The organism is Enterobacter cloacae complex sp. SHL009, assembly GCF_049237205.1.
In the GTDB taxonomy this organism is placed as follows: Bacteria; Pseudomonadota; Gammaproteobacteria; order Enterobacterales; family Enterobacteriaceae; genus Enterobacter; species Enterobacter cloacae_M.
This window is the reverse complement of record NZ_JBMKIW010000009.1, coordinates 1-115,343: the sequence shown is the minus strand read 5'-3', so window position 1 is coordinate 115,343 and position 115,343 is coordinate 1. Positions and strand designations below refer to the sequence as shown.

General features: G+C 54.7%; 104 protein-coding genes, 3 tRNA genes, 3 rRNA genes and 1 pseudogene (1 of these 111 running past the window's edge). 54 read left to right on the top strand and 57 right to left on the bottom strand.

The window, feature by feature from the left end; all coding sequences use genetic code 11:
• The 6 genes from truB to ACOTZC_RS18915 form a co-directional block, all read right to left on the bottom strand.
• Nucleotides 1-322, bottom strand: the 5' portion of a protein-coding gene (gene truB, locus ACOTZC_RS18940) for a tRNA pseudouridine(55) synthase TruB (RefSeq protein WP_045355410.1). It extends 629 nt beyond the left edge of the window; 322 of the gene's 951 nt are visible here — the first part of the coding sequence; its start codon is at nt 320-322; the stop codon falls past the left edge of the window.
• The gene (gene rbfA, locus ACOTZC_RS18935) at nt 322-726 is read right to left on the bottom strand and encodes a 30S ribosome-binding factor RbfA (protein WP_003024988.1); all 405 of its coding nucleotides are present in this window, start codon (nt 724-726) and stop codon (nt 322-324) included. The genes truB and rbfA overlap by 1 nt, the downstream gene beginning before the upstream one ends.
• A 212-nt stretch (nt 727-938) precedes the next feature.
• Nucleotides 939-3,626: a translation initiation factor IF-2 gene (gene infB, locus ACOTZC_RS18930; protein ID WP_023309335.1), complete on the bottom strand. Its 2,688-nt coding sequence runs from the start codon at nt 3,624-3,626 to the stop codon at nt 939-941.
• Nucleotides 3,627-3,650: 24 nt separating this feature from the next.
• Nucleotides 3,651-5,153: a transcription termination factor NusA gene (gene nusA / locus ACOTZC_RS18925; protein WP_003861798.1), complete on the bottom strand. Its 1,503-nt coding sequence runs from the start codon at nt 5,151-5,153 to the stop codon at nt 3,651-3,653.
• 28 nt (nt 5,154-5,181) lie between these two features.
• The gene (gene rimP / locus ACOTZC_RS18920; RefSeq protein ID WP_014833432.1) at nt 5,182-5,634 is read right to left on the bottom strand and encodes a ribosome maturation factor RimP; all 453 of its coding nucleotides are present in this window, start codon (nt 5,632-5,634) and stop codon (nt 5,182-5,184) included.
• Nucleotides 5,635-5,841: 207 nt separating this feature from the next.
• Nucleotides 5,842-5,918 (bottom strand) — tRNA-Met (locus ACOTZC_RS18915).
• Between the two features lie 287 nt (nt 5,919-6,205).
• On the opposite strand from ACOTZC_RS18915, the gene argG reads away from it, so the two are divergent.
• Nucleotides 6,206-7,552 carry an argininosuccinate synthase gene (gene argG / locus ACOTZC_RS18910; RefSeq protein WP_024906366.1) on the top strand — a complete coding sequence of 449 codons (1,347 nt, stop codon included), beginning with the start codon at nt 6,206-6,208 and terminating at the stop codon, nt 7,550-7,552.
• Nucleotides 7,553-7,737: 185 nt separating this feature from the next.
• Here argG and ACOTZC_RS18905 read toward each other — a convergent pair.
• From ACOTZC_RS18905 to rlmE, 6 genes are all read right to left on the bottom strand, one after another.
• Nucleotides 7,738-7,824 (bottom strand) — tRNA-Leu (locus ACOTZC_RS18905).
• Between the two features lie 9 nt (nt 7,825-7,833).
• Complete coding sequence (gene secG, locus ACOTZC_RS18900; RefSeq protein ID WP_023309338.1) at nt 7,834-8,166, bottom strand: preprotein translocase subunit SecG; 333 nt, start codon at nt 8,164-8,166, stop codon at nt 7,834-7,836.
• 223 nt (nt 8,167-8,389) lie between these two features.
• Nucleotides 8,390-9,727 (bottom strand): phosphoglucosamine mutase, encoded by a 1,338-nt coding sequence (gene glmM / locus ACOTZC_RS18895; RefSeq protein ID WP_023309339.1) that lies wholly within the window; start codon nt 9,725-9,727, stop codon nt 8,390-8,392.
• Nucleotides 9,720-10,568: a dihydropteroate synthase gene (gene folP, locus ACOTZC_RS18890; protein ID WP_023309340.1), complete on the bottom strand. Its 849-nt coding sequence runs from the start codon at nt 10,566-10,568 to the stop codon at nt 9,720-9,722. Before folP ends, glmM begins: the two co-directional genes overlap by 8 nt.
• Before the next feature lie 98 nt (nt 10,569-10,666).
• Complete coding sequence (gene ftsH, locus ACOTZC_RS18885; protein WP_029739626.1) at nt 10,667-12,601, bottom strand: ATP-dependent zinc metalloprotease FtsH; 1,935 nt, start codon at nt 12,599-12,601, stop codon at nt 10,667-10,669.
• 102 nt (nt 12,602-12,703) lie between these two features.
• A complete protein-coding gene (gene rlmE / locus ACOTZC_RS18880; RefSeq protein WP_003861812.1) occupies nt 12,704-13,330 on the bottom strand; it encodes a 23S rRNA (uridine(2552)-2'-O)-methyltransferase RlmE in 627 nt (208 codons plus the stop codon).
• A gap of 127 nt (nt 13,331-13,457) precedes the next feature.
• Between rlmE and yhbY the strand changes: the two genes are divergently transcribed.
• On the top strand, nt 13,458-13,751 hold the full coding sequence (yhbY, locus tag ACOTZC_RS18875) for a ribosome assembly RNA-binding protein YhbY (protein WP_003861814.1): 294 nt from the start codon (nt 13,458-13,460) through the stop codon (nt 13,749-13,751).
• Nucleotides 13,752-13,902: 151 nt separating this feature from the next.
• Here the strand turns inward: yhbY and greA are convergent, their stop codons facing one another.
• The gene (gene greA, locus ACOTZC_RS18870; protein ID WP_014171793.1) at nt 13,903-14,379 is read right to left on the bottom strand and encodes a transcription elongation factor GreA; all 477 of its coding nucleotides are present in this window, start codon (nt 14,377-14,379) and stop codon (nt 13,903-13,905) included.
• 228 nt (nt 14,380-14,607) lie between these two features.
• On the opposite strand from greA, the gene dacB reads away from it, so the two are divergent.
• From dacB to pmrB, 3 genes are read left to right on the top strand one after another with little or no spacing between them, the layout of a single operon-like run.
• Nucleotides 14,608-16,041 carry a serine-type D-Ala-D-Ala carboxypeptidase gene (dacB, locus tag ACOTZC_RS18865; RefSeq protein WP_045403530.1) on the top strand — a complete coding sequence of 478 codons (1,434 nt, stop codon included), beginning with the start codon at nt 14,608-14,610 and terminating at the stop codon, nt 16,039-16,041.
• A 2-nt stretch (nt 16,042-16,043) separates the two neighbouring features.
• Nucleotides 16,044-16,706, top strand: coding sequence for a two-component system response regulator PmrA (gene pmrA / locus ACOTZC_RS18860; RefSeq protein ID WP_023309343.1), 663 nt, complete (start codon nt 16,044-16,046; stop codon nt 16,704-16,706).
• Nucleotides 16,703-17,746 carry a two-component system sensor histidine kinase PmrB gene (gene pmrB, locus ACOTZC_RS18855; protein WP_421635948.1) on the top strand — a complete coding sequence of 348 codons (1,044 nt, stop codon included), beginning with the start codon at nt 16,703-16,705 and terminating at the stop codon, nt 17,744-17,746. The genes pmrA and pmrB overlap by 4 nt, the downstream gene beginning before the upstream one ends.
• A gap of 34 nt (nt 17,747-17,780) precedes the next feature.
• On the opposite strand, the gene cgtA is transcribed toward pmrB, so the two are convergent.
• From cgtA to rplU, 4 genes are all read right to left on the bottom strand, one after another.
• On the bottom strand, nt 17,781-18,956 hold the full coding sequence (cgtA, locus tag ACOTZC_RS18850) for an Obg family GTPase CgtA (RefSeq protein ID WP_023333597.1): 1,176 nt from the start codon (nt 18,954-18,956) through the stop codon (nt 17,781-17,783).
• Nucleotides 18,957-18,971: 15 nt separating this feature from the next.
• The gene (locus ACOTZC_RS18845; protein WP_023309346.1) at nt 18,972-19,937 is read right to left on the bottom strand and encodes a DMT family transporter; all 966 of its coding nucleotides are present in this window, start codon (nt 19,935-19,937) and stop codon (nt 18,972-18,974) included.
• Nucleotides 19,938-20,033: 96 nt separating this feature from the next.
• The gene (gene rpmA / locus ACOTZC_RS18840) at nt 20,034-20,291 is read right to left on the bottom strand and encodes a 50S ribosomal protein L27 (RefSeq protein WP_004385076.1); all 258 of its coding nucleotides are present in this window, start codon (nt 20,289-20,291) and stop codon (nt 20,034-20,036) included.
• Between the two features lie 19 nt (nt 20,292-20,310).
• Nucleotides 20,311-20,622, bottom strand: a complete 312-nt coding sequence (gene rplU / locus ACOTZC_RS18835; RefSeq protein ID WP_003025032.1) for a 50S ribosomal protein L21 — start codon at nt 20,620-20,622, stop codon at nt 20,311-20,313.
• A 257-nt stretch (nt 20,623-20,879) separates the two neighbouring features.
• On the opposite strand from rplU, the gene ispB reads away from it, so the two are divergent.
• Together ispB and sfsB are read left to right on the top strand one after the other, a co-directional pair.
• Nucleotides 20,880-21,851 carry an octaprenyl diphosphate synthase gene (ispB, locus tag ACOTZC_RS18830; protein WP_045355402.1) on the top strand — a complete coding sequence of 324 codons (972 nt, stop codon included), beginning with the start codon at nt 20,880-20,882 and terminating at the stop codon, nt 21,849-21,851.
• 229 nt (nt 21,852-22,080) lie between these two features.
• A complete protein-coding gene (sfsB, locus tag ACOTZC_RS18825; RefSeq protein ID WP_023309348.1) occupies nt 22,081-22,368 on the top strand; it encodes a DNA-binding transcriptional regulator SfsB in 288 nt (95 codons plus the stop codon).
• A 60-nt stretch (nt 22,369-22,428) separates the two neighbouring features.
• Here the strand turns inward: sfsB and murA are convergent, their stop codons facing one another.
• The 7 genes from murA to mlaF form a co-directional block, all read right to left on the bottom strand.
• On the bottom strand, nt 22,429-23,688 hold the full coding sequence (gene murA / locus ACOTZC_RS18820) for a UDP-N-acetylglucosamine 1-carboxyvinyltransferase (RefSeq protein WP_023309349.1): 1,260 nt from the start codon (nt 23,686-23,688) through the stop codon (nt 22,429-22,431).
• Between the two features lie 50 nt (nt 23,689-23,738).
• Complete coding sequence (gene ibaG, locus ACOTZC_RS18815) at nt 23,739-23,993, bottom strand: BolA family iron metabolism protein IbaG (RefSeq protein WP_008501458.1); 255 nt, start codon at nt 23,991-23,993, stop codon at nt 23,739-23,741.
• Nucleotides 23,994-24,119: 126 nt separating this feature from the next.
• Nucleotides 24,120-24,413, bottom strand: coding sequence for a lipid asymmetry maintenance protein MlaB (gene mlaB / locus ACOTZC_RS18810; protein ID WP_045403540.1), 294 nt, complete (start codon nt 24,411-24,413; stop codon nt 24,120-24,122).
• The gene (gene mlaC / locus ACOTZC_RS18805) at nt 24,413-25,048 is read right to left on the bottom strand and encodes a phospholipid-binding protein MlaC (protein ID WP_045403542.1); all 636 of its coding nucleotides are present in this window, start codon (nt 25,046-25,048) and stop codon (nt 24,413-24,415) included. Before mlaC ends, mlaB begins: the two co-directional genes overlap by 1 nt.
• 18 nt (nt 25,049-25,066) lie before the next feature.
• Nucleotides 25,067-25,615, bottom strand: coding sequence for an outer membrane lipid asymmetry maintenance protein MlaD (mlaD, locus tag ACOTZC_RS18800; protein WP_023309352.1), 549 nt, complete (start codon nt 25,613-25,615; stop codon nt 25,067-25,069).
• Between the two features lie 4 nt (nt 25,616-25,619).
• On the bottom strand, nt 25,620-26,402 hold the full coding sequence (gene mlaE / locus ACOTZC_RS18795; protein WP_010436044.1) for a lipid asymmetry maintenance ABC transporter permease subunit MlaE: 783 nt from the start codon (nt 26,400-26,402) through the stop codon (nt 25,620-25,622).
• A 7-nt stretch (nt 26,403-26,409) separates the two neighbouring features.
• Entirely contained in the window at nt 26,410-27,222 is an 813-nt protein-coding gene (gene mlaF, locus ACOTZC_RS18790; RefSeq protein ID WP_045403544.1) for a phospholipid ABC transporter ATP-binding protein MlaF, read from the bottom strand.
• A gap of 227 nt (nt 27,223-27,449) precedes the next feature.
• On the opposite strand from mlaF, the gene ACOTZC_RS18785 reads away from it, so the two are divergent.
• From ACOTZC_RS18785 to npr, 11 genes are all read left to right on the top strand, one after another.
• Complete coding sequence (locus tag ACOTZC_RS18785) at nt 27,450-28,427, top strand: calcium/sodium antiporter (protein ID WP_047173363.1); 978 nt, start codon at nt 27,450-27,452, stop codon at nt 28,425-28,427.
• Nucleotides 28,428-28,440: 13 nt separating this feature from the next.
• A complete protein-coding gene (gene kdsD / locus ACOTZC_RS18780) occupies nt 28,441-29,427 on the top strand; it encodes an arabinose-5-phosphate isomerase KdsD (RefSeq protein ID WP_023309355.1) in 987 nt (328 codons plus the stop codon).
• 14 nt (nt 29,428-29,441) lie between these two features.
• The gene (gene kdsC / locus ACOTZC_RS18775; RefSeq protein ID WP_421635955.1) at nt 29,442-30,008 is read left to right on the top strand and encodes a 3-deoxy-manno-octulosonate-8-phosphatase KdsC; all 567 of its coding nucleotides are present in this window, start codon (nt 29,442-29,444) and stop codon (nt 30,006-30,008) included.
• Nucleotides 30,005-30,580, top strand: coding sequence for an LPS export ABC transporter periplasmic protein LptC (gene lptC, locus ACOTZC_RS18770; protein ID WP_126303137.1), 576 nt, complete (start codon nt 30,005-30,007; stop codon nt 30,578-30,580). The genes kdsC and lptC overlap by 4 nt, the downstream gene beginning before the upstream one ends.
• A complete protein-coding gene (gene lptA, locus ACOTZC_RS18765) occupies nt 30,549-31,103 on the top strand; it encodes a lipopolysaccharide ABC transporter substrate-binding protein LptA (RefSeq protein ID WP_023309358.1) in 555 nt (184 codons plus the stop codon). Before lptC ends, lptA begins: the two co-directional genes overlap by 32 nt.
• Before the next feature lie 6 nt (nt 31,104-31,109).
• A complete protein-coding gene (gene lptB, locus ACOTZC_RS18760) occupies nt 31,110-31,835 on the top strand; it encodes an LPS export ABC transporter ATP-binding protein (RefSeq protein ID WP_023309359.1) in 726 nt (241 codons plus the stop codon).
• 47 nt (nt 31,836-31,882) lie between these two features.
• Nucleotides 31,883-33,316 (top strand): RNA polymerase factor sigma-54, encoded by a 1,434-nt coding sequence (gene rpoN / locus ACOTZC_RS18755; RefSeq protein ID WP_032659700.1) that lies wholly within the window; start codon nt 31,883-31,885, stop codon nt 33,314-33,316.
• 22 nt (nt 33,317-33,338) lie between these two features.
• A complete protein-coding gene (gene hpf, locus ACOTZC_RS18750; RefSeq protein ID WP_008501444.1) occupies nt 33,339-33,626 on the top strand; it encodes a ribosome hibernation promoting factor in 288 nt (95 codons plus the stop codon).
• A gap of 82 nt (nt 33,627-33,708) precedes the next feature.
• A complete protein-coding gene (gene ptsN / locus ACOTZC_RS18745) occupies nt 33,709-34,200 on the top strand; it encodes a PTS IIA-like nitrogen regulatory protein PtsN (protein WP_008501443.1) in 492 nt (163 codons plus the stop codon).
• A 45-nt stretch (nt 34,201-34,245) separates the two neighbouring features.
• A complete protein-coding gene (rapZ, locus tag ACOTZC_RS18740) occupies nt 34,246-35,100 on the top strand; it encodes an RNase adapter RapZ (protein ID WP_014885397.1) in 855 nt (284 codons plus the stop codon).
• Entirely contained in the window at nt 35,097-35,369 is a 273-nt protein-coding gene (gene npr / locus ACOTZC_RS18735) for a PTS phosphocarrier protein NPr (protein WP_003861872.1), read from the top strand. The genes rapZ and npr overlap by 4 nt, the downstream gene beginning before the upstream one ends.
• A gap of 39 nt (nt 35,370-35,408) precedes the next feature.
• Here npr and mtgA read toward each other — a convergent pair whose 3' ends face one another.
• The 5 genes from mtgA to lptF all read right to left on the bottom strand — a co-directional run bounded on the left by mtgA (nt 35,409) and on the right by lptF (nt 41,668).
• The gene (gene mtgA / locus ACOTZC_RS18730; protein ID WP_047173360.1) at nt 35,409-36,134 is read right to left on the bottom strand and encodes a monofunctional biosynthetic peptidoglycan transglycosylase; all 726 of its coding nucleotides are present in this window, start codon (nt 36,132-36,134) and stop codon (nt 35,409-35,411) included.
• Nucleotides 36,131-36,784: an isoprenoid biosynthesis glyoxalase ElbB gene (elbB, locus tag ACOTZC_RS18725; RefSeq protein WP_126303158.1), complete on the bottom strand. Its 654-nt coding sequence runs from the start codon at nt 36,782-36,784 to the stop codon at nt 36,131-36,133. The genes mtgA and elbB overlap by 4 nt, the downstream gene beginning before the upstream one ends.
• A 232-nt stretch (nt 36,785-37,016) precedes the next feature.
• Nucleotides 37,017-39,350 (bottom strand): aerobic respiration two-component sensor histidine kinase ArcB, encoded by a 2,334-nt coding sequence (gene arcB / locus ACOTZC_RS18720; protein WP_163354126.1) that lies wholly within the window; start codon nt 39,348-39,350, stop codon nt 37,017-37,019.
• A gap of 135 nt (nt 39,351-39,485) precedes the next feature.
• Nucleotides 39,486-40,568, bottom strand: a complete 1,083-nt coding sequence (gene lptG, locus ACOTZC_RS18715; protein ID WP_023309364.1) for an LPS export ABC transporter permease LptG — start codon at nt 40,566-40,568, stop codon at nt 39,486-39,488.
• Nucleotides 40,568-41,668, bottom strand: coding sequence for an LPS export ABC transporter permease LptF (gene lptF / locus ACOTZC_RS18710; protein ID WP_024906345.1), 1,101 nt, complete (start codon nt 41,666-41,668; stop codon nt 40,568-40,570). The genes lptG and lptF overlap by 1 nt, the downstream gene beginning before the upstream one ends.
• 266 nt (nt 41,669-41,934) lie before the next feature.
• Here lptF and pepA point away from each other — a divergent pair, with 266 nt between their 5' ends.
• The 5 genes and pseudogenes from pepA (at nt 41,935) to ahr (ending at nt 48,560) form a co-directional block, all read left to right on the top strand.
• Nucleotides 41,935-43,446, top strand: a complete 1,512-nt coding sequence (gene pepA / locus ACOTZC_RS18705) for a leucyl aminopeptidase (protein ID WP_023309366.1) — start codon at nt 41,935-41,937, stop codon at nt 43,444-43,446.
• A gap of 85 nt (nt 43,447-43,531) precedes the next feature.
• Nucleotides 43,532-43,975, top strand: a complete 444-nt coding sequence (gene holC / locus ACOTZC_RS18700; protein WP_008502815.1) for a DNA polymerase III subunit chi — start codon at nt 43,532-43,534, stop codon at nt 43,973-43,975.
• Complete coding sequence (locus ACOTZC_RS18695) at nt 43,975-46,830, top strand: valine--tRNA ligase (RefSeq protein ID WP_023309367.1); 2,856 nt, start codon at nt 43,975-43,977, stop codon at nt 46,828-46,830. The genes holC and ACOTZC_RS18695 overlap by 1 nt, the downstream gene beginning before the upstream one ends.
• Before the next feature lie 123 nt (nt 46,831-46,953).
• Nucleotides 46,954-47,457 (top strand): annotated as a pseudogene (locus tag ACOTZC_RS18690) (GNAT family N-acetyltransferase).
• Nucleotides 47,458-47,540: 83 nt separating this feature from the next.
• Complete coding sequence (ahr, locus tag ACOTZC_RS18685) at nt 47,541-48,560, top strand: NADPH-dependent aldehyde reductase Ahr (RefSeq protein ID WP_114978862.1); 1,020 nt, start codon at nt 47,541-47,543, stop codon at nt 48,558-48,560.
• A 92-nt stretch (nt 48,561-48,652) separates the two neighbouring features.
• On the opposite strand, the gene ACOTZC_RS18680 is transcribed toward ahr, so the two are convergent.
• On the bottom strand, nt 48,653-50,299 hold the full coding sequence (locus ACOTZC_RS18680; RefSeq protein WP_063409194.1) for a dihydroxyacetone kinase subunit DhaK: 1,647 nt from the start codon (nt 50,297-50,299) through the stop codon (nt 48,653-48,655).
• A gap of 138 nt (nt 50,300-50,437) precedes the next feature.
• On the opposite strand from ACOTZC_RS18680, the gene ACOTZC_RS18675 reads away from it, so the two are divergent.
• Nucleotides 50,438-51,940: a helicase HerA-like C-terminal domain-containing protein gene (locus ACOTZC_RS18675; protein WP_023309371.1), complete on the top strand. Its 1,503-nt coding sequence runs from the start codon at nt 50,438-50,440 to the stop codon at nt 51,938-51,940.
• An 84-nt stretch (nt 51,941-52,024) separates the two neighbouring features.
• Here the strand turns inward: ACOTZC_RS18675 and ACOTZC_RS18670 are convergent, their stop codons facing one another.
• The 3 genes from ACOTZC_RS18670 to ACOTZC_RS18660 form a co-directional block, all read right to left on the bottom strand.
• A complete protein-coding gene (locus tag ACOTZC_RS18670) occupies nt 52,025-52,672 on the bottom strand; it encodes a T6SS immunity protein Tli3 family protein (protein WP_032668272.1) in 648 nt (215 codons plus the stop codon).
• 72 nt (nt 52,673-52,744) lie between these two features.
• Entirely contained in the window at nt 52,745-54,913 is a 2,169-nt protein-coding gene (locus tag ACOTZC_RS18665; RefSeq protein WP_045403569.1) for a T6SS effector phospholipase Tle3 domain-containing protein, read from the bottom strand.
• Between the two features lie 362 nt (nt 54,914-55,275).
• On the bottom strand, nt 55,276-56,208 hold the full coding sequence (locus ACOTZC_RS18660; RefSeq protein ID WP_421635947.1) for a TIGR01212 family radical SAM protein: 933 nt from the start codon (nt 56,206-56,208) through the stop codon (nt 55,276-55,278).
• A gap of 687 nt (nt 56,209-56,895) precedes the next feature.
• Between ACOTZC_RS18660 and gltB the strand changes: the two genes are divergently transcribed.
• Nucleotides 56,896-61,356, top strand: coding sequence for a glutamate synthase large subunit (gene gltB / locus ACOTZC_RS18655; RefSeq protein ID WP_421635946.1), 4,461 nt, complete (start codon nt 56,896-56,898; stop codon nt 61,354-61,356).
• A 9-nt stretch (nt 61,357-61,365) separates the two neighbouring features.
• Nucleotides 61,366-62,784, top strand: coding sequence for a glutamate synthase subunit GltD (gltD, locus tag ACOTZC_RS18650; RefSeq protein WP_023309377.1), 1,419 nt, complete (start codon nt 61,366-61,368; stop codon nt 62,782-62,784).
• Nucleotides 62,785-62,812: 28 nt separating this feature from the next.
• On the opposite strand, the gene sspB is transcribed toward gltD, so the two are convergent.
• The 5 genes from sspB to zapE all read right to left on the bottom strand — a co-directional run bounded on the left by sspB (nt 62,813) and on the right by zapE (nt 66,516).
• Entirely contained in the window at nt 62,813-63,310 is a 498-nt protein-coding gene (gene sspB, locus ACOTZC_RS18645) for a ClpXP protease specificity-enhancing factor (protein ID WP_024906337.1), read from the bottom strand.
• Nucleotides 63,311-63,315: 5 nt separating this feature from the next.
• Nucleotides 63,316-63,954, bottom strand: coding sequence for a stringent starvation protein SspA (sspA, locus tag ACOTZC_RS18640; RefSeq protein WP_014885418.1), 639 nt, complete (start codon nt 63,952-63,954; stop codon nt 63,316-63,318).
• A 308-nt stretch (nt 63,955-64,262) separates the two neighbouring features.
• Entirely contained in the window at nt 64,263-64,655 is a 393-nt protein-coding gene (gene rpsI, locus ACOTZC_RS18635; RefSeq protein ID WP_003860436.1) for a 30S ribosomal protein S9, read from the bottom strand.
• Between the two features lie 15 nt (nt 64,656-64,670).
• Nucleotides 64,671-65,099: a 50S ribosomal protein L13 gene (gene rplM, locus ACOTZC_RS18630; RefSeq protein ID WP_006178824.1), complete on the bottom strand. Its 429-nt coding sequence runs from the start codon at nt 65,097-65,099 to the stop codon at nt 64,671-64,673.
• Between the two features lie 292 nt (nt 65,100-65,391).
• The gene (zapE, locus tag ACOTZC_RS18625) at nt 65,392-66,516 is read right to left on the bottom strand and encodes a cell division protein ZapE (protein WP_045403581.1); all 1,125 of its coding nucleotides are present in this window, start codon (nt 66,514-66,516) and stop codon (nt 65,392-65,394) included.
• A 189-nt stretch (nt 66,517-66,705) separates the two neighbouring features.
• On the opposite strand from zapE, the gene zapG reads away from it, so the two are divergent.
• The 3 genes from zapG to degS all read left to right on the top strand — a co-directional run bounded on the left by zapG (nt 66,706) and on the right by degS (nt 69,802).
• The gene (zapG, locus tag ACOTZC_RS18620) at nt 66,706-67,104 is read left to right on the top strand and encodes a Z-ring associated protein ZapG (protein ID WP_008502832.1); all 399 of its coding nucleotides are present in this window, start codon (nt 66,706-66,708) and stop codon (nt 67,102-67,104) included.
• 171 nt (nt 67,105-67,275) lie between these two features.
• Nucleotides 67,276-68,643: a serine endoprotease DegQ gene (gene degQ / locus ACOTZC_RS18615; RefSeq protein ID WP_023309385.1), complete on the top strand. Its 1,368-nt coding sequence runs from the start codon at nt 67,276-67,278 to the stop codon at nt 68,641-68,643.
• Nucleotides 68,644-68,734: 91 nt separating this feature from the next.
• Complete coding sequence (gene degS, locus ACOTZC_RS18610) at nt 68,735-69,802, top strand: outer membrane-stress sensor serine endopeptidase DegS (RefSeq protein WP_023309386.1); 1,068 nt, start codon at nt 68,735-68,737, stop codon at nt 69,800-69,802.
• Between the two features lie 57 nt (nt 69,803-69,859).
• On the opposite strand, the gene mdh is transcribed toward degS, so the two are convergent.
• Complete coding sequence (mdh, locus tag ACOTZC_RS18605) at nt 69,860-70,798, bottom strand: malate dehydrogenase (protein WP_047174077.1); 939 nt, start codon at nt 70,796-70,798, stop codon at nt 69,860-69,862.
• A 397-nt stretch (nt 70,799-71,195) separates the two neighbouring features.
• On the opposite strand from mdh, the gene argR reads away from it, so the two are divergent.
• The 3 genes from argR to yhcN (ACOTZC_RS18590) all read left to right on the top strand — a co-directional run bounded on the left by argR (nt 71,196) and on the right by yhcN (ACOTZC_RS18590) (nt 72,682).
• Entirely contained in the window at nt 71,196-71,666 is a 471-nt protein-coding gene (gene argR / locus ACOTZC_RS18600; RefSeq protein WP_023309388.1) for a transcriptional regulator ArgR, read from the top strand.
• 375 nt (nt 71,667-72,041) lie between these two features.
• Nucleotides 72,042-72,305 carry a peroxide/acid stress response protein YhcN gene (gene yhcN, locus ACOTZC_RS18595; RefSeq protein WP_023309389.1) on the top strand — a complete coding sequence of 88 codons (264 nt, stop codon included), beginning with the start codon at nt 72,042-72,044 and terminating at the stop codon, nt 72,303-72,305.
• Nucleotides 72,306-72,415: 110 nt separating this feature from the next.
• The gene (yhcN, locus tag ACOTZC_RS18590) at nt 72,416-72,682 is read left to right on the top strand and encodes a peroxide/acid stress response protein YhcN (RefSeq protein ID WP_023309390.1); all 267 of its coding nucleotides are present in this window, start codon (nt 72,416-72,418) and stop codon (nt 72,680-72,682) included.
• A gap of 61 nt (nt 72,683-72,743) precedes the next feature.
• Here yhcN (ACOTZC_RS18590) and ACOTZC_RS18585 read toward each other — a convergent pair whose 3' ends face one another.
• The 5 genes from ACOTZC_RS18585 to aaeX form a co-directional block, all read right to left on the bottom strand.
• Nucleotides 72,744-73,016, bottom strand: coding sequence for a barstar family protein (locus tag ACOTZC_RS18585; RefSeq protein WP_023309391.1), 273 nt, complete (start codon nt 73,014-73,016; stop codon nt 72,744-72,746).
• A gap of 45 nt (nt 73,017-73,061) precedes the next feature.
• Nucleotides 73,062-74,516 (bottom strand): NAD-dependent succinate-semialdehyde dehydrogenase, encoded by a 1,455-nt coding sequence (locus ACOTZC_RS18580; RefSeq protein WP_322408219.1) that lies wholly within the window; start codon nt 74,514-74,516, stop codon nt 73,062-73,064.
• Between the two features lie 89 nt (nt 74,517-74,605).
• A complete protein-coding gene (aaeB, locus tag ACOTZC_RS18575; RefSeq protein WP_045355383.1) occupies nt 74,606-76,573 on the bottom strand; it encodes a p-hydroxybenzoic acid efflux pump subunit AaeB in 1,968 nt (655 codons plus the stop codon).
• 5 nt (nt 76,574-76,578) lie between these two features.
• Nucleotides 76,579-77,511 carry a p-hydroxybenzoic acid efflux pump subunit AaeA gene (aaeA, locus tag ACOTZC_RS18570; RefSeq protein WP_023309394.1) on the bottom strand — a complete coding sequence of 311 codons (933 nt, stop codon included), beginning with the start codon at nt 77,509-77,511 and terminating at the stop codon, nt 76,579-76,581.
• 7 nt (nt 77,512-77,518) lie between these two features.
• Nucleotides 77,519-77,722 carry a p-hydroxybenzoic acid efflux pump operon protein AaeX gene (aaeX, locus tag ACOTZC_RS18565; protein WP_003860416.1) on the bottom strand — a complete coding sequence of 68 codons (204 nt, stop codon included), beginning with the start codon at nt 77,720-77,722 and terminating at the stop codon, nt 77,519-77,521.
• Nucleotides 77,723-77,901: 179 nt separating this feature from the next.
• Here aaeX and aaeR point away from each other — a divergent pair, with 179 nt between their 5' ends.
• On the top strand, nt 77,902-78,828 hold the full coding sequence (gene aaeR / locus ACOTZC_RS18560; RefSeq protein ID WP_023309395.1) for an HTH-type transcriptional activator AaeR: 927 nt from the start codon (nt 77,902-77,904) through the stop codon (nt 78,826-78,828).
• 77 nt (nt 78,829-78,905) lie between these two features.
• On the opposite strand, the gene tldD is transcribed toward aaeR, so the two are convergent.
• The 8 genes from tldD to csrD all read right to left on the bottom strand — a co-directional run bounded on the left by tldD (nt 78,906) and on the right by csrD (nt 91,177).
• The gene (tldD, locus tag ACOTZC_RS18555) at nt 78,906-80,351 is read right to left on the bottom strand and encodes a metalloprotease TldD (protein WP_322408220.1); all 1,446 of its coding nucleotides are present in this window, start codon (nt 80,349-80,351) and stop codon (nt 78,906-78,908) included.
• A gap of 84 nt (nt 80,352-80,435) precedes the next feature.
• Entirely contained in the window at nt 80,436-84,239 is a 3,804-nt protein-coding gene (gene yhdP, locus ACOTZC_RS18550; RefSeq protein ID WP_421635945.1) for an AsmA2 domain-containing protein YhdP, read from the bottom strand.
• Nucleotides 84,240-84,281: 42 nt separating this feature from the next.
• Nucleotides 84,282-85,751: a ribonuclease G gene (gene rng, locus ACOTZC_RS18545; protein WP_010436156.1), complete on the bottom strand. Its 1,470-nt coding sequence runs from the start codon at nt 85,749-85,751 to the stop codon at nt 84,282-84,284.
• Nucleotides 85,741-86,334 (bottom strand): Maf family protein, encoded by a 594-nt coding sequence (locus tag ACOTZC_RS18540; RefSeq protein WP_023309398.1) that lies wholly within the window; start codon nt 86,332-86,334, stop codon nt 85,741-85,743. Before ACOTZC_RS18540 ends, rng begins: the two co-directional genes overlap by 11 nt.
• 9 nt (nt 86,335-86,343) lie before the next feature.
• Complete coding sequence (gene mreD / locus ACOTZC_RS18535; RefSeq protein ID WP_023309399.1) at nt 86,344-86,832, bottom strand: rod shape-determining protein MreD; 489 nt, start codon at nt 86,830-86,832, stop codon at nt 86,344-86,346.
• On the bottom strand, nt 86,832-87,848 hold the full coding sequence (gene mreC, locus ACOTZC_RS18530; protein WP_023309400.1) for a rod shape-determining protein MreC: 1,017 nt from the start codon (nt 87,846-87,848) through the stop codon (nt 86,832-86,834). Before mreC ends, mreD begins: the two co-directional genes overlap by 1 nt.
• Nucleotides 87,849-87,910: 62 nt before the next feature.
• Nucleotides 87,911-88,954: a rod shape-determining protein MreB gene (mreB, locus tag ACOTZC_RS18525; RefSeq protein ID WP_000913396.1), complete on the bottom strand. Its 1,044-nt coding sequence runs from the start codon at nt 88,952-88,954 to the stop codon at nt 87,911-87,913.
• Between the two features lie 282 nt (nt 88,955-89,236).
• Nucleotides 89,237-91,177 carry an RNase E specificity factor CsrD gene (gene csrD / locus ACOTZC_RS18520; protein ID WP_023309401.1) on the bottom strand — a complete coding sequence of 647 codons (1,941 nt, stop codon included), beginning with the start codon at nt 91,175-91,177 and terminating at the stop codon, nt 89,237-89,239.
• Between the two features lie 182 nt (nt 91,178-91,359).
• On the opposite strand from csrD, the gene ACOTZC_RS18515 reads away from it, so the two are divergent.
• The 14 genes from ACOTZC_RS18515 to ACOTZC_RS18450 all read left to right on the top strand — a co-directional run bounded on the left by ACOTZC_RS18515 (nt 91,360) and on the right by ACOTZC_RS18450 (nt 104,277).
• Nucleotides 91,360-92,334 carry an MDR family oxidoreductase gene (locus tag ACOTZC_RS18515; RefSeq protein WP_047174082.1) on the top strand — a complete coding sequence of 325 codons (975 nt, stop codon included), beginning with the start codon at nt 91,360-91,362 and terminating at the stop codon, nt 92,332-92,334.
• 77 nt (nt 92,335-92,411) lie between these two features.
• Nucleotides 92,412-93,413: a protein-methionine-sulfoxide reductase catalytic subunit MsrP gene (gene msrP, locus ACOTZC_RS18510; protein ID WP_032659657.1), complete on the top strand. Its 1,002-nt coding sequence runs from the start codon at nt 92,412-92,414 to the stop codon at nt 93,411-93,413.
• Complete coding sequence (gene msrQ, locus ACOTZC_RS18505) at nt 93,414-94,013, top strand: protein-methionine-sulfoxide reductase heme-binding subunit MsrQ (RefSeq protein ID WP_047174083.1); 600 nt, start codon at nt 93,414-93,416, stop codon at nt 94,011-94,013.
• A gap of 234 nt (nt 94,014-94,247) precedes the next feature.
• Nucleotides 94,248-94,700 (top strand): type II 3-dehydroquinate dehydratase, encoded by a 453-nt coding sequence (aroQ, locus tag ACOTZC_RS18500; protein WP_023309405.1) that lies wholly within the window; start codon nt 94,248-94,250, stop codon nt 94,698-94,700.
• Nucleotides 94,701-94,721: 21 nt separating this feature from the next.
• Nucleotides 94,722-95,183: an acetyl-CoA carboxylase biotin carboxyl carrier protein gene (gene accB, locus ACOTZC_RS18495; protein WP_010436174.1), complete on the top strand. Its 462-nt coding sequence runs from the start codon at nt 94,722-94,724 to the stop codon at nt 95,181-95,183.
• Nucleotides 95,184-95,193: 10 nt separating this feature from the next.
• Nucleotides 95,194-96,543, top strand: coding sequence for an acetyl-CoA carboxylase biotin carboxylase subunit (accC, locus tag ACOTZC_RS18490; RefSeq protein ID WP_003860388.1), 1,350 nt, complete (start codon nt 95,194-95,196; stop codon nt 96,541-96,543).
• Nucleotides 96,544-96,651: 108 nt separating this feature from the next.
• Nucleotides 96,652-96,894, top strand: a complete 243-nt coding sequence (locus tag ACOTZC_RS18485) for a YhdT family protein (protein ID WP_006178860.1) — start codon at nt 96,652-96,654, stop codon at nt 96,892-96,894.
• Nucleotides 96,884-98,335 (top strand): sodium/pantothenate symporter, encoded by a 1,452-nt coding sequence (panF, locus tag ACOTZC_RS18480; RefSeq protein ID WP_045355372.1) that lies wholly within the window; start codon nt 96,884-96,886, stop codon nt 98,333-98,335. The genes ACOTZC_RS18485 and panF overlap by 11 nt, the downstream gene beginning before the upstream one ends.
• Nucleotides 98,336-98,346: 11 nt before the next feature.
• A complete protein-coding gene (gene prmA, locus ACOTZC_RS18475) occupies nt 98,347-99,228 on the top strand; it encodes a 50S ribosomal protein L11 methyltransferase (RefSeq protein WP_023309407.1) in 882 nt (293 codons plus the stop codon).
• A gap of 129 nt (nt 99,229-99,357) precedes the next feature.
• Nucleotides 99,358-100,098, top strand: coding sequence for a carbonic anhydrase (locus ACOTZC_RS18470; protein WP_248169761.1), 741 nt, complete (start codon nt 99,358-99,360; stop codon nt 100,096-100,098).
• 330 nt (nt 100,099-100,428) lie between these two features.
• Nucleotides 100,429-101,394, top strand: coding sequence for a tRNA dihydrouridine synthase DusB (gene dusB / locus ACOTZC_RS18465; RefSeq protein WP_023309409.1), 966 nt, complete (start codon nt 100,429-100,431; stop codon nt 101,392-101,394).
• Between the two features lie 23 nt (nt 101,395-101,417).
• Nucleotides 101,418-101,714 carry a DNA-binding transcriptional regulator Fis gene (gene fis / locus ACOTZC_RS18460; RefSeq protein ID WP_000462905.1) on the top strand — a complete coding sequence of 99 codons (297 nt, stop codon included), beginning with the start codon at nt 101,418-101,420 and terminating at the stop codon, nt 101,712-101,714.
• Between the two features lie 177 nt (nt 101,715-101,891).
• Complete coding sequence (locus tag ACOTZC_RS18455; protein WP_023309432.1) at nt 101,892-102,056, top strand: DUF2556 family protein; 165 nt, start codon at nt 101,892-101,894, stop codon at nt 102,054-102,056.
• 139 nt (nt 102,057-102,195) lie between these two features.
• A complete protein-coding gene (locus ACOTZC_RS18450) occupies nt 102,196-104,277 on the top strand; it encodes a putative bifunctional diguanylate cyclase/phosphodiesterase (RefSeq protein ID WP_421635944.1) in 2,082 nt (693 codons plus the stop codon).
• Here the strand turns inward: ACOTZC_RS18450 and envR are convergent.
• Nucleotides 104,193-104,912 (bottom strand): acrEF/envCD operon transcriptional regulator, encoded by a 720-nt coding sequence (gene envR / locus ACOTZC_RS18445; RefSeq protein WP_126303146.1) that lies wholly within the window; start codon nt 104,910-104,912, stop codon nt 104,193-104,195. The two genes, ACOTZC_RS18450 and envR, sit on opposite strands and share 85 nt — an antisense overlap.
• Nucleotides 104,913-105,298: 386 nt before the next feature.
• Between envR and ACOTZC_RS18440 the strand changes: the two genes are divergently transcribed.
• The 7 genes from ACOTZC_RS18440 to ACOTZC_RS18410 all read left to right on the top strand — a co-directional run bounded on the left by ACOTZC_RS18440 (nt 105,299) and on the right by ACOTZC_RS18410 (nt 114,715).
• The gene (locus tag ACOTZC_RS18440; protein WP_421635943.1) at nt 105,299-106,438 is read left to right on the top strand and encodes an efflux RND transporter periplasmic adaptor subunit; all 1,140 of its coding nucleotides are present in this window, start codon (nt 105,299-105,301) and stop codon (nt 106,436-106,438) included.
• An 11-nt stretch (nt 106,439-106,449) separates the two neighbouring features.
• Nucleotides 106,450-109,563 (top strand): efflux RND transporter permease subunit, encoded by a 3,114-nt coding sequence (locus ACOTZC_RS18435; protein WP_421635942.1) that lies wholly within the window; start codon nt 106,450-106,452, stop codon nt 109,561-109,563.
• A 303-nt stretch (nt 109,564-109,866) separates the two neighbouring features.
• Nucleotides 109,867-110,088 (top strand): lipoprotein, encoded by a 222-nt coding sequence (locus ACOTZC_RS18430; RefSeq protein ID WP_008502867.1) that lies wholly within the window; start codon nt 109,867-109,869, stop codon nt 110,086-110,088.
• Nucleotides 110,089-110,561: 473 nt separating this feature from the next.
• Nucleotides 110,562-111,587 (top strand): amino acid ABC transporter substrate-binding protein, encoded by a 1,026-nt coding sequence (locus ACOTZC_RS18425; RefSeq protein ID WP_421635941.1) that lies wholly within the window; start codon nt 110,562-110,564, stop codon nt 111,585-111,587.
• A gap of 67 nt (nt 111,588-111,654) precedes the next feature.
• Nucleotides 111,655-112,836, top strand: a complete 1,182-nt coding sequence (locus ACOTZC_RS18420; RefSeq protein ID WP_325795191.1) for an amino acid ABC transporter permease — start codon at nt 111,655-111,657, stop codon at nt 112,834-112,836.
• 9 nt (nt 112,837-112,845) lie between these two features.
• Nucleotides 112,846-113,949 (top strand): amino acid ABC transporter permease, encoded by a 1,104-nt coding sequence (locus ACOTZC_RS18415; RefSeq protein ID WP_023309439.1) that lies wholly within the window; start codon nt 112,846-112,848, stop codon nt 113,947-113,949.
• 7 nt (nt 113,950-113,956) lie between these two features.
• Nucleotides 113,957-114,715 (top strand): amino acid ABC transporter ATP-binding protein, encoded by a 759-nt coding sequence (locus tag ACOTZC_RS18410; RefSeq protein ID WP_023309440.1) that lies wholly within the window; start codon nt 113,957-113,959, stop codon nt 114,713-114,715.
• Between the two features lie 106 nt (nt 114,716-114,821).
• On the opposite strand, the gene rrf (ACOTZC_RS18405) is transcribed toward ACOTZC_RS18410, so the two are convergent.
• The 4 genes from rrf (ACOTZC_RS18405) to ACOTZC_RS18390 all read right to left on the bottom strand — a co-directional run.
• Nucleotides 114,822-114,937, bottom strand: a 5S ribosomal RNA gene (gene rrf / locus ACOTZC_RS18405).
• 43 nt (nt 114,938-114,980) lie between these two features.
• Nucleotides 114,981-115,056 (bottom strand) — tRNA-Thr (locus tag ACOTZC_RS18400).
• Between the two features lie 14 nt (nt 115,057-115,070).
• Nucleotides 115,071-115,186 (bottom strand): 5S ribosomal RNA (rrf, locus tag ACOTZC_RS18395).
• Between the two features lie 73 nt (nt 115,187-115,259).
• Nucleotides 115,260-115,343, bottom strand: a 23S ribosomal RNA gene (locus ACOTZC_RS18390); the annotation flags it as partial.

Sequence of the window (115,343 nt, the reverse complement as noted above, 5' to 3'; positions counted from 1 at the left end):
GCTGTTCCGCGCTGAACGTCACCGGACGCTCTTCCACCACCTGGCCATCCGCGTCGGAGGTATCCGTGCGCTGGCCCAGCTTAGCGATAACGCGGTAGCGCTTATCGGAGTCGAGCAGGTACTGGGAAAACTTTGTCGCCTCTCCCAGGCAGACCGGCAGCATGCCGGTTGCCAGCGGATCGAGCGCGCCGGTGTGGCCCGCACGGTTGGCGTTATAAATACGCTTAACTTTTTGCAGCACGTCGTTGCTGGAAGCGCCCTGGGGTTTATCCAGCAGCAGCACACCATGCACGTCGCGACCGCGACGACGAGGACGACTCATTAGTCCTCCTTGCTGTCGTCCGCCGGGTTAACACGACGCTCGTCGTCATGTTTAACCACGCTGGTCACCAGGTTGGACATACGCATACCTTCGACCAGCGAGTTGTCGTAGAAGAAGGTCAGCTCAGGCACGATACGCAGGCGCATCGCTTTGCCGAGCAGGGAGCGGATGAAACCAGAGGCTTCCTGCAGCGCTTTAATGCCGTTTTTCACTGCCGCTTCGTCCTGATCGTTCAGGAAGGTGACGAACACTTTTGCATAGGCCAAATCGCGGGACATTTCGACACCGGAAACGGTGGTCATCATGCCGACGCGCGGGTCTTTAATTTCACGTTGCAGAATGAGTGCGATCTCTTTCTGCATTTCCTGCGCTACGCGCTGAGGGCGACCAAATTCTTTCGCCATAATAAATTCTCCAGACAAAAAAGGGGCTAAAAGCCCCTTTTAAAATTATTGCCGGGTGGCGCTTCGCTTACCCGGCCTACGCTAGTTAATCTTCTAAGGATTATGGGTTGCAACAAGGCGGCAAGCTCGTGAATCCCCGGGAGCATAGATAACTATGTGACCGGGGTGAACGAGCGCAGCCAACGCAGTGGCGGCCCAAAAGCCGACGAAGATTAAGCGATGGTACGCTGAATTTCGATGATCTCGAACACTTCGATCATATCGCCAACGCGAACGTCGTTGTAGTTCTTCACGCCGATACCACATTCCATGCCGTTACGGACTTCGTTAACGTCATCTTTGAAGCGGCGCAGGGATTCCAGCTCGCCTTCATAGATAACCACGTTGTCACGCAGTACGCGGATTGGGTTGTGACGCTTGATGTTACCTTCGGTAACCATACAGCCCGCGATCGCACCGAATTTCGGTGATTTGAACACGTCACGTACTTCAGCCAGACCGATGATCTGCTGTTTCAGCTCAGGAGACAGCATGCCGCTCATGGCTGCTTTCACTTCGTCGATCAGGTTATAGATGACGGAGTAGTAGCGCAGATCCAGGCTTTCAGCTTCAATCACTTTACGAGCGGATGCATCCGCACGAACGTTGAAGCCAACCAGGATAGCGTTGGAGGCAGCAGCCAGGGTCGCGTCGGTTTCGGTGATACCACCTACGCCAGAACCGATGATCTTCACTTTCACTTCGTCGGTAGACAGTTTCAGCAAGGAGTCGGAGATCGCTTCCACAGAACCCTGAACGTCGGCTTTCAGAACGATGTTCACTTCGTGAACTTCGCCATCGGTCATGTTGGCAAACATGTTCTCGAGTTTAGATTTCTGCTGACGAGCCAGTTTAACTTCACGGAATTTACCCTGACGATACAGTGCCACTTCACGCGCTTTCTTCTCGTCACGCACCACGGTCACTTCGTCACCGGCAGCCGGAACACCGGACAGACCCAGGATTTCCACTGGAATGGACGGACCTGCTTCCAGCACTTCCTGACCCAGTTCGTTACGCATCGCACGAACGCGACCGTATTCGAAACCGCACAGAACGATATCGCCTTTATGCAGCGTACCTTCGCGAACCAGAACGGTAGCAACCGGGCCACGTCCTTTATCCAGGAAGGATTCGATAACCGCACCGCTCGCCATACCGTTACGGATGGCTTTCAGCTCCAGAACTTCGGCCTGCAGCAGGATCGCGTCCAGCAGTTCGTCGATACCGGTACCCGCTTTCGCAGACACGTGTACGAACTGGCTTTCGCCGCCCCACTCTTCCGGCAGAATACCGTACTGGGAAAGTTCGTTTTTAACACGATCGGGATCCGCTTCTGGCTTATCGATCTTGTTCACTGCAACCACAACCGGCACACCTGCTGCTTTCGCGTGCTGGATAGCTTCGATGGTCTGCGGCATGACGCCGTCGTCTGCAGCAACAACCAGAACAACGATATCCGTCGCCTGAGCACCACGAGCACGCATTGAGGTAAACGCGGCGTGGCCCGGAGTATCCAGGAAGGTGATCATACCGTTGTCAGTTTCTACGTGGTAAGCACCGATGTGCTGGGTAATACCACCCGCTTCACCAGAGGCAACCTTAGTAGAACGAATGTAGTCAAGCAGAGAGGTTTTACCGTGGTCAACGTGACCCATGATGGTCACGACCGGTGCACGCGGTTCAGCCGCTGCACCTGTGTCACGGTCGCTCATTACTGCTTCTTCCAGCTCGTTTTCACGACGCAGGATAACTTTGTGGCCCATCTCTTCAGCAACCAGTTGTGCGGTTTCCTGATCGATGACCTGGTTGATGGTCGCCATGGCACCCAGCTTCATCATTGCTTTGATGACCTGAGAGCCTTTAACCGCCATCTTGTTCGCCAGTTCGCCAACGGTAATGGTTTCGCCAATCACGACGTCACGGTTAACGGCCTGAGCCGGCTTCTGGAAGCCCTGCTGCAGCGCGGAACCTTTACGCTTGCCGCCTTTACCGCCGCGAACAGCAGCGCGTGCTTCTTCACGGTCAGCTTTGGATTCAGCGTGCTTGTTGCCTTTTTTCGCCGGACGCGCTGCTTTTGCATTACGACCACGGCCACGGCCGCCTTCTACTTCACGGTCGTTATCATCTTCAGCCTGACGCGCATGCTGAGAAGTGGTCACGTGATAGTCGCTGGTGTCTTCAGTCGGCTCAACGGTATTAACACCATTCTTCTCGTTTTCTTCTGCCATACGGCGCGCTTCTTCGGCGACGCGGCGAGCTTCTTCTTCCAGCTTACGGCGGGCTTCTTCTTCCGCTTTACGCTTCAGCTCGGCAGCTTCATTTTCACGGCGGGCTTTTTCAGCCTGGGCAGTTTTGGTCATTTCGTCTGTCTGTTGATTGCTCACTTTGTCTTTTTCCGCAGCGTCACGCTTCACTTTATCACTTGCGTCGCGTTTCGCTTTTTCTGCGGCCTCACGTTCAGCTTTTAATTCTGCTTCACGTTTGGCGGCTGCTTCCGCCTCACGCTGAGCTTGTTCTTCCGCTTCACGCTGTGCCTGCTCTTCCGCGGCAAGGCGTTCTGCCTCTTGCGGATCACGTTTTACAAAGGTGCGCGTCTTGCGGACTTCAATTTGTACCGATTTGCTTTTGCCACCGGTACCAGGGATGTTTAACGTGCTGCGCGTTTTGCGCTGCAGCGTTAACTTGTCAGGCGTAGAACCGTGTTCACGGTTCAGGTGCGTTAACAAGGTTTGTTTTTCTTGCGCGGTCACCGAGTCATCAGCGGACTTCGGGATCCCTGCATCAGCAAATTGCTGTACCAGGCGGTCCACGGAGGTCTGAATCTCAGCAGCCAGCGATTTTACAGTTACATCAGTCATGCTGTTCCTTCCTGCTACAGTTTATTACGCTTCGTCGCCAAACCAGCAAATATTACGTGCGGCCATGATGAGCTCGCCGGCTTTCTCGTCGGTTAAACCTTCGATATCAGCCAGGTCATCAACGCCTTGCTCAGCGAGATCTTCCAGCGTACAAACACCACGGGCAGCCAGCTTGAACGCAATCGCACGATCAAGACCTTCCAGATTCAGCAGGTCATCAGCCGGCTTCTTATCGCCAAGGCTTTCTTCCTGAGCCAGCGCCAGGGTGGTCAGTGCGTTTTTAGCGCGTTCACGCAGGGCTTCAACGGTTGGTTCATCCAGACCGTCAATTTCCAGCAGCTCTTTCATTGGCACATAGGCCAGTTCTTCCAGCGTAGAGAATCCTTCTTCAACCAGAACAGTGGCGAAGTCTTCGTCAATATCCAGGTATTTAGTGAAGGTATCGATCGCCGCATGGGCTTCAGCCTGATGCTTAGCCTGCAGGTCATCAACGGTCATTACGTTGAGTTCCCAGCCGCTCAGCTGTGACGCCAGGCGTACGTTCTGACCGTTACGGCCGATTGCCTGCGCCAGGTTGCCCGCTTCAACAGCGATATCCATGGTGTGTTTGTCTTCGTCAACAACGATAGACGCCACATCAGCTGGAGCCATTGCGTTGATCACGAACTGCGCCGGGTTGTCATCCCACAGAACGATATCAATACGTTCGCCGCCCAGCTCAGTAGAAACTGCCTGAACGCGCGCACCGCGCATACCGACGCAAGCACCGACCGGGTCGATACGCTTGTCGTTGGTTTTCACCGCAATTTTCGCACGGGAGCCCGGATCGCGAGCCGCCGCTTTAATTTCGATAACTTCTTCACCGATTTCCGGCACTTCGATACGGAACAGTTCTACCAGCATTTCTGGTTTAGAACGGGTCACGAACAGCTGTGCACCACGCGCTTCAGGGCGAACGGCGTACAGAACACCGCGAATACGATCGCCTGGACGGAAGTTTTCACGCGGCAGCATATCTTCACGCAGGATCACGGCTTCAGCGTTACCCGGCAACCCTTCGGATTTGATCTCGAGGGAGATGTTGTCGCGGTTCACTTTCTTCACCACACCGGTGATGATCTCGCCTTCCTGATCGCGGAACTGATCGACAACCAGCGCGCGCTCGGCTTCGCGCACTTTCTGCACGATAACCTGTTTAGCGGTCTGCGTGGTGATACGGTCGAAGGTCACAGATTCGATCTGATCTTCAACGTAGTCACCCACGTTCAGACTTTCGTCTTCAAAACGGGCGGCTTCCAGCGTGATCTCTTTGGTCGGCTGGGTCACTTCTTCAACGATTACCCAACGACGGAATGTATCGAAGTCACCGCTTTTACGATCGATTTCTACGCGAACATCGATCTCTTGTTCGTATTTTTTCTTGGTAGCTGTAGCCAGTGCACTTTCCAGCGCTTCGAAAATCTTCTCACGCGGCAGTGATTTCTCGTTGGAGACGGCTTCAACAACAGCCAAAATTTCTTTGTTCATCGCGGGCTTTTCACCTCAATCCAGACTGTTAAAAGTGGGGAACCAGGTTCGCCTTCTGGATATTACTCAGCGCGAACACTTCATCTTTGCCTTCGACTGTCACCGTGATCATTTCACCATCAACGGCTTTGATAATTCCCTGCCATTTACGGCGGTTCTGTACGGCCATACGCAGAACGAGAGCCACTTCTTCACCGGTAAAGCGCACATAGTGCTCGGCCGTGAACATCGGGCGATCGAGGCCAGGTGAGGAAACTTCCAGGTTGTACGCAACGGTAATCGGGTCTTCAACATCAAGAACCGCACTCACCTGGTGGCTGACATCAGCACAATCATCAACATTGATGCCATCTTCACTATCAATATAGATGCGCAGCGTCGATGTACGGCCGCGAACGAATTCGATGCCGACCAGTTCGTAGCCCAGTGCTTCGACCGGTGCAGTAATCATCTCTGTTAATTTTTGCTCTAATGTGGACAAGCCCACCCCCAAGACATAAAAAAAGGGCGTAAAGCCCAGTTATTCTGTAGTCAGATAACAAAAAACCCCGATAAATCGGGGCTTTAGATAACTGAACCCTATAGCCACAACTGTGGCCTGGAGCACTTTCCGAAAGAATTTTTTCAAATCCAGCTACGAAGGCTCTAAGTCTTCACAGTATATTTGAAAAAGAACTTTATGGGAAAGTGGTTGCGGGGGCCGGATTTGAACCGACGACCTTCGGGTTATGAGCCCGACGAGCTACCAGGCTGCTCCACCCCGCGCCTGAAACGTGGCAAATTCTACGCGTTTTGGACAGAATTTGCAAATAATGCTGGGATTTGGTACCGAAGACGGGACGTAAAATCGGCGTTTAGTATATTGATAGTTGACCCCACCTGTCAACCCAACTTCCGCCAGATCAATTAGACCAAAATTTTTACAAAAAACGCACGACTCTCTTCCGGTCTTCGCCAAAAGATGATTAAATGAATACTCACTTATTTTGCATAAAAATGCACAAGAGAGCGAAAGCGGTCTCTAATCAGTCAATCAAGCAGGGTTTTATTCTATGACGACTATTCTCAAGCATCTTCCGGTTGGACAACGTATTGGCATCGCTTTCTCAGGTGGCCTGGATACCAGCGCTGCACTACTGTGGATGCGCCAGAAGGGAGCGGTTCCGTACGCCTATACCGCGAACCTGGGTCAGCCGGATGAGGACGACTATGATGCCATTCCTCGTCGCGCTAAAGAGTATGGTGCAGAGAACGCGCGCCTGATTGACTGCCGTAAGCAACTGGTCGCTGAAGGTATCGCGGCTATTCAGTGCGGTGCGTTCCATAACACCACCGGCGGCCTGACCTATTTCAACACCACCCCGCTGGGCCGTGCGGTCACCGGCACCATGCTGGTTGCGGCGATGAAAGAAGACGGCGTCAACATCTGGGGTGACGGCAGTACCTATAAAGGCAACGATATTGAGCGTTTCTATCGTTATGGCCTGCTGACCAACGCCGAACTGCAGATCTACAAGCCGTGGCTGGATACCGACTTCATCGACGAGCTGGGTGGCCGTCATGAGATGTCCGAGTTTATGATCGCCTGCGGTTTCGACTATAAGATGTCTGTCGAGAAAGCTTACTCCACTGACTCCAACATGCTGGGTGCGACGCACGAAGCGAAAGACCTGGAATTCCTGAACTCAAGCGTGAAGATCGTTAACCCGATCATGGGCGTGAAGTTCTGGGACGAGAACGTCAAAATCCAGGCTGAAGAAGTGACAGTACGTTTCGAACGTGGTCATCCGGTTGCGCTGAACGGCAAAACCTTCTCTGATGATGTTGAGCTGATGCTGGAAGCGAACCGTATTGGCGGTCGTCACGGCCTGGGCATGAGCGATCAGATTGAAAACCGCATCATCGAAGCGAAAAGCCGCGGCATCTATGAAGCCCCGGGAATGGCGCTGCTGCACATCGCTTACGAGCGTCTGCTGACCGGCATTCACAACGAAGACACCATTGAGCAGTATCACTCTCATGGCCGTCAGCTGGGTAAACTGCTATATCAGGGCCGCTGGTTCGATCCACAGGCGCTGATGCTGCGCGATGCGCTGCAGCGTTGGGTGGCAAGCGCGATCACCGGTGAAGTAACGCTGGAACTGCGTCGCGGTAACGACTACTCCATCCTGAACACCGTGTCTGACAACCTGACCTATAAAGCAGAGCGTCTGACCATGGAGAAAGGTGAATCCGTGTTCTCGCCGGACGATCGTATCGGTCAGCTGACTATGCGTAACCTGGACATCACCGATACCCGCGAGAAGCTGTTCAACTATGTTGAGAATGGTCTGCTCTCTGCAAGCTCCGGTAACGGTCTGCCGCAGGTTGAAAATCTGGAGCACAGCGATAAGAAGTAATCGCTGATATAACGTGCAAAAGGCGTCCTATGGACGCCTTTTTTGAGGACTTTCGTAGGGCGGGTAAGCGCAGCGTCACCCGCCATTTTGCCCGGTGGCGCTGCGCTTACCGGGCCTACAAAACCACATCTCAGAATATGCAGACGAAAAAAAAGACGTCTTTCGACGTCTTTCTTCTGGAATATTGGTACCGAGGATGGGACTCGAACCCACAAGCCCGTTAGGGCACTACCACCTCAAGGTAGCGTGTCTACCAATTCCACCACCTCGGTACAGAATACTTAGTGCGGGATATCGCTGGTCGGCTTAGCCGGTGCAGCTGGCTGAGTCTGCTCAGTTTTCGCTGGCGCGCTCAGATTTTCCCACTCGCTTCCTTTGCTGGTCTTGTTGCTGTTGATATTGCCAAGCACAAGGCTGATGATGAAGAACAGCGTAGCCAGAATCGCCGTTGTGCGGGTCATGAAGTTCGCAGAACCACTTGAACCGAACAGCGTACCGGAAGCGCCTGCTCCGAAGGAGGCTCCCATATCAGCGCCTTTACCTTGCTGCAGCATAATCAGCGCTACGAGAGCGATGGCTACAATAAGGAAAACAACTAAAAGAGCTTCGTACATAATCAACCTGTTCCTTGCGGATTTGCCGCATACCAATGCTTCGACCATTTAGCAGGATTTTTGTTTCCCACTGAAGCGGGTGTGAATACTAACCAAAGCGAATGACCTTCGCAAGGGCATTTTTGACGCATTGTATCAACTGCGGAAAAAAACAGCAAAAAGCCATTAATTGCTTAAAACAAAGGCGACAAAAGCCGCCTTTTTATACATTTAGCGTGCACAATTATGCAGCTTTCACAGCATCCGCAATACGGTGTGCAAATTCGGTTACCTGCGCTTCGTCTTCACCTTCCACCATCACGCGGATCAGCGGTTCAGTACCGGACTTACGCAGCAGCACGCGACCACGATTGCCCAGGGCCGCTTCAACGTCAGCCATCACCGCTTTGACGTTCTCGTTTTCCAGCGGATCGCCTTTACCGGCAGTGAAGCGTACGTTAACCAGGATCTGTGGGAACATTTTCATCCCGCTGCACAGATCGTGCAGGCTCATATGGTTGCGCGCCATCGCGGCAACCACCTGCAGCGCGGCCACGATACCGTCACCGGTGGTGGTTTTATCGAGCAGGATCACGTGACCCGAGTTTTCTGCGCCGATGCGCCAGCCCTTCTCCTGCAATTTTTCCAGCACATAGCGGTCACCCACTTTCGCGCGGACAAACGGAATACCGAGCTGTTTCAGCGCCAGTTCCAGGCCCATGTTACTCATCAGCGTACCCACCGCACCGCCGCGCAGCTGGCCCTGACGCAGGCCCTCACGGGCAATGATGTAGAGGATCTGATCGCCGTCGACCTTGTTACCTTCGTGGTCGACCATGATCACGCGGTCACCGTCGCCGTCCAGCGCAATGCCCAGGTCGGCTTTCTCTGCCAGAACACGCGCCTGCAGGGCACGAACGTCAGTTGCCCCCACCTGCTCGTTAATGTTCAGACCATCCGGCTCGCAGCCAATGGTGATGACTTTCGCACCCAGTTCGCGGAAGACATTCGGGGCGATGTGATAGGTCGCGCCATTAGCACAGTCCACCACAATTTTGAGGTGAGCCAGGCTCAGCTCATTCGGGAAGGTGCCTTTACAGAATTCGATATAACGGCCCGCCGCATCAACGATACGGTTCGCTTTACCCAGCTCTGCGGAATCAACGCAGGTGATCTCTTTTTCCATTTCGGCTTCAATGGCTTCTTCCACGTCATCCGGGAGCTTGGTGCCGTCAATGGAGAAGAATTTAATGCCGTTGTCGTAGAACGGGTTGTGAGAAGCTGAGATAACAATCCCCGCTTCCGCACGGAAGGTACGCGTCAGATACGCGACTGCAGGTGTCGGCATTGGGCCCGTAAAGGACGCGGACAGTCCAGCCGCCGCCAGACCCGCTTCCAGCGCTGACTCCAGCATATAGCCGGAAATACGGGTGTCTTTACCGATAATGATCTTACGGGAACCATGACGCGCCAGCACTTTGCCAGCAGCCCAGCCGAGCTTCAGGACAAAATCAGGGGTGATGGGAGCATCGCCTACACGCCCACGGATACCATCGGTACCAAAATACTTACGATTACTCATAGCGTTTGTTTTCCTTCGCTGCCAGTGTGGCTTCCACCACACGCATGGCTTCTACTGTTTCTTTGACGTCATGGACACGAATAATGTGCGCGCCCTGCATCGCCGCAATCACCGCGCAGGCCAGGCTGCCGCTCAGGCGTTCGCTCGGCCCCACGTTCAGCAACTGCCCAATCATCGACTTTCTCGACATCCCCACCAGCAGCGGCAGGTCAAAGTGATGGAATTCCGATAAGCGCGCGAGCAACGCATAATTGTGGGAGAGATTTTTACCGAAACCGAACCCCGGGTCGAGCAACAATTTCTCTTTTGGGATACCTGCACGTTCGCAGCGCGCAATATGTTCAATAAAGAAGCGATTCACGTCGGCAAAGACATCATCATACTTCGGTGCTTCCTGCATGGTTTTCGGCTGACCCTGCATATGCATCAGGCATACCGGTAACCCGGTCTCTGCCGCGGCTTCCAGTGCGCCAGGCTCGGTGAGTGAACGAATATCATTGATAATGTGAGCGCCCACTCTCGCCACTTCACGAATCACTTCGGGTTTAGAGGTATCAACGGAGATCCATACTTCAAACCGCTGCGCGATAGCTTCAACCACCGGCACCACGCGCGCCAGCTCTTCTTCCACAGACACGTCCGCCGCACCAGGACGCGTCGATTCGCCGCCCACGTCAATAATGGTGGCGCCCGCATTAATCATTAAATTCGCGTGCTTAACCGCCTCGATAAGCGTGTTATGCGTGCCGCCGTCTGAGAAAGAGTCAGGGGTAACATTCAGGATCCCCATCACATGGGGATGTGAAAGATCGAGATGCGAGTCCTGAGCGAATAATTTCATGGCGAAATCCCTGGTATCTATATCGTTAAACAGAAATGAAAAACCCCGGAGCAAGCTCCAGGGTTTGAGTTACAGACAAACGCTTCAACAGCAGTGGCTTACTTATCGCCCAACTGTTCTGACATGGTGTTGCCCGGGTTTGGCGTACGCGGTTCATCAACCGGACGCGGCGCACGCGGGGTGCCATTGTTGTCAGAATTATTGGAAGCGCCTGGGTCTTCCCAGCCCGCTGGCGGACGCACTTCACGGCGCGCCATCAGGTCGTCAATCTGCGGTGCATCGATGGTCTCATATTTCATGAGCGCATCTTTCATCGAATGCAGGATGTCCATATTGTCGGTCAGGATCTGGCGTGCACGTGCGTAGTTACGCTCTACCAGAGATTTTACTTCCTGATCGATGATACGTGCCGTCTCATCGGACATATGTTTCGCTTTAGCCACAGAACGGCCCAGGAATACTTCACCCTCTTCCTCTGCATACAGCAGCGGACCGAGTTTGTCGGAGAAGCCCCACTGCGTCACCATGTTACGCGCCAGGTTTGTCGCAACTTTAATGTCGTTGGACGCACCGGTAGAAACATGTTCCACACCGTAGATAATCTCTTCTGCCAGACGACCGCCGTACAGGGTCGAAATCTGGCTTTCCAGCTTCTGACGGCTGGCGCTGATCGCGTCTCCTTCAGGCAGGAAGAAGGTCACACCCAGCGCACGACCGCGCGGAATAATCGTCACTTTATGCACCGGATCGTGTTCCGGCACGAGGCGACCGATAATCGCGTGACCCGCTTCGTGGTATGCCGTGGACTCTTTCTGCGCTTCCGTCATCACCATAGAGCGACGTTCCGCACCCATCATGATTTTGTCTTTCGCTTTCTCGAACTCCACCATCGATACGACGCGCTTGTTACCGCGAGCGGCAAACAGAGCTGCTTCGTTGACCAGGTTCGCCAGGTCAGCACCGGAGAAGCCAGGAGTACCGCGCGCAATGATTGCCGCGTCGATATCTGGCGCCAGCGGTACGCGACGCATGTGAACTTTCAGAATCTGTTCACGGCCGCGAACGTCCGGCAGACCCACAACAACCTGACGGTCGAAACGGCCTGGACGCAGCAGCGCAGGGTCAAGTACGTCCGGACGGTTAGTCGCCGCGATAACGATGATACCTTCGTTACCTTCGAAGCCGTCCATCTCAACCAGCATCTGGTTCAGCGTCTGTTCACGTTCATCATGACCACCGCCCAGGCCTGCGCCACGCTGGCGGCCCACGGCGTCGATTTCATCGATGAAGATAATGCACGGTGCTGCCTTCTTGGCCTGCTCGAACATGTCACGCACACGAGATGCACCGACACCCACAAACATTTCGACGAAGTCAGAACCTGAAATAGTAAAGAACGGCACCTTCGCTTCACCTGCGATGGCTTTCGCCAGCAGGGTTTTACCGGTACCCGGAGGGCCAACCATCAGCACGCCTTTCGGGATCTTACCGCCCAGCTTCTGGAAACGGCTCGGTTCACGCAGGTATTCAACCAGTTCACCCACCTCTTCTTTCGCTTCGTCACAACCGGCGACGTCAGCGAAAGTAGTCTTGATCTGGTCTTCCGTCAGCATACGCGCCTTGCTCTTACCGAACGACATGGCACCTTTGCCACCGCCGCCCTGCATCTGGCGCATAAAGAAGATCCAGACGCCAATAAGAAGCAGCATCGGGAACCAGGAAATGAAGATAGAAGCCAGCAGGCTTGGTTCTTCTGGCGGCTCACCTACCACCTTGACGTTTTTGGTCAGAAGGTTATCAAGCAGCTTAGGATCGTTCACCGGGATGTAAGTCGTGTAACGGTTACTATCTTTCTTGGTAACGTTGATCTCACGTCCGTTGATACGCGCTTCGCGAACCTGGTCCTGATTGACCTCCTGCAGGAAGGTAGAATAATCCACCTTGCGGCCATTCGACTCGCTGGGCCCAAAGCTCTGGAATACTGACATCAGCACAACGGCAATGACCAGCCAGAGTATTAGGTTTTTCGCCATGTCACTCAAGGGATTAACCTCATATTACAACTGTGTTAAAAACAGCGTCAGGATACTCTATATCCAGTTTCATTCAAACTTTCGCCTGAAATCTACCGGTTATCATTTTCGCCCGGTCGCTACAATATACACTTCTCGGGAACGGGCCCGGGAAGAGTCCGGCTTACGAACTTTAACCTTCGCAAACAGGGAGCGAATTTCCTTAAGATACTCCTCGAAACCTTCGCCCTGAAACACCTTCACAACAAAACTACCACCAGGCGCTAGTACATCACGACACATTTCTAACGCTAGCTCCACCAGATACATGGCGCGGGGGATATCCACCGCCGGTGTTCCGCACATATTTGGTGCCATATCTGACATGACAACCTGGACCTTACTGTCACCTACACGATCAAGTAACGCTTTCAGCACTAATTCATCACGAAAGTCGCCCTGAAGGAAGTCGACACCGACGATGGGATCCATTGGTAAAAGATCGCACGCGATGATTCGGCCCGTTCCGCCGATCTGCGTTACCGCATACTGGGACCATCCGCCAGGTGCCGCACCGAGGTCAACAACCGTCATCCCCGGCTTAAAAAGTTTGTCACTTTGCTGTATTTCATCAAGTTTAAACCAGGCACGGGAACGTAACCCCTTTTTCTGTGCCTGTTGAACATATTTATCGCTAAAGTGTTCCTGAAGCCAGCGGCTGGAGCTGGCAGAACGCTTTTTACCTGTCATTTAACATTTCCGTCCTGGTTCATCGTTACCTGCCTGTGACGTAAATTTCTACGCAGCTATTTGGCGATATAAGGGAGATGGCGGTAGAATGAACCGTTTTCAATCCCAACGTAAGCAAAAATATACGATGAATCTGAGTACTAAACAAAAACAGCACCTTAAAGGTCTGGCACATCCGCTCAAGCCTGTAGTGATGCTTGGCAACAATGGTTTGACCGAAGGGGTGCTTGCCGAGATTGAACAAGCGCTGGAACACCACGAGCTGATCAAGGTGAAAATCGCCTCTGAAGACAGAGACACTAAAAACCTGATCGTGGAAGCCATCGTGCGCGAAACCGGCGCCTGTAATGTACAGGTCATCGGTAAAACGCTGGTGCTCTACCGCCCATCTAAAGAGCGTAAAATCTCGCTGCCACGCTAAGGATATCCTGAATCAAACACATTTTCTGTGTGAAACGAGGGATTTCTGTCAGCAGGCGAGCAAAATGCCATGCTCCTTGAGTTGATAAAAGGCCGCTATGCGGCCTTTTTCTTTTCTTTACAATGTATCAACATCTTAGTAGAGAAGCGAATTACAGGTATTCAACCTTAATAATTTCGTATTCCACTTCACCGCCTGGGGTGCGGATGGTGACAACATCATCCTGCTCTTTGCCAATCAGGCCGCGAGCAATCGGAGAGTTCACTGAAATCAGGTTCTGTTTGAAGTCTGCTTCATCATCACCCACGATGCGATAGGTCTGCTCTTCGTCGTTGTCCAGGTTCAGCACGGTCACGGTAGAACCAAAGATCACACGCCCGTTGTTAGGCATTTTGGTGATATCGATAACCTGTGCATTGGACAGTTTTGCTTCGATATCTTTAATACGCCCTTCACAGAAGCCCTGCTGCTCACGCGCGGCGTGGTATTCAGCATTCTCTTTCAGGTCGCCATGCTCGCGCGCATCCGCGATAGCGGCGATGATTTCAGGGCGACGCACGGATTTCAGAAAATCCAGCTCTTCGCGCAGTTTTTCGGCACCACGTAAGGTCATCGGAATAGCTTGCATTTGTTATACCTCTTAAACATTCCTGTTGGGAGCAGTGTTCCCTGCTCCTGCCCCCCTAAGCGGGCAAGAAGCAAAAAGAAAACCGACCCGGGAGCAATGCCCCAGGTCAGCAGCAATTTTTCAGTTTGATACGCATTTTACCGCGAAGTTCACTATGGGTCATCGTTTACTTTGCAGTGCCATGCACCGTAGTATGACGGTTTGTTTTCGGGTTGTTAGCGCGAGATTATGCGATTTTCCAGATTTATCATCGGATTGACTACCAGTATAACGTTCACCGCCCAGGCCGCGAATGTTGATGAGTACATTAATCAGCTCCCCGCAGGCGCGAACCTCGCCCTGATGGTGCAGAAGGTTGGCGCACAGGCTCCCGAGATTGACTATCACAGTCAACAGATGGCGCTGCCTGCCAGTACCCAAAAGGTGATCACCGCCCTCGCCGCCCTGCTCCAGCTCGGCCCTGATTTCCGTTTTACGACCACACTCGAGACCAAAGGTAACGTCGAGGGTGGCGCACTGAAAGGCGATCTTATCGCCCGTTTTGGCGGCGATCCGACCTTTAAGCGCCAGGATATCCGCAATATGGTTGCGGTACTGAAAAAATCTGGCGTGCAGAAAATTGATGGCAATGTGCTGATCGACACATCCATCTTTGCCAGCCACGATAAAGCCCCAGGCTGGCCGTGGAACGACATGACACAATGTTTTAGCGCCCCGCCCGCCGCAGCAATCGTTGACCGTAACTGCTTCTCGGTTTCGCTTTACAGCGCGCCAAAGCCGGATGATTTAGCGTTTATCCGTATAGCGTCCTACTACCCGGTCACCATGTTCAGCCAGGTCCGCACGCTGGCGAAAGGCTCCCCGGATGCGCAATATTGTGAGCTGGACGTCGTGCCAGGGGATCTTAACCGCTTCACGCTTACCGGCTGCCTGACGCAGCGCGCCGATCCGCTGCCGCTGGCCTTTGCGATACAGGATGGTGCAAGCTATGCGGGTGCCATTTTGAAAGATGAACTGAAACAAGCGGGCATAACCTACACCGGCACGCTGCTTCGCCAGACGCAGGTCAACCAGCCCGGCACGGTCATCGCCAGCAAACAGTCTCCGCCGCTGCACGATTTACTGCGAATCATGCTGAAAAAGTCTGACAACATGATTGCCGACACCGTGTTCCGCATGATTGGCCACGCGCGTTTCGGCGTGCCGGGCACCTGGCGCGCGGGTTCAGACGCCGTTCGTCAGATCCTACGCCAGCAGGCCGGGATCGAGCTGGGCAATACCATCGCCGTCGATGGCTCCGGATTATCGCGTCATAATTTGATCTCGCCGGCCACGATGATGCAGGTGCTTCAGTACATTGCACAGCATGACACTGAGCTAAACTTTATTTCAATGCTGCCGCTGGCCGGGCATGACGGTTCGCTGCAGTATCGCGCCGGGCTTCACGCTGCCGGCGTGGATGGCAAAGTATCCGCTAAGACAGGCTCGCTGCAGGGGGTTTACAACCTTGCAGGCTTTATCACTACGGCCAGCGGACAACGCATGGCATTCGTGCAGTATCTTTCCGGCTATGCCGTCGAACCGGCCGACCAGCGCAATCGTCGTATTCCGCTTGTTCGCTTCGAAAGCAGGCTCTATAAGGACATCTACCAGAATAACTAGCGATGAAACTACTTATAGTTGAAGACGATCTGTTATTGCAGGAAGGGCTGGCGCTGGGGCTGGCCAATGAAGGCTATGCTCTCGACTGCGCTGGCACCGCAGCGGAGGCGGACTCTCTGATCCAGAGCGGGGAATACAGCCTGGTGATCCTCGATTTGGGCTTGCCAGATAAAGACGGCGCCACGCTGCTCAGTCAGTGGCGACGTCGCGGTATCGCCAACCCGGTATTGATCCTGACGGCACGCGATGCCATTGAGGATCGTATCACCGGCCTCGACGCAGGCGCAGATGATTACCTGGTGAAGCCTTTTGCGCTTGCGGAGCTGCAGGCGCGAGTGCGAGCGTTGATTCGCCGTTATCTGGGCCATAGTGATAACTTACTGACCGACGGCGATATTACGCTGAATTTGCAAACCCAGCAGGTACTGCGCCGTGACCAGGCTGTAGAGGTGACGCCAAAAGAGTTCGCTTTGCTTACGCGTCTGATCATGCGCAGCGGGCAAACGGTGCACAGAGAAACGCTTCAGCAAGATATCTACTCCTGGCAGGACGACCCGGGGTCAAATACCCTTGAAGTTCACATTCACAACCTGCGTCGCAAGCTCGGCAAGGACAGAATCAAAACCGTCCGTGGCGTTGGCTATCGCCTTGAGAGCCAGAAATGAACAGCATGCGTCGGCGTTTGATGGTGCTGCTGGCGGTTATTCTCTTATTTTTCCAGCTGATAAGCGTCATCTGGCTGTGGCATGAAAGCCGTGAGCAGATTGGTTTTCTGGTGAATGAAACGCTGTCGGCAAAAGCCCGCAATAACCATGTCGAAAAAGAGATCCGCGAGGCGATTGCTTCCCTTCTCGTACCTTCTTTGGTGATGGTCGGTTTCACACTCCTGTTTTCATTCTGGGCGGTCACCTGGATAACCCGACCGCTGAATAAACTGCGTGACAGCCTGGCTAACCGTTCGGCGGATAACTTAACTCCGCTTCCTATGTATTCCGACATGGAAGAAATAGGTGCGGTTACAACCTCCCTGAACCAGCTGCTCGCCCGGCTGGACAATACTATTCAGCAGGAGCGTCTCTTCACCGCTGACGCCGCACACGAGCTTCGAACGCCCCTTGCCGGTATCCGGCTTCATCTGGAGCTTATGGCGCAGTCAGGCGCACCACAGGCCGCGACGTTAATTAGCCGTATCGATCAGCTCATGCATACCGTTGAGCAGCTGCTGATGCTGGCCCGTGCCGGACAGGCAATGGCCAGCGGACACTACGAAACCGTGAGCTGGACTGAAAATATCATTGAACCTCTCGGCCTGGGCCATGAAGCCAAAGAGCATACGGTGATTTGGCCCGCTAAAAACGCGCTCACGGTTCAGGGAGACGCCGTGCTCCTGCGTCTGATGCTGCGCAACCTGCTGGAGAATGCCGGGCGCTACAGCCCGGCAGGGACAACGATTACAGTGACATTAACCGGGGTCGACGGGGGAACGCAGATTAGCGTGATCGATCAGGGGCCCGGTATTGATGAAGCGCACCGACAGTCAATTACCGAGCCATTCCGCCGTCTTGACCAGCGCTACGGTGGCAGCGGTCTGGGCCTGAGTATCGTGCAGCGCATCGTGCAGCTCCACCACGGCAGGTTGACGCTTGAGAATGGCGCTGAAGGTGGTTTGATCGCCAGCTGCTGGCTGCCCGCAACGCTGGAATAAAAAAAGCCCCCATAATGGGGGCTTTGGACAGATATTAGTGCTTGTAGATGAACTCGACGCCTTCTTCGTCGTCTTCATCCCAGTCATCGTCCCAGTCTTCATCATCTTCTTCCGCTTCCAGCTCTTCGAGCTGCTGACGGTGGTAGTCATCCCACATGAATTCGACTTTTTCAGGCTGTTTCGCTTCTTCCGCCTGAACAATTGGGTTCTCAATGATGAAGGTCATCACATCCCAGCACAGATCTTTCACGCCAACCTGGCTTGCCGCAGAGATCAGGTAGTATTTATCTTCCCACCCCATTGCTTCAGCAATCGCTTTCGCTTTCGCTTCCGCTTCGGCTTTGTCCATCAGGTCGATCTTGTTGAAGACCAGCCAGCGTGGTTTATTCGCCAGTTTTTCGCTGTATTTTTCCAGCTCACCGATGATAATGCGGGCGTTTTCAACCGGATCGGAACCGTCGATAGGATCGATATCGATAAGGTGCAGCAGCACGCGGCAACGCTCAAGGTGTTTCAGGAAGCGAATACCCAGACCCGCGCCTTCCGCAGCGCCTTCAATCAGACCCGGAATATCGGCAACCACAAAGCTCTTTTCATTATCCATACGGACAACGCCCAGGCTTGGTACCAGCGTGGTAAACGGATAGTCCGCCACTTTTGGTTTCGCCGCAGAAACGGCGCGAATGAACGTCGATTTACCGGCGTTTGGCATACCCAGCATGCCCACGTCTGCCAGAAGCATCAGCTCCAGCTGCAGATCGCGCTTATCACCCGGCGTACCCATCGTTTTCTGACGCGGTGTACGGTTAACGGAGGATTTGAAACGGCTGTTACCCAGACCGTGCCAGCCGCCTTTCGCCACCATCAGGCGCTGACCGTGTTTGGTCATGTCACCCATGGTTTCACCGGTTCCCTGGTCAATCACACGCGTACCGACCGGAACTTTAATGGTGACGTCTTTACCGCGTTTCCCGGTACAGTCACGGCTCTGGCCGTTCTGGCCACGTTCAGCACGGAAGGATTTTTCGAAACGGTAGTCGATCAGCGTGTTGAGGTTCTCATCCGCCTCCAGCCACACGTCACCACCATCCCCGCCGTCGCCGCCGTCAGGACCGCCACGTGGGATATACTTTTCACGGCGGAAGCTCACGCAACCATTGCCGCCATCACCAGCCACGACCAGGATCGTCGCTTCATCAACAAACTTCATTTTACTCTCCGTAACTCATTCGCCTGAGCGGGGGACTACTACAACCGCTTCATTTTTGCGCCAACGTCCCCAAAGACGATGACCAATGGCGGAATACATCGCGCCCGCAACCACGACAAACGCACCGAGATAGCCCAACAGGTTGAGCATCGGTCTGACGAAGACATCGGGCCAGGCCATTGATAACAAATCTGAAAATAACAGCGTAAACAGCGGAGTAAGCGTAATTAACGCGCTCACCTGTGCTGCCTGCCAGCGCGCCATCGCTTCGGCCAGCGCGCCATAACCGACCAGCGTGTTCAGCCCACAAAAAATGAGGCACGCCAGTTGCCAGTCGCTAAGCTGGGAAATCACACCCGGCTTTGCTAATGGCAGCAATGCAATTGTACACAAAGTGTACAGTAAAAAGAGGATCTGCTGTGAGGCAAGACGGCGCAATAACACCTTTTGTGCGACGCCATAGCTCACCCAGACCGTTGCTGCCCCCACACCAAAAATTACACCCCATGTGTAATCCGTCAGGCGGGTGAAAATCTCTATCAGGCTGGTGTTGAAGAACATCACCAGACCGCACAGCAGCATGCTCGCCCCGATAATCTGAGTACCACGCATCTTTTCCTTGAGGATAAAGACGCTGGCGACCATCATGCCCACCGGTGAAAGCTGACCTATCACCTGCGACGCCGTGGGGCTGAGATATTGCAGGGAAGAGCTGAACAGGATGAAGTTACCGAACAGACCGCCCGTCGCGATAGCCAGCAATACCAGCCAGCGCGGTTTGCGGAAAAGCCGCAAGGGTGGAAGCTTACCTTTGATAGCCAGAATGGCCCCGAGGCCGATGCTTGCCATCAGAAAGCGATAAAAGACCACCGTAGGCGGCTCCATCACTTCCAGAACCTGCTTCATTGCAATTGGCAGCGCACCCCAGCACATTGCGGTAGTGAGCGCCAAAAGAATACCAATGCCGGCCTGCTGCTTCATGCCCGTTTTCCCTACAGAAAAAATTACCGGGTTTCCAATGTAAAAAGCCCCGCAACAGGTTGCGGGGCTTTAATCCGTTACCGGACCGAGAAAACCTTACTCAGCAACGATGCTGATGTATTTACGGTTGTTCGGGCCTTTAACTTCAAATTTCACTTTACCGTCTGCTTTAGCAAACAGAGTGTGGTCACGACCGCAACCTACGTTGTTGCCAGCGTGGAATTTGGTACCACGTTGACGAACGATGATGCTACCCGCCAGAACGGATTCGCCACCGAAACGCTTAACGCCAAGACGTTTAGCTTCTGAATCGCGACCGTTACGTGTGGAGCCGCCAGCCTTTTTATGTGCCATTTAAATCTCTCCTCAGGTCTTAGGCGCTGATGCCAGTAATTTTCACATCAGTGAACCACTGACGGTGGCCCTGCTGCTTACGGTAGTGCTTACGACGACGAAACTTAACGATTTTAACTTTCTCGCCACGACCGTGTGCAACAACTTCAGCTTTGATAACGCCGCCATCAACGAAAGGAACGCCGATTTTGACTTCTTCACCGTTTGCGATCATCAGAACTTCTGCGAACTCAACAGATTCGCCAGTTGCGATGTCCAGCTTTTCCAGGCGAACGGTCTGACCTTCGCTTACTCGGTGTTGTTTACCACCACTTTGGAAAACCGCGTACATATAAACTCCGCTTCCGCGCACATCCTCGTATGAATCAGAGTGCGCTATAAATATTCACAATAGGGCGCGAATATTACGCAAAACGCGAGCCTTTGACAAGTGCTACCGTCAATACATGAAGAAAAAAAACACAACACGTACGGTAACGTTTATCTGTGCCGTTTTTTCAGTACAATCAGCACTACTATTGATAAACCGAAACCCTTCGTTACCCCATTGAAGATGGGATCAACAGGATAAAAAGCCCGGCTTTTGCGATGAATTTAGAAAAAATCAACGAGTTAACCGCGCAAGATATGGCGGGTGTGAATGCAGCAATCCTGGAGCAACTCAACTCTGACGTTCAACTGATCAATCAGTTGGGCTATTACATCGTCAGCGGCGGCGGTAAACGCATTCGTCCGATGATTGCTATTCTGGCTGCCAGAGCCGTTGGCTATCAGGGAAATGCTCACATCACTATCGCAGCGCTCATCGAATTTATTCACACGGCGACGCTTCTGCATGACGATGTTGTGGATGAATCGGATATGCGTCGTGGCAAAGCCACGGCAAACGCCGCTTTCGGGAACGCAGCCAGCGTCCTGGTGGGGGATTTTATCTATACCCGCGCCTTCCAGATGATGACCAGCCTGGGCTCTCTTAAAGTGCTGGAAGTCATGTCCGAAGCCGTGAACGTTATTGCTGAAGGCGAAGTGCTGCAGCTGATGAACGTCAACGACCCTGACATCACCGAAGAAAACTACATGCGCGTCATCTACAGCAAAACCGCGCGCCTGTTTGAAGCGGCGGCCCAGTGCTCCGGCATTCTGGCTGACTGTACCGAAGCACAGGAAAAAGGCCTGCAGGACTATGGCCGCTACCTGGGCACAGCCTTCCAGTTGATTGACGATCTGCTGGACTATAGTGCGGACGGCGAGACGCTCGGCAAAAACGTGGGCGATGATCTGAACGAAGGCAAACCAACCCTGCCGCTGCTGCATGCTATGCGCAACGGAACAGCCGACCAGGCGAAAATGATCCGTGAAGCGATTGAGCAGGGAAATGGCCGCCATCTTCTGGAACCTGTCCTGGAAACCATGGCTATCTGCGGATCGCTGGAATGGACGCGTCAGCGTGCGGAAGAAGAAGCCGACAAAGCCATCGAAGCGCTTCAGGTCATTCCAGACAGCCCATGGCGCGATGCACTGATTGGTCTTGCTCACATCGCCGTTCAGCGCGACCGTTAATCCCCTTGTTTCTCCCCGCAGCGATAGCGGGGAGATTCCAGTACACACCTGTAAATTCCGTGTTCATGTAAATTCATCGGTTTAGAGACCGCATGAATAAAGCCGTGTCTTATTCTGAATATCCCTTCAAGTAACGCGAACTTTTTAGAACAAGAAGTTGAAATGGGTATAGTAACCGCGTCGTTTCAGAAGAAACGGCGTAGGTGAATCCGAACTTAAGGACGGCGTTATGGATACGAAATTTATCGACTGGCACACGGCTGATATTATTGCCGCACTGCGCAAAAGAGGCACTTCACTGGCAGCAGAGTCCCGCCGCCATGGACTGAGTTCTTCAACTCTGGCAAACGCCCTCACCCGCCCCTGGCCCAAGGGAGAGTTAATTATCGCGACGGCGCTGGATACGCATCCGTGGGTAATTTGGCCTTCGCGCTACCACGATCCCATTACCCATGAATTTATCGACAGATCGCGCATGATTCGCCAGAGAAAGGTAAAAAGAGAACCGCAGGAATAACGCGTTTTTGACAGGAACAGCAACCCCCCGGTCATTGCTGGCAGGGGGCTGCCGGAACGATTACTCGCCCTTCACACGCTCGATGTTGGCACCCAGCGCGCGCAGTTTATCTTCGATACGCTCATAACCACGATCGATGTGATAGATACGGTCCACGATGGTTGTACCTTCCGCGATACAACCCGCCAGCACCAGGCTTGCAGACGCACGCAGATCGGTTGCCATCACCTGAGCACCTGACAGTTTCTCAACACCGTGGCAGATCACGGTATTACTTTCGATCTCAGCATGCGCGCCCATACGGATCAGCTCCGGTACGTGCATAAAGCGGTTCTCGAAAATGGTTTCTGTGATGAAGCCAGTACCTTCGGCAACCAGGTTCAACAGGGTGAACTGTGCCTGCATGTCCGTAGGGAACGCCGGATGCGGCGCCGTACGCACATTGACCGCTTTTGGACGCTGGCCGTGCATATCGAGGCTGATCCAGTCTTCGCCGATTTCGATATCCGCACCCGCATCGCGCAGTTTCGCCAGCACCGCATCCAGGGTATCTGGCTGCGCGTTGCGGCAAACAATCTTCCCGCCAGAAATCGCCGCAGCGACCAGGAAGGTCCCGGTTTCGATACGGTCCGGCAGTACGCGATAGACACCGCCGCCCAGACGCTCAACGCCTTCGATGGTGATACGGTCGGTGCCCTGACCGGAAATCTTCGCCCCCAGCGCCACGAGGAAGTTGGCGGTATCCACAATCTCCGGTTCGCGCGCGGCGTTTTCGATGATGGTAGTACCTTCTGCCAGCGTCGCCGCAGACATAATGGTGACAGTTGCGCCCACGCTCACTTTGTCCATGACGATGTGCGCGCCTTTCAGACGACCATTAACGGACGCTTTAACGTAACCTTCTTCCAGCTTGATCTCGGCGCCCAGTTTTTCCAGACCAAAGATGTGCAGGTCAACCGGACGCGCACCGATAGCGCAGCCGCCCGGCAGAGAGACCTGACCCTGACCAAAACGCGCTACCAGCGGGCCAAGCGCCCAGATGGATGCACGCATGGTTTTCACCAGATCGTAAGGGGCTGAGAAGTTGTTCACCTTGCTGGCGTCGATCCAGACGGAACCGTTACGCTCAACTTTCGTGCCCAGCTGGGTGAGCAGCTTCATGGTGGTGTCGATATCTTTCAGCTTCGGTACGTTCTGAATTTCTACCGGCTCTTCAGCCAGCAGCGCAGCAAAGAGGATTGGCAGCGCGGCGTTTTTAGCGCCAGAAATTGTGACTTCGCCCTGGAGACGCGTTGGCCCCTGTACACGAAATTTATCCATTGTGTGCTCTCTTATAAATTCAACCGTGCTGCGGGCCTGTCGCCCTCAGCTCAAAAACCGTTTAGTTTGCGATCGCGTGCCCACTCTTGCGGGGTGAACGCTTTAATCGACAGGGCGTGGATGCGGTTATCCGCAATATATTCCATCAGCGGCGCGTACACAGCCTGCTGTTTCTTCACGCGGCTCATACCGTCGAACATCTCACCCACAGCAATAACCTGGAAGTGACTGCCATCGCCAGTGACGTGGGCTTCCTGAAGGGAGAGTGCATTCATCAGCACTGTCTGGATTTCATGATTTTCCATGGGCTCTTAATCATCTGATAGTGAAAACAAGCCCAACATCTTAGAGCAAAGTGGCGTTGTCTTAAACAAGCAAAAAGCCCCGACGATGAAACAGTCAGGGCTTTCGGAAGTAACGCACTGAAAATATTAACGAGGCAGTACGTCCTGAGGGAGATTGTAGAGCTGCGCAAGGGTCACGACATTATCGCTCGCGCCGTGAAGCGTGACGCTTGTCCCCTGCTTTTTCCCCACGGCAATCAGATGGGCAAGCAGCGCAACACCTGCCGTATCTACCCGCGTGACGTCTGCCAAATCGATAAGCGTCACGCCCTGCATCGCTTCGTGGCGTTTGTCCCACAGTGGGTTCAGCAGATCCTGATCCAGTTCACCGGACAGCTTTAATGTCTCGCCTTCACGCGACCAGCTGAGTTGCTGTGACATTACTTCTTCTCGTCCAGCGTGATTTTCTGACGAGCAATGGACTGCAGCTGAGCGGTCAGGCCATCAATGCCTTTGGTGCGCAGCAGATCGCTCCATTCGTTCTGTTTGGTGGTGATCATGCTTACGCCTTCGGCGATCATGTCATACGCCTGCCAGTGACCGGTCTGGCTGTTTTTACGCCACTGGAAATCCAGACGAACCGGCGGACGACCGTTAGGATCGTTGATCGTCACACGGATAGGGACGATGGTCGCATCGCCCAGCGGCTGCTCGGGCGCAATCTGATAGGTCTGACCGTGGTACATCGCCAGCGCCTGGCCATAGGCCTGTTTAAGGTATTCACGGAACGCGGCAAAGTAGGCCTCACGCTGCGCAGGAGTCGCGTCTTTGTAATAGCGGCCCAGCACCAGCGCACCCGCATATTTGATCTGCACGTACGGCAGCAGCTCCTGGTCAACCACGTCACGCAGGTAATCAGGATTAGAACGAATCTTAGGCTGTTCGTTTTTAAGACGGTCGAAGGTCTTTTTCGCCGCTTCGTCCATCAGTTTGTACGGGTTACTCTGATCCGCAGCGTGGGCGGCGGTTAGAGGGGCGATGACCAGCATGGCAACCATTAACAGTCGTTTAAACATGAATGACTTCTCCTGATATTAATTCGCAGCACCTGGCGTCGGTGCGACGTCGGTATGATCTTCGCTCTGCGCTGGGGCAGCGTCGGATTTTTTCTCATCCCCTTTACTGCTGTAAAGGAACTGACCAATCATATCCTCCAGCACCATCGCGGATTTCGTATCCTGAATGACGCTACCGTCTTTAAGGATAGTCGTTCCCAGCTCGGGGTCTTCAAAGCCGACGTTAAGCGCCAGATATTGTTCGCCCAGCAGGCCGGAAGTGCGGATAGAAAGGGAGCTGGTGTCCGGGATATGGTTGTAACGCTCTTCGATATCCATCGCGACGCGTGGCAGATAGGTTTTCTCATCAAGCGTAATGTCAGATACGCGTCCGATCACCACGCCGCCGATGCGAACCGGTGAACGCGCCTTCAGCCCGCCGATGTTATCGAAGGTGGCGTAGATGCGATACGTCGGCTCGGTGCGCACAGACGTGATATCCGCCGCTCTCAGGCAGATAAACAGCGCGGCCAGCAGCGCCAGCAGCAGGAATACACCGACCCAAATTTCATTTTTTCTCGTTTGCATGAACTCAATTCCCAAACATCAGTGCGGTGAGCACAAAATCCAGACCCAGTACGGCCAGCGACGAATGTACGACTGTACGTGTTGTTGCGCGGCTAATGCCCGCCGACGTCGGGATGGCATCGTATCCATTGAACAATGCAATCCAGGTGACCGTAATGGCAAATACCACGCTTTTAATCAGGCAGTTAACCAGATCCATCCGCAGGTCGATGGCGTCCTGCATCGCGGACCAGAAGAAACCGGCATCAATGCCTTTCCAGTGCACGCCAACCAGCGAACCGCCCCAGATACCCACGGCGACAAACAGAATAGTCAGTAACGGTAAAGAGATCACCCCAGCCCAGAAACGCGGCGAGATCACGCGACGCAGCGGATCGACCGCCATCATCTCCATGCTGGAGAGCTGCTCGGTCGCACGCATCAGGCCAATTTCAGCCGTTAATGCCGACCCCGCGCGCCCGGCGAACAGCAGCGCCGCCACAACCGGCCCCAGCTCGCGCAGCAGCGAGAGCGCCACCAGCATCCCAAGGCTGGTTTCCGCACTGTAGGTTGTCAGAACAAGATAGCCCTGTAGCCCAAGCACCATACCGATAAACAGACCGGAGACAATGATGATGAGCATCGACAGCACGCCGACATTATAAAGCTGCCGCACCAGCAGCGGTGCGTGCTTGCGGAATTCCGGCTTGCCGACCAGCGCGTTGAATAACATCAATCCGGCACGCCCGAACGTCCTGATGGTTTTTATGCCACGGTGTCCGAGAGCGGCCAACGCATTTAACAGCATGAGTGGCTTAACTCCCTATTCCCAGTAAATCGTCACGATAGTCGCCTGCCGGGTGGCGGAACGGCACGGGGCCATCGGCAATACCGTCGAGGAACTGCCGCACGCGCGGATCGCAATTTTCCTGCAGCGCCTGAGCGCTGCCGTGTGCGACGATCTTTTTGTCCGCCACGATATAGGCGTAATCGGCAATGCTCAATACTTCCGGTACGTCGTGAGATACCACAATGCAGGTGACGCCAAGCGCGCTGTTCAGTTCAGAGATGAGCTTAACAAGCACGCCCATCGTGATGGGATCCTGTCCAACAAACGGTTCGTCGAACATGATTAAATCAGGTTCTAATGCAATGGCTCGCGCCAGCGCGGCGCGGCGCGCCATCCCGCCGGACAGCTCCGAAGGCATCAGCTTCGCGGCGCCCCGCAAACCGACGGCTTCGAGCTTCATCATCACCGTGCTTTTCAGCAGTTCAGGCGGCAGGCTGGTATGCTCGCGCAGCGGATAGGCCACGTTATCAAAGACATTCATGTCGGTGAACAAGGCTCCCGACTGAAAGAGCATGCTCATGCGTTTGCGGACAGTATACAGACGCGAGCGTGACATCTCCGGGATGTTTTCGCCATCGAAGAGGATTTCACCGCGATCGGGTGGGATTTGCCCACCAATGAGGCGCAGCAGGGTCGTTTTACCGATCCCGGACGGCCCCATGATGGCAGTGATCTTGCCACGTGGTACGGTCAATGAAATATCATCAAATATCAATCTGTTGGCGCGAGAAAAACTCACGCCGCGAACATCGACTAAATTCGCCATCGTTTGGCTCATTTATGGTTCCTTTATTACCCTGCTCACGTTAAGGCATGCCGCCTGAATCAGCCCTCAACTCTGCATTTTTACAGAATAATAGCCGTTGAGGTTAGCGAAAGCTGGCATTTGTTTTACTTTTCCGGCGCATAAAGTCAAAATTAGGAATTCGTTACGCCTCAGACTGTATGCAGTCCAGCCATTCCCGTGCGATGGACCGACGAGTATACCTGAAGAAAGGACTTTTGATGCTTTTAGCAACAGCACTGTTAATAATTGGTTTACTTTTGGTGGTCTACAGTGCTGACCGTTTAGTGTTTGCTGCATCTATCCTGTGTCGCCTGACGGGCGTACCGCCTGTCGTCATCGGGATGACCGTTGTCAGTGTGGGAACGTCACTTCCTGAAATCATCGTCTCTGTCTCGGCATCGCTGCATGGTCAGTTAGACCTGGCAGTAGGTACCGCGATTGGCTCCAACATCGTTAATATACTCTTGATTTTAGGCCTGGCCGCACTGCTCCATCCATTTCGCGTGCATTCTGATGTTCTGCGCCGCGAATTGCCGCTAATGTTAATCGTAAGCCTGCTGGCAGGCTGCGTATTTTACGATGGTGTGCTGAGCTACAGTGATGGCATTTTCCTGCTGGCGCTTGCCGTTATTTGGCTGCTGTATAGTGTTAAAATCGCCCGTCTGGCTGAGAAGCAGGGTCAGGATAGCCTCACGCGGGAGCAGGTCGCCGAACTGCCGCGAGAAGGCACGCTGCCTGTTGCCCTGCTCTGGCTTGGCGTTGCGCTGATCATCATGCCGATGGCAACGCGCATGGTCGTGGATAACGCGACGGTGCTGGCGAACTATTTCGCCATCAGTGAACTTACCATTGGTCTGACGGTGATTGCCATCGGTACCAGCCTGCCGGAGCTGGCCACGGCCATTGCGGGGGCTCGTAAAGGTGAGGATGACATTGCCATAGGTAATATCATCGGTTCCAACATATTTAATATCGCTATTGTGATGGGCCTTCCGGCCCTGATTACGCCAGGGCCCTTTAATTCCCTGGCGTTCTCACGTGACTACGGCGTGATGTTATTGGTCAGCGTGATATTTGCCCTGCTCTGCTGGCGGCGGCAACGACAGATCGGCAAAGGCGCAGGCGCGCTGCTGACGGGTGGATTTATCGTATGGATGGCGATGCTGTACTGGCTCTCGCCTCTTCTCTCTGGGTAAACGGAAACGCATTATGTCGCAAATAGAATTGCAGCCGGGTTTTGACTTTCAGAAAGCAGGCAAAGAGGTTCTGGAGATTGAACGTGAAGGTCTGGCGCAGTTAGATCAGTACATTAATCAGGATTTTAGTCTGGCATGTGAGAAGATGTTCTACTGTGCCGGCAAAGTCGTGGTGATGGGGATGGGTAAGTCCGGCCACATTGGACGCAAAATGGCGGCAACGTTTGCCAGCACCGGAACCTCTTCCTTCTTTGTACATCCGGGGGAAGCCGCGCACGGTGACCTGGGTATGGTCACGCCGCAGGATATCGTCATCGCGCTGTCCAACTCCGGGGAGTCCAATGAAATTCTGGCGCTGATCCCGGTACTGAAGCGACTGCAGGTGCCGCTTATTTGCATGACCAGCCGTCCGGAAAGCAGCATGGCGCGGGCGGCGGATATTCACCTGTGCGTGAAAGTGCCCAAGGAGGCCTGTCCGCTCGGCCTGGCGCCGACGTCCAGCACCACGGCCGCGCTGGTCATGGGTGATGCGCTTGCCGTCGCGCTGCTCGAAGCCCGCGGTTTTACGCCGGAGGATTTCGCACTTTCCCACCCCGGCGGCGCGCTGGGGCGCAAGCTTCTGCTTCGGGTTAACGATATTATGCACACCGGAGATGAGATCCCTCACGTCAGTAAAGAAGCCTCCCTGCGTGATGCGCTGCTGGAAATCACCCGTAAGAATCTGGGTATGACGGTCGTGTGCGACGGTCTGATGAAAATTCAGGGGATCTTCACCGATGGCGACCTGCGTCGCGTGTTCGACATGGGTGTAGATGTCCGCACGCTCGGCATTGCCGACGTGATGACGCCGGGCGGTATCCGCGTCCGTCCGGGTACGCTGGCGGTGGATGTGCTGAACCTGATGCAGTCCCGTCACATTACCTCAGTGATGGTTGCCGATGGCGACCAGTTGCTGGGTGTGGTACATATGCATGATCTGCTGCGCGCAGGCGTAGTGTAATGAAGGATAAGACAATGAGTAATGCGGGTGCATCCCTTGCAACCTGTTATGGACCGGTCAGCACCCAGATGATGGCGAAGGCGGAAAACATTCGTCTGCTCATCCTGGACGTGGATGGCGTACTTTCCGATGGCCTGATTTACATGGGCAACAATGGTGAAGAGCTGAAAGCGTTTAACGTTCGCGACGGCTACGGTATCCGCTGTGCGCTCACCTCGGGTATTGAGGTGGCTATCATCACCGGGCGAAAAGCTAAACTGGTAGAAGACCGCTGTGAAACCTTAGGCATTACCCATCTGTATCAGGGTCAATCCGATAAGATAGCGGCGTTTAAGGATTTAATGGGTAAACTGGCTATCGCACCGGAAAACGTGGCCTACGTCGGAGACGATCTGATTGACTGGCCCGTGATGGCTGAAGTCGGGCTGAGCATCGCCGTTGCCGATGCGCATCCGCTGCTGATCCCGCGCGCTGATTATGTTACCCACATCAACGGGGGCCGTGGTGCCGTACGTGAAGTCTGCGATCTGCTTTTGCTGGCGCAGGGCAAGCTTGATGAGGCCAAAGGGCAATCGATATGAGTAAAACCAGACGCTGGATTATCATTTTGCTTTCGCTTGTCGCACTGGTATTGATTGGCGTGAACCTTGCCGATCGCGACGATACGCAAACGGAAGTGGTCAACAATAACGATCCAACCTATAAAAGCGATCACAGCGACACCGTGGTCTACAGCCCGGAAGGCGCGCTGAATTATCGCCTGATTGCCCAGCATGTTGAATATTTTTCAGATGACGGTATTTCGTGGTTTACCCAGCCTGTCGTGACCACATTTGATAAGGACAAAGTGCCGACGTGGTCAATTAAGTCAGATCGGGCAAAACTGACAAATGACCGTATGCTTTATCTGTATGGTCACGTTGAAGTCAACGCCCTGACCGCTGACTCGCAACTGAGAAAAATTACGACGGATAATGCCCAGATTAACCTGGTAACCCAGGACGTGACCTCGCAGGATCTGGTCACACTGTATGGCACAACATTTAATTCCAGCGGTTTGAGAATGCGCGGGAACTTACGCAGCAAGAACGCCGAGCTGATTGAAAAGGTTAGAACCTCCTATGAAATTCAAAACAAACAAACTCAGCCTTAAAGTAATTATCGCCAGCGCGATGCTGGCGACCAGTCTCCCCGCGCTTGCTGTAACGGGCGATACCGACCAACCGATCCATATCGAGTCTGATACCCAGTCTCTCGATATGCAGGGCAACGTCGTCACCTTCACGGGTAACGTCGTCATGACTCAGGGCACCATCAAAATTAACGCCGACAAAGTGGTCGTGACCCGTCCGGGTGGCGAGCAGGGCAAAGAGATCATTGATGGTTACGGCAACCCGGCAACCTTCTACCAGATGCAGGACAACGGCAAGCCGGTGAAAGGTCACGCCTCGCATATGCACTATGAGCTGGCGAAGGACCTGGTCATCCTGACCGGAAATGCGTATCTGGAACAGCTGGACAGCAACATTACCGGCGACCAGATCACCTATCTGGTGAAAGAGCAAAAAATGCAGGCTTCCAGCGAGAAAGGCAAACGCGTCACGACCGTACTGGTTCCGTCGCAGCTGCAGGACAAAGGCAAAGGCCAGGCCCCGGCACAGAAGAAGAGTAACTAATTCGTTATGGCAACATTAACTGCAAAAAATCTCGCGAAGGCCTACAAGGGCCGCCGTGTCGTAGAAGATGTCAGTCTGACCGTCAACTCCGGCGAAATTGTAGGGCTGCTTGGCCCTAACGGTGCGGGTAAAACCACCACCTTCTACATGGTCGTTGGCATTGTGCCGCGCGATGCCGGCAACATTATCATTGACGATGAAGACATCAGTCTTCTGCCGCTGCACGCGCGCGCGCGTCGCGGGATCGGCTACCTACCGCAGGAAGCTTCCATTTTCCGTCGTCTCAGCGTTTACGATAACCTGATGGCGGTCCTGCAAATTCGTAACGATCTGACCAGCGAGCAGCGTCAGGATCGTGCCAACGAGCTGATGGAAGAGTTCCACATTGAGCATCTGCGCGACAGCCTCGGTCAGGCACTCTCCGGGGGTGAACGCCGTCGCGTTGAGATTGCGCGTGCGCTGGCTGCAAACCCGAAATTTATCCTTCTGGATGAACCCTTTGCCGGCGTTGACCCGATCTCGGTTATCGATATTAAACGTATCATTGAACACCTGCGTGACAGCGGGCTTGGCGTACTGATCACCGACCACAACGTCCGTGAAACGCTGGCCGTGTGTGAACGCGCGTATATAGTGAGCCAGGGCAATCTGATCGCCCACGGTACGCCGCAGCAGATCCTCGAAGACGATCATGTTAAGCGCGTCTATCTTGGGGAAGACTTCAGACTCTGATAGGGTAGAGGTAACGTAACGCCGAACCGGAGAAAAATGCTCTGAACATGAAGCAAGGTTTGCAATTAAGGCTCAGCCAACAACTGGCGATGACGCCGCAGCTACAGCAGGCAATTCGCCTGTTGCAGCTGTCCACGTTAGAACTTCAGCAGGAGCTCCAGCAGGCGCTGGACAGCAACCCCCTGCTGGAACAAACCGATCTTCATGACGAGGTAGATACTCAGCAGTCACAGGATACAGAAGCGCTCGACACCGCGGATGCACTCGAACAAAAAGAGATGCCCGACGAGCTACCGCTGGATGCCAGCTGGGATGAAATCTACACCGCCGGAACCCCTTCCGGTACGCGTGCAGACTACCAAGATGATGAGCTACCGGTCTACCAGGGTGAGACCACCCAGTCGCTGCAGGATTACCTGATGTGGCAGGTGGAACTCACCCCCTTCTCCGATACCGACCGCGCGATTGCCACGTCCATTGTCGATGCCGTTGACGACACCGGCTATTTGACCGTCACGCTGGACGATATTCTGGAAAGCATGGGCGACGACGAGATTGAGCTTGAGGAAGTCGAAGCCGTTCTGAAGCGCATCCAGCGTTTCGATCCGGTAGGCGTGGCCGCAAAAGATCTGCGCGACTGCCTGCTGATCCAGCTTTCTCAGTTCAGCAAAGAGACGCCATGGCTCGACGAGGCGCGCTTAATCATCAGCGATCATCTGGATCTGTTGGCCAACCACGATTTCCGCAGCCTGATGCGCGTCACGCGCCTGAAGGAAGAGGTGCTGAAAGAAGCGGTGAATCTGATCCAGTCGCTCGATCCGCGCCCGGGACAGTCGATCCAGACCAGCGAGCCCGAGTACGTCATCCCGGACGTGCTGGTCAGAAAACACAATGACCGCTGGGTCGTTGAACTGAATTCAGACAGCATCCCTCGCCTGCAAATCAACCAGCAGTATGCCTCCATGTGCACCAGCGCGCGTAACGACTCCGACAATCAATATATTCGCAGCAATCTTCAGGAAGCGCGATGGCTGATCAAAAGTCTGGAGAGCCGAAATGATACGCTGCTACGCGTCAGCCGCTGTATTGTCGAACAGCAGCAGGCGTTCTTTGAGCAGGGCGAAGAGTATATGAAACCGATGGTACTGGCGGATATCGCCCAGGCCGTCGAGATGCATGAATCAACCATTTCCCGTGTCACCACGCAGAAGTATCTGCACAGTCCACGCGGTATTTTTGAGCTTAAGTATTTCTTCTCCAGCCATGTGAATACCGAGGGCGGCGGCGAAGCGTCGTCAACGGCCATTCGTGCCCTGGTGAAGAAGTTGATCGCCGCGGAGAACCCCGCGAAGCCACTAAGCGACAGTAAGTTAACCACCATGCTGTCCGATCAGGGTATTATGGTGGCACGTCGTACTGTTGCGAAGTATCGAGAGTCTTTATCCATTCCGCCGTCCAACCAGCGTAAACAGCTGGTCTGACACAACCGATAAGGAAGACACTATGCAGCTCAACATCACTGGACAAAACGTCGAAATTACTGAGGCTTTACGCGACTTCGTGAACGCGAAGTTTGCAAAACTCGAGCAGTATTTCGAAAGGATCAATCAGGTCTATATTGTGTTGAAAGTGGAGAAAGTGACTCATATCTCGGATGCCACCCTGCATGTTAACGGGGGTGAACTGCATGCCAGTGCGGAAGGGCAAGACATGTACGCTGCTATCGACGGCTTGATTGATAAGCTTGCACGACAGCTCAATAAACATAAAGATAAACTGAAACAACACTAATTGTCCGGGCAGTTAACGGGTGCAGGACGGCCTGTTGTGAAACACAACAGGCCATTTGTACAGTTAGCGCTTAGGTGAAATTATGATGAACAACGATTCCGCTCTTCAACTGAGCAATGTCCTTAACCAGGAATGTACCCGCAGTGCGGTTCACTGCCAGAGCAAAAAACGTGCGCTGGAGATCATCAGTGAACTGGCTGCCAAACAGCTGGGCCTGCCGCCGCAGGTGGTGTTCGAAGCGATTCTGACCCGTGAAAAAATGGGCAGTACCGGTATCGGCAACGGCATCGCGATCCCGCACGGCAAACTGGAAGAGGATACCCTGCGTGCCGTTGGTGTGTTTGTGCAGCTTGAAACACCCATCGCTTTCGATGCCATTGATAACCAGCCCGTCGATCTCCTCTTCGCGCTGCTGGTGCCCGCTGACCAGACAAAAACCCATCTGCATACGCTGTCGCTGGTCGCAAAACGTCTGGCCGATAAAACCATTTGCCGTCGACTGCGCTCGGCCCAAAGTGATGAAGAGCTCTATCAAATTATCACTGAAGCAGAAGGCAATCAGGATGATGCATAACCAGGAGATGGCCTTCACATCTGTTGTCCTGAGGAGAAACGGAACATGGTGCTGATGATTGTCAGTGGCCGTTCAGGGTCCGGGAAATCCGTTGCTCTGCGCGCCCTGGAAGACATGGGTTTTTACTGCGTCGATAACCTGCCGGTCGTGTTATTGCCCGACCTGGCCCGCACGCTGGCGGAGAGACAAACCTCTGCCGCCGTCAGTATCGACGTTCGCAACATGCCTGAATCGCCAGAGATCTTCGAACAGGCCATGAGCAACCTGCCTGACGCGTTCTCGCCTCAGCTGCTGTTCCTTGATGCAGACCGCAATACGCTGATCCGCCGCTACAGCGATACCCGTCGCTTGCACCCGCTATCCAGCAAGAACCTCTCTCTGGAGAGCGCTATCGATGAAGAGAGCGACCTGCTGGAACCGCTGCGTTCCCGTGCCGACCTGATTGTCGACACCTCTGAGATGTCCGTTCACGAGCTGGCGGAAATGCTGCGTACCCGGCTGTTGGGTAAACGCGAGCGCGAACTGACGATGGTGTTCGAATCCTTCGGCTTTAAGCACGGTATTCCAATCGATGCGGATTACGTTTTCGACGTGCGCTTCCTGCCGAACCCGCACTGGGATCCGAAGCTGCGTCCAATGACCGGTCTGGATAAGCCGGTGGCGGCGTTCCTCGACCGGCACACAGAAGTACACAATTTTATCTACCAGACGCGAAGCTACCTTGAGCTATGGTTACCTATGCTGGAGACAAACAATCGTAGCTACCTGACGGTGGCGATTGGCTGTACCGGCGGTAAACATCGTTCGGTTTATATCGCCGAACAGCTGGCCGACTATTTCCGCTCGCGCGGGAAGAACGTTCAGTCCCGTCATCGCACGCTGGAAAAACGTAAAACATGACCGTAAAACAAACCGTTGAGATCACCAATAAGCTGGGTATGCATGCACGCCCGGCGATGAAGCTGTTCGAGCTGATGCAGGGTTTCGATGCCGAGGTTCTGCTGCGGAATGACGAAGGTACCGAAGCGGAAGCGAACAGCGTGATTGCGCTGCTGATGCTGGATTCCGCCAAAGGGCGCCAGATTGAGGTTGAAGCCACCGGTCCTCAGGAAGAGGAAGCTCTGGCGGCGGTGATTGCCCTGTTTAACGCAGGGTTCGACGAAGATTAAGGTCTGCTATTCAGGCGGGTAGCGATGCGCTTACCCGCTCTACATAAGATTATTACGCTGCATAAACCCCTCTCCACCCAGCTGATTCATCTGGCGCATAATCCACGCCTGACGGCTTCGCACGTACCCTGATGGGGCGCTGGCCTTAAAGCGGATAGGGTTCGGTAACACAGCGGCCAGTAGCGCCGCTTCTGACATGCTCAGACGGCTGGCTGGCTTATTGAAATACCGCTGTGCGGCAGCTTCCACGCCAAATATGCCGTCGCCAAACTCAGCGACGTTCAGATAGACGGTCAGAATGCGTTTTTTGCTCCAGACCGTTTCCATTCCCAGGGTCAATCCCGCTTCCAGCCCTTTTCGCACCCAGCTTCGACCATCCCACAGAAACAGATTTTTGGCCGTCTGCTGCGACAAGGTTGACGCACCGCGCACGCGGTTTTCATGGCGTTCGTTATGGGCTAGCGCCTTCTCAATGGCCGCCACGTCGAACCCCCAGTGCTCCGGGAATTTCTGGTCCTCAGCCGCGATGACCGCCAGCCCCATGAACGGGGAGATCTCGTCCATGCTCACCCAGTCAGAGTGGGCAACGTAGCCGAAATCGCCGCTGAACCACGCGCTAAGCTGGCGCTCAACCATAACGGCAGAGAACGGAACCGGCATAATGCTGAATAAAGCCAGCCCGCCTCCCCAGAATACCGCCAGCACAAGTACGATGCGCAAGATAAAACGTTTCACCCCTGCGCCTGCGGCAAATTTACGCCTCATTCAGTCAGCACCAGCACGCGAGCCACCAGCTTTTCAATACCTGAGGCCGCCTCAGCGATATTATTCGCCAGCATATACGCCGGGGTGGTGACAATTTTGTTATCTTCGTCAACCACAATGTCATCAACCGGGCACGGAACGTGCTCGCCCCCCATTTCCTCCACGATCTCCGCGGTATCAATATCCGTCCCGATAGTCAGGCGCAGCGGGAAATCAAAAATTTTGGGCAGCATTGCCGGCGCGATGCAGATAAAGCCCAGCGGTTTTCCTGCCGCATGCATGGCCTGCGACAGCGCTTTAAGATGAGGATCGATCTGACACTCCGCCCCCTGCGCAGCAAAGGTACTGAGATTTTTGGCCGCGCCAAACCCACCCGGCACAATGAGCGCATCAAGCTCTGTAGAGTCTGCCTGAATAAGAGGATGGATATCACCTCGCGCAATACGTGCGGCTTCAATCAGTACATTACGGGTCTCTGCCATCGGCTCGCCGGTCAGATGGTTAATCACATCCGCCTGATTTTTGTCTGGCGCAAAACAAATAACCTCTGCTCCCTGCTTAGCCAGGGCCAGCAGCGTGATTACGGCTTCATGTATTTCAGAACCATCGTAAACACCGCATCCGCTCAGCACGACACCAATCTTTTTCATCATGACAATCCTTTTCTGCAACTTGCTGAAGCACATTAATAATTTTGATTAAAACGCTATGCTTCACACATTTCACTGATTCATGTAACAAACCATTTAAGATTTGCTATCTTATCTGCGTGCGGCCTAAATTTTTCAGGCAGCGCCCTTTCGAAAATAACTTTATAAAACAGGCGCAGCCACGATTTCCCTGGTGTTGGCGCAGTATTCGCGCACCCCGGTTAAGCCGGGGTCATTTTTTTCTGGCGTCGACCCAGTCTTTAAGCACCGCCACATCGTTTTGCCACTCTTGTTTCATCTCTTCAACCCAATCACCCACGTTATCTTCCCATGCAGGTAAATCAGGCGACTGAATCTGTTGACCCAGCTGCTGCAGATGGCGTAAGCCGACCGAGCCGGCCGCACCTTTAATTTTATGTCCTTCTTCGACGATGCCCTTCTGGTCCCGGGCGGTCAGGTTTGATTCCAGCACGCTCAGATAGCCCGGCATCATTTTTTCGAACACCGCCAGACCATCGGTAATCAGTTTCGGGCCGACCAGATCGATGTACTGCTCCAGCATCGCGGTATCGAGTATCGTTTGGGCTTTTGCGCTATCAACAGACGTCATGGTGCTCTCCTCTTCATCATGGGTATCCCAGAACTTCTTGATCATGGCGGTCAGAGCAGGCACCGCCAGCGGCTTGCTGAGTACATCGTCCATACCGGCATCGAGATACTCTTTTTTATCTTTCAGCACGTTCGCCGTCAGCGCCACCAGCGGCGGCAGTTCGTCGGCCGCGTACTGACGCGTCAGCTCTCGCGAAATATCCAGCCCGGTCATATCCGGCAGCTGAATATCCAGCAGGACAAGATCGTATTCGCCCGGTTTAAACATCTCCAGCGCGGCCTTACCGGTCATCGCGACATCCACGCTGTTGCCCAGTTTTTCCAGCACCGAGCGCGCCACAATCACGTTCAGCTCAATATCTTCCACCAGCAGGACGTGCAGCGCGGGCAGCGGCATGTCGTCGTTTTCAAAGGTGTCTTCAACCTCTTCCGCCACCGCCGGCGCATGGACCGTCAGCGTGAAGGTTGACCCTTTACCCGGCTGGCTGGCAACGGTGATATCACCACCCATACTCTTCGCCAGCCGTTTAGAGACCGCCAGGCCAATGCCCGTTCCGGTCGCCGGTTTCCCGCCGTTGCTGTCCTTCACCTGGTAGTACATGGCGAAAATTTTGTCCTGCTCCTCCTGCGGAATACCTATCCCGGAGTCCTCCACCTCGAAGTGCAGCATGTCGCCTTCGTCATAGCGGATGCGCACCGCCACCTGCCCCTTCTGGGTAAATTTCACCGCGTTGCTGATAAGGTTCCACAGGATCTGGCGCAGACGCGTGCCGTCAGTCACCACTTTATGCGGCAGCGGCAGGGTTGGCTCCATGACAAAACTCAGTCCCTTCTGCTGCGCCTGCAGGCCGGACAGGTTTTCGAGATCGGCAAGGAAGCTGGTGAAATCAACAGGCTGATTATCAAGCTGAACTTTACGGCGCTCCATCTTATCCATATCAATAATATCGTTGAAGATATTACCCAGCGTGACCGCTGAGACATGGATAGTCTTGAGGTATTTCTCCTGCTCTGCGGTCAGGTCGGTATCCAGCAGAATACGGCTCAGCCCGACAATGCCATTAAGCGGCGTACGCAGCTCGTGGCTGATGGTGGAGATAAAGGTCGTCTTATCACGGCTGGCGCGCTCCAGGGCATCCTGGTAGCGCTTACGCTCGGTGATATCGCGGCCAAAGCCCATCAGGCCGTGGCGTTTCCCCACGCGGTCATAGTAGGGCACCTTACGGATCTCAAAACAGGCCTTGCGTCCGTCCGGGTAATCCAGCCACTGTTCATAGGTCAGCGAGACGTTATGGCGGAATACTTTTTCGTCCGTCTCCATGACCTTGGCCGCCGCTTCTTCAGAGTAAACGTCCTGCGGCTTCAGGTTAATCAGCTGCTTCTCGCTTTTCCCGGTGAGCAACTCCATCGCCCGGTTACAGCCGGAAAACTCTTTATCTTCATTACGGTAAAACACCAGATCCGGCGAAGCATCGAGGAACGACCGCAGGAAAGAGGATTGCTGCTCAAGCTGGATCTGCGTGACCTCGCGCTCTTTCATTTCGATTTTCAGCTGCTCCAGCGTGGCCTGACGCTCGGCTTCCGCCTTCTCACGATCTGAAATCTCCTGATTCAGCTGCGCAATGTTGTCTTTAAGCTGGACGTTGAGCTTCAGGTCGCGCTCGCGCATCTCTTCCAGTTTATCGACCAGTTTTGACAGACGCTGACGGGACTCTTCCAGCTGTTCAACCACCACGGAAAGGAAATAGACCGCCCAGGGAGTAATGAGCAAGCCAAAGAAGATGGAGCGGATAACGTCGATACTCTCGACCTGACCATGCAGAACCATGGTGACGGCCATTTGCACGACAATGGCCAGAACGACCAGCGCCAGCGCAAGCAGCATGGAGAAACGCACCAGCCCAAGCTTCATCATCAGGTCGACGTAATACTGGGCAAGCATTCGAATTTGCTTCATAGAGGATCCCTTCACGACTTTATCGCTCAATAATACTCAAATTCAGGGCGAGGCGTTGAAGGTTGTGAGAAAAAGTGCGGGGTGAAACAGGAGATTAGCCTCGCTTCCGGTTAACCGGAAGCGAGGAGAGGTCGATCAGGAACGTTTCAACAGCAGCCAGAGGCTGATCAGGAGGAAACTTGCGCTTGGCAGCAGCGCACCGATTATCGGCGGAATGCCATAAACCAGCGTCAGCGGACCGAAGATCTGATCGAGCACGTAGAACACAAAGCCGAAGCTGATACCGGTCACTACGCGCACGCCCATCGGCACGCTGCGTAACGGGCCGAAGATAAACGACAGCGCCATCAGCATCATCACCGCCACGGACATTGGCTGGAAGATCTTGCTCCACATGTTGAGCTGATAACGTCCCGCATCCTGCCCGCTCGACTTCAGATATTTCACATAGTTGTGCAAACCGCTGATGGAGAGCGCGTCAGGGTCCAGCGCAACAACACCGAGCTTATCGGGCGTCAGGTTGGTCTTCCACGTACCGGTTACAGTCTGAGAACCGGCGATCTGTTTCGGATCGGTCAGGTCAGACTCATCGACCTGGGACAAACGCCACAGTTTATGTTCGGCGTCAAATTTCGCCGAAGAGGCGTGGCGGACTGACTCCAGACGGCGCTGGTCATCGAAAGCATAGATGCTGACCCCACCCAGTTCATCATTCCCCTTCACCCGTTCGATGTAGACGAAGTTTTTACCGTCTTTCGCCCATAAACCTTGTTGGGTCGAGAGCAGCGAGCCGCCGTACATGGCCTGCGCACGGTAGTTACGCGCCATCTGTTCGCCCTGCGGCGCGACCCACTCGCCAATCGCCATGGTCAACAGCACCAGTGGGATCGCGGTTTTCATGACCGACAGCGCGACCTGCATGCGGGTAAAGCCCGAGGCCTGCATAACGACCAGCTCGCTGCGCTGCGCCAGCATTCCTAGCCCCAGCAGCGCGCCCAGCAGGGCCGCCATCGGGAAGAAGATCTGCACATCTTTCGGCACGCTGAGCAGGGTATACATCCCCGCGCCCATCGCGTCATAGCTCCCCTGCCCGGCTTTTTTCAGCTGATCGACAAATTTGATAATGCCGGAGAGCGACACCAGCATGAACAACGTCATCATGATGGTGGTAAAAATGGTTTTACCGATATAGCGATCAAGAACGCCAAACGCCTGCATTAGATGGCTCCTTTACGCGAGAATCGGGCACGTATGCGGCGCACAGGCACCGTATCCCACAGGTTTAATCCCAGCGCCAGTAAGATGTACAGGCTGTTGACGAACCATGTCCAGACCATAGGGTCCAGCTTACCCTTCGCGCCGTTAGAACGAATCGAGGTTTGCAGCAGGAAATAGATCAGGTAAAGCAGCATCGCCGGCAGCATAGAGAGCACGCGTCCCTGGCGCGGGTTCACCACGCTCAGCGGAACGACAATCAGCGCCATCATAAACACGGTGAAGACAAGCGTAATACGCCAGTGGAACTCAGCGCGCGCTCTGTCGGTATCGGTATTCCACAGGGTACGCATGTCCATTTGCTCGGTATCCGTTGGATCGAGCGCCACCGCCTGATGGCCGATAATGGCCTGATAGTTCTGGAAATCCGTAATACGGAAGTCGCGCAGCATCGCGGTGCCTTCGAAACGGGTGCCTTTGTTCAGCGTCACGATCTGAGAACCATCTTTGCGCTGAGCAAGCTGACCGGAGTCTGCAACCACCACGGAAGGACGCGCGTTACCTTTGGGACGTAACTGCGCCAGGAATACGTCGTTGAATTTACTGCCGTCAACGCTCTCAATAAACAGCACGGAGTTGCCGTCGGTCGCCTGCTGGAACTGACCCTGAGCTAAGGCTGCCATGCCGGGGTTGGCTTTCGCTTCGGCCAGCACTTCGTCCTGATGACGGGAAGACATGGGCCCCGCCCACATCACATTCACCGCTGCGACAATACCCGTGAACAGCGCCAGTATCATGGCTGCTTTCACCAGTACCGCTTTGCTCAGGCCACAGGCATGCATCACCGTGATTTCACTCTCGGTGTAGAGTTTCCCAAGCGTCATGAGCAGGCCAAGGAAAAGACTTAGCGGCAGGATGAGCTGCGCCATTTCCGGGATCCCTAAACCAAGCAGGGAAAGCACCAGATTAGTTGGAATTTCGCCGTCAACGGCCGCACCGAGGATCTTAACCAGCTTCTGACAGAAAAAAATCAGCAGCAGGATGAAGAGGATCGCCAGTTGGCTTTTGAGCGTCTCCCGCACCAGATATCTTATGATTATCACTTTAAATACGCCCGTAAAAACCCGTCTCTTTGCTGGAAAATCGCTTGTTTCATGGCTTAAACGTCATTTATTCTCTTGAGTCGTCGAAATCATCGCTAAGATTAAAACATCCGGCGGATTCACGCTTCAGGACTTTTTCTGACGTGTCGAAACCGTAGTAACGTAAGATTAACACGAAGTCACCACAACAGCGGACATGAGTTACGAAAGGTTTCAATTCTATCCGTAGCTGCCGCCGTTGTCTTTAAGATTCAGGAGCGTAGTGCATGGAGTTCAGTGTAAAAAGCGGTAGCCCGGAGAAACAGCGGAGTGCCTGCATCGTTGTGGGCGTCTTTGAACCACGCCGACTCTCCCCGATCGCCGAGCAACTCGATAAAATCAGTGACGGCTATATTAGCGCCCTGCTGCGCCGTGGCGAACTGGAAGGCAAACCTGGGCAGACGCTGTTACTGCACCATGTTCCGAACGTACTGTCAGAGCGTATTCTGCTGATTGGCTGCGGCAAAGAACGCGAGCTGGATGAACGTCAGTATAAGCAGGTGATTCAGAAAACAATCAATACCCTGAATGATACTGGCTCAATGGAAGCCGTCTGCTTCCTGACCGAGCTGCACGTCAAAGGGCGTAACACCTACTGGAAAGTGCGTCAGGCGGTTGAAACGGCAAAAGAGAGCCTGTACAGCTTCGATCAGCTGAAAACCAATAAAAGCGAGCCGCGTCGTCCGCTGCGTAAAATGGTCTTTAACGTGCCAACCCGTCGCGAGCTGACCAGCGGCGAACGCGCGATCCAGCACGGTCTGGCGATCGCGGCCGGCATTAAAGCGGCCAAAGATCTCGGCAACATGCCGCCTAACATCTGTAACGCGGCGTACCTGGCCTCTCAGGCGCGTCAGCTGGCCGACGCCTACAGCAAAAACGTCATTACCCGCGTCATCGGCGAACAGCAGATGAAAGAGCTGGGGATGCACTCTTACCTGGCGGTCGGTAACGGCTCGCAGAACGAATCCCTGATGTCCGTCATCGAGTACAAAGGCAATCCATCCGAAGACGCGCGCCCGATTGTGCTCGTCGGTAAAGGCCTGACCTTCGACTCCGGCGGTATCTCCATCAAGCCTGCCGAAGGCATGGATGAGATGAAGTACGACATGTGCGGTGCGGCGGCGGTTTACGGCGTGATGCGCATGGTCGCGGAACTGCAGCTGCCTATCAACGTGATCGGCGTTCTGGCGGGCTGCGAAAACATGCCTGGCGGGCGCGCCTATCGTCCGGGTGACGTTCTGACCACCATGTCCGGCCAGACCGTTGAAGTGCTGAACACCGACGCCGAAGGCCGTCTGGTGCTGTGTGACGTGCTGACCTACGTTGAGCGCTTCGAGCCGGAAGCGGTGATTGACGTCGCTACCCTCACCGGAGCCTGTGTGATTGCGCTGGGCCACCACATCACCGGCCTGATGTCGAACCACAATCCGCTGGCGCATGAGCTTATTGGTGCCTCAGAGCAGGCTGGGGACCGCGCATGGCGTCTGCCGCTGGGTGACGAGTATCAGGATCAGCTGGAGTCTAACTTTGCGGATATGGCGAACATTGGCGGACGTCCTGGCGGGGCGATCACCGCGGGCTGCTTCCTGGCACGCTTCACCCGCAAGTACAACTGGGCGCACCTGGATATCGCGGGCACCGCATGGCGCTCCGGTAAAGCTAAAGGCGCAACCGGTCGTCCAGTGGCGCTGCTGTCGCAGTTCCTGCTCAATCGTGCGGGTTTTAACGGCGACGAGTAAGTCAAACGGCAGTAAACCGTAGGCCGGGTAAGGCGAAGCCGCCGCCCGGCTTAAGCATTTAAAGTGAGCACAAGAAGCCCCATATATGAAGAATGCAACGTTCTACCTTCTGGACAACGACACCCATCAGGATGGCCTCAGCGCCGTAGAACAGCTGGTGTGTGAAATTGCCGCAGAACGTTGGCGCGCAGGTAAACGCGTTCTGATCGCCTGTGAAGATGAACAGCAGGCGATTCGCCTGGATGAAGCGCTGTGGGCGCGCCCGCCGGAGAGTTTTGTGCCGCATAACCTGTCGGGCGAAGGCCCGCGCGGCGGTGCACCGGTTGAAATTGCCTGGCCGCAAAAGCGCAACAGCAGCGCGCGCGATATTCTGATTAGCCTGCGGATAGATTTTGCAGATTTTGCCACCGCTTTCACAGAAGTGGTAGACTTTGTCCCTTACGAAGAATCTTTGAAACAACTGGCGCGCGAACGCTATAAAGCGTACCGCCTGGCTGGTTTTAACCTGAATACGGCAACCTGGAAATAATGGAAAAGACATATAACCCACGCGATATCGAACAGCCGCTTTACGAGCACTGGGAACAGCAGGGCTATTTCAAGCCTAACGGCGACGAAAGCAAAGAGTCCTTCTGCATCATGATCCCGCCGCCGAACGTCACCGGCAGTTTGCATATGGGTCATGCTTTCCAGCAGACCATCATGGACACCATGATCCGCTACCAGCGCATGCAGGGTAAAAACACCCTGTGGCAGGCGGGGACTGACCACGCGGGTATCGCGACCCAGATGGTAGTTGAGCGTAAAATTGCCGCTGAAGAAGGAAAAACCCGCCACGACTACGGTCGCGACGCGTTCATCGACAAAATCTGGCAGTGGAAGGCGGAATCCGGCGGCACAATTACCCGTCAGATGCGCCGTCTCGGCAACTCCGTAGACTGGGAGCGCGAGCGCTTCACCATGGACGAAGGCTTGTCCAACGCCGTTAAAGAAGTTTTCGTCCGCCTGTACAAAGAAGACCTGATTTACCGCGGCAAACGCCTGGTAAACTGGGATCCAAAACTGCGCACCGCCATCTCTGACCTGGAAGTGGAAAACCGCGAGTCTAAAGGCTCCATGTGGCACATCCGCTATCCGCTGGCCGATGGCGCAAAAACCGCCGACGGTAAAGATTACCTGGTGGTCGCAACGACCCGTCCGGAAACCCTGCTGGGCGATACCGGCGTAGCCGTTAACCCGGAAGATCCGCGTTATAAAGATCTGATCGGCAAATTCGTGGTGCTGCCGCTGGTAAACCGCCGTATTCCGATTGTGGGCGACGAACACGCCGACATGGAAAAAGGCACCGGCTGCGTAAAAATCACCCCTGCACACGACTTCAACGACTATGAAGTCGGCCGTCGTCACGCCCTGCCGATGATCAACATCCTGACCTTCGACGGTGATATCCGCGAAAGCGCAGAAGTGTACGACACCAAAGGCAACGAATCCGACGTTTACTCCAGCGACATCCCGGCTGAGTTCCAGAAGCTGGAGCGTTTTGCCGCGCGTAAAGCCATCGTGGCAGCCGTTGACGCGCTCGGCCTGCTGGAAGAGATCAAACCTCACGATCTGACCGTGCCGTACGGCGACCGTGGCGGCGTGGTTATCGAGCCAATGCTGACCGACCAGTGGTACGTGCGTGCCGACGTGCTGGCGAAACCGGCTGTGGAAGCGGTTGAGAACGGCAGCATTCAGTTCGTGCCGAAGCAGTACGAAAACATGTACTTCTCCTGGATGCGCGACATTCAGGACTGGTGTATCTCCCGTCAGCTGTGGTGGGGTCACCGTATTCCGGCGTGGTACGACAACGAAGGCAACGTTTACGTTGGCCGTAGCGAAGACGAAGTGCGTCAGGAAAACAACCTGAGCGCGGACGTTGCGCTGCGTCAGGACGAAGACGTTCTGGACACCTGGTTCTCCTCCGCGCTGTGGACCTTCTCCACCCTCGGCTGGCCAGAAAACACCGACGCACTGCGTCAGTTCCACCCAACCAGCGTGATGGTGTCCGGCTTCGACATTATCTTCTTCTGGATTGCCCGCATGATCATGATGACCATGCACTTCATCAAAGACGAAGACGGCAAGCCGCAGGTTCCGTTCCATACCGTCTACATGACCGGTCTGATCCGCGACGATGAAGGCCAGAAGATGTCCAAGTCCAAGGGGAACGTGATTGACCCGCTGGATATGGTTGACGGTATCTCTCTGGAAGATCTGCTGGAAAAACGTACCGGCAACATGATGCAGCCGCAGCTGGCTGAGAAAATCCGCAAGCGCACCGAGAAGCAGTTCCCGAACGGGATCGAGTCCCACGGTACCGACGCCCTGCGCTTCACCCTGGCGGCACTGGCATCTACCGGCCGTGACATCAACTGGGACATGAAGCGTCTGGAAGGTTACCGTAACTTCTGTAACAAGCTGTGGAACGCCAGCCGCTTCGTGCTGATGAACACCGAAGATCAGGATTGTGGCTTCAACGGCGGCGAAATGACGCTGTCTCTGGCAGACCGCTGGATCCTGGCGGAATTCAACCAGACGGTAAAAGCATTCCGCGAGGCGCTGGACAGCTACCGCTTCGACATCGCGGCGGGCATCCTGTATGAATTCACCTGGAACCAGTTCTGCGACTGGTATCTGGAGCTGGCGAAGCCGGTGATGAACGGCGGCACCGAGGCGGAACTGCGCGGCACGCGCAACACGCTGATTACCGTTCTGGAAGGCCTGCTGCGCCTGGCGCATCCGGTCATTCCATTTATCACCGAAACCATCTGGCAGCGCGTGAAGGTGATTGCGGGCATCAACGCCGATACCATCATGCTGCAGCCGTTCCCGGAATTCGATGCGGCCAAGGTTGATGAAGCGGCGTCCGCGGATACCGAGTGGCTGAAACAGGCGATCGTTGCGGTACGTAACATCCGCGCTGAGATGAACATCGCCCCTGGCAAACCGCTGGAGCTGCTGCTTCGTGGCTGCAGCGAAGCGGCCGTTCGTCGCGTCACCGAGAACAACACTTTCTTGAAGACCATGGCGCGTCTGGAAAGCATCACCGTGCTGCCTGCGGATGACAAAGGTCCGGTTTCCGTGACCAAAATCATCGACGGTGCCGAGCTGCTGATCCCGATGGCGGGCCTGATCGACAAAGACGCCGAGCTGGCTCGTCTGGCGAAAGAAGTGGCAAAAGTCGACGTGGAAATTGGCAAAATCGAAAGCAAGCTGGCGAACGAAGGCTTTGTGGCCCGCGCGCCGGAAGCGGTCATCGCGAAAGAGCGCGAGCGTCTGGTTGCTTTCGCCGATGCGAAGACCAAACTGATCGAGCAGCAGGCGGTTATCGCAGCCCTGTAATGCTTTTACCCCTTACGCTTCAGGGCGTAAGGGGTAACCTTCCTGAAAACTCCTCGCTTGCACTCCCCTTTCTGCGGTGCTATTAACAGCAGTTATGTGTCAATTTTTGTTATGAGTAATGCTATGAGCGTGATTACCCCCGTCGCGACGACGATGCGCCGGATCGCTGAGCAGGATAATTCGGCTATCGCCGCCGTTATCCGCACCGTTTCTGCCGAATATGGCCTGACGGCTGACAAAGGCTACACGGTTGCTGACCCGAACCTGGACGAGCTTTACCAGCTCTACAGCCAGCCAGGGCATGCCTACTAGGTAATCGAGCAGAACGGCCAGGTGGTGGGCGGCGGCGGCGTGGCGCCCCTCAGCTGCAGCGAGCCGGATATCTGTGAACTACAGAAAATGTATTTCCTGCCAACGGCGCGCGGGCAAGGACTGGCAAAAAAGCTGGCGCTGATTGCGCTGGACCACGCGCGCAAGCAGGGTTTTACACGCTGCTACCTTGAAACAACCGCTTTCCTCAAAGAGGCCATCGGCCTGTATGAACATCTGGGCTTTGAGCATATCGATGCACCGCTGGGCTGTACCGGCCACGTTGATTGCGAAGTCAGAATGCTGAAAAGTCTGTAACTTTCGTTCCTGCCCTCTTCTGTTAAGCGGCTGTAAAATGAATGCTCTACACTCTCAGTTCACACCACAACGGGGGAAACACGATGTCGAAGATAAAAAGCTACGCCGCACCGCAGGCGGGTGCAGAACTTGAGCTGTACGAGTACGATGCGGGCGAACTAAAAGCAGAAGACGTCGAAGTACAGGTTGATTACTGCGGGATCTGCCACTCGGATCTCTCGATGATCGATAACGAATGGGGCTTCTCCAGCTATCCGCTGGTTGCCGGGCACGAAGTTATTGGCCGCGTCGTGGCGCTCGGTAGCGCCGCGCAGGACAAAGGGCTGAAGGTAGGCCAGCGCGTGGGCATTGGCTGGACGGCACGCAGCTGTGGCCACTGTGACGCCTGTATCAGCGGCAATCAGATCAACTGCCTCGAAGGCGCCGTTCCCACCATTCTGAACAAAGGCGGTTTTGCCGACAAACTGCGCGCCGACTGGCAATGGGTGATCCCGCTGCCGGACAGCATTGATATCGAATCCGCCGGTCCGCTGCTGTGCGGCGGTATCACCGTTTTCAAACCCCTGCTGATGCACCATATCACCGCCACCAGCCGCGTGGGCGTGATTGGTATTGGCGGTCTGGGCCATATCGCCATCAAGCTGCTGCACGCGATGGGCTGTGAAGTCACGGCGTTCAGCTCGAACCCGGCGAAAGAGAAAGAAGTACTGGCTATGGGGGCGGATAAAGTGGTGAATAGCCGCGATCCGCAGGCGCTGAACGCGCTGGCGGGCCAGTTTGATCTGATCATCAACACCGTTAACGTGGATCTCGACTGGCAGCCGTACTTTGAAGCGCTGGCCTACGGCGGTAACTTCCATACCGTAGGTGCTGTGATGAAGCCGCTGCCGGTTCCGGCGTTTACCCTGATCGGCGGGGATCGCAGCGTGTCAGGCTCCGCGACCGGTACGCCGTTTGAGTTGCGCAAGCTGATGAAGTTTGCCGGACGCACCAAAGTGGCCCCGACCACCGAACTGTATCCGATGTCGAAAATCAACGAAGCGATCCAGCACGTGCGTGACGGCAAAGCCCGCTACCGCGTGGTGTTGAAAGCGGATTTTTGATGTGACTTAGGCGGGGAATGTGCGGCCTGATGCCCTCACCCCAACCCTCTCCCACAGGGAGAGGGCGTACACACTAAAAACAGTAACGGTCGTTACCGTTTTGCATCTACCAGGGCCTTAAACACCTCAGCCACCGCGACCGCACCGGGATCCATTACCCCATCCAGATTCTCTTTATTCACATACGATGAACGTCCCGCGCCGGCTTTCGCCATTTTCGCCGTTGCTTCGGCACCGTGCTGTGCGGCCTGCGCCGCTGCCTCGATATCGCCTTTCAGCAACGCCTCCAGCGCCGGCTGCAGCGCGTCGATCAGGGTACGATCGCCGAGATCTGCCCCACCGTACTGCTTCATCTGCGCCAGCCCGCTGAGCAATGCCTCGGGCAGCGGCTGACCATCGTGAAGCTTTTGCCCGGCCGCGGTGAAGAAGATCGACATCAGCACCCCGCTCGATCCGCCCATCACCGTCGCCAGGCGCTCGCCCACCAGCAACAGCAGCGTCGATACGTTATCAAGCGGGAGCTTGCGATCCTCCAGACGCTGCGCAATATCCCGCGCCCCTTGCGCAAAAGTGGAGCCGGTATCGCCGTCGCCCACTTTGGCATCCAGCGCGTTCAGTCGGTTTTCCAGCTGGAGCAGCGTTTTCGTCACCGAGGAGACATACTCCCCCACCCGCAGATTGTCCGACGGAGTGTATTCCACGCGATCGTGAATGGCGGTATGCGCCACGGTGCGCAGTGGCGCAAACGCCACGGGCTTCTGCCAGCCCAGCGTTTCGACCTCGGCGTGAATCGCCTTTTCAAAGAAGTCGTTGAGCTTAAGCAGCGTGAGCGAAAAGCCCTTCATGTCCAGCGCGCTCACCAGCGGCGCGGGGCCTATCAGGTACGCGATCTCCTCTTTCAGCGCCGAATGCGCCAGCTCTTTGGTCAGCAGCGCCATCTCCAGCGCCGATACGCCGCCGAGATTGTTAATCAATACCGCAAACCGCCCTTCTCCCGCCTGCGCGCGTAACGGCGTCACCAGCGTGTCGATAATGGCTTTGCTGTTCTGCGTATCCACGACGGAAGCACCGGGCTCGCCGTGAATGCCCAGCCCCAGCTCGACATGGCCCTGCTTAATGCGCCCCTCTTCCTCGTCGCTGCCCGGCAGGTTGCACGTTTGCATCGCAACGCCCAGGCTCCAGAGGTTATCGCAGGCCTGTTGCGCAATATCCCGTACCTCACTCAACGATTTCCCGTGCTCCGCCGCATAGCCCGCAATCTTGTGCACCAGCGCCGTACCGGCAATACCGCGCGGCTGTTTGTTATCCGGCAGCGCGATATCGTCCGCCACGATCGCCATCTCCACCTTAAGACCGTAGCGTTTGGCTTTTTCTGCCGCGAGGCCAAAGTTCAGGCGATCGCCGGTGTAGTTTTTGACAATCAGCAGACAGCCGCGATCGCCCGTGACCGCCACAATGGCATTCAGCACCGCATCCACGCTCGGCGAGGCAAACAGATCGCCACACACTGCCGCCGTCAGCATCCCTTTGCCGACAAACCCGGCGTGCGCGGGTTCGTGGCCTGAGCCGCCGCCGGAGATCACCGCCACGCGGCTTTTGTCCCAGTCGCCGCGTGCGACGATCCTGATGGCCGGATCGATATCAAGTTTGACGAGATTTGCGTGTGGCGCAGAAAGCAGTATGCCTTCAATGGCATCGTTGACCAGCTGTTTGCGATCGTTAAAGAAGAATCTGGACATCGTTTCCCACTATTTTTGTGAACCGTATGCAAAAGCATAGTCCGCGCTGGATAATGCGCCGCAAAGTCAGGAATTTACTCAACCAAATTGCGGTCAGGTTGCCTATACTCCACCCAGGACTAAGAGAGGAAGCGCATCATGAGTACACCATTGTTAATTGCCCGGACGCTGGAAAAAGAGCTGTATTTACTGCCCGCGATGGCGAACCGCCACGGTCTGATCACCGGAGCGACCGGGACAGGCAAAACCGTCACCCTGCAAAAGCTGGCTGAGTCGCTTTCGGAGATTGGCGTACCGGTCTTTATGGCTGACGTGAAAGGCGATTTAACCGGTGTGGCTCAGGAAGGTACGGCCTCTGAAAAACTGCTCGAACGGCTGAAGAATATTGGCATCACGGACTGGACGCCGCATAACAATCCGGTGGTAGTGTGGGATATCTTTGGTGAGAAAGGCCACCCGGTGCGCGCTACCGTCTCCGATCTCGGCCCGCTGCTGCTGGCCCGTCTGCTTAACCTCAACGACGTGCAGTCCGGCGTGCTGAATATTATCTTCCGCATTGCCGACGATCAGGGGCTGTTGCTGCTTGATTTCAAAGATCTGCGCGCCATTACGCAGTACATCGGCGATAACGCCAAATCCTTCCAGAACCAGTACGGCAATATCAGCAGCGCCTCGGTGGGCGCCATTCAGCGCGGGTTGCTGACCCTGGAGCAACAGGGTGCCGAACACTTCTTCGGCGAGCCGATGCTGGATATTAAAGACTGGATGCGCACCGACAGCAGCGGCAAAGGCATCATCAACATTCTGAGCTCCGAGAAGCTCTACCAGATGCCAAAGCTCTACGCCGCCAGCCTGCTGTGGATGCTCTCTGAGCTCTACGAACAGTTACCCGAAGCGGGCGATCTGGAAAAACCGAAGCTGGTCTTCTTCTTCGACGAAGCGCACCTTCTGTTTAACGATGCGCCGCAGGTATTGCTGGATAAGATTGAACAGGTCATTCGCCTGATCCGCTCCAAAGGCGTTGGCGTCTGGTTTGTGTCGCAAAACCCGTCGGACATCCCGGATAACGTGCTCGGCCAGCTCGGTAACCGCGTGCAGCACGCCCTGCGCGCCTTTACGCCGAAGGATCAAAAAGCGGTAAAAGCCGCCGCGCAAACCATGCGCGCTAATCCTGCCTTTGATACCGAAGCGGCGATTCAGGCGTTAGGCACCGGTGAAGCGCTGATCTCATTCCTGGATGCGAAGGGCAGCCCGTCCGTGGTAGAACGCGCCATGGTGATCGCGCCCTGCTCGCGCATGGGGCCGGTTACCGACGATGAACGTAACGGCCTGATTAACCACTCTCCGGTTTACGGGAAGTACGAAGACGAGGTTGATCGCGAGTCCGCGTTCGAGATGCTGCAAAAAGGAGTGCAGGCGACCACCGAATCCCAGGATGCGCCTGCCGCTAAAGGGCAGTCTGTCGCCGTGGATGACGGTATTCTCGGGGGGCTCAAAGACATCCTGTTCGGCAGCACCGGGCCGCGCGGCGGCAAGCGCGACGGCGTGGTACAAACCATGGCGAAAAGCGCGGCGCGGCAGGTCACCAATCAGATAGTGCGCGGCATGCTGGGAAGTCTGTTAGGCGGCCGTCGCCGGTAGCGGGGATAAAGTAAAACTGTCCTATACTTACCTGAGATTCGCCTTTTTGAATACCTCCCCCGTTTGGGAAGGTATTCAAACGCCTCAGTGCTTATCCATATCGCAGCGCATATGATCCCAGCCGGTGTAGTTTTTCACTTCTGGTACTTTGTCTGGCTGTCCTTGCCAGTTGATTTTAAATTGCTCAATACTCCCCTGGAGCCCTTCTTTGGTCATGTAGACCATGCCCCATGCCGCTCCCGGAGAGCGTGGTTTAATATGATGCACAGAGCCGTCCTCAGCTTCATAGGTTATCCCCGGCCCCCCTGTTGCCAGACGGGGGTCATCATAGGGTTTGGATGACATATATAGTCGGTGTTTGGTTTGCAAGAATCCCTGATCGTTTACGACGGTGAAAGATATCAGGGCATCGTAGGGTGGCGAGGAATCGCCATTAGGTTCGTTTTCAGTGGGCGGGAACGATGAAGGATACCATGTCTTCCCATAGTCTTTAGACACAATCGAGCCGGCTGAATCCCAGGTTGGCAGCGCAATATAACGTTCTGAAGGATGAATAAATTTTTTGGTAAAAATACGATAAAACTGGCTTACGGGTTGAGTTCGAATCCCCCGTTTCGTATCGACATACCAGATTTCACCTGCACAATTCCAGCCTTTCAACTCCAGGTAGCGGTGGCCATCAAAACGGTACACAATTTGCGTAGGACTGGTATCTGCGGAGGGCTGATTCATCGCCCAGACGGTCACGATACCGATAACTAATACTAACCATAAGATGAAAAATTTCCGGCTCACGTGATATACCTACTTTTCGTTAATTTGGCTTATATTTAACGCTCGTGGCATTTCCCATTGCAGAATAATTTTTTCTTCGAACTTAACAGGCTTAACAATGCCATATTCAATTTCCATCCTGTTGCGTTTATGGGGTCGGACACCAGCATAATTATTCACTACCCCAAATTCATCTTTCGGTAATATTGCGTCAGGTTTATTCATAAAAAATTTGGTCGTAGAATCATCCAGTTTTCCTGTTCGGTAATATTCTTTAGCCTGAAAATTCTTATTCAACGGATCCCGCCAGTCCGCGCGATGCAAAAGATCCTCCCAAAAACGGCCAGCCTTATAATCAAAAGATTTGCATTGCCCGATGGCTAAATCAAAGGCCATGGCCTGGGAAGGTGCATACTCGCTCATCACAATGGAGGAGTGCTGGCTGTACCCAACGGGATCAGCTTTCTTCCATTCATCTTCCAGCTCATCGCGGTTTTTCAGCCAAACCAGCGTCAGGTTTCTGAACGTATCGACGCCCGACACAACTCCCTGAATCACTTTGTGCTTCCGCTCAACTGTCATCTCTTGCAGCTCGTCAGGGGTCAGCGAATGGCCTGGCTTCATCGTTGGGTAATAATATTTATCCATAGGAAACATGCCTGAGGCTGTTCTGCTCAGGGCATGGGCTTTCGCGGAATACGAAATATAGGCGTCGGGACTTTCTGGATCGATATAAGCTTCATAGGGTATATCGCAGGTTTTCGGGTCGTTGTCTTTTCGGTTTTTCTCACCCTGTAATTCAAATACAAATGGCTCAGGTAATTCTTCGCCATTGATGACAACATCACGAGCAGAGTAAATCGCGTTCGTAACAGAACTGTATTTCGCATCCCCTTTCTGTATTGCGGGCAGTTCGAAGCACGTTTTGTCTGGCGGGAAACCGACATGACCATGCTGGTAAAAGACCCGCTGATACAGGTTTGGAATATGACAGGCGATGTTTTGCGGGATACCGCGCCAGCCAATGCCCTGAATGTTTTTCAGGGATACCGTTCCGTCATTCGGGCAGAAATAATTATACACCTTGCCGTTATTATCCCGTCGGAACCGAGCATCCTGCCGTAATGGGTTATCTGACGGTTTTCGTAATGTGCAAGCGGCCTCCATCGCCAGCATGTCTGCCTCAGTCACCTCGCCACCTTTGTACTGCGTTGCCATCAGGGCACAGAAATTGCTGAATGTCTGCTGACGGGCAGCGCTGGTCTGGTGATGACCAGACTGGGCATTTTCTAATAGTCGCTCTTCCAGCGAATACGGGGAGTGGGTCAGAATGGTGCAGTTAACGGGATCATAACCAGCCTGCTTCACCAGCATATTAGCCAGCATTGTAATGATAGTGCCCTGGCTGTGCGCCACGATGTTAATCACATCGTTCTCTGTAACTGGCTCTTTTCGGATTTGAATAATCAAATCCGCCAGCCGCTGAGCGGCAAAAAACTGATAGATGCGGTGCGGGTTGGGAAAGATGGGGTGGGTGAAATCGCCGCCATTTGCATGCAACGTCATAAAACCGGTGGCAGCGACGGCAACGCCACCGGCCCCCGGGCCAAGCATGTCCGGTATATTGGTGGTTGCATTGGCAAACGTGCCACCACCTTTGGCAAAATTGATATCGAGCGCATTTTTAAAGCAGTCGTTCTGAAATGCAAACGCCCCTTTACTGTCATTACCCAGCGCGGCCTTCTTGGTTTCGTCATCTTCCTGATAGGCGTCGTAAGGGATGTGGGCGTCGCTGCCCAGCTTTCCGACTTCGTCCCGATAACGCTTCTGGTCAGCGCGCCACTCCTCATGCGTAACCGGCTTATAGCCCCAGTAAAAGGGGATAATGGGAGAACGTCCAGGCTCACAGATTTTCTTTTGCGCCTCTTCGTTGTGGGACATGATGAAATCTTTCCACTCGTGCGCATACAGGTCTGAACGGTTCAACCGCTTGCTTAACCCGGAAATAATCCCTTTTTCCTGATTCTGATAAGCTTCCCCAACATCGTTCACACCGTGCACCAGAATCACAATGCATGGCATCGGGCGCGGAACGCCAACTTTACGGGTCTGGGCTACCAGGCCCAAACTTTTGTGAACAGGAATATCGTTTTCAGATATAACGCGTGGACAATACGGACTTATTCTTACACCTGTCATCAACGTATCTCCAGATAATGAATACCGCTGAGACAGCTAAAACAACATAAATTACCTTCCATACGGAATATCCTTTTTAAGAGTGGCGATGTAAGACATTACGCCTGTAAGGAAGGCATTTAAATACAAAATAAAATATCAATAAGCACCACAGAAACTCGGATTATTCATCCAGTGAATAACTCACAGAAAAGAGAAAACGGATTTACTGCGATATTAATAGTCTGACGACTACCCACAACTGAAAAGAATAAGAACCATAGCGACTTAAATAAATAAAACTCATCAAATAAACAAATAACGGGATTCATTTATATTGATAAGTTTTCATTAATACTATTCAAATTATTTATAGCAAAACGCTAACGGTCAGAAATTGGAACCCAAGGCATTCCCAGCGCCGCCCCCTGCACGCCGTTCTCCTGCAGGTAGCGGTCGATTTCCACCATCCCCGTCCAGCGGTTTTCACACCATAGCGGTGCCAGAAGCGTTGGACGGCGGGCACTGGCCGAGATGCGATGGTAGACAATATCCGGCGGCGTATGGCGAATCATCTCCCCCGCCGTCACCGTATAGTCTTCAAGCTCAATACCGCTTAACCGCCCGGCCTCCCAAGCTTTCGCCATAATACTGCCCTTCACGATATGCAGCGGGTGCAGCTTAATGCCGTCCACGCCGGTTTCAACCACCTTTTCCAGCGTTTCAAGACCGTGCTGTTGACCCTCGCCGGGTAACCCAACAATCAGATGCGAGCAGACCTTCAGCCCGCGCTCGCGGGCCAGGCGCGTGGTGCGCTGGTAGCAGGCGAAATCATGGCCACGGTTAATACGGTGCAGCGTTTTGTCGTGCGCGGTCTGCAAGCCCAGCTCCAGCCAGATCTCGTAGCCTTGTTCTTTGTACTCGCTGAGCAGGTCCAGCACCGCGTCCGGTACGCAGTCCGGGCGTGTGCCCACGCAAAGCCCAACAATATTGGCCTGGCTGACGGCCTGCTGATACATCGAACGCAATACCTGCACCTCCGCCCACGTGCTGGTGTAGGCCTGGAAATAGGCCAGATATTGCTTCGCGCGGTTCACCAGGCTGGCCTGATGGGCAAGCTGTTCAGCGATAGATTTATGCCGCTGGGCCTCGTCAGCAAAGGACGCAACGTTACAGAAGGTGCAGCCGCCGCGCCCGATGGTGCCATCGCGATTCGGGCAGCTAAACCCGCCGTGCAGCGTCAGCTTATGAACCTTTTGCCCGTACCGCTGCAAAAGATCCCCACCAAACATATTGACTAATTTCTGTAACTGCATAATCTGATAGACCGTCCCGGAGAAAGGGGACAAGCCTGCCACTTTTAGCCTCTGTCGGCGATGACCTGGATCAATCGCCCTGGACGGCTTTTATCTGTATGAATAAATACTCAGGATTACTGCAATTTCATTCACGCTACCCGTGATTACTTTTCCTTATGTTCTGATTGTTTTTTTCATTTATAGCGCCACCACTGAAAAACAGTGGGTTTATGCGGGTTTGCAGCCATTGCCAGATTATTATTCTGCTATAAAACGGCTATTCAGCACGCTACATTGATAATACCGCTTTCATATAGTGAGTCAGATCACACTCCGCTGCGTCCTGCCAGGGCATACAATCAATGTAAAAATAGTTAAATGACATTTAATTTCAAAGACATAAACTCTCTTTAGCACATTTTTGTATAAATAAGATTGCCATTTGACCTGTGTACCAATTCCCGATAAGTTGGAAATCCGCTGGAAGCTTTCTGGATGAGCGGCCTGCTCATCATATTTATGCAGTAATTGAGATTCCCTCTGAAGCAAGTCCTCAAACTTGTTTACCTGCGCGAAAGGATGAAAAAGAGGGCGAATGCGAGGTCCGCGTATGAAACGCAAACCCCGTCGCCATGCTCTTTCTGTGCCTGTGCGCCACGGTAAAGTTCAGTGGGAAGCCCGACGAGCCTGGGGAGGTTCACTGATATGTTGTACGATAAATCCCTTGAGAAGGATAACTGTGGTTTCGGCCTGATCGCCCACATAGAAGGCGAACCTAGCCACAAGGTAGTGCGTACTGCTATTCACGCACTGGCCCGAATGCAGCACCGTGGCGCTATTCTTGCCGATGGTAAAACGGGCGACGGTTGCGGCCTGCTGCTGCAAAAACCGGATCGTTTCTTCCGCATCGTGGCGGAAGAGCGCGGCTGGCGTTTAGCCAAAAACTACGCTGTCGGCATGCTGTTCCTGAACCAGGATCCTGAAAAGGCTGCCGCCTCACGCCGCATCGTCGAAGAAGAACTTCAGCGTGAAACCCTGTCGATTGTCGGCTGGCGCAATGTGCCAACCAACGAAGGGGTGCTCGGTGAAATCGCCCTCTCCTCGCTGCCTCGTATTGAACAGATTTTCGTCAACGCCCCTGCGGGCTGGCGTCCGCGTGATATGGAACGCCGTCTGTTTATTGCCCGCCGCCGCATTGAAAAACGTCTCCAGGACGATAAAGAGTTCTACGTTTGTAGCCTCTCTAACCTGGTGAACATCTATAAGGGTCTGTGTATGCCGGCTGACCTGCCGCGCTTCTACCTGGACCTGGCGGACCTGCGTCTGGAATCGGCCATTTGCCTGTTCCACCAGCGCTTCTCCACCAACACCGTTCCACGCTGGCCGCTGGCTCAACCGTTCCGCTACCTGGCGCACAACGGCGAGATCAACACCATCACCGGTAACCGCCAGTGGGCCCGCGCCCGTACCTATAAGTTCCAGACGCCGCTGATCCCCGATCTGCACGATGCCGCGCCGTTCGTGAACGAAACCGGCTCGGACTCCAGCTCCATGGATAACATGCTGGAACTGCTGCTGGCGGGCGGGATGGATATCGTGCGCGCCATGCGTCTGCTCGTGCCGCCGGCCTGGCAGAACAACCCGGATATGGATCCTGAGCTGCGCGCGTTCTTCGACTTTAACTCCATGCACATGGAGCCATGGGACGGCCCGGCGGGCATCGTTATGTCCGACGGCCGTTTTGCCGCCTGTAACCTGGACCGTAACGGTCTGCGTCCGGCGCGCTACGTTATCACCAAAGACAAGCTCATCACCTGCGCCTCTGAAGTCGGTATCTGGGATTACCAGCCTGACGAAGTGGTCGAGAAAGGCCGCGTCGGTCCGGGCGAGCTGATGGTGATCGACACCCGCGGTGGGCGCATCCTGCACTCCGCCGAAACCGACAACGATCTGAAGAGCCGCCACCCGTACAAAGAGTGGATGGAGAAGAACGTGCGTCGCCTGGTGCCGTTCGAAGATCTTACGGACGAAGAAGTGGGCAGCCGCGAGCTGGACGACGATACTCTCGCAAGCTACCAGAAGCAGTTTAACTACAGCGCGGAAGAGCTGGACTCTGTCATCCGCGTGCTCGGTGAAAACGGCCAGGAAGCGGTCGGCTCAATGGGTGACGATACCCCGTTTGCCGTGCTCTCCAGCCAGCCGCGCATCATTTACGATTACTTCCGCCAGCAGTTCGCGCAGGTGACCAACCCGCCGATCGACCCGCTGCGCGAAGCGCACGTGATGTCGCTGGCTACCAGCATCGGTCGCGAGATGAACGTCTTCTGCGAGGCCGAAGGCCAGGCGCACCGTCTGACCTTTAAATCGCCGATCCTGCTGTACTCCGATTTTAAACAGCTCACCACCATGAAAGAGGAGCACTACCGCGCAGACACGCTCGATATTACCTTCGACGTGACCGAAGCGAGCCTCGAAGAGACGGTGAATGCGCTGTGTGACAAAGCCGAACAGATGGTGCGTAACGGTACCGTTCTGCTGGTACTGTCCGACCGCAATATCGCGAAAAACCGTCTGCCGGTGCCTGCCCCGATGGCTGTTGGCGCTATCCAGACGCGTCTGGTCGACAAGAGTCTGCGCTGCGACGCCAACATCATTGTGGAAACCGCCAGCGCCCGCGACCCGCACCACTTTGCCGTGCTGTTAGGCTTTGGCGCGACGGCGATCTACCCGTACCTGGCCTACGAAACGCTGGCACGCCTGGTGGATACCCGCGCGATCGACAAAGATTACCGCGCGGTGATGCTGAACTACCGTAACGGCATCAACAAAGGCCTGTACAAGATCATGTCCAAAATGGGCATCTCGACCATTGCCTCCTACCGCTGTTCGAAGCTGTTTGAAGCGGTCGGCCTGCATGACGAGGTCGCCAACCTCTGCTTCCAGGGCGTGGTCAGCCGCATCGGCGGCGCCGGTTTTGCTGACTTCCAGCAGGATCTGGTGAACCTGTCCAAACGCGCCTGGCTGGCACGTAAGCCGCTGGATCAGGGCGGTCTGCTGAAATACGTTCACGGCGGCGAGTATCATGCCTACAACCCGGACGTGGTGCGCACGCTGCAGCAGGCGGTTCAGAGCGGTGAATACAGCGATTACCAGCAGTACGCTGAGCTGGTAAACAACCGCCCGGCGGCAACGCTCCGCGACCTCATTGCCCTGAACCCGGGTGATGAAGCGGTCAGCATTGACGAGGTTGAGCCTGCATCCGAGCTGTTCAAACGCTTCGATACCGCGGCGATGTCCATCGGCGCGCTGAGCCCGGAAGCCCACGAAGCGCTGGCGGAAGCCATGAACAGCATCGGCGGCAACTCCAACTCCGGCGAAGGCGGTGAAGATCCGGCGCGTTACGGCACCAACAAAGTGTCCCGCATCAAGCAGGTGGCATCCGGTCGCTTTGGCGTGACGCCTGCGTACCTGGTCAACGCCGACGTGATTCAGATTAAAGTCGCTCAGGGTGCTAAACCGGGCGAAGGCGGCCAGCTGCCGGGTGATAAAGTTACCCCGTACATCGCCAAACTGCGCTATTCCGTGCCGGGCGTGACGCTGATCTCCCCGCCGCCGCACCACGATATCTACTCTATCGAGGACCTGGCGCAGCTGATTTTCGACCTGAAGCAGGTCAACCCGAAGGCGATGATCTCCGTGAAGCTGGTTTCCGAACCGGGCGTCGGCACCATCGCTACCGGCGTGGCGAAAGCCTATGCTGACCTGATCACCATCGCCGGCTACGACGGCGGTACCGGCGCAAGCCCGCTCTCCTCCGTGAAATACGCGGGCTGCCCGTGGGAGCTTGGCCTGGTGGAAACCCAGCAGGCGCTGGTGGCGAACGGTCTGCGTCACAAGATCCGTCTGCAGGTGGACGGCGGCCTGAAAACGGGCCTCGACATCATTAAAGCGGCGATCCTCGGCGCGGAAAGCTTCGGCTTCGGTACCGGCCCAATGGTTGCGCTCGGCTGTAAATACCTGCGTATTTGCCACCTGAACAACTGCGCAACCGGCGTTGCTACCCAGGACGAGAAGCTGCGTAAGAACCACTATCACGGTCTGCCGTTCAAAGTGACCAACTACTTTGAGTTCATCGCCCGCGAAACCCGCGAGCTGATGGCGCAGCTGGGCGTGAAGCGTCTGGTGGACCTGATTGGCCGTACCGACCTGCTGAAAGAGCTGGAAGGCTTCACGGCGAAGCAGCAGAAGCTGGAGCTGAGCAAGCTGCTGGAAACCGCGCAGCCGCACCCTGGCAAAGCGGTCTACTGCACCGAGAACAACCCGCCGTTCGATAACGGCGTGCTGAACGCGCAGCTGTTGCAGCAGGCGAAACCGTACGTGGACGACAAGCAGAGCAAAACGTTCTGGTTTGATATCCGCAACACCGACCGCTCCGTGGGCGCCTCCCTCTCCGGCTACATCGCGCAAACGCACGGTGACCAGGGGCTGGCGGCGGATCCGATTACCGCACACTTCAGCGGTACCGCGGGTCAGAGCTTCGGCGTATGGAACGCAGGCGGCGTTGAGCTGTACCTGACCGGCGATGCCAACGACTACGTCGGTAAAGGCATGGCAGGGGGCTTGCTGGCGGTGCGTCCTCCGGTCGGCTCAGCCTTCCGCAGCCATGAAGCCAGCATCATCGGTAACACCTGCCTGTACGGCGCGACCGGCGGTCGTCTGTTTGCAGCAGGCCGTGCGGGCGAGCGTTTTGCGGTGCGTAACTCCGGTGCTATCACCGTGGTGGAAGGCATTGGCGATAACGGGTGTGAATACATGACGGGCGGGATTGTTTGCGTTCTGGGTAAAACCGGCGTGAACTTCGGCGCGGGCATGACGGGCGGTTTTGCGTACGTCCTGGACGAAGACGGTGAGTTCCGCAAACGCGTGAACCCGGAGCTGGTAGAAGTGCTGGACGTTGATACGCTGGCTATCCATGAAGAACACCTGCGTGGTTTGATTACCGAACACGTGCAGCATACCGGTTCTTCGCGCGGCGAAGAGATCCTGGCAAACTGGCCGGCGTTCTCTGCGAAATTCGCGCTGGTTAAGCCGAAGTCCAGCGATGTTAAAGCCCTGTTGGGTCACCGTAGTCGTAGCGCAGCAGAGCTGCGCGTGCAGGCGCAGTAAGGAATTCAGATGAGCCAGAACGTATACCAGTTTATCGACCTGCAGCGTGTTGATCCGCCAAAGAAACCGCTGAAGATCCGCAAAATTGAATTTGTTGAAATCTACGAGCCGTTTTCAGAAGGCCAGGCCAAGGCACAGGCAGACCGCTGCCTGTCCTGCGGTAACCCTTACTGCGAATGGAAATGTCCGGTACACAACTACATCCCGAACTGGCTGAAGCTGGCCAACGAAGGGCGTATTTTTGAAGCCGCCGAGCTGTCTCACCAGACCAACACCCTGCCGGAAGTGTGCGGCCGCGTGTGCCCTCAGGACCGTCTGTGCGAAGGCTCCTGTACGCTGAACGACGAGTTCGGCGCGGTGACCATCGGCAACATCGAGCGCTATATCAACGATAAAGCGTTCGAGATGGGCTGGCGTCCGGATATGACCGGCGTGAAGCAAACCGACAAGCGCGTGGCAATCATCGGTGCGGGCCCGGCGGGCCTGGCCTGTGCGGACGTGCTGACCCGCAACGGCGTGAAGGCGGTGGTCTTTGACCGCCATCCGGAAATCGGCGGTCTGCTGACCTTCGGTATCCCGGCCTTCAAGCTGGAAAAAGAGGTCATGACCCGTCGCCGTGAAATCTTCACCGGAATGGGCATTGAGTTCAAACTGAACGTGGAGGTGGGCCGCGACGTGCAGCTCGACGACCTGCTGAAGGATTACGACGCCGTGTTCCTCGGCGTGGGCACCTATCAGTCCATGCGCGGCGGTCTGGAGAACGAAGATGCGCCAGGCGTGTACGACGCGCTGCCGTTCCTGATTGCCAACACCAAGCAGATCATGGGCTACGGCGAAACCGCCGATGAGCCGTTCGTCAGCATGGAAGGAAAACGCGTGGTGGTGCTGGGCGGCGGTGATACCGCGATGGACTGCGTGCGTACCTCCATTCGTCAGAATGCGGCACACGTGATCTGCGCCTATCGTCGTGACGAAGAGAACATGCCGGGCTCTAAACGCGAAGTGAAAAACGCGCGTGAAGAGGGCGTGGAGTTCCAGTTCAACATCCAGCCTCTGGGTATTGAAGTGAATGCCAACGGTAAAGTGAGCGGCGTGAAGATGGCGCGCACTGAGATGGGCGCACCGGATGCGAAAGGCCGTCGTCGCGCCGAGATCGTAGCCGGTTCTGAGCACGTGATCCCGGCCGATGCCGTAGTGATGGCGTTCGGCTTCCGTCCTCACAGCATGGAATGGCTGGCGAAGCACAGCGTTGAGCTGGATTCGCAGGGTCGCGTGATTGCGCCAGAAGGCAGCGACAACGCATTCCAGACCAGCAACCCTAAAATCTTCGCCGGTGGCGATATCGTTCGCGGTTCTGACCTGGTGGTAACGGCGATTGCCGAAGGTCGTAAAGCGGCTGACGGGATCCTGAACTACCTGGAAGTGTAAAAAAAACAGGCCCGATTGGGCCTGTTTTTTATTTCACGACGCGAAGAGCCGGACGACCACCGCGCGGAGGCGGATCGTCATCAGGGTCATTGTCATCGTGATGATCGGGTTTATCGCCATCGATAAGTGACATCACCGTGTCGCTTTCGCGCTCATCGGATGCGTTGTCATCATTCAGGCTGGCAACATCTTCATCATACGCCGCTTCCGGCTCGAACATGGTACCCGCACCGTTTTCACGCGCGTAGATAGCCAGCACGGCTGCCAGAGGTACGGAAACCTGACGCGGCACGCCGCCGAAACGCGCGTTGAAGCGCACTTCATCGTTTGCCAGCTCCAGGTTACCCACCGCGCGCGGGGCGATGTTCAGTACGATCTGTCCGTCACGTGCGTATTCCATTGGAACCAGCACGCCCGGCAACGTCACATCCACAACCAGGTGCGGCGTGAGCTGGTTATCCAGCAGCCATTCATAGAAGGCGCGCAGCAGATACGGACGGCGTGGGGTAAGTTGTGACATTTCCACAGTCATTAGCCTCGGCCGAGACGCATTTCACGTTCCGGTTCAGTTAAAGATGCCAGGAAAGAGTCGCGCTCAAAGACGCGAGTCATATAGCCTTTCAGCTCTTTTGCGCCAGGACCGCTGAACTCTACGCCCAGGGTTGGCAGACGCCACAGCAGCGGTGCCAGGTAGCAATCCACCAGGCTGAACTCATCGCTCAGGAAGAATGGTTTCTGACCAAACACAGGAGCGATCGCCAGCAGCTCTTCACGCAGTTGTTTACGTGCAGCGTCAGCTTCAGAAGCAGAACCGCTGGTAATCACGTTCATCAGCGAGTACCAGTCTTTTTCGATACGCTGCATGTACAGGCGGCTTTCACCACGCGCGACAGGGTAAACAGGCATCAGTGGCGGATGAGGGAAACGCTCATCCAGATATTCCATAATGATACGGGATTCCCACAGGGTCAGCTCGCGATCCACCAGCGTCGGTACGCTTTGGCTCGGGTTGAGATCGATCAGATCCTGAGGCGGGTTATCCTTTTCCACATGCTCGATCTCAAAACTGACACCCTTCTCGGCCAGCACGATACGAACCTGATGGCTATAAATGTCAGTAGGACCAGAAAACAGCGTCATTACCGAACGTTTGTTGGCAGCGACAGCCATGAAAACCTCCAGGTATATTCAGAATTTTTACTGCTACCAGCCCAACAGGGGCCAGCCAGATGTTGTATCGCCCATCCCAGAGAAAACACATTGTTCAAGAAACGAACAAAAATCGAGTATTCACCGATATTTGGGCAGAAAATTGGATGATAGTTTACCAGATTTTGATGGCTTTGTGGTGAGGGGATTCTGGAAATGTGGAAAAAGAGAAGATATATGCATGGATATTGTGGATAACCTGCGCATTATCCATAAAAAAACCCGCCGAAGCGGGTTTTTCGCCAATCGTTCTGCGTAAGCAGAATGGATTAACGTTTGGAGAACTGTGGACGACGACGTGCTTTACGCAGACCCACTTTCTTACGTTCAACCTGACGCGCGTCACGAGTAACGAAGCCAGCTTTACGCAGTTCAGAACGCAGGGATTCGTCGTACTCCATCAGAGCGCGGGTGATACCGTGACGGATCGCACCTGCCTGACCGGAGATACCACCACCTTTAACGGTGATGTACAGATCCAGTTTTTCTACCATGTCAACCAGTTCCAGCGGCTGGCGAACTACCATGCGGGCAGTTTCGCGACCGAAGTATTGTTCCAGAGAACGCTGGTTGATTACGATTTTACCACTGCCCGGTTTGATGAAAACGCGAGCTGCGGAACTTTTGCGGCGACCAGTGCCGTAGTATTGATTTTCAGCCATTGCCTATAATCCCGATTAGATGTCAAGAACTTGCGGTTGCTGTGCCGCGTGGTTGTGCTCGTTGCCTGCGTAAACTTTCAGTTTACGGAACATAGCACGACCCAGCGGGCCTTTTGGCAGCATGCCTTTAACCGCGATTTCAATCACACGCTCAGGACGGCGGGCAATCATCTCTTCAAAGGTCGCTTCTTTGATACCACCGATGTGGCCAGTGTGGTGATAGTACACTTTGTCAGTACGCTTGTTGCCGGTTACAGCAACTTTATCAGCGTTCAGAACGATGATGTAATCACCGGTATCAACGTGCGGAGTGTATTCCGCTTTATGCTTACCGCGCAGGCGACGAGCCAGTTCAGTAGCCAGACGGCCCAGAGTTTTACCGGTCGCGTCAACAACATACCAGTCGCGCTGTACGGTTTCTGGTTTAGCTGTAAAAGTTTTCATTAAAAGCTTACCCAAATAATAAGTTACACGTTGGTGAACACCCAAACGTTTAGTCAGTTGAGGTTCACACGACAAAGTCCGGCAAACCTACCCCTTCGAATAGCACATGCCGACACATAGAAAGTTTCGGGAAAAAAACCTTCTCGTAACGTGGGGTCGCAAGATTATAGAGAAGTTGAGGTCAAAGATCGACCCTTAAATGTGATTTGGAATGGGTTTTTCGGGGGTGTGTATTGTGCGGTCTGGTGCCCTCACCCCCAGCCCCTCTCCCACAGGGAGAGGGTGGCATTTGTTACGGCATATGCTCCAGCTTCAGGTATTCCTCACTCTGCATCTCCTGCAGGCGCGACAGGCAGCGCTGGAACTCAAATTTCAGCCGCTCTCCCTGGTAAATCTCATATAAAGGTACCTCGGCGCTGACCACCAGCTTGACGTGGCGCTCATAAAACTCATCCACCAGCGCAATGAAGCGCCGTGCTTCGCTCTCCATCAGCCGCGTCATCACCGGCACGTCCAGCACCATCACGGTGTGGAACAGACGCGAAAGCGCAATGTAGTCGTGCTGGCTGCGGGCATCCACGCAGAGCGTCGTAAAGGAGACCGCCAGCGTTTGGTTTTCGACGCCAAGCGTGGGCAGCGGTCGATGGTTAATCTCGAGTTCCGGGGCGTGCTCGCGTTTTGCCCCCGCCAGCGCCAGCCAGAGTGTATCCATCTCGCGGGTGGTCTCTGCATTTAACGGCGAAAGCCACAGATGCGCCTGAGTCAGCGTGCGCAGACGATAATCGACACCGGCATCAACGTTCATGATGTCGCAGTGCTGCTTGATGGCATCAATGGCGGGCAGGAAGCGTGCCCGCTGCAGGCCGTTACGATAGAGCTCATCCGGCGGGATATTCGACGTGGCCACCAGCGTGATCCCACGGGCAAATAGCGCTTTCATCAGGCCGCCTAGCAGCATGGCATCGGTGATGTCGGACACAAAAAACTCGTCGAAGCAGAGCACGTCGGTTTCAGCTTTGAACCTGTCGGCCACAATCTCCAGCGGATCGCTTTTGCCCTGCAGTGCGGTCAGCTCTTCATGCACCCGCAGCATAAAACGATGGAAGTGCAGACGCTGCTTACGTGCGCCAGGCAGACTCATGTAAAACAGGTCCATCAGCCAGGTTTTTCCGCGACCGACCCCGCCCCACATATATAAACCGCGTACCGGCGCGTGAGCCTGTGGCGCTTTTTTACCGAGCAACCGCCCAAATGCCGCCTTTAGCCCACCGTTCTGTTCGACTTCAGCGGGTTTTGCCGTGAGCTCCTGATAAACCATCTCCAGACGGTTTACCGCCTCACGTTGAACGTCATCAGGCTGATGAGTGCCCTCGTTAAGGGCCAGTTGATAACGCGATGCAGGGGACAGGTTTTGCATAATCTTATTGTTATTCCTTCAATTAACGCTCACCAGCAGACGTGACTGATGAAAAAAAGGCCGTTCTACACTACGCGATGATACGTCAGGATTCCACTTCTGCAGAAATAGCGGTTATAGTGGCATTATCAGGCACAGGCAGGAGCCGAGCCAACACCCTACGGAACAACAAGACAACGGGAGAAGTTCATGACCTGGGAATATGCGCTAATCGGTTTAGTCGTCGGCATCGTCATTGGTGCTGTGGCCATGCGTTTCGGTAATCGCAAATTGCGTCAGCAGCAGTCACTGCAGTACGAACTGGAAAAGAACAAAGCCGAGCTGGAAGAGTATCGTGAAGAGCTGGTCAGCCATTTTGCCCGCAGCGCCGAGCTGCTGGACAACATGGCAACCGACTATCGTCAGCTGTATCAACATATGGCAAAAAGCTCCAGCAGCCTGCTGCCGGAAATGACCGCGGAAACCAACCCGTTCCGCAACCGTCTGGCTGACTCTGAAGCTGGTAACGATCAGGCGCCCGTTCAGATGCCTCGCGACTATTCCGATGGCGCGTCCGGCCTGCTGCGCGGCGGTGTAAAACGCGATTAATCGCACAACCTGAATTTATTTTACGGGCGCAGCGATTGCGCCCGTCCTTTCCTGATGACCCCAGCTATCATTTAGTTAAACACCTCATTGTTCAGCGGTTTAAAATTCAATAACATCAACGTGTTTTTAGGGCCGTTTTTCCTTTATTCCAGGTTACGAGAGTCAACATCGATGAAGAAAAAAAACCAGCTGTTGAGCGCTATCGCGTTAAGTGTCGGGTTATCTCTCTCGGCGTCCGTCCCTGTATTTGCCGCCATTCCTTCCCAGGTGCCTGGCCAGGCGGCCATTCCAAGCCTCGCGCCCATGCTGGAAAAAGTGTTGCCTGCGGTCGTTAGCGTTCAGGTTGAGGGCACCGCAGTACAAAGCCAACGCGTCCCTGAAGAACTGAAAAAATATTTCGGCGATGAGTCTCCCGACCAGCAGGCGCAGCCTTTTGAAGGCCTGGGCTCTGGCGTCATTATTGATGCGGCAAAAGGCTATATCCTGACCAACAATCACGTCATCAGCCAGGCCGATAAGATCAGCGTCCAGCTGAACGATGGCCGTGAATTTGATGCCAAACTGATCGGCGGCGATGACCAGAGCGACATCGCGCTGCTGCAGGTACAAAACCCGAGCAACCTGACCCAGATTGCCATCGCGGATTCCGACAAACTGCGCGTCGGCGATTTTGCCGTCGCCGTAGGCAACCCCTTTGGCTTAGGGCAGACCGCTACTTCCGGGATCGTCTCGGCGCTGGGACGCAGCGGCCTCAACCTGGAAGGGCTGGAAAACTTTATCCAGACCGATGCATCAATCAACCGTGGTAACTCCGGCGGAGCATTGCTTAACCTTAACGGCGAGCTGATTGGGATTAACACGGCGATTCTGGCCCCGGGCGGCGGCAGCATCGGGATCGGTTTTGCTATCCCCAGCAATATGGCCAAAACCCTGGCGCAGCAGCTGATCCAGTTCGGTGAAATCAAACGCGGGCTGCTGGGTATTAAAGGTATGGAGATGAGCGCGGATATCGCAAAAGCGTTCAATATCAACGTACAGCGCGGGGCGTTTGTCAGTGAAGTGCTGCCAAACTCCGGCTCGGCAAAAGCGGGCGTGAAATCAGGGGATGTGATCGTCAGCCTGAACGACAAACCGTTGAACAGCTTTGCAGAACTGCGTTCACGGATTGCCACGACGGAACCTGGCGCCAAAGTGAAGCTGGGCCTGATACGTGACGGCAAGCCGCTTGACGTTGAAGTGACGCTGGATAAGAGCACCTCTTCCTCGGCCAGCGCGGAGCTTATCGCCCCGGCGCTACAGGGGGCTACGTTGAGCGACGGGCAGCTGAAGGACGGTACGAAAGGCATTAGCATCGATACCGTTGAGAAGAGCAGCCCTGCCGCACAGGCCGGATTGCATCAGGATGACGTGATTATCGGTGTCAACCGCAACCGCGTGCAGTCTATTGCCGAACTGCGCAAGGTGCTGGAAAGCAAACCGGCGGTTATTGCCCTGCAGGTCATGCGTGGCAATGAGTCCATCTATATTCTGTTGCGCTAAGCATTTGCGACCCGGACATCACCGCTGCGTGTGATGTCCGGATAACTCATGTTATGCTGCAAATCGTTCCTTTTTTAACGACACGCGCATCATGCTTTTAAAGCTCTTACGTTCTACTGTCATCGGTTTGATTGTCGCTGGCCTGCTGCTGCTGGCGCTGCCGTCTTTACGTCAGTTCAATAAACTGTCGGCTCCCCAGTTCGATAGCACGGATGAAACGCCGGCCACCTATAACCAGGCCGTCCGCCGTGCCGCACCTGCCGTGGTTAACGTCTATAACCGAGGCCTGAATACCTCAGCCCATAACCAGCTGGAGATCCGCACCCTCGGCTCCGGCGTGATCATGGACGAGCGCGGCTACATTATTACCAACAAGCACGTGATTAACGATGCCGACCAGATCATCGTCGCTCTGCAGGATGGCCGCGTGTTTGAGGCGTTACTCGTTGGTTCTGACAGCCTGACCGACCTGGCAGTTCTGAAAATTAACGCCACGGGCGGTTTGCCGGTCATCCCGATCAACCGTAAACGTACCCCGCATATTGGTGACGTCGTACTGGCTATCGGTAACCCTTACAACCTGGGCCAGACCATCACCCAGGGGATAATCAGCGCGACCGGTCGTATCGGTCTGAACCCCTCCGGGCGGCAGAACTTCCTGCAAACCGATGCCTCCATCAACCACGGTAACTCCGGCGGGGCGCTGGTGAACTCGCTGGGCGAGCTGATGGGTATCAATACCCTCTCGTTCGATAAAAGTAACGACGGTGAGACGCCGGAAGGGATCGGCTTTGCCATTCCGTTCCAGCTGGCGACCAAAATTATGGATAAACTGATCCGCGACGGACGCGTGATCCGCGGCTATATCGGTATCGGCGGGCGCGAAATTGCACCGATGCATACCCAGGGCGGCGGTATCGATCAGATTCAGGGCATCGTGGTTAACGAGGTGGCACCGGGTGGTCCGGCGGCTAACGCGGGGATTCAGGTAAACGATGTCATTGTTTCGGTCAACGGCACGCCAGCGGTATCTGCGCTGGAGACGATGGATCAGGTGGCAGAAATTCGCCCGGGTTCTATCATTCCTGTTGAGGTCATGCGCAACGATAAGAAACTGACGCTGCACGTGACGATTCAGGAATACCCGGCCACTAACTGACAGGCATAAAAAAACGGAGCGATAAGCTCCGTTTTTTTTACCGGGAGACGGTTCGTATTACTTGTTAACGAACTCTTCGCCCAGGGTGATATCTTTCTTCAGCGTATCCAGCATGCCTTCCATCGCGTGTTGTTCGAACGCGCTCAGCGTACCAATGGATTTACGCTCTTCGATACCGTTTTTACCCAGCAGCAGCGGTTGGGAGAAGAAGCGAGCGTGTTCGCCATCGCCTTCAACGTAAGCGCATTCAACAACGCCTTTCTCGCCCTGCAGAGCGCGAACCAGTGACAGACCAAAACGCGCAGCCGCCTGGCCCATAGACAGGGTTGCAGAACCGCCACCCGCCTTCGCTTCCACCACTTCGGTACCCGCGTTCTGGATACGTTTAGTCAGGTCAGTCACTTCCTGCTCGGTGAAGCTCACGCCTGGGATCTGCGACAGCAGAGGCAGGATGGTGACGCCAGAGTGACCGCCAATTACCGGTACTTCCACTTCTGTTGGCTGCTTGCCTTTCAGCTCAGCAACAAAGGTGTTGGAACGGATGATATCCAGCGTGGTTACGCCGAACAGTTTGTTTTTGTCGTAAACACCCGCTTTCTTCAGCACTTCTGCCGCGATAGCCACGGTGGTGTTCACCGGGTTAGTGATGATGCCGATGCATGCTTTCGGGCAGATTTCTGCAATCTGTTGCACCAGGTTTTTCACGATGCCCGCGTTGACGTTGAACAGGTCTGAACGATCCATGCCTGGCTTACGCGCCACGCCTGCAGAAATCAGCACCACGTCGGCACCCTGCAGCGCAGGACGTGCATCTTCACCGGAGAAGCCTTTGATTTTTACAGCAGTCGGGATGTGGCTCAGGTCAACCGCCACACCTGGGGTTACCGGAGCAATATCGTACAGGGAGAGTTCTGAGCCTGAAGGCAGTTGGGTTTTCAGTAGTAGGGCAAGCGCCTGGCCGATACCACCAGCAGCGCCGAGGACTGCGACTTTCATCCTAAACTCCTTATTATGGTTAACTTAAGTATCTGTAAATCCGTTGCGGCGACCATAATTCAGCAAGTAAATAATTACAATTTTCGTAGCTAAAGAATTTGAGGTCACGCGACTTTATCTCTCACCAGAAGACTATCTGACGACAGAGGGCAACGCATTAAGAGGTGGTTACAATACACCCTGCCCCGCCACCAAAACAACATCATTTTGATAACATTTAATTTACTTTTAAGCTTATTTGCGTGGCGTGACCCAGGCATGTTTTCTGATAACGAAATCTGATAAAATCACTCCCTTTCATAACATTATTTCAGCCTGGCGCTGAGTAGATAATTTGCATAAAAATTCATCCACATGCATAATAATGTTGTTTCTATCGTCATATTCCGGGTGACTTATGCGAAGCTCGTCTAAGCAAGAAGAATTAGTAAAGGCCTTTAAGGCACTACTCAAAGAAGAGAAATTCAGTTCTCAGGGAGAAATTGTTCAGGCGCTGCAGGAACAAGGCTTCGATAACATCAACCAGTCGAAAGTCTCCCGCATGTTAACGAAATTTGGCGCGGTGCGTACGCGTAACGCCAAGATGGAGATGGTCTATTGCCTGCCGGCAGAACTTGGCGTGCCGACCACCTCCAGCCCGCTCAAAAATCTGGTTCTGGATATCGATCATAACGACGCCGTCGTGGTGATCCACACAAGCCCGGGTGCCGCGCAGCTGATTGCCCGCATGCTGGACTCGCTGGGTAAAACGGAAGGTATCCTCGGGACTATCGCCGGTGATGACACCATTTTTACCACACCGGCTAGCGGTTTCTCCGTGAAAGATCTCCACGAAGCCATTCTGGTACTGTTCGAACAGGAACTCTAATCCCCTCTCCCCGTAGCGCCGCTGCGGGGATCGTTCTGTTTCCGCTGCGTTTCTCACTCTTTTCCTCTGCCCTTCACTTTGACAAATAGTGCTTTTTACCACCTATTAACATTCATCTGGTGAATGCTAAATCAAAAAATCGCACAAAAAATCAAAATATGATATCCATATGATTTTATTAGATATAACCAACAAAAATGAACAAAAAACGTTCAATATTATGCAATTTGGTTATAAAAAACAGGCTGGTTAACACGTAATAACAAGAGAAACCATTAGTCTGGTATTAATTTTTGCCGTTATTAGTGTATACTTGATTTTGTGATGAGGGTCACGAAACAAGACCCCACGAAAAAATTCGACGAGGTAAGAATCATGAAAATCAAATCAACTGTAGCGGCGCTCAGCGTCCTGTCCGTCTTGTCATTCGGTGCTTTCGCAGCAGACTCTATCAATGCTGACCAGGCGCAATCCCGCCAGGCCATCGGTACGGTTTCTGTCGGCGCGGTCGGCACATCGCCAATGGACATGCATGAGATGCTGAACAAAAAAGCGGAAGAACAGGGTGCGTCATCCTATCGCATCATCGAAGCGCGTTCTGGTGACCACTGGCACGCCACCGCTGAGCTGTACAAATAAGTTTTAGTAATAACTGAAGACGAAAATCTCCACTCAACGGCACCAGGCATAAAAATAGCTGTTCAACCCTTCTCGCCGTTGAGTAAAAACCCTATTCAGGAGTAAAGACTATGAAAACCAAATTGATCATCGCAACCCTCGGTATGGCATCCGTTCTCTCTTTCGGCGCAAGCGCAGCCGTACAGCAGGTAAATGCCGACCAGGCACAAAATCTACAGCGTATGGGCAGCATCTCCGTAACGTCTGTCACCGGTTCACCGATGGATATTCGTCACGAACTTGCCGCCAAAGCTGAAAAAGCAGGCGCCAGCAGCTATCGCGTCACCGAACTGAATCAGGGTGACCACTGGCATGCAACGGCAGAGCTGTATAAATAAACCCTCGTCGTATCTCATCATACGACTTGCCCCTGACCTCATGGTCAGGGGCTTTTTTCATTCAATGCCGCGCGTTAAAGCGCAGCTGCCCTTCAAGCTCTTCTTCCGCTTCATCGAACAGCAATATCAGCGCGCCAAAACGTCTTCGCAGCTTATCGGGCAAATGGATGAACTCAATTTCCAGCGGTAGCGGCAACTGACTGCCGGTGACCACGTCCCACAGCGTATCCAGATTCGTCACGCTTTCTCGTTCAAGATCAAACGCCCGGATAAATTCACGGTAGAAGTCTTCCTGACTGTCGATCTCGTCAAAATCAAACGTATAGGTTTTCATTGCCAGCCACCCAGTCCAGGCGAGCGGCAGATGCCGCCCTGTCTATTATAATCCCCCAATATGCAGGGTTTTAACTTCCAGATACTCTTCCAGCCCCAGCACGGAGCCCTCTCGTCCAAGGCCTGACTCTTTTACGCCGCCAAAGGGCCCAAGCTCCGTGGAGACAGCGCACTCGTTGATGCCGATCATCCCGCTCTCGATGGCCTGTGAAACGCGGAAGACCCGAGAAAGATTCTGGGTGTAGAAGTAAGCCGCCAGTCCATAGGGGGTGTTGTTGGCGCGCTGGATAACTTCATCTTCCGAGGTGAAACGGAAGCACGCCGCTACCGGGCCAAACGTCTCTTCTTCTGCCAGCTTCATGCCCTCATGGCAGTCGCCCAGTACGGTTGGCATCCAGAAATTCCCGCCAAGCGGATGAGGCTTACCTCCAGCCAGTACGGTTGCGCCCCGGGCAACGGCGTCGTCGACATGCTCACGCACCTTGTTGACCGCAGAAGATTCAATCAGCGGCCCGACGACCACCCCCTCCTCAAGACCATTACCCACCTTCAGCGCATTCACCGCATCGGCGAGTTTATTCACAAATTTGTCGTAGACGGTTTCCTGAATATAAAAACGGTTCACGCTGACGCAGACCTGCCCGGCATTGCGGAACTTGTTGGCGATCGCACCCTTAACCGCGGCGTCGATATCCGCATCCTCAAAAACGATATACGGGGCATTTCCCCCCAGCTCCATCGAGACTTTTTTCATGGTTTCTGCGGCGTTACGCACCAGCGTTTTGCCGACGGAGGTTGAGCCGGTAAAGGAGATTTTACGTACGTCGCGGCTTGCCATAATCGCATCGCTGATTTCATGCGTATTCCCGGCTACGGCGTTGAGAACACCGTCGGGCACTCCGGCCTGTTTCGCCAGCGTAAGCAGCGCAAAGGCGCTGAGCGGTGTGTTATTGGCCGGTTTAATGACCCCGGTGCATCCTGCTGCCAGCGCCGGGCCTAACTTGCGGGTGAGCATGGCCATCGGGAAGTTCCATGGCGTAATCGCTGCGACCACACCAATGGGTTCACGGGTCGCCAGAATGCGTGAGCCGGGTTTTATCGGCGGAATAATTTCACCGTTCGCGCGTTTGGCCTCTTCGGCAAACCACTGGATAAAGCTGGCGGCGTACTCGACTTCTCCCTCCGCTTCTTTCAGGGGTTTGCCCTGTTCGGTGGTCATCAACCCCCCGAGCCAGCTTTTATTCTCAATAATCAGTTCGTACCAGCGGTAGAGAATCGCCGAGCGTTCTTTCGCGGTTTTGGCACGCCATGCCGGGAAGGCCTGGGTAGCCGCTGCGATAGCGTCTTCGGTCTGTGCTTTACCCGCTTTTGCGACTTTAGCAATGACCTCGCCGGTCGCGGGATTCAGCACATCAAAGGTTGTATCCAGCGTTTTCCAGATTCCGTTGACCAGATAACCGGTCTGAAAAAGGATGTGGTCCTGAAGCGCCTGGGTCGTCATGTGTTCTCCCTTTCTGAAATGTAAGAACGTGCTGGAATAAGTATAGCCACAAAAAAACCGACGCTTTTGGCATCGGTTTTTTACTTCAGTCAGTTATCCGTGAGGGCATTCTGGTAGCGATGCAGCATAAACACCAACCGTCCTACCGGCTCGGTCACCTGAGGCGGCGCCTCCCAGTGCTTGAGCTTTTCCTGATAGATATCGAGCTCTTCAAGCAGCTGCGTAAAGTAGCGGCGCCGTTTGTCATCGCTGCTGGCAGAAAGCACGTGATCGGCGGTACGACGCAGCTGGCGGTGGTATGCCGACAGATCGTCGTTGATCGGCACGGGCGCGTTACGCAAACGCTGGTGCGCAATGATCATGGTTAACGCCAGGCGGAACTTCGCGATATCGCCCGGGAACTTGTTCAGCAGCAAAAACAGCTGCTGGTACAGCGCGGGGAGGTGGTTCTCTTTACGGCGCGCGGTATTGGTTGTCAAAGATGACACGGCAGCCGACACGAACTGGTTCAACAGCACGCGGCCCGTTCTTGCCTGCGAGTTATCACGCACCAGCAGTATCACCATCATGGCCAGGAAGCAGCCCACCAGCTGGCCTAACGCGCTGTCGAGGAACTGGCTGAAATGGAAGGTCATCGGGTTATCGAGCACGATGATGTTAATCGTACTCGCCAGCGCCCCCAGCGATCCCAGACGCCGCTTTTGCACTTCAATGCCTATAAAGAACGCCATTACCGCCAGGCTAATACAGAGCAGCAGCATGCTCTGTTGCGTCGACGGGATGATGACCAGGAAATAGAGCGCGCCTATCGGCAACGCGGCAATCGTGCCGTAGAGGAAATCAATGGCGACCATACGCGGATTAGGCAGACGCATCGCCAGTGCGGTCACAACGGCAATCATCACCATCGCGCCGCTGCCGGACGTCCAGCCCGTCCACAGCCAGAACAGCGTGCCGAGCATGCAGGCAAGCGTCGTACGCCAGAAATTGACCATGGCGTGATGGCGCTCGGCGGATTCCGCCTTGATCACCACTTCCCCCTGCAGCACCTCTTCTTCCGCCGCGCTGATTTTGGTGTTACCAATCACGCCGCGCTTCAGCAGCAGATAGCGCGTCGCGGCGCCGACCCAGGTGTAGATGGTCACCGGCGTGTCGCGCTCCCCGGTCCAGGCAATCACCCGGCGCATGCGCTTAAGCTGCTTATGCACGTCCTGTACGGTTTCCACCGGCTCGGCAAACAGTTCGCGGAACGTATCGGTGACTGCTTCCGGCCGGGTGTTCTGAATCAGATAGGTTTCACAGGCCTGGGTAATCAGCGTCAGAGAGACGGTGTTGAGGGCTTTAAGACGTCGATTCGCGCGGGCCCAGCGCGAGGACTCCATGTTAAGGTTGCTGCGCATACCTTCCAGCGCCTGCGTACGGCGTACCAGCCCGCTCCAGGCTTTATCCACCTCTTCGCTGTCGCCGTGCTTAATGCACAGCTGCATCAGCTGATACTGGGCAACGATCAGCGCGTCGAGCTCACGGTCGACTTCCTGCTTGATGGAGCGCGGAGAGAAAAGCAGATCAGCGACGATCGCGCTGACAATACCAATCACAATTTCGCTGCATCGCTCCACCGCAAACTGCGGTGCCAGCAGCGGTTCGCTTTGGATAGTGATGATAATAATCAGCGCGGTATAGCCCGCCAGTCCCCAGGCGTAGGAGTTTTCCACTTTCACCAGAGACGAGATCCAGGTGCAGAACCCCGCCCAGATGCAGCAGACCATCAGCATCAGCAGCGGGGTGCGGATCATGAGAATAATAATGGTCAGCGCCGCGAAACAGCCGATAAACGTCCCGATGATACGCAGCATCCCGCGATAGCGGATCGCGCCTGAATAGGGTTCCCCACCCGCGGCAAAGGCCGGGCCCGCCGCGACAATCGCGGCCGTCAGCACTGCCCAGCGAGGGGTTTCAAGCTGGAAGTGAAAGCCAACAAACAGCGCCAGCACGATGGCGCACGCCAGCTTCACGGCGAAGCGAATGTGCTGGCTGGCGATGGAAAAGATACCCATGGCGATTAACCAAACTCGCGCAGGCGGTGGGCAATTTTACGGAAGAACGAGTCCTGGCTGGCATCCCGGTCCTTTTCACCGGTGATCACCACCGTCGCCGTGGTACCCGCAGGCCACAGATTTCCCTGCTGTTCATCCAGATGAATACGTACCGGCACGCGCTGGGCCAGACGCACCCACTCCAGGTTGGAATCGACCGTCGCCATCCCTTTGGCATCGTTAGAGCTGCTGGAGTTAGTCACCCCTGCGGCAACGCTGTCGACGGTGCCTTTAAAGACGCGATTGCTGCCGAGCGGCGTAATTTCCGCCCGATAACCTGGACGCACGCCTTCCAGCTTGGTCTCTTCCATATAGGCGAGCACGTAGAAGGAGTTCTGTTTAACCAGCGCCACGGCGGTTGAGCCACGGGTAATGAATTCCCCGGCATAGACGTTGAGGTTGGTGACCCAGCCATCGGACGGCGCGCGGATCACGGTGCGCTCGAGATCGAGCTTCGCCAGATCGCGCGTTGCCTGCGCTTTCGCCAGCTGGTGCAGCACGGTTTGCAGCACGTTGTTGGACTGGTCAATCTCTTCGCGGGACATTGCCTGAACGCCCAACTGATTACGGCGGCCTGCCTCGCGGCGTTTCTCCGCAGCGAGCGCCTGATAATAGGCCACGTCCGCTTCCGCCTCTTCCAGCGCTTTCTGGTAACGAGGCTGGTCGATGGTGAACAGAACCTGATCTTTTTTCACCAGCTGGTTATCGTGGACGTTGACCGCCGTGATAAGACCGGCCACGTCAGGGGCTATTGCCACCACATCGGCGCTGAAGCGTGCATCACGCGTCCACGGTGATTCGGTGTAATAAACCCAGGCGCGGAAAATAGCGATGAAGGCGAGGATAACCAGCGCCATTGTGATGGCAGTGCGGGAGATTTTTCTTGTTAGCGTTTTCACATCAACCTCAGACAAACATGCGCGATATCAGATAAAACAGGCAGCAATACAGCGCGGTATTGAACAATGCAGGGTGCCAGACGAAATCGTAGATCCCGGTAGGGACCAACACCTTGCGCACCAGCCAGAAGATCGCCAGTGATAAAAGAAGCTCGAAAAATATCGGTGGGAACGACAGACCGAACACCACGATAACGGGAAACAGACTCATGTTGACCTTGATAAGAGAGAGTGCAGGCTTCAGAATTTTTTAGCGCACGCCACCGCAGGAGAGCAAGAAACGCCGGGCGAGAATGGCGCAGCCGTTATGTAATTAATAATATATTAACGTAACTGTTATGCTGTTATCTATAATATGTGATCTAAATCACTTTTAAGCCAGAGTGAACAATGGAACGTTTAAAACGCATGTCGGTCTTCGCCAAAGTGGTTGAACTGGGCTCTTTTACCGCCGCTGCACGCCAGCTTCAGATGAGCGTCTCATCCATCAGCCAGACGGTGTCCAAACTGGAAGATGAGCTTCAGGTCAAGCTGCTCAACCGCAGTACCCGCAGCATTGGGCTGACGGAGGCGGGTAAAATTTACTATCAGGGCTGTCGCCGCATGCTGCTTGAAGTGCAGGATGTTCACGAACAGCTCTATGCCTTCAACAACACCCCCATCGGCACGCTGCGCATCGGGTGTTCTTCAACTATGGCACAAAATGTTCTCGCTGCCATGACGGCGGATATGCTGAAAGAGTATCCCGGTCTTACGGTCAATCTGGTGACGGGTATCCCGGCGCCGGATCTGATTGCCGACGGGCTGGACGTGGTGATCCGCGTCGGCGCGTTGCAGGATTCCAGCCTGTTCTCGCGACGGCTGGGCAGCATGCCGATGGTGGTCTGCGCCTCGAAAAGCTATCTGGCGCAGTACGGCGTTCCGGAGAAACCCGCCGATCTCACCAACCACTCGTGGCTGGAGTACAGCGTGCGGCCCGATAATGAATTTGAGCTGATCGCTCCGGAAGGGATCTCTACCAGGCTGCTACCGGAAGGACGGTTTGTCACTAACGATCCGATGACCATTTCGCGCTGGCTGGTGGCCGGCGCCGGGATCGCCTACGTGCCGTTAATGTGGGTGATCAACGAGATCAACAGCGGCGTGCTGGAGATCCTCTTCCCGCGCTACCAGTCCGATCCGCGACCGGTGTACGCCCTGTATACCGAAAAAGACAAACTCCCGCTCAAGGTACAGGTGTGTATTAACTATCTGACCGAGTATTTTGTGGACGTGGCGGAGCTGTTTCAGGGGATGCGGGGGAGAAGGAAAGAATAGGTCTTTTTCCAAAAGGAGGAGGGAGAAAAGACAGCATGAAGCAGTACCCTCTCCCCTTTGGGGAGAGGGTCAGGAAATTACGCCGTGCCGCCCACCGTCAGGTTGTCCACCTTCAGCGTTGGCTGGCCCACGCCAACCGGCAGGCTCTGGCCCTCTTTACCGCAGACGCCCACGCCGTTATCCAGCTTCAGATCGTTACCGACCATAGAGATCTGCTGCATAGCTTCAATACCGGAGCCAATCAGCGTCGCACCCTTCACCGCTTTGGTCACTTTGCCTTTCTCGATCAGATACGCTTCTGACGTGGAGAAAACAAACTTACCGGAGGTAATGTCCACCTGGCCGCCGCCAAAGTTTGGCGCAAAGATACCGTAATCAACGGATTCGATAATCTCCTGCGGCGTGGATTTGCCCGGCAGCATGTACGTGTTGGTCATGCGCGGCATCGGCAGGTGCGCGTAAGATTCACGGCGTCCGTTGCCCGTCGGCGCGACGCCCATCAGACGCGCGTTGAGTTTGTCCTGCATGTAGCCTTTCAGCACGCCGTTTTCGATCAGCACATTGTACTGCCCTGGCGTACCTTCATCGTCGATAGCCACCGAGCCGCGACGATCGCGCATGGTGCCGTCATCCACCACGGTGCACAGCTCAGAGGAGACAAGCTGCCCGATCTGACCGCTGAAGACCGACGTCCCGCGACGGTTAAAGTCGCCTTCCAGCCCGTGGCCTACCGCCTCGTGCAGCAGCACGCCCGGCCAGCCAGCACCCAGCACCACCGGGAATGAGCCCGCCGGCGCCGCGACGGCATTCAGATTCACCAGCGCCATGCGCACGGCTTCTTTTGCCCACGCGTCGGCGCGCGCTTCACCGTCAACGTCGCCCAGGAACCAGTCATAGCCGAAACGACCGCCGCCACCGCTTGAGCCGCGCTCGCGTTTGACATCGTCGTCGACCTGCACGCTGATGGAGAGACGTACCAGCGGGCGAACGTCTGCCGCCAAAGTGCCGTCCGTTGCCGCCACCAGAATCAGTTCATACACACCGCTCAGGCTGGCTGAAACTTCCTGCACGCGTTTATCCGCCGCGCGGGCGACTTTGTCCACGCGACGCAGGATATCCAGCTTCTCTTCACGGCTCATGCTCTGCAGAGGATCGATGCTGGTATAGAGCGCAGAGTGCTGCACTTCTCCAAGGGTTTTCACGCGACCATCGCCGGTATCACGCACAATGGTACGCGCGGCCTGCGCGCTCTGCTCAAGTGCAGCCAGGCTAATCTGATCGGCATAGGCAAAACCGGTTTTCTCGCCGCTAACGGCGCGGACGCCGACGCCCTGGTCGATGTTGTAAGAGCCATCTTTAATGATGCTGTCTTCTAAAACCCAGGATTCGTGATAGCTCGACTGGAAATAAAGGTCGCCGTAGTCGAGACGGCGTTCGGTCAGTTGACCAAGAATGGAGAACAGGTCCTGATGGCTCAGGCCGTTCGCTGCGAGCAAATGTTCACTTACCAGGTTCAGACTCATCGTATTGCTACTCGTTCGTTGCCGCCCGTGGCGGTATAAAGATCGTATTTATTGAGAGTGAGGCAATTACCTGCCCACGTCAAATCATTGCTGTGCATCTTTGCGCGGCTGGCGCAGCACCTCGTTAATCTGCGGTTTATCGACCGGACCGGTAATGCGGTAGCGCAGAATGGAGACTTTGCTCCACAGCGGACCCAGCACTTTGCTGGCGGCAAACACCGCCGCACCGACAATCGGGTTCACCACAAAGGCCGCCGCCACGCCCACGCTCGCGGAAATTTCCGGTGCCACCACGGCTTCCATATCCAGCTCGCGACGCACGAGGTTAACGGAGCCTTTCATGGCGATATCCGCTTCCAGGCCATCCACCAGCGTATCGTCCGTATGCAGAACGCCGTCCTTAATCCATGCCGTACTGCGGATGGAATCGTAGTAGAAACCTTCGCTGAACGTATCGCTGAAATCGAAGCGCAGCTTGCGCAGCAGCGCATCAAAACTCAGCAGGCGCAGGATCTGCCCGGCTCGCCCCGTGCTCACGTCGGCAATTTCACCTTTACCAAAGTGGGTTTTCAGAATGCCGTTCAGCGAGGCTTCATCCGGCTTCCACGGGGCGTCACGCCAGTGAAGATCGTAATCGACGTCAAACGACGAGCCGCGCAGCGGCGTGCTGATACCAAAGAAATTGGCTGCCGCATCCAGCTTGTTGCCTTTAATGTCGCCCTTCAGGGAAGTTCGCTGCTCGCCCGGGTTATTCACCCATTCCCCTGCGGCCGTCATGCGGCCAAAACCGGTATCAACCAGGCCACCGGAGAGCGTAAGCGTATTTGCCTGGATGGTGAAATCGCCGTCGATACGGCCATATTTCTGCCCCCACAGCCAGCACTCCGCGCAGCGCAGCTGGAGATCGGGCCAGCCGCTAAAATCGACGCGGGAGACATTACTCAGCGGCGATGTCTCTGCCGGTTTATCTTTCCCGCTCGCGGCGCTTGCCGGGTTGTAGTAGAGGTAGCGGATCGCCGCCTGCCATGGCGCGTGATTGCGCATGGTCAAAGTACCGTTGATCTCTCTGCCCTGGGCCTCTACCTTCGTGCCGTTAGCGCCAGGCTGCGAGACGATGCTCAGGTTGTTCCACTGCTGCCCGCCCAGCATCAGCGACGGCGTACGTACGGTAATGGCTTGCGGGAACTGGGCGGTTTCATCAACGTTTTGCCCAACGCCTTTCTGGAACAGCGCCAGCCACTCTGCGCCGTCCATCGGCGGGAGATTCAGCTCAATGCCAGCCTGCTCCGGCAGAGGCGGCGTGGAGCGGCTATCCGTTGTCCAGATGGCTTTGTCGAGGGTGAGCTTGCGGTTAAGTAGCCAGCGGCTGTTGAAGTGGTTTGTCCCGCCCGCGCTTCCGGTCAGCGCGAAGCTGTTCAGGTTGCCATCGACGTTCAGCTTTACCGGCAGGGGCTGTCCGGCCTGTTTATCCAGCGGCGCAGGCAGCTGGCTCTGAAGGTTTTTCAGATCGCCCGTGATGTCGACCTTATACTGGGCACCCGCGTGATAAGGCAGGTCAATTGCCACTTTACCCTGCCAGGCGACCGCGCCCTGCACTGACGCCTCAATGGGCTTCGGCAGGACGTCCATGCGCGCTGGCTGCCAGTTACCGTCCAGATTGACGGCCACCTGGTAGGCCTTTTCACCCTCGGTGGTCGTGAAGTCGATATTAACGGGCTGATTAAACCAGCTGGCCGTAAGCGGCTCGCTCTTCAGGTTACCGTTCTCAAAGCTGAACTGCCCGCTGAGATTTTTCAGCGTGCTCTCAAGGGGTTTGATGAACAGACTGTTGTTCTTCAGGCGGACGTCACCTTTGGCGGTGGTCATCTCTCCGTCCAGCGGGATATCAAGATGTAAGCGAGCATTCACATCGCCATCAAGCTGTAGCTGCTGGAGCGTCGCCGCCAGCGACTCTTTCAGGGGCGTCTCCTCAAAGTACGGTCCCACCGCTTTGCCCGGACCGTTGATGTCAGCATCAATCAGCAGCTTCTCTTTGGAGTAATCCGGGATGTTGGCCGTCAGGTTGCTGGCCGTCACGCCGCCCAGTGCCACGCTGTCGGACTTCATCCATAGCCCGTCATTGAGGAAGTTGAGCTCGATATCCAGGTCTTTCAGCGCAGGCCAGTCGGGCTGGAACGCAAAGGTCGCGTTATGCAGCGGCACCAGCACCTGGAACTGGCCTTCATTATGTTTGTACGGGAATAGATGCGGGTTACCGCCGTACACTAGTGTGGCATTGTCCGCCTGACCGCCCTGAATCGCGCCGCTGAGATAGTCCACCAGGGCTTTTCCCATCAGGTTTTCCGGGAAGTAACGCCAGGCCTGTGAGCCGTCATCGGTGCTGATCCCGGCCAGAATGCCCAGCCACGGCTCATCGCCTTCAGGCTGCAGATAGCGGAAATCGCCGCGCGCGTGCACCGCTTTGGCTTTCACATCGATATGGCGGCCATCAAGCTGGAAACCCTTGTCGTTACGGAGCCAGTTAAGCACCGCGCTGCCCTGTTCGATTTCCAGCGGCGCGCGGAAGACCGTCTCGTAAGGCATTTTGGCGTCGTGCATATCAACCGTCAGCCTGCCGTTTTCCACGCTGCCTTCCAGCTTGCCGCTAAAGTGCTCCGCCCCCGGCAGCAGCTTCCACTGCTTCCAGGCAAGATCTTTCCACGTGGCCTGGAAGCGCGTTTTTTCCGTTGCCTGAAGCGGGATGTCCAGCCCCAGAGCATCGATCGTCCCGCTCGGCTGCGTTGCCAGCCAGATCTCGCCCAGGTCCGGAGAGAGCTTTGCCGCCATCGAGCGCAGGCCTTCAATGGCCGCCAAATCGAGGTTGCTGGCGCGGATGCGCAGCTCGTCGCTGCGTTTACTGGCCGTACCGCCGACGTCCTGCTCCGGCATCCAGGCCAGCGTCAGCGCACCGCGCGGCCACGGCTTGCCGTCGATGGTGATGCGCGTATCCGGAATGGCAAACTGCCAGCCCTCTTTCTCCTGCGTCACGTGCGCGGTGAGGTTATCGACGGAAAGCTGATGCTGCTGTTTTTCGCCTTTCCAGCTGGCGCCCCCCTGCTTGAGCCAGATATCGCCGCTGGCAAATTCGCCTTTGGTCAGGGTCAGCCAGCCTTCAAGGCTGAAACGGGCAGTCTCCAGCTGCATATTTTGCTGCATCCAGTCACCCAGCCATGGCTTCACGTCAACATCGTCGGCCTGCAGCCAGACTTTGCCGTTGTTTAACAGGCCGTCATCGTCCCGCAGATCCATGCGCACCTGCATCACGCCGTGCTGGCCGTTCAGGCTTGAGAGATTGACCTGCCCCTCGGCGCGGTGACGTTCTTTACCGTTGAGCCAGGTCAGCTGAGGGATCGCCAGTTCGGCGCGCTGGCCGGAAAGGGTAATGAAGCTCACTTCGCTGTCGCGCAGATCGAAGTGATCGAACTGGCGGAGGAAAAGATCGCTGAAGCGGTTGGCTTCAAGACCCTGACCGCTATCGCCGCCAGACAGCGGCGTATTGGTCAGGAACTGGAGTTGATAAAAGGTGAGATCGCGAAACTGCCAGCGCAGATGCAGCAGGCTTTGCCAGACGTCCAGCGCCAGGGTCACGCGTTTGATTTTCAGGTGGCCGCCATCTTTCAGGCTGGCGTTGATATCCCGGACATCGAGCGTCGGGCCAAAATTCTGCCAGTTAGCGCTTAGCTGGCTTACGTTCACCGGCACGCCGGTGGTGGATTCAATTTTAGCCAGCAGCTGCGGACGCCAGCTGTCCAGATGCGGTAATACGAGGCGTAGCCCGCTCACGAGCAACGCGACAATCACGACCAGCGTTGCCCCTGTAAGCAATAAAATCCCCGGCAATCGCCTCACGCATCTCTCCTTGTCAGCTTTCGTCACGCAGCGTACTGCGTTTTACATCATCACGACGTCAAACTGCTCCTGGTTATAGAGCGGTTCAATTTGTACTTTTACCTGTTTGCCGACAAAGATTTCCACTTCCGCCAGCGCGTGTGACTCTTCGCCTTTCAGCGCTTCAGCCACCGCAGGGGAAGCATAGACCAGAAAACGATCGGAGTCGTAGGCATGATGAACACGGACGATTTCACGCATAATTTCGTAGCAGACGGTCTCAACCGTCTTTACCGTTCCGCGTCCATGGCAGGTTGGGCATTCATTACACAGCACATGCTCAACGCTCTCGCGGGTACGCTTACGCGTCATTTCCACCAGCCCCAGCTGTGAGAAGCCGTTGATGCTGGTTTTCACGCGGTCTTTGCTCAGCGCCTGCTCAAGCGAGTGCAGCACGCGGCGACGGTGGTCTTCATTACTCATATCGATGAAGTCGATGATGATAATGCCGCCCAGATTGCGCAGACGAAGCTGGCGCGCAATCGCCTGCGTGGCTTCGATGTTGGTGTTGAAGATGGTGTCATCCAGGTTGCGATGGCCGACAAACGCGCCGGTGTTGATATCGACGGTGGTCATCGCTTCGGTCTGATCGATGATCAGATAGCCGCCTGACTTCAGCTCGACCTTACGCTCCAGCGCGCGCTGGATCTCGTTTTCGACATCATAGAGATCGAAGATCGGCTGACGTCCTGAATAATGCTCCAGCAGGCCGGGCATCTCCGGGATGTACTCAGCGGTAAATTCCAGCAGCGCTTCATAGGTCAGGCGCGAGTCCACGCGAATGCGGTCGAGCTGCGCATCAGCAAAGTCGCGCAGAACGCGCTGAGCAAGCGCCAGTTCACCGTAAAGCTGGTAGCGGGTCTGGTTACGTTTTTTACGCTCCATTACCTTGGTCCAGACGCGCTTCAGGTAAGCCGCATCCGACGCGAGGTCTTCTTCGCTGATCCCTTCCGCAGCGGTACGGATGATAAACCCGCCCTGTTCATCGCAGTAGGCGCTGACCACTTTCTTCAGACGCTCGCGCTCGGTTTCGCTCTCAATACGCTGCGAAACGCCCACGTGCGACGCGCCAGGCATAAAGACCAGATAGCGGGAAGGTAAGGTGATGTCGGTGGTCAGACGGGCGCCTTTGGTACCGAGGGGATCTTTCACCACCTGCACCATCAGATCCTGCCCCTGACGTACCAGTTCAGAAATATCGCGCACGGCAAACTGCTTTTGCTCTTCGCCCGCGACGCACTCGGTGTGCGGCATGATATCGGAGGCATGTAAAAACGCCGCCTTATCCAGTCCAATATCTACAAAAGCCGCCTGCATACCCGGTAGTACACGACTGACACGACCTTTGTAGATATTGCCTACTATTCCGCGCCGCGCTTCACGCTCAATATGAATTTCCTGAAGAATGCCACCATCAATATAGGCCACACGGGTTTCCGATGGCGTTACGTTTACCAACAATTCAGCCGTCATAATTATCCCTTCCCTCACGCAGTGAGTTAAAATTGCTCAGCAACTCATACGTTTCCACCAGCGGTAAGCCGACTACGGCGTGATAGCTGCCATTAATCTTCCTGACAAAACAGCCACCCAGCCCCTGAATACCGTATGCACCTGCTTTATCCATCGGTTCACCGCTGGCAATATAAGCGGCGATGTCGTCGTCGGTAAGTACTCTGAACGTCACTTCGGTCACCACCAGGCAATCCAGCACGTGCTGGCGGTCAGCCAGCGCGACGGCCGTCATCACCTGATGCGTTTGTCCGGACATTTTGTGCAGCATGCGCGCCGCATGATCGGCGTCGCGCGGTTTCTCAAGCACTTCACCGTTCAGAATAACGATGGTATCTGCTCCCAGCACGGGAAGATCGCGTGGCACACTGGCCACGCCCGCCTGCGCTTTCTCGCGCGCCAGGCGAGACACATACTGTTGAGCGCTTTCGCCCTCAGCACGCTTTTCTTCAATGCCGGTAACGATGCGTTCAAAAGAGACCCCCAGCTGCGTCAGGAGTTCCTGACGGCGCGGGGAGCCGGAAGCGAGATACAAAGACGTCATAGAAACCTTTTATTGCACAGCAAACTGCTGGCGAACCTTACGCATCAGCAGGAATAACCATGGCCAGAGCACACCGTTTACTACACTACTCCAGAACACTTCCGGTCGGAAAGAGACGTTGATCACTAAAAACTCTGCCCAGAAAACAACGATATCCGCAGCGAGCGACAATAACATCACCACCAGGGCCTGTTGCCAGAGCGCAAGGTTACGAAAGAGCTGGAATTTGAGTGCGACGAGGTACGCAATAATGCTCATGGACAAGGCGCGCACGCCAAGCGTAGAGCCGCTAATGAGATCCAGTATGGCACCCATCACGAAACCTGTGCCGACATTTACGCGATGCGGCAGGGCAAGGATCCAGTAGAGTAAAATGAGCAATACCCAGTTTGGCCGGAAAACGAGAATGTCATCCGGCCAGGGCATCACTTGCAGCAACAGTGCAATGAGAAACGAGAGCCAGATGACCCAGCGCCCCTGGCTACGATAGCTTGCCACTACTGCCCTCCCGAAGAGAGTTTAGGCGGTGGCGGCGCATCCGGCAGCGGCTGCGTTAACCCTGTTGCCGGCGCCGGTACTGGCGCAGGCGGCCCCATGGAATCCGCAGGCGGGAGAACCTGCGGCATCATCTGCATCAGGCGCTCATTTGCTACGCGATGTACCTCTTCAGGCGTCATCGGGTTAGCACCGTTACGATCGGCGCCCCACAGCAGCAGCAGATAGCGCAGACGCTGCAACCCGGCGGTTGGACGCGCCTGAATCACGGTATAGGCACGCTGGGTGTCCAGCTTGACCGAAGAGACCACCGCAACCGGATAGCCTTCAGGGAAGCGTCCGCCCAGGCCGGAGGTTACCAGCACGTCGCCCACGCGAATATCCGTGTTAGCCGGCAGATGTTCCAGCTGCAGGTCGTCCGTACAGCCGTTACCGGCCGCAATTACGCGGATGTCGTTGCGCAGAACCTGGATCGGCAGCGCATGCGTGGCATCGCAAATCAGCAGCACGCGGCTGGTCAGTTTGGCCACGGCAACAACCTGGCCCACAACGCCTTTATCACTGATAACAGGCTGACCTTCATACACCCCGTTCACGCTCCCTTTGTCGATCACAACCTGATCGCTGTAGGGGTCATTCACGGTGGAGATCACCTGAGTGACCATTTTCTGCTCATCCTGACGCAGCGGCGAGCCGAGCAGTTCACGCAGACGCGCGTTCTCCTGCTTGTATTGCCCCAGCATCAGCAGTTCGCTGTTTTTCAGCAGCAATTCCTGACGTAATGCCCGGTTTTCGAGTTCGAGTTGGTCGCGCGAAGACAGCGTTTGAGAAACGGAGTCGAGCAGTTCACGGGGACCATTTGAAACAAAGTAGAAAGGACTGACGGCGGTATCCATGTACGTTCTGATCTGGCTGAACGTACCGAGGCGGCTATCGGCAATAATGACCCCAAGCGCAACCAGAACCGCCAGAATAAGGCGAAACTGTAGCGATGGGCCACGGCTAAAAATTGGCTTCATAGGCTATGCGTATTCTCGCGTCAGAGAGAAAGGGTAGCAAATTGCTACCCTCTCAAACTCGACTACTCTTCGCTGAACAAATCGCCGCCGTGCATGTCGATCATTTCCAGCGCCTTGCCACCACCACGGGCGACGCAAGTCAGTGGATCTTCTGCAACTACGACAGGAATACCTGTCTCTTCCATTAACAGGCGGTCGAGGTTACGCAGCAGCGCACCACCACCGGTCAGAACCATACCGCGCTCGGAGATATCGGACGCCAGCTCTGGTGGGCACTGTTCCAGCGCAACCATTACCGCGCTCACGATGCCCGTCAGTGGTTCCTGCAGAGCTTCCAGAATTTCGTTGGAGTTCAGGGTGAAACCGCGTGGAACACCTTCAGCCAGGTTACGGCCACGCACTTCGATCTCACGCACTTCATCGCCCGGATACGCAGAGCCGATTTCGTGTTTGATACGCTCTGCGGTGGCTTCACCGATCAGAGAGCCGTAGTTACGGCGAACATAATTAATGATGGCTTCATCGAAGCGGTCACCACCGATACGTACGGAAGAGGAGTACACCACGCCGTTCAGAGAGATAACGGCCACTTCAGTGGTACCACCACCGATATCCACCACCATAGAACCGGTAGCTTCGGAAACAGGCAGGCCCGCACCGATGGCCGCAGCCATTGGCTCTTCAATCAGGAATACTTCACGTGCACCTGCACCCTGGGCAGATTCACGGATTGCGCGACGCTCTACCTGGGTTGCGCCAACCGGCACACACACCAGAACACGCGGGCTTGGACGCATGAAGCTGTTGCTGTGAACCTGCTTGATGAAGTGCTGAAGCATTTTTTCAGTCACGAAGAAGTCGGCGATAACGCCGTCTTTCATTGGGCGAATGGCGGCGATGTTGCCAGGGGTACGACCCAGCATCTGCTTCGCGTCATGACCCACTGCAGCCACGCTTTTCGGCGAGCCTGCACGATCCTGACGAATGGCCACAACGGAAGGCTCATTCAATACGATGCCTTGTCCTTTTACATAAATAAGGGTATTCGCGGTACCCAGGTCAATGGACAGGTCATTGGAAAACATGCCACGAAATTTTTTCAACATACTAAGGGATAATCCTGAAAGCTGGGGCGGAAAACAAAATCCGCTTACTTTACCAACCACACGCAGCAGCGACAAGGCGCAAAAATCATCTGCAACGGTGAAAATTTGTGCAGTACGTTTCCTGATGTTACAAAATCATCCCCTGACTCCCTCAGGGCTGAGTAAACAGTAGCGTTCCCCACTGACGTTTGTAACCCGTTACAGGTCGTTCACTGGCTTTTTGCTCGACATACTCAAAGCTACAGGCGCGATATTCTACGTGAAAACAGCGTAAACGGCAGGTCAAACAGAGTATCTTTGCAAATATTTTTTCACGTTGGTGTCAAGCGGTTGAGAGGCAGCAAAAAAATCCCCCTGACCGCCCATCACGCCGCGCGCTGTTAACATCTGCCATTCGCTTCTGGAGCGCACGCCCGTGGCAAATACTTGTGTTCGCGTACCCTTGCACGCTTCTACCAGACTCTGTACCAGCAGCTGGTTTTCCGTACGCTTCTCAATATTCCTTACCAGCCCCGGATGTAGCTTTAATAACTCTACATCCAGCTCCTTGATCCAGTTGGTGCTGACCAGCGTTAAACCTGCCTGCGTCACAGCGATACGTGCACCGAGCGCATTGATCAAACGTACCACCGGACGTAACCGGCTGATGTGTTGACCTACATCGGCCTCAGCAAGTTCAAAAATAATGTGTTTACGCTGCGATTTTTCGCATTGCATTAACGTATCACGTAGCCAGCGCTGAAAACGTGGGCGTATTAACGACTCCACGGTGACCTGCAACGCCAGGTTTTCTTCAGGCCAGAAGGATAAAAACGGAATCAGCCGGGTAATTTGCTGGCGGTCATACTCTTCGGACAGGCCAAATTGCAGCACCATCGGCAGATATTCCGCAGAGATGACCTCTTCGGTGCCGTCAAAAATACGACACATCAGTTCACGGTGATGAACGTTGCCGTTTTTCATGACTGCGGGTTTTTGATAAATACGTGGACCGCCGCGGCTGAGCATTTGCTCAATCAGCGTTCGCCAGCGCACGTTGCCGCGCCCTTTTTCCGGCAGCGAGTCATCGTAAACCGCCCATCCGTTGGCCCCCTGCAACACGGCGTTGCGGGTAGCGGCTTCCGCATGTTCCATCACCTGCTCGGTGGATTGTCCGCCACGCCAGGCGCATATCCCCATGTGGACCATATCGTCCCTGTCGAGCATTTTGCTCTGCGGCAGCGCATCTACCGCCTTCAGCAGCTGGCTGGCGATGCTTTCGGATTCCTTCAGCGTACGATGAGGCAACAGCACGGCAAAGTCGCTGCGGTGATAGCGGGCCAGCAGCGCGCCCGGGTAGCGCATAATAAAGGTGGAGAGCAGGTTGATCAGCGTAAAGAGGTTTTCTTCCGCGGCCCGCTGTCCCCAGGTGTCGCGCAGGAGATCGAAATCGGGCAGGCGAATCATCATCACCACCCCGTGAGTCCCCACTTTCTCTGAATCGTCGAGCAGCGTGGCGAGCTGATTATCAAAGAAAAGACGGTTGTTAAGGCCGGTTTTATTATCCTGCGCCGCATAAGAGCGGATCAGCGTATCCATACGGCTGCGCTGGTCGCTGGCAAACTGGATTTCGGAGAGCAGGGTATCGAGTGCGCTGCTGGCGCGTGACGGCCACTCGTGAACGGAGCCACGCACCTGCGGGCCGCGCTCACCGTTCAGGATCCGCACGGAGCGCATCTCCAGCAGCTCCTGACCGGAAAGCTGGCGGCGCAGCCAGCGGACCGCGAGAAAGATCAGCAGGACGATAAACGCAACGGCGACGGTGAGCGGCGCGGTGGTCATCATGGAACGAAAATAGCTGGCCATCGGATCGAGGTAGACCATGCGTATGGTCATCCCCGGATTTTTGAGGGAATGCACCGTCACTTCCCGATACTGGCTTACCACGCCCGCGGGGCGATAGCTTCCCGGCCGTTCATGGCTTAAAACACGATGCTTTCCCTGCAGAATGTCGATCTGAACGATATCAACAGGTACCATCAACTCATCGAGCTCACGGGAGAGCGCTGGTAGCGGCGTCGTCAGCAGACGCGTATCAATCACCGAGGCAACAGACTGTACCCGGTTAACCAGCTTGTCCTGAATGGCAGTGTAAAAACTCAGGGAACAGCCCAGAAGCGTGACAAAAATGGTAAGCCCCGTCAGCAAGGTGATAAAAGCTGAGAACTTCGTCGTTAATCGCATCCTTGAGATTACTCCGTGGGTTGATGGGGTAGCGAGTGAGCGCTAACTTGCATTTCAAATGCGGCATACTACCAAATCGGGTGTATCTGGCAATTTATTGCGTTAAATCGGCACTGCGTTTCCCTGAGCGAGTATAGTCTTCAGAAATTATTTTCCAATCATATGAGTCGAGAGGACCCCGTATGCAGGCTTTGATCTTAGAACAGCAGGACGGCAAAACGCTTGCCTCAGTGCAGCCGGTAGAAGAGAACCGCCTGCCGGAAGGCGAAGTAACCGTCGACATCGACTGGTCCAGTTTAAATTATAAAGATGCGCTGGCTATTACCGGTAAGGGTAAAATCATCCGAAATTTCCCTATGGTGCCTGGTATTGATTTCGCGGGCCGGGTTCATACCAGCGAGGATCCGCGCTTCCATCCAGGCCAGCATGTACTGCTCACCGGCTGGGGCGTGGGTGAAAATCACTGGGGCGGGCTGGCAACGCAGGCGCGCGTGAAGGGCGACTGGCTGGTGCCTGTGCCGAAAGGCATGGATGGCCGCAAGGCAATGATTGTCGGCACGGCAGGCTTTACCGCCATGCTGTGCGTGATGGCGCTGGAAGATGCGGGTATCCGCCCTGAGTCAGGGGAAATTGTCGTCACCGGTGCCAGCGGCGGCGTGGGCAGCACGGCAGTCACGCTGCTGCACAAGCTGGGCTATCAGGTCGCTGCGGTTTCCGGCCGAGAAAGTACCCATGACTATCTGCGCCAGCTCGGTGCAAACCGCATTCTCAGCCGTGACGAATTCGCTGAAACCCGTCCGCTGGAAAAACAGGTTTGGGCAGGGGCGGTGGATACCGTCGGTGATAAGGTGCTGGCAAAAGTCCTGGCGCAGATGAACTACGGCGGATGCGTGGCAGCCTGCGGTCTGGCGGGCGGATTTGCCCTGCCAACCACCGTGATGCCATTTATTCTGCGTAACGTACGCCTGCAGGGTGTGGATTCCGTAATGACCCCGCCGGCCCGTCGTCATGAAGCATGGGAACGGCTGGTGCGCGATCTGCCGGAATCTTTCTTTACCCAGAGCGCAACGGAGATAACCCTCAGCCAGGCGCCGGAATACGCCAGTAAGATCATGGACAACCAGTTCCACGGTCGTGCGCTGGTGAAAATCGCCTAATCTTCAAATTTTCGTGACATATTCGCGCGAATCCCTCTCCTCCGTCATGCTTAGAAAAACGCATGACGGAGGATGCCATGAAAAACCGAAAACTGACGGAAGCCGACGTAACGTCTGAGTCTGTCTTTATGTTACAGCGCCGCCAGATCCTGAAAATGCTTGGCATCAGCGCCACTGCCCTGACGCTCTCTCCGGCGGCACACGCCGACCTGCTCGACTGGTTTAAAGGCAACGATCGGCCAAAGGCTCCATCCGGCGCCCCGCTCACCTTTACGAAACCGGCCGAATGGCAAAACAAGCTGACGCTTACGCCGGAAGATAAAGTTACCGGCTACAACAACTTCTACGAATTTGGTCTCGATAAGGCCGATCCTGCCGCCAACGCGGGGAGCCTCAAAACCGATCCGTGGACGCTGAAAATTGATGGTGAAGTGGCGAAGCCCCTGACGCTGGACCACCACGATCTCACTACCCGCTTCCCGCTCGAAGAGCGTATCTATCGCATGCGCTGCGTGGAAGCCTGGTCGATGGTGGTGCCCTGGGTCGGCTTCCCGCTTCATAAGCTGCTGGCGATGGTTGAACCCACCAGCAATGCAAAATATGTCGCTTTCCAGACGCGCTATGCGCCTGACGAGATGCCCGGGCAGAAAGATCGGTTTATCGGCGGTGGGCTTGAGTATCCGTATGTGGAAGGGTTACGTCTCGACGAAGCTATGCACCCCCTTACCCTGCTGACCGTTGGCGTTTATGGCAAAGCGCTTCCGCCGCAGAACGGTGCCCCCATCCGTTTAACCGTACCGTGGAAATATGGCTTCAAAGGGATTAAATCTATCGTCAGCATTAAGCTTACCCGCGAACGTCCGCCAACCACCTGGAATCTGGCGGCCCCGGACGAATACGGCTTCTTCGCCAACGTGAACCCGCACGTGGATCATCCGCGCTGGTCGCAGGCAACCGAGCGGTTTATTGGTTCCGGCGGTGCGCTGGACGTAAAGCGCCAGCCGACGCTGCTGTTTAACGGCTATGCGGATGAAGTGGCTTCGCTTTACCGTGGTCTCAACTTACGGGAGAACTTCTGAGTGCGTTTAACGGCAAAACAGATTACCTGGCTGAAAGTGCTGCTGCACCTGGCCGGGCTGCTTCCTTTTATATGGCTGTTCTGGGCCGCCAGCCAGGGGCTCTTTAGCGCAGACCCGGCAAAGGATATCCAGCATTTTACCGGTCGGATGGCTCTGAAATTTTTGCTGGCCACCTTGCTCGTCTCGCCGCTGGCGCGCTACGCTAAACAGCCCTTATTGATACGCACCCGTCGGCTGTTAGGGCTATGGTGTTTTGCCTGGGCGACGCTGCACCTCACCAGCTACGCCCTGCTGGAACTGGGAATTAACAATCTGGCACTGCTTGGCCGCGAACTCGTGACACGTCCTTATCTGACGCTGGGTATCGTGAGCTGGGTGGTTTTACTGGCGTTAGCGCTGACATCCACGCAATATGCGCAGCGAAAACTGGGCAGGCGCTGGCAGCTTCTGCATAACTTCGTCTATCTTGTCGCGATCCTCGCTCCCATTCATTACCTGTGGTCGGTGAAGATCCTCTCGCCACAGCCGATCCTTTATGCACTGGCGGCCGCGGCGCTTTTGGCATGGCGTTACAAGAAGTTCCGCCAGTGGTTGCGATAGTTCGCGAAACTGTGCGTTTTCCCGCAGATTACCCGTCAACCGCAAATCTTTTTCGGATAGCGGTTGATAATCTTCCCTGATAAGACCAGTATTTAGCTGCTAAATGCTACGAAATCGTTATAATGTGCGACCTTGGTTCGCCTGACAGCGGTTTTAAGCCTCTGAAAAGGTGACATTAGCGTTTCGAAGGTATATTTTGTTTTTTACCCGAAAATCGCAGGAGATAGCGGCATTATGACTGATAAGTTCCATATCTTAGTTTTGAACGGACCGAACCTGAACATGCTCGGCACCCGTGAGCCAGAGAAGTACGGCACGCTAACATTGAGTGAAATTGTTAACCGTCTGGGAACGGAAGCAGCGTCACTGAATGTGGATTTGGATCATTTTCAGTCGAATGCGGAGTACGCACTCATCGACCGTATTCATCAGGCTAAAGACAATGTGGACTATATCCTGATCAATCCGGCCGCGTTTACGCACACCAGTGTTGCTATCCGCGACGCACTGCTTGCGGTGAGTATCCCGTTTATCGAGATCCACCTGAGTAATGTGCACGCCCGAGAGCCGTTCCGTCACCATTCGTATCTGTCAGATATCGCTGCTGGCGTTATCTGTGGACTGGGCGCAGACGGCTATTCATACGCTTTACAGACAGCGGTAAAACGCTTGTCACAATCACACTAAACAAGAGTACGGAACCCACTCATGGATATTCGTAAGATTAAAAAACTGATCGAGCTGGTTGAAGAATCAGGCATCTCCGAACTGGAAATTTCTGAAGGCGAAGAGTCTGTACGAATCAGCCGTGCAGCCCCAGCCGCTAGCTTCCCGGTAATGCAGCAGGCTTATGCTGCGCCAGTGCAGCAGCCTGCGCTCTCCGCAGCCGTTGCGCCAGCAGCTGAAGCCGCACCTGCCGCTGCAGCAGAAATCAGTGGTCACATCGTACGTTCCCCAATGGTTGGTACTTTCTACCGCACCCCGAGCCCGGATGCGAAAGCGTTCATCGAAGTGGGTCAGAAAGTCAACGTAGGCGATACCCTGTGCATCGTTGAAGCGATGAAAATGATGAACCAGATCGAAGCAGACAAATCAGGTACTGTGAAAGCGATTCTGGTCGAAAGTGGTCAGCCGGTTGAATTTGACGAGCCGCTGGTCGTCATCGAGTAACGAGGCGTACATGCTGGATAAAATTGTTATCGCCAACCGCGGCGAGATCGCACTGCGTATTCTTCGTGCCTGTAAAGAACTGGGCATCAAGACCGTCGCTGTGCACTCAAGCGCGGATCGCGATTTAAAACACGTATTGCTGGCGGATGAGACGGTCTGTATTGGCCCGGCTCCGTCCGTAAAAAGCTATCTGAACATCCCGGCTATCATCAGCGCCGCTGAAATCACCGGCGCGGTGGCAATTCATCCGGGTTACGGCTTCCTCTCTGAGAACGCCAACTTTGCTGAGCAGGTTGAACGCTCTGGCTTCATCTTCATCGGCCCGAAAGCCGACACCATCCGCCTGATGGGCGACAAAGTGTCTGCAATCACCGCGATGAAAAAAGCCGGTGTTCCAACCGTACCAGGCTCTGACGGCCCTCTGACCGACGACATGGATGCTAACCGTGCTCATGCTAAACGCATTGGCTATCCGGTTATCATCAAGGCGTCCGGCGGCGGCGGCGGTCGCGGTATGCGCGTTGTGCGTAGCGATGCTGAACTGGCGCAGTCCATCTCCATGACCAAAGCAGAAGCGAAAGCCGCTTTCAGCAATGACATGGTATACATGGAAAAATACCTGGAAAACCCACGCCACATCGAAATTCAGGTGCTGGCTGACGGTCAGGGTAACGCGATCTATCTGGCAGAACGTGACTGCTCCATGCAGCGTCGTCACCAGAAAGTGGTCGAAGAAGCGCCAGCACCGGGCATTACTCCGGAACTGCGTCGCTACATCGGCGAGCGTTGCGCCAAAGCGTGTGTCGATATCGGCTATCGCGGGGCAGGTACCTTTGAGTTCCTGTTCGAAAACGGCGAGTTCTATTTCATCGAAATGAACACCCGTATTCAGGTTGAACACCCGGTTACCGAAATGATCACCGGCGTTGACCTGATCAAAGAACAGCTGCGTATCGCTGCGGGCCAGCCGTTGTCTATCAAGCAGGAAGAAGTAGTGGTGAAAGGCCATGCGGTAGAGTGCCGTATTAACGCCGAAGACCCGAACACCTTCCTGCCAAGCCCGGGTAAAATCACGCGTTTCCACGCGCCGGGTGGCTTTGGTGTGCGCTGGGAGTCTCATATCTACGCCGGTTACACCGTACCGCCGTACTATGACTCAATGATCGGCAAGCTTATCTGCTACGGCGAAAACCGTGACGTGGCGATTGCCCGCATGAAAAACGCCCTGCAGGAACTGATCATCGACGGTATCAAAACCAACGTTGATCTGCAGATGCGTATCATGAGCGACGAGCACTTCCAGAATGGTGGAACTAATATCCACTATCTGGAGAAAAAACTCGGTCTGAACGAGAAGTAAGAGACCTGTGTTGCTAAAAGGCCGGATTATCCGGCCTTTTTTATTTCTGGGGCCTGGAAAGCCTCATCATGTACAATCCCCGCTTTCTTCATCCACAAGGGACAAAAAATGGACAAACGTTTTGTTCAGGCCCATAAAGAAGCGCGCTGGGCGCTGTGGCTGACCCTTCTCTATCTCGCAGCATGGTTAGTAACTGCTTACTTACCTGACTCCGCTATTGGCATCACCGGCCTGCCGCACTGGTTCGAAATGGCGTGTCTGCTGGTACCGCTGGTCTTCATCCTGCTGTGCTGGGCAATGGTGAAATTCATCTATCGCGATATTCCGCTGGAGGACGATGATGCAGCTTGAAGTCATTCTGCCGCTTATCGCTTACCTGTTAGTGGTGTTTGGTTTATCCGTTTACGCCATGCGTAAAAGAACGACGGGCACCTTCCTGAACGAGTATTTTCTTGGCAGCCGCTCGATGGGCGGCGTCGTGCTGGCCATGACGCTGACCGCGACCTACATTAGCGCCAGTTCGTTTATCGGCGGGCCAGGTGCAGCCTATAAATACGGGTTAGGCTGGGTGCTGCTGGCGATGATCCAGCTTCCTGCCGTCTGGCTCTCGCTGGGGATACTGGGTAAAAAATTTGCCATTCTGGCACGCCGTTACAATGCCGTGACGCTCAACGATATGCTGTTTGCCCGCTATCAGAGCCGTTTACTGGTGTGGCTGGCCAGCTTAAGCCTGCTGGTGGCCTTTATTGGCGCAATGACGGTGCAGTTTATCGGCGGGGCACGCCTGCTGGAAACGGCGGCGGGAATTCCCTACGAGACAGGCCTCGTCATCTTTGGGGTGAGTATCGCACTCTACACCGCGTTTGGCGGATTCCGCGCCAGCGTGCTGAACGATACGATGCAGGGATTGGTGATGCTTGTTGGCACCCTTGTTCTGCTGGTCGGCATTGTGCATGCTGCTGGTGGCCTGAGCCATGCGGTTGAAACGCTCGAGGCGATCGATCCAAAACTGGTTTCGCCACAGGGCGCGGATGACATCCTTTCGCCAACCTTTATGACCTCGTTCTGGGTGTTGGTATGCTTTGGGGTGATTGGCCTGCCGCATACCGCCGTGCGCTGTATCTCTTACAAAGACAGCAAAGCCGTGCACAGAGGTATCATTATCGGCACTATCGTTGTCGCAATCCTGATGTTTGGTATGCACCTGGCAGGCGCGTTAGGTCGGGCAGTTATTCCTGACCTTACCGTACCCGATCTGGTTATCCCAACCCTGATGGTTAAAGTACTGCCGCCATTTGCCGCCGGGATCTTCCTCGCCGCACCGATGGCCGCCATTATGTCGACCATCAACGCTCAGCTGCTGCAAAGTTCCGCTACGATCATTAAAGATCTCTATCTGAACCTGCGTCCTGACCAGGCAGAGAATGAACGGCGCCTGAAGCGCATGTCGGCCGTTATTACTCTGGCGTTAGGGGCATTGCTGCTGTTAGCCGCGTGGCGCCCGCCGGAGATGATCATCTGGCTGAACCTGCTGGCATTTGGTGGGCTTGAAGCGGTATTCCTGTGGCCTCTGGTGTTAGGGCTCTACTGGGAGCGCGCGAATGCCGCCGGTGCGCTGAGCGCGATGATTGTCGGCGGCGTGCTTTACGCCGTCCTCGCAACGTTTAAGATTCAGTACCTGGGCTTCCATCCAATTGTGCCTTCGTTACTGCTAAGTTTACTGGCGTTTGTGGTGGGGAACCGTTTCGGTCAGCCCGTCCCACAACCCGCTATGATTTCTACTGATAAATAAAGAGTTTTGCCATGCCGTGGATCCAACTAAAACTGAACACAACCGGCGCGAACGCCGAAGAGCTGAGCGATGCGCTGATGGAGGCCGGGTCGGTCTCTATCACCTTCCAGGACACGCATGACACGCCGGTCTTTGAGCCGCTGCCGGGCGAAACCCGCCTGTGGGGTGATACCGACGTTATTGGCCTGTTTGATGCCGAAACCGATATGAAAGAGGTTGTCGCGATTCTGGAGAATCATCCTCTGCTGGGCGCGGGTTTCGTGCATAAAATCGAACAGCTGGAAGACAAAGACTGGGAACGCGAGTGGATGGATAACTTCCACCCGATGCAGTTCGGCAAACGTCTGTGGATCTGCCCAAGCTGGCGCGACGTCCCGGACGAGAATGCGGTCAACGTGATGCTCGACCCGGGTCTGGCGTTTGGTACCGGCACTCACCCCACCACGTCCCTGTGCCTGCAGTGGCTGGATGGTCTCGATCTGGACGGTAAGACCGTGATCGACTTCGGCTGTGGATCCGGGATCCTCGCGATTGCAGCCCTGAAGCTGGGCGCGGCAAAAGCCATCGGGATCGATATCGATCCGCAGGCGATTCAGGCCAGCCGCGATAATGCCGAGCGTAACGGCGTCTCCGATCGTCTGGAGCTGTATCTGCCGGATGGTCAGCCAGAAGCCATGAAAGCCGATGTGGTGGTCGCAAACATTCTGGCGGGCCCGCTGCGTGAACTGGCTCCGTTAATCAGCGTGCTGCCCGTTGAAGGCGGTCTGCTGGGGCTTTCCGGTATCCTGGCGAGCCAGGCCGACAGCGTGTGTGAAGCCTACGCCGATCTCTTTGCCCTCGATCCGGTAGTGGAAAAAGAAGAGTGGTGCCGCATCACCGGTCGTAAAAAATAAGAATCTGGCGTGGTCATCTGACCACGCCTCTCCCCCTCTGATAATCCTCTCTCCCCCGTTCATACTTCGGTAAAATAACCCTACAAATCATGTTGATTTGTATTACAAAAAATTCACCGGAAGAATATGATGACACAGGTTACAGGCAAGGCAGCGCTGCTGGCGCTGAGCATGATCTCGGCTTCAGCATTCGCATCACACTGGAGCTATGAAGGGGAAGGTTCACCGCAACACTGGGGCGAGCTGGACGAGGCATATAAGACCTGTCAAAGCGGAATGAACCAGTCCCCTATTAATATTGATTCGACCGCTATCGCCCATCTCTCCCCGCTACAAACCCACTACGTTGATGGCCCTGTTACGCTGACGAACAATGGCCATACCATTCAGGCAGGTGAACAGGCGAACACCCGCGATACTCTTACTCTCGATAAGCAGACCTGGACGTTACAGCAGTTCCATTTCCACGCGCCGAGCGAAAACACCGTACATGGCAAGAGATACGCGATGGAAATGCATCTGGTTCATAAAAATGCCAGTGGGGAACTGACGGTGGTGGCGGTCATGTTTGATAAAGGAACCGCAAACCCGGAGCTAGAAAAACTGTGGCGCGTTATGCCTCAGCAGGCCGAGCAGAGCGTCTCCATCAAACAGGATCTCAACCTGAACAAACTGCTGCCAAAAAATAAAACGTACTGGCGCTTTAGCGGTTCACTGACCACTCCACCGTGTTCAGAAGGCGTTACCTGGATTGTACTTAAACAGCCCCTGACGGTTTCTGCAGAACAGCTGGCCAGATTCACCCAGACAATGCATCACGATAATAACCGTCCGGTACAGTCGCTGCATGGGCGCGTCGTGGTCGAATAACACGCATTTTTCGCATGACGATCATGTTCTAAAATGCGACGCAGATCGCAAAGAAGAAGGGAAATCTGCTGCTAAAAACAGCAGATTATCCCGCTTCAGCGACGCATTTATTCAGAAATGATGAGAAGTTACGGGAAATTGTAAGCGCCCATAAAATAACCATTATCATATAACTTAATGATTTAAATAATGAATAATTTTTAACGGGAAGATTGGGTGGCGATTCCTTGATCTACAACAGTGGATTGTTCAAAGTTTGGCCTTTCATCTCGTGCAAAAAATGCGTAATATACGCCGCCTTGCAGTCACAGTATGGTCATTTCTTAACTCATGCGCATCGGACACCACCAGCTTAGAAATCGCCTGATCGCAGCCCCAATGGCAGGTATTACAGACCGGCCGTTCAGGACGCTGTGCTATGAGATGGGAGCCGGTTTAACCGTATCCGAGATGATGTCGTCTAACCCGCAGGTTTGGGAAAGCGATAAATCCCGCCTTCGGATGGTGCACGTTGATGAACCAGGTATTCGCACCGTGCAAATTGCCGGAAGCGTGCCTGAAGAGATGGCAGATGCCGCGCGGATTAACGTGGAAAGTGGTGCCCAGATTATTGATATCAATATGGGGTGCCCGGCCAAAAAGGTGAATCGCAAGCTTGCAGGTTCAGCCCTTCTGCAATACCCCGACCAGGTGAAAGCTATCCTGACGGCGGTTGTCAGCGCGGTGGACGTTCCTGTTACGTTGAAGATTCGCACGGGTTGGTCGCCGGAACACCGTAACTGTGTAGAGATTGCCCAACTGGCCGAAGACTGTGGCATTCAGGCCCTGACCATCCATGGACGCACTCGCGCCTGTTTGTTCAACGGTGAAGCTGAATACGACAGCATTCGGGCAGTTAAGCAGAAAGTTTCCATTCCGATTATCGCGAATGGCGACATAACTGACCCGCTTAAAGCCAGGGCTGTACTCGACTATACGGGAGCTGATGCTCTGATGATAGGACGTGCAGCTCAGGGAAGACCCTGGATCTTCCGGGAAATCCAGCATTATCTGGACACTGGGGAGCTGCTTGCCCCGCTGCCTCTGGCAGAGGTTAAGCGCTTGCTTTGTTCGCATGTTCGGGAACTGCATGACCACTACGGTCAGGCAAAAGGGTACCGAATTGCGCGTAAACACGTCTCCTGGTATCTCCAGGAGCACGCTCCAGATGACCAGTTTCGGCGCACATTCAACGCCATAGAGGATGCCAGCGTACAGCTGGAGGCGTTGGAGGCATACTTCGAAAATCTTGCGTAATGAAATAAAGAGCTGACAGAACTATGTTCGAACAACGCGTAAATTCTGACGTACTGACCGTTTCTACCGTTAACTCTCAGGACCAGGTAACTCAAAAGCCCCTGCGTGACTCGGTTAAACAGGCACTGAAGAACTATTTTGCTCAACTGAATGGTCAGGATGTTAATGATCTGTATGAGCTGGTATTGGCTGAAGTTGAACAGCCACTGTTGGACATGGTGATGCAATACACCCGCGGTAACCAAACCCGCGCTGCGCTGATGATGGGTATCAACCGTGGTACTCTGCGTAAGAAACTGAAAAAATACGGCATGAACTGATACTAATCAGTTAAATGCTTGTTTAAAAAGGCGCTCTTCGGCATGGGGAAGCGCCTTTTTTATTACCTGCGCTTCTCCGTCAACGCATTGTAAACCTTCGCCTCTCCCGCTTTTCAACCACGGTTTTTCGTGTATATTTCCCCCACCTTACTGGCGATCTTCTCGCGGAATGACACAATGATTCGTAAATACTGGTGGCTGGTTGTCTTTGCAATCTCCGTTCTCATTTTCGATACACTCCTGATGCAGTGGATTGAACTGATGAGCACCGAAACCGATAAGTGTCGCAATATGAACTCCGTTAATCCGCTGAAACTCGTGAACTGCTCAGAGCTCGACTAACCGCCCGATTGCGCAAACCACCCCGTTATTACCCACTAAAAACGGGGATTTAAATCCCTTTGAGCCATTACCTGACGGTGATAATGTCTCGCCCTTCTCAACCGCTCTAGCGTAACCCCACACTCGAGTAGAACCGTCCATGCTGGTCAGCCAATACAACCCTATCCTTGTCGTCCTCTCCTTTGTTGTTGCCATTCTTGCTGCGTATACCGCGTTGAACATGGCTGCACGCGTCGCCGGGAGTGAAGGTGTCGCTGCCCGCGTCTGGCTGGCTGGCGGCGGTATTGCTATGGGCATCGGCGTATGGGCCATGCATTTTATCGGCATGCTGGCGATGGACCTCTCCATGAGCATGAGCTACAACGCCACCCTGACGGTGTTATCCATGGTCATCGCCGTGGGTTCGTCGCTGTTTGCGCTATGGCTCGTGAGCTGCGAGCAACTACGCCTGCGCCGACTGCTGCCCGGCGCGCTGGTGATGGGGAGCGGTATTGTTGCTATGCATTACACCGGCATGGCGGCGCTGGAAGTGATGCCAGGGATTATCTGGGACAAGATGTGGGTGGCCATTTCGGTCGTGATTGCGCTTGCCGCTTCGCTCGCGGCATTATGGCTGACCTTCCGCCTGCGTCGCGAAGCCGCTCAGGTCGTGCTGATGCGCATGGGTGCCGCCATCACGATGGGAATTGCCATTGCCGGCATGCACTATGCCGGGATGAAAGCGGCGCAGTTTCCGATGTCCACAATGGTTCACCATGAGGGTATCAACGGGAGCTGGCTGGCGGTGCTCGTCAGCGTCGTCGCGCTCTCTATTCTTGGGATCACCCTGCTGGTGTCGATGCTGGATGCCCGCCTTCAGGCTCGTACCGCCCTTCTGGCCTCGTCGCTGGCAGAAGCTAACCGGGAACTCGCTCAACTGGCGCTACACGATACCCTGACGCGCCTGCCCAACCGTATCCTGCTGGAAGACAGACTCGATCAGGCCATCAGCAAAGCCGATCGTGAAGGGAACCACTTTGCCCTGATGTTCATGGATCTTGACGGCTTTAAAGCCATCAATGATGCCTACGGCCATGATGTCGGTGACAGGCTGCTGGTCGCCGTTACGCAGCGTCTGCTGCTTCTCCTGAAAGGCCAGTTCACCCTTGCACGTATCGGCGGTGATGAATTTGTTCTGCTGGCAGAGGGAGAAGGTCCGGACGACGCGGCATCGCTGGCAAATTCGCTGGTGCGCGCGATCGATAGCCCGTTCAATCTCAGCCCCTATGAACTGGTAGTGACCCTCAGCATTGGTATCGCGCTCTACCCTCACGACGGCAAAACCGAGCGTGAGCTGATGTTTAACGCCGACGCGGCGATGTATCACACGAAGCATATGGGCCGTAACGGTTACCACTTTTTCCAGCCCTCCATGAACACCCTGGCGCAGACCCATCTCCAGTTAATGAACGATCTGTGGATGGCAATCGATCGCAATGAGCTGCGCCTGCTGTATCAGCCAAAATTTCACGCCCCGGCGGGCCCGGTCCTCGGATTCGAGGCGTTATTGCGCTGGCAGCATCCTAAGCAGGGGCTACTGACGCCGGACCTTTTTCTGCCGCTGGCGGAAAAAACGGGGCTGATCGTCCCCATTGGCAACTGGGTGATTAATGAAGCCTGCCGCCAGCTGCGGGAATGGCATCTCCAGGGGCATCAAAGCTGGTCAATGGCGGTAAACCTGTCGACACTGCAGTTTGAACAACCTTCACTGGTTAAAACGGTTCTCGACTGCCTGGCACTTCACCAGGTGCCACCGGAAATGTTGATCCTCGAAGTGACGGAAACCACGGCGATGAGCAACCCGGATGAGAGCGTACGCGTGCTGACAGAGCTGACGGATGCGGGCGTGAAGGCCTCCATTGATGATTTTGGCACCGGATATTCGAGCCTGCTGTACCTCAAGCGCTTACCGGCCTGCGAATTGAAAATCGACAGGGCGTTTGTGAAAGAGCTCAGCGGCGAGAGCGAGGATGCCACTATTGTCTCAGCAATTGTGGCCCTCGCTAAAACACTTAACCTGAAAGTCGTGGCTGAAGGTGTGGAAACCGAAGCGCAGCAAGCCTTTTTAACCGAGCTTGGCTGTAACACCCTTCAGGGTTATCTGTTAGGTAAACCCGTCAGCGCGCAGGCCATAGAGGCGCTTTGTGCCCGAGGGGAAATGTTACCTGGCGCTGAGCAGTAAGCACCCTCATCTGGCGACACGCGAATAACCGGGAGTGTTGCCAGTATGCTATCGACCAGAGCGGGAGCCTGCTGATAAAGATTAAAACTGTCGTTATTCATTAACCAGTTTTTGATTATTCCGCTAAAAAAACCGTGGAATACAATCAAGGTGAGATCAACATTCACCTGTGGCGAAATGATGTTTCGCGAAATACAGGTCTCCAGCGTGGCGCGTAGCGTGTCATCGTTGAATCCGATACGCTTTCTGATTTCGCGTTCAGATATCATATCACTGCTAAATTCACACTTATGATACAGAATTTGTAAAAGCGCACATTGCCGGGGTTCATGAGCAATATATTGCAGCGCGGTAATAAATTGCTCACGAAGTTTTAACAATGGATCGTCACTATCGGAAAGGGAAAGCCTGTCGTTAATAATGTCGCGAAGCGGTAATTGCTGTTCCCAGATGGCATTAAATATTTCAGACTTACTGGTGAAGTGCCAGTAGATCGCACCGCGCGTCACCTTAGCGGCATCAGCGATATCCGTCAGCGTCGTGCTGGCTACGCCACGCGTGGCAAACTGTCCGATAGCCGCCTCAATCAGCTGCTGCCGGGTTTGTTGAGCCTCTTCTTTCTTTTTACGCGCCATAGGCAACTACTCGTTACTCACAAGGTTTAAAAGTAATATTGCGTTCATGCAAATGTAAGTATTCACTAAAATCCGTTTTAATTTTGCACAAAAAAAGTCACCCCTCTTAATTTATAATCAATATAAATATATCGCTCCAATTAAATTGGCGGAGTGAATAATTAAAAACATTAAACTCATTTACCTGATTAACATGCCTGAACTATATCCAAGAATGAAGCTGGTCTGATTCTGATTTTCTTCTACAAGCATGGTCATTCGCACTTATAAATTAAAAAACATTAAATACCCTCATTATTATACGCAGCTACATTTTATTTTTATCCCTCTGCCCCTGCTACCGATTCGCAGCATATATCGGTTAATGGGTATTTAAAGGAACAGTAATGACGAATCATTTCAGACGCTTGCCCTTATCCGGTTTCATTGTCTGCACGGTACTGCTCACTGGATGCGATGGTCAGGAAAATCAACAACAGCATCTGCAGGCGCCTCAGGTCAGCGTGCATATTGTGAAAAGCGCGCCTCTGGCTGTCACCACTGATCTCCCGGGCAGAACAGATGCATTTCGCGTTGCGGAGGTTCGTCCTCAGGTCAGCGGCATTATTCTTCGCCGCAACTTCGCGGAGGGCAGCGATGTAAAAGCGGGCGAGTCACTCTACCAGATCGATCCTGCGACCTATCAGGCGGCCTATGACAGTGCGAAAGGCGAACTGGCGAAGGCTCAGGCGGCAGCCAATATTGCACACCTGACGGTGAAACGTTATCTCCCGCTGGTAGGCACCCGGTATGTCAGTAAGCAGGAGTATGACCAGGCCGTGGCGACGGCTCAGCAGGCAGATGCCAGCGTGGTTGCCGCAAAAGCGGGCGTTGAAAGCGCACGTATCAACCTTGCCTACACCAAAGTGACCTCTCCGGTTGATGGTCGTATCGGAAAATCCAGCGTGACAGAAGGGGCGCTGGTGACGAACGGGCAAGCCGCAGCGCTGGCAACGGTCCAGCAGCTCGATCCGATTTATGTTGATGTCACCCAGTCCAGTAATGATTTTATGCGCCTGAAACAAACGAGCCTGCAAAAAGGTGATATCGCCAGCAACGTTGAGCTGCTGATGGAGAACGGGCAGCCCTACCCGCTAAAAGGCACATTGCAGTTCTCTGACGTCACGGTCGATGAAAGTACCGGATCGATTACCCTGCGCGCCATTTTCCGGAACCCTCAGCATCTGTTGTTACCCGGCATGTTCGTTCGCGCCCGCATTGATGAAGGCACCCAGCCGGATGCGATTCTGGTACCACAGCAGGGCGTAACCCGTACACCGCGAGGCGATGCAACCGTGCTGGTGGTAAACGATAAAAACCAGGTTGAGCCGCGAACCGTCGTTGCGTCTCAGGCGATTGGCGACCGCTGGCTGGTAACGGAAGGGCTGAAAAACGGTGACCGCGTGATTGTCAGCGGGCTACAGAAAGTCAGCCCGGGGGTAACCGTCGTCGCCACGCCGGATACCACCACGGCTCCAGCCAGTTAAGGGACGACGACATGGCTAATTTCTTTATTCAGAGACCGGTTTTCGCCTGGGTGCTTGCCATCATTTTGATGATTGCAGGCGGGCTGGCCATTCTCAAACTTCCCGTCGCACAGTATCCGACCATTGCTCCTCCCGCGGTGGCGATATCCGCGACCTACCCGGGAGCTGACGCTCAAACGGTGCAGGATACCGTGACCCAGGTTATCGAACAGAACATGAACGGTATCGATAACCTGATGTATATGTCCTCCACCAGCGATTCAGCGGGTAACGTCACCATCACCCTGACCTTCGAGTCAGGGACCGATCCGGACATCGCCCAGGTACAGGTGCAGAACAAGCTGCAGCTCGCCATGCCGCTGCTGCCGCAAGAGGTACAGCAGCAAGGGATTGGTGTGGAGAAATCCAGCAGCAGTTTCCTGCTGGTCGCCGGCTTTGTTTCAGACAACAAAAATCTCACGCAGAATGACATCTCTGACTATGTCGCTTCGAACGTCAAAGATGCCATCAGCCGAACGTCTGGCGTCGGTGACGTTCAGCTGTTTGGCGCTCAGTATGCGATGCGCATCTGGCTCGACAGCAACGCGATGAACAAATACCAGCTGACGCCACAGGATATTATCAACCAGCTGAAAACGCAGAACGACCAGATAGCTGCAGGCCAGCTGGGCGGAACGCCGTCCATCCCCGGGCAACAGCTCAATGCCTCAATCATCGCGCAAACCCGCCTGAAATCACCGGAGGAGTTTGGTCGCGTGACGCTCAAGGTGAACCAGGACGGCTCGATGGTGCATCTGAAGGATGTGGCTCGTATTGAGCTGGGTGGCGAAAACTACAACATGGTCACTAAAATCAACGGGCAGGCGGCAACCGGTCTGGGGATTAAGCTGGCAACCGGGGCAAATGCGCTGGACACTGCGGCAGCCATTAAGAGCAAGCTGGCGCAACTGCAGCAGTTCTTCCCGCAGGGGCTGAAAGTGGTCTATCCCTATGACACCACGCCTTTTGTGAAGATCTCCATTCACGAAGTGGTGAAGACCCTGTTTGAAGCAATCATTCTCGTCTTCCTGGTCATGTACCTGTTCCTGCAAAACCTGCGGGCAACGCTCATCCCGACTATCGCGGTACCGGTCGTCCTGCTGGGTACCTTTGCGGTTCTGGCGGCGTTCGGTTTTTCCATTAATACCCTGACGATGTTCGGCATGGTGCTGGCGATTGGTCTGCTGGTCGATGACGCTATCGTGGTCGTTGAGAACGTTGAACGCGTCATGGTCGAAGACAAACTGCCGCCGAAAGAGGCCACGCAGAAGTCGATGGAGCAGATCCAGGGTGCACTGGTCGGGATCGCCATGGTGCTCTCGGCGGTCTTTATTCCGATGGCCTTTTTTGGCGGCTCGACGGGGGCGATCTATCGTCAGTTCTCGCTGACTATCGTTTCCGCTATGGCGTTGTCCGTACTGGTTGCGCTAATCCTGACGCCCGCACTCTGCGCAACGTTGCTTAAGCCCCTATCCGGCGACCATCATGAGAAAAAAGGTGGCTTCTTCGGCTGGTTTAATGCGCTCTTCGATAAAAGCGTGGAGCACTACAGCAACAGCGTGAGCAGTATTTTGCGTAAGGCAGGGCGCTATCTGGCGGTGTACGTCATTATCGTCGTAGGGATGGCGGTGCTCTTCCTGCGCTTGCCCACCTCCTTCCTGCCCGAAGAGGATCAGGGGGTGTTTATGACGATGGTTCAACTCCCGGCGGGTGCAACCCAGACACGTACTCAGCAGGTTCTTGATCAGGTTCAGGACTACTATCTGAACAAAGAGAAAGCGAACGTTGATTCTGTCTTTACCGTAAACGGCTTTAGCTTTAGCGGCCAGGGTCAGAACGCCGGCATTGCCTTCGTCAGCCTGAAGCCCTGGGAGGAGCGCCCGGGGGCGGAAAACGGCGTTGAAGCCATTGTGGGTCGCGCGACAAAAGCCTTCAGTCAGATTAAAGATGGCCTCGTGTTCCCTTTTAACCTGCCTGCCATTATTGAGCTGGGTACCGCCACGGGCTTCGATTTTGAGTTGATCGATCAGGCGAACCTGGGGCATAACCAGCTGACGCAGGCGCGTGACCAGCTGCTTAGCATGGTGAAAGAGCACCCTGACCTGCTGGTTCGCGTCCGCCCTAACGGCCTTGAAGATACGCCTCAGTTCAAGCTGGATGTCGACCAGGAGAAAGCGCAGGCGCTGGGCGTGAGTCTTTCTGACGTCAACCAGACGATTTCGACGGCCTTAGGTGGCACCTATGTGAACGACTTTATCGATCGTGGGCGCGTGAAAAAGGTCTACGTACAGGCCGACGCAAAATTCCGTATGTTGCCGGGAGATATTAATAACCTTTACGTGCGCAGCGCGAATGGGGAAATGGTCCCATTCTCCGCCTTTAGCAACGCTCACTGGGTCTATGGTTCACCTCGTCTGGAGCGCTATAACGGGATGCCCTCTATGGAGATCCTGGGTGAATCAGCTCAGGGTAAAAGTACCGGTGAGGCCATGGCTATGATGGAAAGTCTCGCGGCAAAACTGCCTTCCGGTATCGGCTATGACTGGACGGGGATGTCTTATCAGGAGCGCCTCTCGGGTAACCAGGCGCCAGCACTGTACGCCATTTCACTGATCGTGGTGTTCCTGTGCCTGGCTGCGCTGTATGAAAGCTGGTCCATTCCGTTCTCCGTCATGCTGGTTGTGCCGCTGGGGGTCATTGGGGCTCTTCTCGCAGCGTCGCTGCGCGGGTTAAACAACGACGTCTATTTCCAGGTCGGTCTGCTGACGACGATTGGTTTATCGGCTAAAAACGCCATCCTGATCGTCGAATTTGCTAAAGACCTGATGGATAAAGAAGGCAAAGGCATTATTGAAGCCACGCTGGAAGCTTCCAGGATGCGCCTTCGACCGATCCTTATGACATCCCTGGCCTTTATTCTTGGCGTCATGCCGCTGGTGATCAGCACCGGGGCCGGGAGCGGGGCGCAAAACGCCGTCGGTACGGGCGTTATGGGGGGAATGCTTTCCGCAACCCTTCTGGCGATTTTCTTCGTGCCTGTTTTCTTTGTGGTTGTTCGGCGACGGTTTACTCACCATAAAGGTTAATGTTTCCCTGAAAAGGCACCTCTGGTGCCTTTTTATTTTTAACATAAACAATGAATTAGGCTTTACATAAAGGCAGCATTAAAAATATGATGATTTGCATTAAGTAAAAACAGTCTCTTGCAACTCCATAATTCCTCCATTAATGCCTCCTTAAACCGACTTTTCTCCACGATTTTTACAAACTACATAATTTGAGATTATTCCTCGTGTAACGAGGACTTACCCCGGTGGTAAAATAACCTCCAGTTCGTTAATAGCCCTCCTGGCTTAATAGCGGATGAGAAATAATACTGAGGTAACATCATGAAAAGATTCATTTCCGTTGCACTTCTCGCTGCGCTGCTTGCTGGTTGCGCGCACGACTCTCCATGTGTACCGGTTTACGACGACCAGGGCCGACTGGTTCATACCAATACCTGTATGAAAGGCACCACCCAGGATAACTGGGAGACTGCGGGTGCTATCGCCGGCGGTGCTGCCGCAGTAGCGGGTCTGACGCTGGGTATTGTTGCCCTGACCAAGTAAAATCTGTTGAGAAAGCGCGGCTCTGGCCGCGCTTTTGCTTTTAATGAGTGCAGTATTTTCAAATAAGTAAAAAAATAGCCCCGTATTTATTCACGTAATTAATCTAAGCCTGAAGTCAGTCACAGCTTTTTTGCATACTCATTCAAATTACTTATTCTATCGTGATGATTTTCACACATTAATATTATTGAATACCCTGCCAATATTCACGCTAAAAACTATCTCTTCTTTTTCCAGACCCGACTCGCAACTTTTGCTCCAATTTGTGGCACAGGTTGTAATTTCGCACCGTTTCGGGGCGCTCGTTTTATTTAAGCCTGTCTACACTCAGCATTAAGCGTTCACTCGTCTCTTATTTTGTCGAACGCAAAACTGGCATTACGTTTGCTTTATAAACGTTGGCCAAAGCCACAGACAGGTAAAGCGTTTAAAAACGCCTCTATAACGATAAATTACGCCACACAGGATGCATTATGAAAAAGACGATGATAACCAGCCTGGCCGCTGCAGGTATGTTGTTTGCCGTAGCCGGTCAAGCCCATGCGGGAACGACACTGGATGCCGTTAAAAAGAAAGGTTTTGTTCAATGTGGTATCAGTGACGGTTTGCCTGGCTTCTCTTATGCCGATGCGAACGGCAAATTTACCGGTATTGATGTGGACGTCTGCCGTGGCGTTGCAGCCGCCGTTTTTGGCGATGACAGCAAAGTAAAATACACCCCGCTGACGGCGAAAGAACGCTTTACGGCGCTGCAGTCCGGCGAGGTCGACATGCTCTCCCGTAACACCACCTGGACCTCCTCCCGTGATGCAGGCATGGGGATGTCATTTACGGGCGTGACCTATTATGACGGCATCGGCTTCCTGACCCACAATAAAGCCGGCCTGAAAAGCGCTAAGGAACTGGATGGCGCCACCGTTTGTATCCAGGCGGGCACCGATACCGAGCTGAACGTCGCGGATTATTTCAAAGCAAACAACATGAAATACACCCCGGTGACATTCGACCGCTCGGATGAATCGGCCAAAGCGCTGGAATCCGGCCGTTGCGACACGCTGGCCTCTGACCAGTCACAGCTGTATGCCTTACGCATTAAGCTGAGCAATCCGGCAGAGTGGATTGTCCTGCCTGAAGTGATCTCCAAAGAGCCTCTCGGCCCCGTCGTTCGTCGCGGCGATGAAGACTGGTTCTCTATCGTTCGCTGGACGCTGTTTGCCATGCTGAACGCAGAAGAGATGGGCATCAATTCCAAAAACGTTGATGAAAAAGCCGCTAAGCCATCCAACCCGGATATGGCACACCTGCTCGGTAAAGAAGGTGATTTCGGCAAGGATCTGAAGCTGGATAACAAGTGGGCTTACAACATCATCAAACAGGTGGGCAACTACTCTGAGATCTTTGAGCGCAACGTGGGATCGGAAAGCCCGCTGAAGATCAAACGCGGCCAGAACAATCTCTGGAACAACGGCGGTATTCAGTACGCACCACCAGTACGTTAAGTCATAGCTGTAACGGGCACTGCTCCGGCAGTGCCCACTCCAGAGTCATGGTTACTGAGGTTTCTTTATGTCCCATCGCCGCTCAGCCGTAAAAGGATCGCTATCCTTTTCTCATCCCGCGGTCCGTGCCTGGCTATTCCAGATTATTGCTATTGTTGCGGTTGTTCTCATCGCCGTGTATCTCATCCATAATACCATCACCAACCTGAATAACCGCGGCATTACCTCCGGTTTCGCGTTTTTAGATCGCAGCGCGGGGTTTGGTATTGTTCAGCACCTTATTGATTACCAGGAAGGTGACACGTACGGACGCGTGTTCGTGGTCGGTTTACTGAATACGCTGTTGGTATCGGCGCTTTGTATCGTTTTCGCGTCGGTACTGGGCTTCTTTATTGGCCTGGCGCGTCTTTCTGAAAACTGGCTCCTGCGGAAACTGTCGACCGTTTATATCGAGACGTTCCGCAATATCCCCCCGCTCCTGCAGATCTTCTTTTGGTATTTCGCCGTACTGCGTAACCTTCCCGGTCCCCGCCAGGCCGTCGACGCGTTTGAGCTGTTTTTCCTGAGTAACCGTGGATTGTCCATTCCTTCTCCTCAGCCGGGTGAAGGGCTGTACGCTTTTATCGGCGCGATTGTGATAGCGTTTGCTCTGTCTGCCGGGGTATTCCGTTTTAACCGCAAGCATCAGATCAAAACCGGTCAGCTTCGCAGAACCTGGCCCACGGCAGTTATCCTGAGCGTTAGCCTGCCGCTGGTGGCACACTGGCTGTTTGGAGCCGCGCTGCACTGGGATGTTCCACACCTACGAGGCTTTAACTTCCAGGGTGGAATGGTGTTAATTCCCGAGCTGGCGGCCCTGACGCTGGCGCTGTCGATTTATACGTCCGCGTTTATCGCAGAGATTATCCGTGCAGGGATCCAGGCCGTACCTTACGGACAGCACGAGGCGGCACGCTCGCTGGGATTACCCCATACCGTGACGCTTCGCCAGGTCATCATCCCGCAGGCTTTACGGGTCATCATTCCGCCTCTGACCAGCCAGTATCTCAACATCGTTAAAAACTCGTCGCTGGCCGCCGCTATTGGTTATCCGGATATGGTGTCACTCTTCGCCGGAACCGTGCTTAACCAGACCGGACAAGCCATTGAAACCATCGCCATCACGATGTCTGTCTATCTCATCATCAGCCTGGTGATTTCATTGCTGATGAACCTCTATAACCGTCGTATAGCACTGGTCGAGCGCTAAGGATTTATGATGACAAAAGCGATACTGTCGCACTCCTCGCGCCCTGCCAACTCGACAGGTGGACGTTTCATTCTCTGGGCGCGCAAGAACCTGTTCTCCAGCTGGAGTAACAGCCTGCTGACGATTGTCTGCCTGTGGCTCATGTGGGAATTGATTCCTCCCCTGCTGAACTGGGCGTTTTTACAGGCCAACTGGGTCGGTTCAACTCGGGCAGACTGTACAAAAGCCGGCGCCTGCTGGGTGTTTATCCATGAACGCTTCGGTCAGTTCATGTATGGGTTGTATCCACATGAACAGCGCTGGCGGATTAATCTGGCGCTGGTTATCGGTCTGCTCTCTGTCGCAGTCATGTTCTGGAAAAAGCTGCCTCACCGTGGACGCTATATTGCCGTCTGGGCGGTGGTTTATCCGATTATTGTCTGGGTGCTGCTGTATGGCGGTTTTCTGGGGCTGGAACGCGTTGAAACACGCCAGTGGGGCGGGCTGACGCTGACGTTGATTATCGCATCAGTGGGGATAGCCGGTGCTCTGCCGTGGGGGATTTTACTGGCCCTGGGACGGCGTTCAAAAATGCCGATCGTCCGCGTGCTCTCCGTTATCTTCATTGAGTTCTGGCGTGGCGTCCCGCTTATCACCGTCCTGTTCATGTCGTCGGTCATGCTGCCGCTGTTTATGGCAGAGGGAACAACCATCGACAAGCTGATCCGTGCCCTGGTGGGGGTGATTCTCTTCCAGTCCGCCTATGTCGCTGAAGTTGTGCGAGGTGGTTTGCAGGCGTTGCCTAAAGGCCAGTACGAAGCGGCGGAATCACTGGCTCTCGGTTACTGGAAAACGCAGGGACTGGTCATTCTTCCACAAGCACTCAAGCTGGTCATTCCGGGTCTGGTCAACACGATCATTGCCCTCTTCAAGGATACCAGTCTGGTGATCATCATCGGATTGTTCGATCTCTTTAGCAGCGTGCAACAGGCAACCGTTGACCCTGTCTGGCTGGGTATGTCCACCGAAGGATATGTCTTTGCTGCCCTGATCTACTGGATCTTTTGTTTTAGCATGTCGCGCTACAGCCAGCATCTGGAAAAGCGCTTTAACACCGGGCGTACACCGCACTGAGGAAATTATGAGCCAAATAACTATGACACCCGCCGACGCGATGATTACGCTGGAAAATGTGAATAAATGGTACGGACAATTTCATGTCCTGAGGGACATTAATCTTAAGGTAAAGCAGGGAGAACGCATCGTCCTTTGCGGCCCTTCGGGCTCCGGAAAATCCACAACCATTCGCTGTATTAATCATCTTGAAGAACATCAGCAAGGACGCATTGTGGTTGATGGTATCGAGCTGAATGAAGATATCCGCAATATCGAACGCGTACGTCAGGAAGTAGGAATGGTATTTCAACACTTTAATCTGTTTCCGCACCTGACCGTTCTGCAGAACTGTACGCTTGCGCCGATTTGGGTACGAAAGATGCCGAAAAAGGAAGCGGAGGCGTTGGCAATGCACTACCTGGAACGCGTACGTATCGCAGAGCATGCCAATAAATTCCCTGGCCAGATATCGGGTGGCCAACAGCAGCGTGTGGCTATCGCCCGTTCGCTGTGTATGAAGCCGAAAATTATGCTGTTTGATGAACCGACATCTGCCCTGGATCCGGAAATGGTGAAAGAGGTTCTGGACACCATGATTGGGCTGGCTCAATCCGGCATGACCATGCTGTGTGTGACGCATGAGATGGGGTTTGCGCGAACCGTGGCCGACCGGGTGATCTTTATGGACCGCGGTGAGATTGTTGAACAGGCGCCGCCGGATGAGTTCTTTGCGCATCCGAAGTCAGAACGTACGCGAGCATTCCTGTCGCAGGTGATTCATTAATCTGCTGTTTTTGCCCGGTGGCGCTGCGCTTACCGGGCCTACCGTTTTCACGAGAATCATAACGCAAAGAGGCCATCCTTTCGGATGGCCTCTTCACTTGTTTGATGTCTGGCAGTTCCCTACTCTCACATGGGGAGACCCCACACTACCATCGGCGCTACGGCGTTTCACTTCTGAGTTCGGCATGGGGTCAGGTGGGACCACCGCGCTAAAGCCGCCAGACAAATTCTTTTACTTCTTGCCGAACTTTACCCTAAGTATAAAGTGGTGCTGATACCCAGAGTCGAACTGGGGACCTCACCCTTACCAAGGGTGCGCTCTACCAACTGAGCCATATCAGCACGCTAAATTTGATGCCTGGCAGTTCCCTACTCTCACATGGGGAGACCCCACACTACCATCGGCGCTACGGCGTTTCACTTCTGAGTTCGGCATGGGGTCAGGTGGGACCACCGCGCTAAAGCCGCCAGGCAAATTCTGTTAATCTGTATCAGGCTGAAATTTGATTGTGTCGTCTCGTCCGCCGAAACAGCTTCGGCGTTGTAAGGTTAAGCCTCACGGTTCATTAGTATCGGTTAGCTCAACGCATCGCTGCGCTTACACACCCGACCTATCAACGTCGTCGTCT

What these genes read in the sequence shown, in the direction of transcription:
- gltD (WP_023309377.1), top strand. Translation starts at nt 61,366, where the DNA reads ATGAGCCAGAACGTATACCAGTTTATCGACCTGCAGCGTGTTGATCCG.
- ACOTZC_RS18485 (WP_006178860.1), top strand. Translation starts at nt 96,652, where the DNA reads ATGGACAAACGTTTTGTTCAGGCCCATAAAGAAGCGCGCTGGGCGCTG.
- dusB (WP_023309409.1), top strand. Translation starts at nt 100,429, where the DNA reads ATGCGCATCGGACACCACCAGCTTAGAAATCGCCTGATCGCAGCCCCA.
- mlaF (WP_045403544.1), bottom strand. Translation starts at nt 27,222, where the DNA reads ATGAGCCAAACGATGGCGAATTTAGTCGATGTTCGCGGCGTGAGTTTT.
- folP (WP_023309340.1), bottom strand. Translation starts at nt 10,568, where the DNA reads ATGAAATTATTCGCTCAGGACTCGCATCTCGATCTTTCACATCCCCAT.
- pmrA (WP_023309343.1), top strand. Translation starts at nt 16,044, where the DNA reads ATGAAACTACTTATAGTTGAAGACGATCTGTTATTGCAGGAAGGGCTG.
- rlmE (WP_003861812.1), bottom strand. Translation starts at nt 13,330, where the DNA reads ATGACAGGTAAAAAGCGTTCTGCCAGCTCCAGCCGCTGGCTTCAGGAA.
- dacB (WP_045403530.1), top strand. Translation starts at nt 14,608, where the DNA reads ATGCGATTTTCCAGATTTATCATCGGATTGACTACCAGTATAACGTTC.
- ACOTZC_RS18675 (WP_023309371.1), top strand. Translation starts at nt 50,438, where the DNA reads ATGAGTACACCATTGTTAATTGCCCGGACGCTGGAAAAAGAGCTGTAT.
- infB (WP_023309335.1), bottom strand. Translation starts at nt 3,626, where the DNA reads ATGACTGATGTAACTGTAAAATCGCTGGCTGCTGAGATTCAGACCTCC.
- rapZ (WP_014885397.1), top strand. Translation starts at nt 34,246, where the DNA reads ATGGTGCTGATGATTGTCAGTGGCCGTTCAGGGTCCGGGAAATCCGTT.
- lptA (WP_023309358.1), top strand. Translation starts at nt 30,549, where the DNA reads ATGAAATTCAAAACAAACAAACTCAGCCTTAAAGTAATTATCGCCAGC.
- rng (WP_010436156.1), bottom strand. Translation starts at nt 85,751, where the DNA reads ATGACGGCTGAATTGTTGGTAAACGTAACGCCATCGGAAACCCGTGTG.
- aroQ (WP_023309405.1), top strand. Translation starts at nt 94,248, where the DNA reads ATGACTGATAAGTTCCATATCTTAGTTTTGAACGGACCGAACCTGAAC.
- mreC (WP_023309400.1), bottom strand. Translation starts at nt 87,848, where the DNA reads ATGAAGCCAATTTTTAGCCGTGGCCCATCGCTACAGTTTCGCCTTATT.
- csrD (WP_023309401.1), bottom strand. Translation starts at nt 91,177, where the DNA reads ATGCGATTAACGACGAAGTTCTCAGCTTTTATCACCTTGCTGACGGGG.
- ispB (WP_045355402.1), top strand. Translation starts at nt 20,880, where the DNA reads ATGAATTTAGAAAAAATCAACGAGTTAACCGCGCAAGATATGGCGGGT.
- ACOTZC_RS18585 (WP_023309391.1), bottom strand. Translation starts at nt 73,016, where the DNA reads ATGAAAACCTATACGTTTGATTTTGACGAGATCGACAGTCAGGAAGAC.
- holC (WP_008502815.1), top strand. Translation starts at nt 43,532, where the DNA reads ATGAAGAATGCAACGTTCTACCTTCTGGACAACGACACCCATCAGGAT.
- aaeB (WP_045355383.1), bottom strand. Translation starts at nt 76,573, where the DNA reads ATGGGTATCTTTTCCATCGCCAGCCAGCACATTCGCTTCGCCGTGAAG.
- ibaG (WP_008501458.1), bottom strand. Translation starts at nt 23,993, where the DNA reads ATGGAAAATCATGAAATCCAGACAGTGCTGATGAATGCACTCTCCCTT.
- aaeX (WP_003860416.1), bottom strand. Translation starts at nt 77,722, where the DNA reads ATGAGTCTGTTTCCCGTTATCGTGGTGTTCGGTCTGTCGTTCCCACCG.
- pepA (WP_023309366.1), top strand. Translation starts at nt 41,935, where the DNA reads ATGGAGTTCAGTGTAAAAAGCGGTAGCCCGGAGAAACAGCGGAGTGCC.
- accC (WP_003860388.1), top strand. Translation starts at nt 95,194, where the DNA reads ATGCTGGATAAAATTGTTATCGCCAACCGCGGCGAGATCGCACTGCGT.
- envR (WP_126303146.1), bottom strand. Translation starts at nt 104,912, where the DNA reads ATGGCGCGTAAAAAGAAAGAAGAGGCTCAACAAACCCGGCAGCAGCTG.
- degQ (WP_023309385.1), top strand. Translation starts at nt 67,276, where the DNA reads ATGAAGAAAAAAAACCAGCTGTTGAGCGCTATCGCGTTAAGTGTCGGG.
- ACOTZC_RS18450 (WP_421635944.1), top strand. Translation starts at nt 102,196, where the DNA reads ATGCTGGTCAGCCAATACAACCCTATCCTTGTCGTCCTCTCCTTTGTT.
- murA (WP_023309349.1), bottom strand. Translation starts at nt 23,688, where the DNA reads ATGGATAAATTTCGTGTACAGGGGCCAACGCGTCTCCAGGGCGAAGTC.
- accB (WP_010436174.1), top strand. Translation starts at nt 94,722, where the DNA reads ATGGATATTCGTAAGATTAAAAAACTGATCGAGCTGGTTGAAGAATCA.
- panF (WP_045355372.1), top strand. Translation starts at nt 96,884, where the DNA reads ATGCAGCTTGAAGTCATTCTGCCGCTTATCGCTTACCTGTTAGTGGTG.
- ACOTZC_RS18540 (WP_023309398.1), bottom strand. Translation starts at nt 86,334, where the DNA reads ATGACGTCTTTGTATCTCGCTTCCGGCTCCCCGCGCCGTCAGGAACTC.
- ACOTZC_RS18430 (WP_008502867.1), top strand. Translation starts at nt 109,867, where the DNA reads ATGAAAAGATTCATTTCCGTTGCACTTCTCGCTGCGCTGCTTGCTGGT.
- ACOTZC_RS18660 (WP_421635947.1), bottom strand. Translation starts at nt 56,208, where the DNA reads ATGCAGTTACAGAAATTAGTCAATATGTTTGGTGGGGATCTTTTGCAG.
- fis (WP_000462905.1), top strand. Translation starts at nt 101,418, where the DNA reads ATGTTCGAACAACGCGTAAATTCTGACGTACTGACCGTTTCTACCGTT.
- ACOTZC_RS18470 (WP_248169761.1), top strand. Translation starts at nt 99,358, where the DNA reads ATGACACAGGTTACAGGCAAGGCAGCGCTGCTGGCGCTGAGCATGATC.
- hpf (WP_008501444.1), top strand. Translation starts at nt 33,339, where the DNA reads ATGCAGCTCAACATCACTGGACAAAACGTCGAAATTACTGAGGCTTTA.
- lptC (WP_126303137.1), top strand. Translation starts at nt 30,005, where the DNA reads ATGAGTAAAACCAGACGCTGGATTATCATTTTGCTTTCGCTTGTCGCA.
- yhbY (WP_003861814.1), top strand. Translation starts at nt 13,458, where the DNA reads ATGAATCTGAGTACTAAACAAAAACAGCACCTTAAAGGTCTGGCACAT.
- mlaC (WP_045403542.1), bottom strand. Translation starts at nt 25,048, where the DNA reads ATGTTTAAACGACTGTTAATGGTTGCCATGCTGGTCATCGCCCCTCTA.
- greA (WP_014171793.1), bottom strand. Translation starts at nt 14,379, where the DNA reads ATGCAAGCTATTCCGATGACCTTACGTGGTGCCGAAAAACTGCGCGAA.
- prmA (WP_023309407.1), top strand. Translation starts at nt 98,347, where the DNA reads ATGCCGTGGATCCAACTAAAACTGAACACAACCGGCGCGAACGCCGAA.
- ACOTZC_RS18670 (WP_032668272.1), bottom strand. Translation starts at nt 52,672, where the DNA reads ATGAATCAGCCCTCCGCAGATACCAGTCCTACGCAAATTGTGTACCGT.
- kdsD (WP_023309355.1), top strand. Translation starts at nt 28,441, where the DNA reads ATGTCGCAAATAGAATTGCAGCCGGGTTTTGACTTTCAGAAAGCAGGC.
- rbfA (WP_003024988.1), bottom strand. Translation starts at nt 726, where the DNA reads ATGGCGAAAGAATTTGGTCGCCCTCAGCGCGTAGCGCAGGAAATGCAG.
- lptB (WP_023309359.1), top strand. Translation starts at nt 31,110, where the DNA reads ATGGCAACATTAACTGCAAAAAATCTCGCGAAGGCCTACAAGGGCCGC.
- ACOTZC_RS18695 (WP_023309367.1), top strand. Translation starts at nt 43,975, where the DNA reads ATGGAAAAGACATATAACCCACGCGATATCGAACAGCCGCTTTACGAG.
- msrP (WP_032659657.1), top strand. Translation starts at nt 92,412, where the DNA reads ATGAAAAACCGAAAACTGACGGAAGCCGACGTAACGTCTGAGTCTGTC.
- ACOTZC_RS18665 (WP_045403569.1), bottom strand. Translation starts at nt 54,913, where the DNA reads ATGACAGGTGTAAGAATAAGTCCGTATTGTCCACGCGTTATATCTGAA.
- argG (WP_024906366.1), top strand. Translation starts at nt 6,206, where the DNA reads ATGACGACTATTCTCAAGCATCTTCCGGTTGGACAACGTATTGGCATC.
- zapE (WP_045403581.1), bottom strand. Translation starts at nt 66,516, where the DNA reads ATGCAAAACCTGTCCCCTGCATCGCGTTATCAACTGGCCCTTAACGAG.
- pmrB (WP_421635948.1), top strand. Translation starts at nt 16,703, where the DNA reads ATGAACAGCATGCGTCGGCGTTTGATGGTGCTGCTGGCGGTTATTCTC.
- sfsB (WP_023309348.1), top strand. Translation starts at nt 22,081, where the DNA reads ATGGATACGAAATTTATCGACTGGCACACGGCTGATATTATTGCCGCA.
- mlaD (WP_023309352.1), bottom strand. Translation starts at nt 25,615, where the DNA reads ATGCAAACGAGAAAAAATGAAATTTGGGTCGGTGTATTCCTGCTGCTG.
- ACOTZC_RS18425 (WP_421635941.1), top strand. Translation starts at nt 110,562, where the DNA reads ATGAAAAAGACGATGATAACCAGCCTGGCCGCTGCAGGTATGTTGTTT.
- rplM (WP_006178824.1), bottom strand. Translation starts at nt 65,099, where the DNA reads ATGAAAACTTTTACAGCTAAACCAGAAACCGTACAGCGCGACTGGTAT.
- rpoN (WP_032659700.1), top strand. Translation starts at nt 31,883, where the DNA reads ATGAAGCAAGGTTTGCAATTAAGGCTCAGCCAACAACTGGCGATGACG.
- secG (WP_023309338.1), bottom strand. Translation starts at nt 8,166, where the DNA reads ATGTACGAAGCTCTTTTAGTTGTTTTCCTTATTGTAGCCATCGCTCTC.
- rplU (WP_003025032.1), bottom strand. Translation starts at nt 20,622, where the DNA reads ATGTACGCGGTTTTCCAAAGTGGTGGTAAACAACACCGAGTAAGCGAA.
- ACOTZC_RS18435 (WP_421635942.1), top strand. Translation starts at nt 106,450, where the DNA reads ATGGCTAATTTCTTTATTCAGAGACCGGTTTTCGCCTGGGTGCTTGCC.
- gltB (WP_421635946.1), top strand. Translation starts at nt 56,896, where the DNA reads ATGTTGTACGATAAATCCCTTGAGAAGGATAACTGTGGTTTCGGCCTG.
- mdh (WP_047174077.1), bottom strand. Translation starts at nt 70,798, where the DNA reads ATGAAAGTCGCAGTCCTCGGCGCTGCTGGTGGTATCGGCCAGGCGCTT.
- mlaB (WP_045403540.1), bottom strand. Translation starts at nt 24,413, where the DNA reads ATGTCACAGCAACTCAGCTGGTCGCGTGAAGGCGAGACATTAAAGCTG.
- ptsN (WP_008501443.1), top strand. Translation starts at nt 33,709, where the DNA reads ATGATGAACAACGATTCCGCTCTTCAACTGAGCAATGTCCTTAACCAG.
- ACOTZC_RS18410 (WP_023309440.1), top strand. Translation starts at nt 113,957, where the DNA reads ATGAGCCAAATAACTATGACACCCGCCGACGCGATGATTACGCTGGAA.
- ACOTZC_RS18680 (WP_063409194.1), bottom strand. Translation starts at nt 50,299, where the DNA reads ATGTCCAGATTCTTCTTTAACGATCGCAAACAGCTGGTCAACGATGCC.
- ACOTZC_RS18515 (WP_047174082.1), top strand. Translation starts at nt 91,360, where the DNA reads ATGCAGGCTTTGATCTTAGAACAGCAGGACGGCAAAACGCTTGCCTCA.
- aaeR (WP_023309395.1), top strand. Translation starts at nt 77,902, where the DNA reads ATGGAACGTTTAAAACGCATGTCGGTCTTCGCCAAAGTGGTTGAACTG.
- ACOTZC_RS18845 (WP_023309346.1), bottom strand. Translation starts at nt 19,937, where the DNA reads ATGAAGCAGCAGGCCGGCATTGGTATTCTTTTGGCGCTCACTACCGCA.
- lptG (WP_023309364.1), bottom strand. Translation starts at nt 40,568, where the DNA reads ATGCAGGCGTTTGGCGTTCTTGATCGCTATATCGGTAAAACCATTTTT.
- glmM (WP_023309339.1), bottom strand. Translation starts at nt 9,727, where the DNA reads ATGAGTAATCGTAAGTATTTTGGTACCGATGGTATCCGTGGGCGTGTA.
- ACOTZC_RS18420 (WP_325795191.1), top strand. Translation starts at nt 111,655, where the DNA reads ATGTCCCATCGCCGCTCAGCCGTAAAAGGATCGCTATCCTTTTCTCAT.
- degS (WP_023309386.1), top strand. Translation starts at nt 68,735, where the DNA reads ATGCTTTTAAAGCTCTTACGTTCTACTGTCATCGGTTTGATTGTCGCT.
- ACOTZC_RS18455 (WP_023309432.1), top strand. Translation starts at nt 101,892, where the DNA reads ATGATTCGTAAATACTGGTGGCTGGTTGTCTTTGCAATCTCCGTTCTC.
- ACOTZC_RS18785 (WP_047173363.1), top strand. Translation starts at nt 27,450, where the DNA reads ATGCTTTTAGCAACAGCACTGTTAATAATTGGTTTACTTTTGGTGGTC.
- tldD (WP_322408220.1), bottom strand. Translation starts at nt 80,351, where the DNA reads ATGAGTCTGAACCTGGTAAGTGAACATTTGCTCGCAGCGAACGGCCTG.
- mreB (WP_000913396.1), bottom strand. Translation starts at nt 88,954, where the DNA reads ATGTTGAAAAAATTTCGTGGCATGTTTTCCAATGACCTGTCCATTGAC.
- ACOTZC_RS18440 (WP_421635943.1), top strand. Translation starts at nt 105,299, where the DNA reads ATGACGAATCATTTCAGACGCTTGCCCTTATCCGGTTTCATTGTCTGC.
- elbB (WP_126303158.1), bottom strand. Translation starts at nt 36,784, where the DNA reads ATGAAAAAGATTGGTGTCGTGCTGAGCGGATGCGGTGTTTACGATGGT.
- yhcN (WP_023309389.1), top strand. Translation starts at nt 72,042, where the DNA reads ATGAAAATCAAATCAACTGTAGCGGCGCTCAGCGTCCTGTCCGTCTTG.
- cgtA (WP_023333597.1), bottom strand. Translation starts at nt 18,956, where the DNA reads ATGAAGTTTGTTGATGAAGCGACGATCCTGGTCGTGGCTGGTGATGGC.
- mlaE (WP_010436044.1), bottom strand. Translation starts at nt 26,402, where the DNA reads ATGCTGTTAAATGCGTTGGCCGCTCTCGGACACCGTGGCATAAAAACC.
- zapG (WP_008502832.1), top strand. Translation starts at nt 66,706, where the DNA reads ATGACCTGGGAATATGCGCTAATCGGTTTAGTCGTCGGCATCGTCATT.
- ftsH (WP_029739626.1), bottom strand. Translation starts at nt 12,601, where the DNA reads ATGGCGAAAAACCTAATACTCTGGCTGGTCATTGCCGTTGTGCTGATG.
- kdsC (WP_421635955.1), top strand. Translation starts at nt 29,442, where the DNA reads ATGAGTAATGCGGGTGCATCCCTTGCAACCTGTTATGGACCGGTCAGC.
- rpmA (WP_004385076.1), bottom strand. Translation starts at nt 20,291, where the DNA reads ATGGCACATAAAAAGGCTGGCGGCTCCACACGTAACGGTCGCGATTCA.
- sspA (WP_014885418.1), bottom strand. Translation starts at nt 63,954, where the DNA reads ATGGCTGTCGCTGCCAACAAACGTTCGGTAATGACGCTGTTTTCTGGT.
- npr (WP_003861872.1), top strand. Translation starts at nt 35,097, where the DNA reads ATGACCGTAAAACAAACCGTTGAGATCACCAATAAGCTGGGTATGCAT.
- ahr (WP_114978862.1), top strand. Translation starts at nt 47,541, where the DNA reads ATGTCGAAGATAAAAAGCTACGCCGCACCGCAGGCGGGTGCAGAACTT.
- rpsI (WP_003860436.1), bottom strand. Translation starts at nt 64,655, where the DNA reads ATGGCTGAAAATCAATACTACGGCACTGGTCGCCGCAAAAGTTCCGCA.
- nusA (WP_003861798.1), bottom strand. Translation starts at nt 5,153, where the DNA reads ATGAACAAAGAAATTTTGGCTGTTGTTGAAGCCGTCTCCAACGAGAAA.
- ACOTZC_RS18415 (WP_023309439.1), top strand. Translation starts at nt 112,846, where the DNA reads ATGACAAAAGCGATACTGTCGCACTCCTCGCGCCCTGCCAACTCGACA.
- yhcN (WP_023309390.1), top strand. Translation starts at nt 72,416, where the DNA reads ATGAAAACCAAATTGATCATCGCAACCCTCGGTATGGCATCCGTTCTC.
- ACOTZC_RS18580 (WP_322408219.1), bottom strand. Translation starts at nt 74,516, where the DNA reads ATGACGACCCAGGCGCTTCAGGACCACATCCTTTTTCAGACCGGTTAT.
- argR (WP_023309388.1), top strand. Translation starts at nt 71,196, where the DNA reads ATGCGAAGCTCGTCTAAGCAAGAAGAATTAGTAAAGGCCTTTAAGGCA.
- mtgA (WP_047173360.1), bottom strand. Translation starts at nt 36,134, where the DNA reads ATGAGGCGTAAATTTGCCGCAGGCGCAGGGGTGAAACGTTTTATCTTG.
- arcB (WP_163354126.1), bottom strand. Translation starts at nt 39,350, where the DNA reads ATGAAGCAAATTCGAATGCTTGCCCAGTATTACGTCGACCTGATGATG.